The organism is Flavobacterium rivuli WB 3.3-2 = DSM 21788 (assembly GCF_000378485.1).
In the GTDB taxonomy this organism is placed as follows: domain Bacteria; phylum Bacteroidota; class Bacteroidia; order Flavobacteriales; family Flavobacteriaceae; genus Flavobacterium; species Flavobacterium rivuli.
Genome location: NZ_KB899970.1, coordinates 346,029 through 427,680, shown reverse-complemented (window position 1 = coordinate 427,680; position 81,652 = coordinate 346,029). Strand labels below are relative to the sequence as shown.

The 81,652-nt window shown below is 39.3% G+C and carries 83 protein-coding genes and 1 pseudogene (1 of these 84 running past the window's edge); 21 read left to right on the top strand and 63 right to left on the bottom strand.

Annotated features, from left to right (window positions below; genetic code table 11):
- Positions 1-191: transposase (locus F565_RS23105; protein ID WP_020213684.1), on the bottom strand; the 191-nt coding region annotated here is incomplete at its 3' end.
- A gap of 79 nt (positions 192-270) precedes the next feature.
- Positions 271-1,005: a lipoyl(octanoyl) transferase LipB gene (gene lipB / locus F565_RS0113040; protein ID WP_020213683.1), complete on the bottom strand. Its 735-nt coding sequence runs from the start codon at positions 1,003-1,005 to the stop codon at positions 271-273.
- Between the two features lie 156 nt (positions 1,006-1,161).
- Here lipB and lysS point away from each other — a divergent pair, with 156 nt between their 5' ends.
- Entirely contained in the window at positions 1,162-2,856 is a 1,695-nt protein-coding gene (gene lysS / locus F565_RS0113035; protein ID WP_020213682.1) for a lysine--tRNA ligase, read from the top strand.
- A gap of 87 nt (positions 2,857-2,943) precedes the next feature.
- Here the strand turns inward: lysS and F565_RS0113030 are convergent, their stop codons facing one another.
- From F565_RS0113030 to F565_RS0113010, 5 genes are all read right to left on the bottom strand, one after another.
- On the bottom strand, positions 2,944-3,408 hold the full coding sequence (locus F565_RS0113030) for a hypothetical protein (protein ID WP_154652603.1): 465 nt from the start codon (positions 3,406-3,408) through the stop codon (positions 2,944-2,946).
- Between the two features lie 91 nt (positions 3,409-3,499).
- Positions 3,500-4,453, bottom strand: coding sequence for a transporter family protein (locus F565_RS0113025; protein WP_020213680.1), 954 nt, complete (start codon positions 4,451-4,453; stop codon positions 3,500-3,502).
- Between the two features lie 5 nt (positions 4,454-4,458).
- Positions 4,459-5,502, bottom strand: coding sequence for a cytochrome-c peroxidase (locus F565_RS0113020; protein ID WP_026300046.1), 1,044 nt, complete (start codon positions 5,500-5,502; stop codon positions 4,459-4,461).
- Between the two features lie 64 nt (positions 5,503-5,566).
- A complete protein-coding gene (locus F565_RS0113015; RefSeq protein WP_020213678.1) occupies positions 5,567-6,373 on the bottom strand; it encodes an MbnP family protein in 807 nt (268 codons plus the stop codon).
- Between the two features lie 92 nt (positions 6,374-6,465).
- Positions 6,466-6,837, bottom strand: a complete 372-nt coding sequence (locus F565_RS0113010) for a hypothetical protein (RefSeq protein WP_035642744.1) — start codon at positions 6,835-6,837, stop codon at positions 6,466-6,468.
- Between the two features lie 107 nt (positions 6,838-6,944).
- Here F565_RS0113010 and F565_RS0113005 point away from each other — a divergent pair, with 107 nt between their 5' ends.
- Positions 6,945-7,403, top strand: coding sequence for a hypothetical protein (locus F565_RS0113005; RefSeq protein ID WP_026300045.1), 459 nt, complete (start codon positions 6,945-6,947; stop codon positions 7,401-7,403).
- Between the two features lie 79 nt (positions 7,404-7,482).
- Positions 7,483-7,854, top strand: a complete 372-nt coding sequence (locus tag F565_RS0113000) for a hypothetical protein (protein WP_020213675.1) — start codon at positions 7,483-7,485, stop codon at positions 7,852-7,854.
- A gap of 71 nt (positions 7,855-7,925) precedes the next feature.
- Here F565_RS0113000 and hemL read toward each other — a convergent pair whose 3' ends face one another.
- Genes hemL through F565_RS0112985 form a run of 3 tightly spaced genes read right to left on the bottom strand, consistent with a single transcriptional unit; the run spans position 7,926 to position 11,029 of the window.
- The gene (gene hemL, locus F565_RS0112995) at positions 7,926-9,212 is read right to left on the bottom strand and encodes a glutamate-1-semialdehyde 2,1-aminomutase (RefSeq protein WP_020213674.1); all 1,287 of its coding nucleotides are present in this window, start codon (positions 9,210-9,212) and stop codon (positions 7,926-7,928) included.
- A gap of 4 nt (positions 9,213-9,216) precedes the next feature.
- A complete protein-coding gene (locus tag F565_RS0112990) occupies positions 9,217-10,134 on the bottom strand; it encodes a glucosaminidase domain-containing protein (RefSeq protein ID WP_020213673.1) in 918 nt (305 codons plus the stop codon).
- 4 nt (positions 10,135-10,138) lie between these two features.
- A complete protein-coding gene (locus F565_RS0112985) occupies positions 10,139-11,029 on the bottom strand; it encodes a 1-aminocyclopropane-1-carboxylate deaminase/D-cysteine desulfhydrase (protein ID WP_020213672.1) in 891 nt (296 codons plus the stop codon).
- A gap of 133 nt (positions 11,030-11,162) precedes the next feature.
- On the opposite strand from F565_RS0112985, the gene F565_RS0112980 reads away from it, so the two are divergent.
- Positions 11,163-13,538 carry a GAF domain-containing protein gene (locus F565_RS0112980; RefSeq protein WP_231559640.1) on the top strand — a complete coding sequence of 792 codons (2,376 nt, stop codon included), beginning with the start codon at positions 11,163-11,165 and terminating at the stop codon, positions 13,536-13,538.
- A 64-nt stretch (positions 13,539-13,602) separates the two neighbouring features.
- Here F565_RS0112980 and F565_RS0112975 read toward each other — a convergent pair whose 3' ends face one another.
- Positions 13,603-14,814, bottom strand: coding sequence for a Pycsar system effector family protein (locus tag F565_RS0112975; protein WP_020213670.1), 1,212 nt, complete (start codon positions 14,812-14,814; stop codon positions 13,603-13,605).
- A gap of 27 nt (positions 14,815-14,841) precedes the next feature.
- Here F565_RS0112975 and F565_RS0112970 point away from each other — a divergent pair, with 27 nt between their 5' ends.
- Positions 14,842-18,561 carry a metallophosphoesterase gene (locus F565_RS0112970; protein WP_020213669.1) on the top strand — a complete coding sequence of 1,240 codons (3,720 nt, stop codon included), beginning with the start codon at positions 14,842-14,844 and terminating at the stop codon, positions 18,559-18,561.
- On the opposite strand, the gene F565_RS0112965 is transcribed toward F565_RS0112970, so the two are convergent.
- Both F565_RS0112965 and F565_RS0112960 read right to left on the bottom strand, forming a co-directional pair.
- The gene (locus tag F565_RS0112965; protein ID WP_020213668.1) at positions 18,544-19,398 is read right to left on the bottom strand and encodes a hypothetical protein; all 855 of its coding nucleotides are present in this window, start codon (positions 19,396-19,398) and stop codon (positions 18,544-18,546) included. The two genes, F565_RS0112970 and F565_RS0112965, sit on opposite strands and share 18 nt — an antisense overlap.
- A 142-nt stretch (positions 19,399-19,540) precedes the next feature.
- A complete protein-coding gene (locus tag F565_RS0112960) occupies positions 19,541-20,074 on the bottom strand; it encodes a hypothetical protein (RefSeq protein ID WP_154652602.1) in 534 nt (177 codons plus the stop codon).
- A 261-nt stretch (positions 20,075-20,335) separates the two neighbouring features.
- On the opposite strand from F565_RS0112960, the gene F565_RS21620 reads away from it, so the two are divergent.
- Genes F565_RS21620 through F565_RS0112945 form a run of 3 tightly spaced genes read left to right on the top strand, consistent with a single transcriptional unit; the run spans position 20,336 to position 22,165 of the window.
- Complete coding sequence (locus F565_RS21620; RefSeq protein ID WP_020213666.1) at positions 20,336-20,866, top strand: YciE/YciF ferroxidase family protein; 531 nt, start codon at positions 20,336-20,338, stop codon at positions 20,864-20,866.
- Between the two features lie 21 nt (positions 20,867-20,887).
- A complete protein-coding gene (locus tag F565_RS0112950) occupies positions 20,888-21,745 on the top strand; it encodes an SDR family oxidoreductase (RefSeq protein ID WP_020213665.1) in 858 nt (285 codons plus the stop codon).
- 42 nt (positions 21,746-21,787) lie between these two features.
- Positions 21,788-22,165, top strand: coding sequence for a hypothetical protein (locus F565_RS0112945; RefSeq protein WP_020213664.1), 378 nt, complete (start codon positions 21,788-21,790; stop codon positions 22,163-22,165).
- A gap of 72 nt (positions 22,166-22,237) precedes the next feature.
- On the opposite strand, the gene F565_RS0112940 is transcribed toward F565_RS0112945, so the two are convergent.
- The 37 genes from F565_RS0112940 to rpsL form a co-directional block, all read right to left on the bottom strand.
- Positions 22,238-24,442 carry a DUF7619 domain-containing protein gene (locus tag F565_RS0112940; protein ID WP_020213663.1) on the bottom strand — a complete coding sequence of 735 codons (2,205 nt, stop codon included), beginning with the start codon at positions 24,440-24,442 and terminating at the stop codon, positions 22,238-22,240.
- A 92-nt stretch (positions 24,443-24,534) separates the two neighbouring features.
- Positions 24,535-25,296, bottom strand: coding sequence for a LytR/AlgR family response regulator transcription factor (locus F565_RS0112935; RefSeq protein WP_020213662.1), 762 nt, complete (start codon positions 25,294-25,296; stop codon positions 24,535-24,537).
- Between the two features lies 1 nt (position 25,297).
- Positions 25,298-27,271, bottom strand: coding sequence for a tetratricopeptide repeat protein (locus tag F565_RS0112930; RefSeq protein ID WP_020213661.1), 1,974 nt, complete (start codon positions 27,269-27,271; stop codon positions 25,298-25,300).
- A gap of 156 nt (positions 27,272-27,427) precedes the next feature.
- Positions 27,428-28,723: a phosphopyruvate hydratase gene (eno, locus tag F565_RS0112925; protein WP_020213660.1), complete on the bottom strand. Its 1,296-nt coding sequence runs from the start codon at positions 28,721-28,723 to the stop codon at positions 27,428-27,430.
- Between the two features lie 33 nt (positions 28,724-28,756).
- Positions 28,757-29,872 carry a glutamine-hydrolyzing carbamoyl-phosphate synthase small subunit gene (gene carA, locus F565_RS0112920; RefSeq protein WP_020213659.1) on the bottom strand — a complete coding sequence of 372 codons (1,116 nt, stop codon included), beginning with the start codon at positions 29,870-29,872 and terminating at the stop codon, positions 28,757-28,759.
- 171 nt (positions 29,873-30,043) lie between these two features.
- Complete coding sequence (gene rplQ / locus F565_RS0112915) at positions 30,044-30,544, bottom strand: 50S ribosomal protein L17 (RefSeq protein WP_020213658.1); 501 nt, start codon at positions 30,542-30,544, stop codon at positions 30,044-30,046.
- A gap of 39 nt (positions 30,545-30,583) precedes the next feature.
- Positions 30,584-31,576 (bottom strand): DNA-directed RNA polymerase subunit alpha, encoded by a 993-nt coding sequence (locus F565_RS0112910; protein ID WP_020213657.1) that lies wholly within the window; start codon positions 31,574-31,576, stop codon positions 30,584-30,586.
- A 21-nt stretch (positions 31,577-31,597) separates the two neighbouring features.
- Positions 31,598-32,203: a 30S ribosomal protein S4 gene (gene rpsD / locus F565_RS0112905; protein WP_020213656.1), complete on the bottom strand. Its 606-nt coding sequence runs from the start codon at positions 32,201-32,203 to the stop codon at positions 31,598-31,600.
- 83 nt (positions 32,204-32,286) lie between these two features.
- Positions 32,287-32,670, bottom strand: a complete 384-nt coding sequence (rpsK, locus tag F565_RS0112900) for a 30S ribosomal protein S11 (RefSeq protein WP_020213655.1) — start codon at positions 32,668-32,670, stop codon at positions 32,287-32,289.
- 8 nt (positions 32,671-32,678) lie between these two features.
- Positions 32,679-33,053: a 30S ribosomal protein S13 gene (gene rpsM / locus F565_RS0112895; RefSeq protein ID WP_020213654.1), complete on the bottom strand. Its 375-nt coding sequence runs from the start codon at positions 33,051-33,053 to the stop codon at positions 32,679-32,681.
- Between the two features lie 2 nt (positions 33,054-33,055).
- On the bottom strand, positions 33,056-33,172 hold the full coding sequence (ykgO, locus tag F565_RS22690; RefSeq protein WP_073370549.1) for a type B 50S ribosomal protein L36: 117 nt from the start codon (positions 33,170-33,172) through the stop codon (positions 33,056-33,058).
- 11 nt (positions 33,173-33,183) lie between these two features.
- The gene (infA, locus tag F565_RS0112890; protein WP_007136545.1) at positions 33,184-33,399 is read right to left on the bottom strand and encodes a translation initiation factor IF-1; all 216 of its coding nucleotides are present in this window, start codon (positions 33,397-33,399) and stop codon (positions 33,184-33,186) included.
- 8 nt (positions 33,400-33,407) lie between these two features.
- Positions 33,408-34,751 carry a preprotein translocase subunit SecY gene (gene secY / locus F565_RS0112885; RefSeq protein WP_020213653.1) on the bottom strand — a complete coding sequence of 448 codons (1,344 nt, stop codon included), beginning with the start codon at positions 34,749-34,751 and terminating at the stop codon, positions 33,408-33,410.
- Between the two features lie 14 nt (positions 34,752-34,765).
- Positions 34,766-35,218: a 50S ribosomal protein L15 gene (gene rplO / locus F565_RS0112880; protein ID WP_020213652.1), complete on the bottom strand. Its 453-nt coding sequence runs from the start codon at positions 35,216-35,218 to the stop codon at positions 34,766-34,768.
- Positions 35,219-35,230: 12 nt separating this feature from the next.
- Entirely contained in the window at positions 35,231-35,413 is a 183-nt protein-coding gene (gene rpmD / locus F565_RS0112875; protein ID WP_020213651.1) for a 50S ribosomal protein L30, read from the bottom strand.
- 13 nt (positions 35,414-35,426) lie between these two features.
- Positions 35,427-35,951 (bottom strand): 30S ribosomal protein S5, encoded by a 525-nt coding sequence (rpsE, locus tag F565_RS0112870; RefSeq protein ID WP_020213650.1) that lies wholly within the window; start codon positions 35,949-35,951, stop codon positions 35,427-35,429.
- 6 nt (positions 35,952-35,957) lie between these two features.
- Positions 35,958-36,308, bottom strand: a complete 351-nt coding sequence (gene rplR, locus F565_RS0112865) for a 50S ribosomal protein L18 (protein WP_020213649.1) — start codon at positions 36,306-36,308, stop codon at positions 35,958-35,960.
- Positions 36,309-36,319: 11 nt separating this feature from the next.
- The gene (gene rplF, locus F565_RS0112860) at positions 36,320-36,862 is read right to left on the bottom strand and encodes a 50S ribosomal protein L6 (protein ID WP_020213648.1); all 543 of its coding nucleotides are present in this window, start codon (positions 36,860-36,862) and stop codon (positions 36,320-36,322) included.
- A 16-nt stretch (positions 36,863-36,878) separates the two neighbouring features.
- Positions 36,879-37,277: a 30S ribosomal protein S8 gene (gene rpsH, locus F565_RS0112855; RefSeq protein ID WP_020213647.1), complete on the bottom strand. Its 399-nt coding sequence runs from the start codon at positions 37,275-37,277 to the stop codon at positions 36,879-36,881.
- Between the two features lie 23 nt (positions 37,278-37,300).
- Complete coding sequence (gene rpsN, locus F565_RS0112850; protein WP_020213646.1) at positions 37,301-37,570, bottom strand: 30S ribosomal protein S14; 270 nt, start codon at positions 37,568-37,570, stop codon at positions 37,301-37,303.
- A 3-nt stretch (positions 37,571-37,573) separates the two neighbouring features.
- Entirely contained in the window at positions 37,574-38,125 is a 552-nt protein-coding gene (gene rplE / locus F565_RS0112845; protein ID WP_020213645.1) for a 50S ribosomal protein L5, read from the bottom strand.
- A 2-nt stretch (positions 38,126-38,127) separates the two neighbouring features.
- Positions 38,128-38,442: a 50S ribosomal protein L24 gene (rplX, locus tag F565_RS0112840; protein WP_020213644.1), complete on the bottom strand. Its 315-nt coding sequence runs from the start codon at positions 38,440-38,442 to the stop codon at positions 38,128-38,130.
- Positions 38,443-38,454: 12 nt separating this feature from the next.
- A complete protein-coding gene (rplN, locus tag F565_RS0112835) occupies positions 38,455-38,823 on the bottom strand; it encodes a 50S ribosomal protein L14 (RefSeq protein ID WP_007803649.1) in 369 nt (122 codons plus the stop codon).
- 2 nt (positions 38,824-38,825) lie between these two features.
- The gene (gene rpsQ, locus F565_RS0112830) at positions 38,826-39,083 is read right to left on the bottom strand and encodes a 30S ribosomal protein S17 (RefSeq protein WP_020213643.1); all 258 of its coding nucleotides are present in this window, start codon (positions 39,081-39,083) and stop codon (positions 38,826-38,828) included.
- 17 nt (positions 39,084-39,100) lie between these two features.
- Positions 39,101-39,292, bottom strand: a complete 192-nt coding sequence (rpmC, locus tag F565_RS0112825; RefSeq protein WP_020213642.1) for a 50S ribosomal protein L29 — start codon at positions 39,290-39,292, stop codon at positions 39,101-39,103.
- Between the two features lie 12 nt (positions 39,293-39,304).
- Entirely contained in the window at positions 39,305-39,724 is a 420-nt protein-coding gene (gene rplP / locus F565_RS0112820; RefSeq protein WP_020213641.1) for a 50S ribosomal protein L16, read from the bottom strand.
- A 20-nt stretch (positions 39,725-39,744) separates the two neighbouring features.
- Positions 39,745-40,530: a 30S ribosomal protein S3 gene (gene rpsC / locus F565_RS0112815; protein ID WP_020213640.1), complete on the bottom strand. Its 786-nt coding sequence runs from the start codon at positions 40,528-40,530 to the stop codon at positions 39,745-39,747.
- 6 nt (positions 40,531-40,536) lie between these two features.
- Positions 40,537-40,953, bottom strand: a complete 417-nt coding sequence (rplV, locus tag F565_RS0112810) for a 50S ribosomal protein L22 (RefSeq protein ID WP_026300044.1) — start codon at positions 40,951-40,953, stop codon at positions 40,537-40,539.
- 5 nt (positions 40,954-40,958) lie between these two features.
- Positions 40,959-41,237: a 30S ribosomal protein S19 gene (gene rpsS / locus F565_RS0112805; RefSeq protein ID WP_020213638.1), complete on the bottom strand. Its 279-nt coding sequence runs from the start codon at positions 41,235-41,237 to the stop codon at positions 40,959-40,961.
- A gap of 10 nt (positions 41,238-41,247) precedes the next feature.
- The gene (gene rplB / locus F565_RS0112800; protein WP_020213637.1) at positions 41,248-42,072 is read right to left on the bottom strand and encodes a 50S ribosomal protein L2; all 825 of its coding nucleotides are present in this window, start codon (positions 42,070-42,072) and stop codon (positions 41,248-41,250) included.
- A gap of 6 nt (positions 42,073-42,078) precedes the next feature.
- Positions 42,079-42,369: a 50S ribosomal protein L23 gene (rplW, locus tag F565_RS0112795; protein WP_020213636.1), complete on the bottom strand. Its 291-nt coding sequence runs from the start codon at positions 42,367-42,369 to the stop codon at positions 42,079-42,081.
- Positions 42,370-42,375: 6 nt separating this feature from the next.
- Entirely contained in the window at positions 42,376-43,005 is a 630-nt protein-coding gene (gene rplD / locus F565_RS0112790; protein WP_020213635.1) for a 50S ribosomal protein L4, read from the bottom strand.
- Complete coding sequence (gene rplC / locus F565_RS0112785) at positions 43,005-43,622, bottom strand: 50S ribosomal protein L3 (protein WP_026300043.1); 618 nt, start codon at positions 43,620-43,622, stop codon at positions 43,005-43,007. The genes rplD and rplC overlap by 1 nt, the downstream gene beginning before the upstream one ends.
- A 241-nt stretch (positions 43,623-43,863) precedes the next feature.
- Positions 43,864-44,169 carry a 30S ribosomal protein S10 gene (gene rpsJ, locus F565_RS0112780; RefSeq protein ID WP_020213633.1) on the bottom strand — a complete coding sequence of 102 codons (306 nt, stop codon included), beginning with the start codon at positions 44,167-44,169 and terminating at the stop codon, positions 43,864-43,866.
- A gap of 11 nt (positions 44,170-44,180) precedes the next feature.
- A complete protein-coding gene (gene fusA / locus F565_RS0112775; protein WP_020213632.1) occupies positions 44,181-46,304 on the bottom strand; it encodes an elongation factor G in 2,124 nt (707 codons plus the stop codon).
- A 19-nt stretch (positions 46,305-46,323) separates the two neighbouring features.
- Positions 46,324-46,800 carry a 30S ribosomal protein S7 gene (rpsG, locus tag F565_RS0112770; RefSeq protein ID WP_020213631.1) on the bottom strand — a complete coding sequence of 159 codons (477 nt, stop codon included), beginning with the start codon at positions 46,798-46,800 and terminating at the stop codon, positions 46,324-46,326.
- 26 nt (positions 46,801-46,826) lie between these two features.
- Positions 46,827-47,240, bottom strand: coding sequence for a 30S ribosomal protein S12 (rpsL, locus tag F565_RS0112765; protein ID WP_026300042.1), 414 nt, complete (start codon positions 47,238-47,240; stop codon positions 46,827-46,829).
- Between the two features lie 179 nt (positions 47,241-47,419).
- Here rpsL and F565_RS0112760 point away from each other — a divergent pair, with 179 nt between their 5' ends.
- The 5 genes from F565_RS0112760 to F565_RS0112740 all read left to right on the top strand — a co-directional run bounded on the left by F565_RS0112760 (position 47,420) and on the right by F565_RS0112740 (position 55,057).
- Entirely contained in the window at positions 47,420-49,084 is a 1,665-nt protein-coding gene (locus tag F565_RS0112760) for a BamA/TamA family outer membrane protein (RefSeq protein WP_035642773.1), read from the top strand.
- Between the two features lie 118 nt (positions 49,085-49,202).
- Positions 49,203-52,361, top strand: coding sequence for a SusC/RagA family TonB-linked outer membrane protein (locus F565_RS0112755; protein ID WP_035642739.1), 3,159 nt, complete (start codon positions 49,203-49,205; stop codon positions 52,359-52,361).
- A 9-nt stretch (positions 52,362-52,370) separates the two neighbouring features.
- Complete coding sequence (locus tag F565_RS0112750) at positions 52,371-53,855, top strand: SusD/RagB family nutrient-binding outer membrane lipoprotein (protein ID WP_020213627.1); 1,485 nt, start codon at positions 52,371-52,373, stop codon at positions 53,853-53,855.
- 12 nt (positions 53,856-53,867) lie between these two features.
- On the top strand, positions 53,868-54,521 hold the full coding sequence (locus F565_RS21615) for an immunoglobulin-like domain-containing protein (protein WP_020213626.1): 654 nt from the start codon (positions 53,868-53,870) through the stop codon (positions 54,519-54,521).
- A 20-nt stretch (positions 54,522-54,541) separates the two neighbouring features.
- On the top strand, positions 54,542-55,057 hold the full coding sequence (locus F565_RS0112740) for a lipid-binding protein (protein WP_020213625.1): 516 nt from the start codon (positions 54,542-54,544) through the stop codon (positions 55,055-55,057).
- A 237-nt stretch (positions 55,058-55,294) separates the two neighbouring features.
- On the opposite strand, the gene F565_RS0112735 is transcribed toward F565_RS0112740, so the two are convergent.
- From F565_RS0112735 to F565_RS0112725, 3 genes are all read right to left on the bottom strand, one after another.
- Positions 55,295-56,173, bottom strand: coding sequence for a bifunctional 5,10-methylenetetrahydrofolate dehydrogenase/5,10-methenyltetrahydrofolate cyclohydrolase (locus tag F565_RS0112735; RefSeq protein WP_020213624.1), 879 nt, complete (start codon positions 56,171-56,173; stop codon positions 55,295-55,297).
- A gap of 202 nt (positions 56,174-56,375) precedes the next feature.
- Positions 56,376-57,722, bottom strand: coding sequence for a signal recognition particle protein (gene ffh / locus F565_RS0112730; RefSeq protein WP_020213623.1), 1,347 nt, complete (start codon positions 57,720-57,722; stop codon positions 56,376-56,378).
- Between the two features lie 356 nt (positions 57,723-58,078).
- Complete coding sequence (locus F565_RS0112725) at positions 58,079-59,449, bottom strand: LamG domain-containing protein (RefSeq protein ID WP_020213622.1); 1,371 nt, start codon at positions 59,447-59,449, stop codon at positions 58,079-58,081.
- Positions 59,450-59,885: 436 nt separating this feature from the next.
- On the opposite strand from F565_RS0112725, the gene F565_RS0112720 reads away from it, so the two are divergent.
- From F565_RS0112720 to F565_RS0112710, 3 genes are read left to right on the top strand one after another with little or no spacing between them, the layout of a single operon-like run.
- Positions 59,886-60,407: an RNA polymerase sigma factor gene (locus tag F565_RS0112720; protein WP_020213621.1), complete on the top strand. Its 522-nt coding sequence runs from the start codon at positions 59,886-59,888 to the stop codon at positions 60,405-60,407.
- Positions 60,408-60,451: 44 nt separating this feature from the next.
- Positions 60,452-61,351 carry a FecR family protein gene (locus F565_RS0112715; protein WP_020213620.1) on the top strand — a complete coding sequence of 300 codons (900 nt, stop codon included), beginning with the start codon at positions 60,452-60,454 and terminating at the stop codon, positions 61,349-61,351.
- Positions 61,348-63,891 carry a TonB-dependent receptor gene (locus F565_RS0112710; RefSeq protein WP_020213619.1) on the top strand — a complete coding sequence of 848 codons (2,544 nt, stop codon included), beginning with the start codon at positions 61,348-61,350 and terminating at the stop codon, positions 63,889-63,891. Before F565_RS0112715 ends, F565_RS0112710 begins: the two co-directional genes overlap by 4 nt.
- A 95-nt stretch (positions 63,892-63,986) precedes the next feature.
- Here F565_RS0112710 and F565_RS21610 read toward each other — a convergent pair whose 3' ends face one another.
- The 6 genes and pseudogenes from F565_RS21610 to argS (F565_RS23415) all read right to left on the bottom strand — a co-directional run.
- Positions 63,987-65,390 (bottom strand): peptide-N-glycosidase F-related protein, encoded by a 1,404-nt coding sequence (locus tag F565_RS21610; protein WP_020213618.1) that lies wholly within the window; start codon positions 65,388-65,390, stop codon positions 63,987-63,989.
- A gap of 114 nt (positions 65,391-65,504) precedes the next feature.
- The gene (locus tag F565_RS0112700) at positions 65,505-67,172 is read right to left on the bottom strand and encodes an MBOAT family O-acyltransferase (RefSeq protein ID WP_020213617.1); all 1,668 of its coding nucleotides are present in this window, start codon (positions 67,170-67,172) and stop codon (positions 65,505-65,507) included.
- Positions 67,172-68,605, bottom strand: coding sequence for a LysM peptidoglycan-binding domain-containing protein (locus tag F565_RS0112695; RefSeq protein WP_020213616.1), 1,434 nt, complete (start codon positions 68,603-68,605; stop codon positions 67,172-67,174). Before F565_RS0112695 ends, F565_RS0112700 begins: the two co-directional genes overlap by 1 nt.
- The gene (locus tag F565_RS21605; protein ID WP_020213615.1) at positions 68,595-70,208 is read right to left on the bottom strand and encodes a hypothetical protein; all 1,614 of its coding nucleotides are present in this window, start codon (positions 70,206-70,208) and stop codon (positions 68,595-68,597) included. The genes F565_RS0112695 and F565_RS21605 overlap by 11 nt, the downstream gene beginning before the upstream one ends.
- A gap of 68 nt (positions 70,209-70,276) precedes the next feature.
- A complete protein-coding gene (gene argS / locus F565_RS0112685) occupies positions 70,277-71,860 on the bottom strand; it encodes an arginine--tRNA ligase (protein ID WP_425306959.1) in 1,584 nt (527 codons plus the stop codon).
- A gap of 15 nt (positions 71,861-71,875) precedes the next feature.
- Positions 71,876-72,370, bottom strand: a pseudogene (gene argS, locus F565_RS23415) (arginine--tRNA ligase domain-containing protein); the annotation flags it as partial.
- 405 nt (positions 72,371-72,775) lie between these two features.
- On the opposite strand from argS (F565_RS23415), the gene F565_RS0112680 reads away from it, so the two are divergent.
- On the top strand, positions 72,776-75,172 hold the full coding sequence (locus tag F565_RS0112680) for a TonB-dependent receptor (RefSeq protein WP_020213613.1): 2,397 nt from the start codon (positions 72,776-72,778) through the stop codon (positions 75,170-75,172).
- Between the two features lie 113 nt (positions 75,173-75,285).
- Here the strand turns inward: F565_RS0112680 and F565_RS0112675 are convergent, their stop codons facing one another.
- The 3 genes from F565_RS0112675 to F565_RS0112665 all read right to left on the bottom strand — a co-directional run bounded on the left by F565_RS0112675 (position 75,286) and on the right by F565_RS0112665 (position 78,126).
- On the bottom strand, positions 75,286-75,801 hold the full coding sequence (locus F565_RS0112675; protein WP_020213612.1) for a L,D-transpeptidase family protein: 516 nt from the start codon (positions 75,799-75,801) through the stop codon (positions 75,286-75,288).
- A gap of 197 nt (positions 75,802-75,998) precedes the next feature.
- Positions 75,999-77,012: a 3-oxoacyl-ACP synthase III family protein gene (locus tag F565_RS0112670; protein WP_020213611.1), complete on the bottom strand. Its 1,014-nt coding sequence runs from the start codon at positions 77,010-77,012 to the stop codon at positions 75,999-76,001.
- 151 nt (positions 77,013-77,163) lie between these two features.
- Positions 77,164-78,126: an ABC transporter ATP-binding protein gene (locus tag F565_RS0112665; protein ID WP_020213610.1), complete on the bottom strand. Its 963-nt coding sequence runs from the start codon at positions 78,124-78,126 to the stop codon at positions 77,164-77,166.
- A gap of 331 nt (positions 78,127-78,457) precedes the next feature.
- Between F565_RS0112665 and F565_RS0112660 the strand changes: the two genes are divergently transcribed.
- Positions 78,458-79,078 (top strand): hypothetical protein, encoded by a 621-nt coding sequence (locus F565_RS0112660; RefSeq protein ID WP_020213609.1) that lies wholly within the window; start codon positions 78,458-78,460, stop codon positions 79,076-79,078.
- Positions 79,079-79,142: 64 nt separating this feature from the next.
- On the opposite strand, the gene F565_RS0112655 is transcribed toward F565_RS0112660, so the two are convergent.
- Positions 79,143-80,036: an EamA family transporter gene (locus F565_RS0112655; RefSeq protein ID WP_020213608.1), complete on the bottom strand. Its 894-nt coding sequence runs from the start codon at positions 80,034-80,036 to the stop codon at positions 79,143-79,145.
- 118 nt (positions 80,037-80,154) lie between these two features.
- Here F565_RS0112655 and F565_RS0112650 point away from each other — a divergent pair, with 118 nt between their 5' ends.
- The 3 genes from F565_RS0112650 to F565_RS0112640 form a co-directional block, all read left to right on the top strand.
- Complete coding sequence (locus F565_RS0112650) at positions 80,155-80,559, top strand: hypothetical protein (protein ID WP_020213607.1); 405 nt, start codon at positions 80,155-80,157, stop codon at positions 80,557-80,559.
- A gap of 74 nt (positions 80,560-80,633) precedes the next feature.
- Entirely contained in the window at positions 80,634-81,233 is a 600-nt protein-coding gene (locus tag F565_RS0112645) for a murein L,D-transpeptidase catalytic domain-containing protein (protein WP_020213606.1), read from the top strand.
- A 25-nt stretch (positions 81,234-81,258) separates the two neighbouring features.
- Positions 81,259-81,652, top strand: the 5' portion of a protein-coding gene (locus tag F565_RS0112640) for a hypothetical protein (protein ID WP_020213605.1). Its footprint extends 113 nt past the window's final position; only the first 394 of its 507 coding nucleotides appear in the window; the start codon lies at positions 81,259-81,261; its stop codon lies off the right edge, out of view.

The following is an 81,652-nucleotide window of genomic DNA, read 5'->3' as shown; positions in this document are numbered from 1 at the left end:
ATCACCTTCAAAAGCATTTTGGGATGGTACCCAGGATTTCCTTCTTTACTATAGGCTTCAAGTAACGGCTGGATATTTATTTTCTCTACAACGGAGTTAATAACCCGGACCGGATGATGCGCAGGTATTAATTCATCAAACGAATGAGGGAAAAGAGTCGACTGGTTCTGGTTGTAGGGCTTAAATTTCATCGCTTAAAATATTGATAATCAATACTTGAATATAATAAAAAATAAACTTTCTGCCAAAAAAATGCATAAAAAAACCGCCTCAGTTTTGAGACGGCTTCTTTTTATCTGCCGATGTCTTATTTACTATTTCGGCTTCAAAAAGCTGTTCAAAATATTTAAGCAGTTTTTGTTTTACTTCAGCTTCATCTACAGGCACGCCAAGTTCGGCATGCATAGAGGTTACTGCCTTGCCTCTAATGCCACAGGGTATTATATTATCAAAATAACCCAGGTTTACATTTACATTAAGGGCAAAGCCATGCATGGTTACCCAACGCGATGCCCTCACGCCCATAGCACATATTTTTCGGGCAAAAGGCGTACCCACATCCAGCCAAACACCGGTTTCGCCATCACTACGTGTTCCTGTTAGTCCATAATCGGCCATGGTAAGTATAATTACCTCCTCAAGAAAACGCAGGTACTTGTGTATATCTGTAAAAAAGTTATCAAGGTCCAGTATTGGGTAACCTACAATCTGGCCGGGGCCATGATATGTAATGTCGCCACCCCTGTTTACCTTATAATAGGTAGCGCCTCTTGCCTCAAGCTGTTTTTCGTTAAGCAGCAAATTTTCTATATCGCCGCTTTTGCCAAGCGTATACACATGCGGGTGCTCTACAAACAAAAGGTGGTTTTGCGTTTCGGCAGTCAGTTCTTCCCTCCTGTTCTTAATTTTAAGGTCTACGGTATCCTGAAAAAGTTTTTCCTGATACTCCCACACCTCTTTATAATCCTGTAAGCCAAGGTCATTAAATTCTATCTGCTTGTTCATTGCTATAGCTTCTAAATTGTTGTACAAATTTACGAAACTTAATGGCACGCAATACACAATAACAGGCACAGATGTTATATACTAATTGTTACCCTGCTGCAAATTGCTTATTTGTTAATTATCATTATCTTTGCGGGCTTAAAACATTAATAAATCATGCAGCTTTCAGAACAAGAAATCATTCGTAGAGAAAAACTGGATGCGCTGAGAAACCTCGGCATCAATCCTTATCCCGCAAACCTTTATCCTGTAGATACTACATCTAAGCAGGTAAAGAACGATTTTTCTGAAGGCAAGAAGGTGGTGGCAGCAGGACGCTTAATGTCTATCCGTGTTCAGGGTAAAGCAGCATTTGCAGAATTACAGGACAGCGAAGGCCGTGTACAGATATATATTAACCGTGACGAAATTTGTCCCGGCGAAGACAAAACGCTTTATAACGAGGTGTTTAAAAAACTGATTGACCTTGGTGATTTTGTAGGTGTAGAAGGCGAATTGTTTACTACCCAGGTGGGCGAAAAATCGATACGTGTAAAAAACTTTACACTTTTAAGCAAAACGCTACGCCCTTTACCCCTGCCTAAAACAGATGCAGATGGTAATGTATTTGACGGCTTTACCGATCCTGAACTGCGTTACCGCCAGCGTTATGTAGACCTTGTAGTTAACCCGCAGGTTAAAGAGGTGTTTGTAAAACGCACAAAAATGTTTAATGCCATGCGCAGTTTCTTTAACGACAAAGGTTACTTTGAAGTGGAAACTCCTGTACTGCAACCTATACCGGGTGGTGCAGCAGCAAGGCCATTTGTTACACACCACAACAGCTTAGACATTCCGCTTTATATGCGTATTGCTAATGAGCTGTACCTAAAACGCCTTATTGTAGGTGGGTTTGATGGTGTTTACGAGTTTTCTAAGAATTTTAGGAACGAAGGTATGGACAGGACACACAATCCTGAATTTACCGCTATGGAAATATATGTAGCCTATAAGGATTACAACTGGATGATGGAGTTTACCGAGAACCTGCTGGAGCATTGTGCCCTTGCAGTAAACGGCACTGCCGATGTTACTTTTGGCGAACATGCAGTAAGCTTTAAAGCGCCTTATGCCCGCGTTACCATGACCGATGCCATTAAGCAATATACCGGTTTTGATATTACAGGCAAAACAGAACAGGAATTGTTTGAAGCTGCTAAAGGTATGGGCATTGCCGTAGATGATACTATGGGCAAGGGCAAGCTTATTGATGAGATTTTTGGTGAAAAATGTGAGGGTAACTTTATACAGCCTACTTTTATTACTGATTACCCTAAGGAGATGAGCCCACTTTGTAAGGAGCACCGCGATAACCCGGAACTTACTGAGCGTTTTGAGCTTATGATTTGTGGTAAAGAGGTTGCCAATGCTTACTCTGAACTTAATGACCCTATAGACCAGCGCGAGCGCTTTGAAGCACAGCTTAAATTAGCAGAACGTGGCGATGTAGAAGCAGCTCAGTTTATTGATAATGACTTTTTACGTGCGCTTGAATACGGCATGCCGCCAACATCGGGTCTTGGTATAGGTATGGACCGTTTAATAATGTTCCTTACCAATAATGCATCGATACAAGAGGTGTTGTTCTTTCCGCAAATGAGGCCTGAGAAAAAACAGGTGGAACTTACCGAAGATGAGAAGGCAATTGCCGAGATACTTAAAGTGAGCAGCCAGCTTGCCCTTGATGCGCTTAAAACACAAGCAGCATTAAGCGGTAAAAAATGGGATGCTGCCATGAAAGGCCTTACTAAACACGGCCTTATAAAAGTTGTTGTAGATGGCGATTTAAAGACTGTCGAGTTTAAAGGATAACTTACGGTTTTCAATATAAATTGATAAAGCTGCCCCTCAGGCAGCTTTACTTTTTACATATAGATATTTATTACAAATTTAGAATCTTTAGTATTCAACCCGTTGAAAGACATAAACAGCTGAATCTTGCTTTTTATACATTTTAAGAGTAATTTTCTCTGCATTATTTCTTAAATACCATTTTAAATCACCCATTTTTAAATCTTTAAAATAATAGTAGTCTGTTGTGTCTTTCCTTTTTTCAGATTTCTCAAATACTAAAGGATAAGTGTAATGTTTAGAATTAACTCTAATGCTATCCGGCATCTGAGCAAGCGAATCTGTTATATAAAAATTTACCTTTATAATTTTTTGTGGTGGGAACGAAATAACCCTGAAATCAGGAACCGGAAAGCTATTCTGCTCAATTTGCCTTTCATCCATTACATACTTATCGGTACGGGGAGCGCCAATATTCCAACAACCCACGAACAGTAAAGCACCACAAATTATTATGATACTCTTAGCACGCTGCTTTACCAAAATAAATCCCCTCATATTTTTATACCTCATTCGCATACTGTATTAAACAACCTTTATAAGTATATCTAAAAACTAAAAAAAACATTTAAAATTACATGAAGGTATAATTATTTACAAGTTATTACAAACTATAATTTAAATTAACCGACCAACGGTAGTTTGCCTCTACCCTGCCACCGGTCAAGTTTTGAGATATAGGCAGCATGCCATTAACACCTACAGAGAATTTACCCATACCAGCCTCAAGCCCTAATTTACCTAATAGTATATCGCCTTTTGTTTGCGGCACATCCTGGCCATATTGCCTGTTGGTAGCATAAACCTCCCCGGCAAGGCCAGCCTGCGGTACTATGGTAAATTTATCTTTTTCTATTACATAAAAAAATGTCCCTGCATAGTTTAATTGGTTACCAAACTGGTATTGTTCCTTATTCTTCGACTTAAAAGCATAGTTAAGCATAGCATTAAAACCCAGGTTTTGTTTCTTAATCACATACTCAGCAGCCAATAAATAATCCCAGGCTCCGGTACCCAACTGAAAGCTGGGGTTCACACTGCCATTATTAGCGCTGTCGTATTTACCTACCGGTGCTTTTACACCTCCACCCGCTTTTAAAGTATGTGTAAAGACAGTACTGTCTTTCGTGGTTTGATAAATAGTATAAAATCCTAAAACCGTAATATCGCCCACACCATCTATTTGCTGCTTACCTGTAGAAAGTGCCCTGTTATTAGTATGGTAGGGCACCTGCGCAGATATCTCAAAGTTTTTATAAACCGGTATCCTTGCCCACAGTTGTATGGTATTAAAATTCTCGTCTACCCAGGGAGAATTGGCAAAAATACCATCGCGGCTGCTGTAACTTTGATAAAAATAGCGAATGCCCACAAAATTACGGTCTAACATAGAGCTAAAGCCCATACCGCCCCCACTTGCCGAACAGCCACAGGCATCGCAGTCGTCAAATTCATAAAGGTATTTTGCGAAATTGGGCGGGGGAGAATTTCCATCGCCTGCAATTGCAATAGTGGTACTAAAAAGGGCAAAAATTATAATTACTATTGTACTCTTCATTGTATTTAATATTCTGAAAATCGCGCATCGGTTAGATACTGATTATCGGTTAGTGTTTTAAGGAACGCCACAAGCTGCAATCTCTCTGTAGCAGTAAGCGGTATCCCTAAAGTTCCGTTAGATTTTAATAGAGGGTCTAACGTTGGCGAATCTGTTACGCCCGATGAATAATGGTTCATTACAGATTCTAAACTTCCAAACCTGCCATCGTGCATGTAAGGAGCTGTTTTTTCTACATTGCGCAGGCTTGGCACCCTGAATTTATAATAATCGGCATCAAGCTCTGTTACTTTATAGCGCCCTACATCATTTACCATCGGGTTTACGGCGAGGCCATTATTACGAAAAGACTCATCGGTCATTAAATCGGTAGCGTGGCATGAGGCGCATTTAGCGTTAAAAGTGGCATAACCCGCCAGCTCGTCGCTGTTTAATGTCCCTCCCGGCTCGTTGCGTCGGTATTTATCAAACTTAGAGTTAGAAGATGTTACCATAACCATAAACTGAGACAATGCCTTAAGCATATTCTCTGTAGTTATAGCCCCATCTGCAAATGCCTGATTAAACAGTTTTTTATATGCAGCATCGCCTTTCATCATTGCTAAAATAGCATTAAGGTTACCGTTCATTTCTATAGGGCTGGTAAGCGGTATCAAGGGCTGCAGATCCAGGTGTGTACTCACGCCATCCCACATAAAAGAAGTTTGATAGGCAAGGTTTTGTATAGGTGGTGCATTGCGCGTGCCCACAAGGTTATCTACCCCGTGACTTACAGTGTGCCCATGATGGGTAAAGGCATATTCCTGCATGTGGCAAAACCCGCAGGACACTAAACCATCTGATGCTAAGCGCCCATCATAGAACAACTTTTTACCCAGCTCAAAACCTTTCTCTGTAGGCGGGTTTTGGCTAATATCATAAGCCATAGCAGGAAAGTTAGAAGGCACCACTACACTTAGCGGAAGGTTAGTATAATCTTCTGTACCTTCATTATCAGAACAGCTTACAAACAACAGCGCAAACACCCAAAGAAAATAGTATATTTTCATGGTTATAATTTTTAATAAAAACATTGCCCTTACAAACCCTGAAGGGCAATATTTTAAGCTGTTGTTAGTCGTTGTGTACGTGATCTATCCTAAACATACTATTTAGGTTAGCAGTAATAAGTGGCAGGTTAGCCCCACCCATTATCATGGCACCCATACCGCCCATGTTATTATCTGACAGTTTAATTTTATTAGTACCATCAATAATTTCAGAAAGGTCGGCTACGATATGTACAACAGGAGTAATTGTATTGCGCACCAATGCTTTAGATGGCATATCTAAAGTGATTTCGGTGTAATTATAATCCGTACCGGTCTGGCCGGTATGCACCATAAATGGCGTAGCAGTAGTAACTGTAGGCGATGTAAATGTACCTTCGAAAGCTAAAAATTTATATCCGGCCGACCAGCTCCAAAGCATGTCTGCCGCCTGAGCCAATGCCAGGAAATCTCCCTGTCCTGATGCACCAAGGTTAAACTGTTCCTGGTCTACCCCTATACCAAATTTTATCTTTGTATAGTCGCCCGCCGGCACATTACTAAGATTTAAAACGTGGGTATTAGCATTTGCCTCATCTACTATAAAATAGCTTTCGCTTTTAGGATAAGTAAAAACAGACCCATCGGCCTTTATAAGCACAATGTTGCTCACGATGTACTTAATAGTGCTGATTTTTAAAACCTCACCGTTAGATGTTGTATTGGGCTGTGTGTTTAATATCAGGTCGTTTCCTGCAAAAGAATTATCAAATTCTATCCCTATAGTACCGGTACCGGAAACATTGTTAACTGCGTTATCGTCGTCGCTGCAAGAAGTAAATGCAAGTGTAATTGCCAGTAGGGCAATGCTTTTTAATAAAGTATTTTTCATTTTTGTTATTTGTTAAATGTTGAATTATTGGTATGCGCATAACTTTCAGGCAGCAAAAGCCGCATGAAAAAGTGCATAAAATGCAAACTGATTTAAGAAATAACGAGGGGCGGATGAAAAATAGAATCAGAATTTATATGAACATATAAATTGCTGTATAGTGATGTATTCCGAGTATTTAATTGAGTAAAAAACAGTTGGAAAGTAAATGATGATAATGGCTCTAAAAATAAAACCTCAGCTTCGGCAACATTGCTTTTCTTTTGTGATAGTGGCTTGTCCTGTTCGGCAGTTTTGGCAAGCTCTTTCATAAGGTGGCACTTACCGTTACAGTGCATCATAGGCTTTGCCTTGTTTACACAAAGCACTTTTGTTATATAATCGTAATTAATAATATAATCGGCAACCGGAATGACCGGGCGCACTAACATTAAGAATACTATTACGAAAATACTATTTTTCACACTGCAAAAGTAACCCCGAAAAGTTAGTACAAAAAAATATTTTTCATAAAAATTAAACCTTTTTATTACAACTGTGTCCTATAGCTATAATAATTAAACCTATAACTATGAAAACGTGGATTTTAACAATGGTGATGTTAACGGGTTTTGCAATGAGCGCGCAGCCCGCACAAAGAGGAATGGAGGGCCACAGACCCGGAAAAGAGCACCAAAACCCTTTTACGGCAACACAAAGAGCTGAATTACGGTCTAAGAACCTTGCCTTAAAACTGGACCTGACTGATAAACAACAAAAGGAAATTCAGAAATTATTGCTTACCCGCGAAACTGAAAAAGAGCAATTAACAGCGCAGCACAAAGCAAACAGGGATGCCGTTAAAAAGCCGACTGCCGACGAAAGATTTGCAATGATGAGCAAAAGGCTTGATGCCGAAATTGCCATGAAAAAGGAGGTGAAAAAAATATTAACTGTTGAGCAATTCGCAAAATATGAGCAACTTAAGGACGAGCAGCACAAAAAAATGAGTAAAGGCGCTCATAATTTTAAAAAACATAACCGAAGATAATATTTTTAGTGTTAAAGTTTTGTGATGTTTTGTAAATTAAGTAGATTTGACTTTATAAATAATTAAATCAATTGCTATCATGAAAAAAATAATCGCCATTTTGGTCGTTATGCTTGGTTTTGGCTTTACTGCAAATGCCCAGCAAAAAAGGGTTTCTGTAAAATCGCCTACTACAGGTGTACAAGCTGTTGCTAAAGACCCTGTTGTAGAACAGGCTGCTACTAAAGATCTTACTGCCCTTACAAAAGTTGTGACTCTTAATGATGTAGAGAAACAAAACTTTAAAGGCCTGTTTGAATACAAACACCGCGAGCTTAAAAAAGCACTTACTCCGGATCAGAAAAAAGTACTTTTAAACAGTATAGATGCTAAACTAAGAGCTTCTTTAACACCAGATCAAATGGCTAAACTGGATGCTAACAAAAAAACGCTTACCCAGCTTACAAACTAAGATAAGCTTTATACCTTATACAAAAAAAGCTCCCAAATTGGGAGCTTTTTGCATTTTAACCTTGTACAATTTTATAACGCCGAAGCTACCTTATCAATAGCATTTAATGTAAAATCAAGATCATCATACATTAGTGCATCGGTAATAAACCATGTTTCATATGCCGATGGTGCTATATAAACACCCTCGTTAAGCAGGCCATGAAAGAACTTTTTAAAAGTTTCGTTATCTCCCTTTGCTGCCGATTTAAAATCGGTCACAGGGTTGGCATCAAAATGAACCGATATCATAGACCCCATACGATTAATGGTATAGCCAATATTTTTAGCTTCCAGAATTTTACGTATTCCGTTTTCTAAGTAAGCCGTTTTTTCTTCGAGCCTCTCAAAAATTGCAGCATCGTTATTTAATGCCTTAAGCATTTCTAACCCCGCAGCCATAGCCAGCGGATTGCCCGACAATGTTCCTGCCTGGTATACAGGCCCTACGGGCGCAAGGTAATTCATGATCTCGTTACGGGCAGCAAAGGCACCTACAGGCAGCCCTCCGCCTATTACTTTGCCAAAAGCCACGATATCTGCTTTTACATTATAAAGTTCCTGTGCACCACCTTTTGCAAGCCTGAAGCCTGTCATTACCTCATCAAATATCAATAATGTGCCATTAACATCACATAGTTCGCGCAAGGCTTCAAGAAAACCTTCAGCCGGTGGTATGCAGCCCATATTGCCCGCAACAGGCTCTATTATTATGGCAGCAATTTCATTAGGGTTTGCAGTAAACAGGTCGTTTACATTTTGCAGGTCGTTGTAGGTAGCCAGCAACGTATCTTTAGCCGTGCCCTGTGTTACGCCGGGGCTATTAGGCGACCCAAAGGTTACCGCACCGCTACCCGCCTGTATAAGGAACGAGTCGGAATGGCCATGGTAACAACCGGCAAATTTTATAATTTTTTCGCGGTTTGTAAAGCCCCTCGCCAGTCGTACAGCGCTCATGCAGGCCTCTGTACCCGAGTTTACAAAACGTATTTTATCTATATTAGGCACCATGCTAACTGCAAGTGCAGCAATCTCAGTTTCAAGGGCGGTAGGCGCACCAAAAGAGGTTCCCTTTTTTGCCCTTTCTACAATAGCATTTACTACAGGCTCGTAAGCATGGCCTAATATCATAGGCCCCCATGAGTTAATGTAGTCTATGTAGCGATTACCGTCTTCGTCATACAAATACGGCCCTTTAGCTTCTTTAATAAATATGGGAGTCCCTCCTACCGATTTAAAAGCGCGTACCGGAGAGTTTACACCTCCGGGAATTACTTTTTCTGCTTCGGCAAAGAGTTGGCTGCTACGTTGATATATCATTGTTTTATTTTACTTTTAGTACCTGGCCAATGGATATTGCATTGCCCGACAAGCCGTTTAACTGGATAAGCTCATCTACGGTCATATTATTTTTTTTAGATATAGAATACAGGGTATCACCTTTAAGAACCGTATAAGATCCTGCTGCTGCTACCGGAGTATTTGTGCCTTTTGAGGGCTCCTGCGCTGTTGGTGCAGGTTTAGTTGTACTTACAACCGCAGGCGTTGGCTTAGGCTCTGCCACCGGTTTAGGTGCCGGAGTATAATCATTACCTAAAACCTCAGCATCATATTTAGCAAGGTCGTAACGCTCTATGAGGCCAATAAGTTTTTCCGGATATTTAGGGTCTGTAGCATAACCAGCCGCCCTTAAACCTTTAGCCCATGCTTTATAGTCATCTTTTTCGAGCTTGAACAAAGTAGCATAACGACCCCTCGAAGTAAGGAACAGCGAGTGATCATCAAAAGACTCTGACGCTAATTTGTATTTACGGAAACACTCCTGTTCAGAGTCATCATCATGATATACCTTATCTCCGGTCCAGTCATTGTGGCATTTTATACCAAAGTGGTTGTTGGCATTAACACATAGTGTACCCCTGCCCGCTCCAGACTCTAAGATTCCCTGTGCCAATATAATACTTGCCGGTATACCATACTTTTTCATGTTGTTTTTAGCAACATAATCGTATTTTGACACATACTCTTTAACCTGGTCTGAATATACCATGGTTTTAGAGGTAGATTCCAGCACCTCCGACGAGCGCGTTTCGCTACCGGCAGTTGCAGTTTTAGATGTTTTTGATTTTTTAGGTGTCCTGTTTTTTACAACACCATTTTTTGTAGTCTGAATTTTTGGTTTAGTACTGCCGCAGCCCATTATAAGGCCCAGCAAAACAAAAGCTACAATTTTTTTAAGCATGCTCTCACGTTTTAATTGTGGGTAGTTTTTTCCGCATTAGTTCCCTGTTCATTCCTGCTATACCCTGCAAACCACCGGTGTGAATAAGCAATATATCAGAATTTTGAGAAAAATAACCCTGATTAACAAGGTCTATAACGCCAAAAAACAACTTTCCCGTATATACAGGGTCTAAAAGGATACCGGTAGTATCAAAAAAATGATTCATAAAAGCTATTAGCTCCGGTGTTACTTTACCGTAACCCCCAAAGTGATAGGCTTCTGCCAGTTCCCAATTGCCCTTTCGCGCAAATTTACAAATATCATCGGATAATCCTGCACCTTTTAACGCCGGAAACCCAATTACTTTTTGGTGCGGCAGTGCCGAATTGATGATTCCTGATATAGTGCCACCCGTGCCCACTGCGCAGCAAACATGGGTAAAGGCTGCATCATCGCTATTTAATATCTCTTCGCAGCCTTTTACCGCGAGTGCATTTGTACCGCCTTCGGGCACCAGATAAAAATCGCCAAATTGCTTTTTCAGGCTTTCAATGTATAAAGTGTCGGTTTTATAACGGTAGGCTTCACGGGTAATAAATTCAAGCTGCATACCACAACTTCGGGCGAAAGACAAGGTAGCGTTTTCATTAATTTTATGGGCCAACTCTTCGCCTCGAATTATGCCAATAGTGTTAAAACCGTATTCCTTTCCGGCGGCTGCCGTTGCTGCAATATGGTTGCTGAACGCCCCGCCAAATGTTAACAGGCACGAAGCACCATTTGCTTTTGCCTGAAGTATGTTATATTTCAATTTCCGGAATTTATTTCCAGAAATATGCGGGTGCAACAGGTCTTCGCGCTTAACAGTGAGCCGAATATTATTAGGCAAATCGAGATAAACAGGTTGGTTCATACCGCAAATTAACACAAATTATATTAACAATAAATGTGTTATTATAATTTGTACAACTACTATAACATTATATACCTTAAGTATCGTGAATGTTAATTTGTTGTATCTTTGTAGCCTGAATAATCTTATGAAGATGATGGAAGATGAACAAAATATAAGAGGCCCTTTAATTGCTAAAATATCTTTTCATAAAGTATTGGAAGCATTAGAAGAGATAGCAGAATCTGACGTTGATTACCGCTCCGATTATGCAAAGGCACTACTACGCCATACCGCGCCCTATCCTGAACTACGCGATGGTATTACAGATTTATCATTGCTTGATAAACACGAACAGTTAATAAGGAATTTACTGGCCGACCTTTTCCCTACGGCACTTACCAATAACGAAATTAAAGCTGCCGCAATACCCTTTTTTAACTTTACATTTAACCACACTGCACGGTTTAAAAAAATACTTGCAAACGCAGGAGAAGATTTTGATATGGAAATTCGTAATTTTGATGACCATCAATTTTACGTGTTTTGTTGTTGCCTGATACTTAATGACCACTACGGTTGCCATCTTGATATTAGTAAGCCCCTGTTTTATGATATACCTGATGCTGATGGTATAATGAAACATTACCGCATATTATACAACGGCGACTTTCTTGATTTTATACCTACAGATAAAGCAGTTTCTCTTACTCCCGAAGACATTAGCAAACTGATAGATAATTTTGATAACCTTGACCTGTGGAAAGAAAAATTCCCTGAAGGCAGCTGGATATCTAAAGGTTTTGGTATAGTATCATTATTTGATGCTACTACAGAGAGTGCTATTTCTAACCTTAAGAGCAGCCTGCTTGTAAGTGACGAGCTTAAAGAAGTTAAAAAGGCCAACTTTGAAAATATCTTTCGCAGTATCTACAGGATTTCCGATCTTAAAATAGGCTTTACCGAAATAAATGTTGAGGATAACGTATTTAAAATTGCGCCTTTTAAAGATATTAAAAGCCATATTTTAGTAGGAAACAAGGAAATGAATTGTGGCACCATGTTTTGCACCTCTACATTACAACAGCTTATAGATGAACGCAAATATATAATTATCAGCGATGTTGAGCTATTTATACAGGAACATCCGGATGATACAGCATTTGCAGGACACCTGCTGTCTCAGGATATAAGGAGCTGTATACTTGCCCCTATTATTAAAAACGAAAAGTTTTATGGTTTTATAGAGCTGGTTTCGTCGCGCCCTAAAGAGCTTAACAGCATTAATGCTATTAAACTTGCTTATGTATTGCCTTTTCTTACAGATACCATAGAGCGTTATTACTCTGAACTGCAAAATGAGGTAGATGCAATTATCCAAAACGAATATACTGCCATACACCACAGCGTGTACTGGAAATTTAGGGAAGAAGCCTTGGCGCATGTACACTCTAAAAACAATAATCAGGCATTTAAAGAAATTGTTTTTAAAGAAGTATATCCGCTGTATGGGCAGATAGATGTAAAAGGATCGTCTACCGCGAGGAACGACTCTACAGAGAAAGACCTTATTTTACAAACAGATAAACTGCTTGGCCTGTTCAGGTTTATTTTTAAACAGGAAAAACTGCCTCTTATAGAGCAGCACATTTATGAGCTTGAAAATATTGAGGAAGGGCTGGGCAAAGAGCTAAAAGCAGATACCGAAGCTACGATACAAAACTACATTATAAACGAAGTGCACCCTGTTTTACAACACTTTGATTCGGCAAATAGTGAAATTCACCAAAAAATTGCCGATTACTTTGGAACGCTTGATTCTAAAGTAAAAATGGTTTACGAAAGCCGCAAGGATTTTGACGATACACTTTCTATAATAAACAAGCAGCTGGCTGCCGTGCTCGATGAAAAGCAGAAGGAAGCACAGGCATTTTTTCCACATTACTACGAGCGTTTTAAAACCGATGGTGTAGAGCACAACCTTTATATTGGGGCATCTATATCGCCTAAGCATGCTTATAACCCGCTTTACCTGAATAACCTTAGGTTATGGCAATTACAGGCTATGTGCGAAATGGAGAATGAATACTATAAGCTTAAGCCTACACTGCCTTATGAGCTTGATGTAACATCGCTTATACTGGTATTTAGCACACCAATATCTATACGTTTCCGTATGGATGAAAAGCGCTTTGATGTAGACGGCACTTATAACGCTCGTTATGAGGTAGTTAAAAAACGCATCGATAAATCGAATATAAAAGGTACAAACGAGCGTATTACACAAAAAAACAAGATAACCATTGTATATACCCAGAAAAAAGAAGAGATGGAGTACCGCAGGTACATACAGTTGCTACAGCATAAAAACATGCTGGGCAATGTAATAGAAAGTTTTGATGTAGAAGACCTGCAGGGTGTAACCGGATTAAAAGCATTGCGTGTTGCAGTAACCTATAATAATAACCAAAGGCCCGAAGGCACTTACAGCTATGACGACCTTTTAAAAGAATTACAACATAAAGAATAACATTACTTATATAAAACAACAACGGCAGCTTTGTAGCTGCCGTTGTTGTTTTATATAGTTTAAATTAATTATTCATAAAAGCATATACAAATGCAGCTACAGATATTACAATGCCAAACATAAAAATATTATAGGTAATGCGCAGCAGGTTATACTTACGGTTAAGTACTTTACCTAAAAGGTAAAGGTCTTTTATCATGGCATTGTACAGGTAGTCACGATCCTTCATCATGTCGTTTATTGCCCACTCATACTCTTCCATTGGCATTTTATAAAAGTTCCCAAAGAACAATAGGTTAACCTTGCGGTCTTCTATATCCTTACGGGTAAAAGTGCCGGTTGTAACCTTGGGCCTTGTAGATAATATGGCAAACACTATACTGGTTGTGCTAAACAGCATCATAACAAATGTGGGCACAATAAGGTGAGAATTAGCAGGCGCATCAAGCTTAGGTATAAGCGAGCTTAATGCAATAGATATTATAATAGCATTTACAGACAGCAGTATATTTGCCTTACTATCGGCAATTTCGCTAAGACGGGTATGGTTGTTAAGCGTAACCCTAAACATGGTATCTATACCCCTGTCGGGCCGTTCCTGCTTGTCATGCTTTTCTTTTTCTTTCTTTTTCTTCTTATCTTTTTTCTCTTTCACTTCTTCAATATCTTCTGCGGCCTGCGATTGTAATCCCTCAATAACTTCTTGTAGCTGGGCAATATTTATTTCTTTAAGCGGCTGTAAAACAGTTTTGCCATATTCGGTAAAAAAGCGGTGGTTTTGCAGTAAAACTTTCCTGTTCCCCATAGCCCATTCAAGGTCGCTAAAATACCTGCCCTGCGTTTTCTTCCATTCTTCACGCAATAGTTCTGACAGATGCACATAATTAGGGTCGGCAAAATGAGAACAGTCGGCATCCTTAATAATTTTTTCCAACTCATTTTGGGGTTCTAATCCCAGTTGGGTAGATTTAATAAGCTGTGCAACAATAGCAGCCTTATCTGCAGGATAACCATTTTCTTTAAGAAAATCCTGTGCCATAATACTACCACGGTATTCATGCCCTTCCGGCCCCTGTAAGTATCCTGTATCATGAAACCACGCTGCAAGTACCAATAACTCAGTATCATTTTCGTTTATACCTTCAGCTTTAGCTATAATGCCTGCGTTATTAACCACGCGTAAAGTATGGTTAAAATTATGGTAAATATAATTGGGAGATAACTTATCTTTGAATAAATGAAAGACGTAGTTCTCGGCTTTTTCAACAACATCCATAGGTAGGAAAATTAACACCACCAAATTATGAAATTCTTTTGGGTTAACCGTAATAGATTAAGAAATATTAAACTTTGTATCGGTCTTATCATTACAGCCTGTTTTGCCTCCTGTGCAACGCACCACGCCCAGTATGGTAAAGAAGCCACTGCATTTCCTGCCGATAGCGTGGTAAACAGCGAAGTAGCCCACCGTTTTTACCTTGTGGGCGATGCAGGCCTGGCAACGCAACCGCAATCGCAGCAATTGCTTGGCATTATAAAACAAAAGTTAGAAAAAGAAAACAAAAATAGTTCGCTGCTGTACCTGGGTGATAATATATACCCCCTTGGTATGCCGCCTAAGGACCATGAAGACCGCAAGGAAGCAGAAGCATCTTTAAACAGCCAGCTTGCCCTGGCAGACGGTTTTAAAGGTAAAACCTATTTTATACCCGGCAACCACGACTGGTACCACGGCCTTACAGGCCTTAAAGAAGAAGAAAAGCTGGTAAAAGAAAAGTTGGGCAAACACTCTTTTTTGCCTGATAACAGCTGTGGTATAACCGATGTTAAAATAAACGACAGCATTGTGCTAATTGCTATAGACAGCCAGTGGTTTATAGAAGACTGGGACAATTACCCCACCATAAACGACGATTGCGACATTAAAACCCGCGATGGCCTTTTTACAGAACTGGAAAGCCTGCTTAATAAAAACCAGGAGAAAACCATTATTATTGCCATTCACCACCCGCTTATGAGCAATGGTTCGCACGGTGGCGAACTTGCATTACGCAAAGAGCTTTTCCCGCTTAAATATAAATTCCCAATGCCAGTTATTGGCTCACTGATGAATTTAATTCGCAATACAGGCGGCGTTGTATCTCAGGATGTGCAAAGCAAGGTATACACTACATTATCTAAAAGAATCAGGGCGCTTATACAGGATAAAAATAATGTTGTAATAGTATCCGGCCACGACCATAACCTGCAGTATATCCGTAAGGATAATATTAACCAGATTATTAGCGGATCAGGCTCTAAAGTTGAAGCAGCAAGGGTAAAATATCCCGAAGATTTTAGCTATGGGGGCACAGGCTACGCAACGTTAGAAGTGTATAAAAACGGACTTGCCAGAGTATCGTATTTTAAAACAGTTCCTAATGGCGAGGAAAAGATATTTGAAAAAGTAATGCTGCAAAAGCCTGAGGTGGTTATTAAACAATATCCTGATACCTTCCCGGCAACAACACAGGCATCTGTATATACGGCAGACATGACTAAAAAGAGCGGCTTTTACCGTTTTCTATTTGGCTACCATTACAGCAGTTATTATAGTAAACCTATTACTGTACCGGTAGTTTCTCTCGACACGCTTCACGGCGGCTTAACCCCGGGAAGGACCGGCGGCGGGCATCAGTCTAATTCGCTTAGGCTAATAGATAAAGATGGCAAAGAATATGTTATGAGGGGCTTAAAAAAGAGCGCAACGCGTTTTTTACAGTCGGTAGCGTTTAAAGACCGCTATGTGGGCGATGATTATGAAAACACATCTACAGAAAAATTCTTAATGGATTTTTACACCACCGCGCATCCTTATACTCCCTTTATTGCAGATAATCTTGCCGAAACGGCGGGAATATTTCATACTAATCCTGAGCTGTACTACATACCTAAACAAAATGTGCTTAAAGAGCATAACAAAGATTTTGGCGGAGAATTGTACATGGTAGAAGAACGCCCGACCGATGAATTTAAAAACCTGGCAAGCTTTGGCAATCCGGATGGTATAGATGGTACCGACGACGTATATAAAAACCTGCACAAAGACAAAAAATACAAAATAGACGAAAGCGCTTACATAAAAGCCCGATTGTTTGATATACTTATAGGCGACTGGGACCGCCATGGCGACCAGTGGCGCTGGTCGCGTTATGATACTAAAGACAGTATTTACTACAAACCCATACCACGCGACCGCGACCAGGCATTCCCTAAATATGGAGGTGCTTTGCTAACCATCCTTATGCAATCGCCACCATTGCGTTACATGAAACCCTACAAAGACGATATAGGCAGCGTAAAATGGCTTGCGAGGGCAGGTTATGCGCAGGATTTGGCTTTGATAACAAAATCAGGAGAGAATATCTGGCTGCAGGAAGTACAGGAACTGCAAAAAAGCCTGACCGATGAAGCCATTGACAAAGCATTTGCAGAGTTGCCAAAAGAAGTACAGGATGAAACTATGGAAACCATAAAAGCCAACCTGAAAAAAAGGCGCGAAAAACTTGGAAAATATGCATTAGAATACCGTAAAGTCTTGCTTAAAACGGTTCTTATAACAGGAACCGATAAAAAAGAAAAATTTATTATAAACAGGCTGCCTGACGGTGTAACTGATATTAAAATATACACCCTTAAAAAAGATGCCGAAACCCTTGTTTTTTCACAGTCTTATAACCATAAGCAAACTAAAGAAATCTGGATTTACGGCTTAGACGATGATGATATTTTTGAGGTTACAGGTAAGCCCGAAAAGCCAATTACACTAAGGCTGCTGGGCGGGCAAAACAATGATACTTACAATGTAGAAAATGGTAAAAGGGTAAAGATATACGACTTTAAAAGTAAGAGCAATACCTATGCTGTAGACAATAAAACTCAAAAACTATTGACCGACGACTATGAAACTAACAGCTATGACATTAACAAACCGGCATACAATGTTTTTGCAGGCTACCCTGCGCTTGGCTATAATCCTGACGATGGTGTAAAAGTTGGTGTGTCAATCAATTACACTGTTAATAATTTTAACCGCAGGCCTTATTCGCGCAAGCACAACTTAAAAGCCAATTACTTTTTTGCCACTAAGGGTTTTGAACTTATTTACAGGGGAACCTTTATGAACATTGCCCATAAATGGAATTTTGCTTTAGATGCGCGCTTAACAAGCCCCAACTTTAGTATTAATTATTTTGGGTATGGCAACGACACTAAAAATTTTGACGACGATCTTAGCATGAACTATAACAGGGTTAAACTGCAGGTTTTTAAAGTAGCTCCCTCATTTTTTAAACAAGGCAGAAACGGCAGTTTTATGGAGGTACAACTTCCTTTTGAAACCATAGAGGTAGACGGCACACATAACCGTTTTGTAAACCAGCCCGGGGCAATACCAGAACGTCTTTTTGAACACAGGCAGTACGCAGGTATAGAAGGCACTTACAGCTTTAAAAATTATGATAACGCTTCTTTACCTGCAAAGGGTATGTATTTTTATATAACAGGTGGCTGGAAAACAAGCCTTGACGAAATAGAGCGTAACTACCCTCACCTTGAGAGCTCGCTTAATTTTGTACACAGGCTAACGCCCGATGAGAAGTTTGTAATATCGAGTACCGTAAAAACAAAAATATTATTAAGTAACGATTTTGAGTTTTACCAGGGCGCAACCCTGGGGGGCGATAACGATTTGCGCGGTTACCGCCGCGAGCGTTTTACGGGCAAAAAATCTTTTTACCAGAGTACCGATCTACGATACACGCTGGGCAGGTGGAAAAGCAGTTTTGTACCCGTTACCTACGGTATTGTGGGAGGATACGATTATGGCCGCGTATGGATAGAAGACGACCGCAGCAATAAATGGCACCAAACCGGTGGAGGCGGCTTTTGGCTAAACGGCGCCGATGTTGTTACCGCGAGGGTTACATATTTTCAGGGGTCAGATGGTGGGCGCCTTGCTGTAGGATTATTGTTTGGCTTTTAAAAGGTCAGACAATTTTACCTCATACAGCTTACCGCCTTCTTTTTTAGATTTTTCGTCGGCTATGGTAATCACATCGTTATCTTTAAAAGCTATACCTTCTTTTTGAGACCAGTTGTTAAGCTCCAGCATTTGCAATGATCCTTTAGCAAAATTATCTTTACCAAAGTTAGTAAGCAGCCAAACCTTATCACCGGATATAAGCGCTACTTTTGTACCATCAGGGCTAATATCGGCACCGGTAATGGCACATTTTCTAAAATTGTCACAAGCCTGAAGCGTACCCAGCAATTGCGCGGCGTGGTTACCTTGTTTGTTTGGTACCTTATATACCTGAAATTCTCCATTAAATCCTTTACTGCGGTTTTTTGTAAAAAGGTAAAAACTGCCTTCATGCTCAAAAAACGCCTCACAATCGTAAATAAGGTTCGATTTTTTGGGAGGAAATTCTTTTTGCTCAGGGTAATAAAATTTAATTACAGTTGCAGCTTTATTTAAATTTGCAGCGTCAAGCTTATAAATGGCAAGGTCTTTTCGTTTACTGTCATTATTACCAAAATCGCCTATGTAAAGGTTACCCTCTTTATCAGATGTCAACTCTTCCCAATCGATATTCTTAACGTTTGCAATAACTACTTCCTGCTCTATTTTGCCTTTCGGGCTAAGTTTATATATGCTATTCTTGTTTCCGCTATCTTCCAGCGCCCATAACGCGCCATTACTATATTCTAATCCTGAAACTTCTTTTAAAGTCAGGTTACCCACCTCTTTAAGCTGGGTTTCACTACCGGAACATGATGCTATAAATAAAGGGAGTAACGTAAGGCAAACGGTTTTCATTATAAATACTTTTTTGTAAAAGTAAAACGCAATTATTTATAAATAGTACATTTTACAGCACATTTAAGATTTAGGAATAAAAAAAGAACCACCTGCAAAAGCCGATGGTTCTTCACCACTATTAAAAAAAAATCAAAGTACCTTAAAAAAGAGGAGCATCATACCATGAAGAGTATGACTTACACACCGGGGCAAATTTGCCGGTTCTTTCCAGTGTAATTCTCCATTTGTAGCATGCAGGCAACTGAGAAGGCAGTACAGAAACTGCCGGATGTGTTGCAACCACATTTGTATATACTGTGCTGTTACTTATTGTTATAACAGAACCTGTATTGCTGCTAAAATCTTCGCAATCTGAAAGCTGCTGAATCTCCACCTTAACTAAAAAACTCCAGTTAGGATTAATGGTTCCTGCAGGGGCATCTGAAACAAAATTTATCACCGGATTGTTTAATCCTGCCGAAACATCAAGGTTTATGTGGCCTGCAAGCCCCTTAAAACAATCTGACACGGTGGCTGCCTGTGCCGTTGTCCCCAGTCGCGATGCTATACTATCGTTAACACTAAAAGTTGTAGCCTCTGTTGCATTTTGCTGGTTAACTATATCTGCACTATCATCTACAGAACATGAAGCAAAAAACAGCATCAATAAAGGCAAAAAGTATAACTTCTTCATGACAATAAATGTTTTAGTAATTTTTTAGTTAAGCAAACTTACACCTTACCATGATAAATTATTTATAAAATCATAAATAGACGTTGAACAGCTAAAAAGTTTCGACGACATGCAATTATGTGCAGTTGTTAATCATGCGTTAATTGTAAAACGTTTACCGTTAGGGCGTAGTAACTTTATAAATACAAAGAGAGGTATGGCTTATTGCAGCCCACTATCGTTAATAAACAACAATTAAGAGGTACGCCTAAATTATAAGTCATGCAGCAGCACATAGCAAGGGAGAACAATAGTGAATCGCGCGAATTAAGGAGCCTATTTGAGAAGCAGCTTAAAGAGTTATACTGGGCAGAACAGATAATGACCGATATGCTTAAAGGCGTAATCCTGCAATCATTCTCTAAGGACCTTATTGCTGTATTGCAAAACCATTTAGGCGAAACGGGTAGCCATATTAACCGGTTAGAACATATATTCAGAAATATAGGCATAGAGGCCGAAGCAGAGCCTTACAAGGCTGTAAAATGCCTTATAGAAGAAGCAGAAGCATTAATTGCTACCACGAAGCATGGCGTTGTGCGCGATGCCGGTATTATTGCCGTATTGCAAAAAATAAAGCATTACGAAATTGCCTGTTACGGCACTATGAGGGCGTATGCACTTGCCTTGCGCGAAGAGGATGTTGTAATATTACTGGAACAAACATTAGAAGATGAAAAAGTTGCCGACCTACTGCTATCATCCATTGCAGAGTCGCACATTAATATTGAAGCAGCAGATAAAGAAATATAACACACCTTAAAAATATATGGAATGGCAAAACCAGAAAAATTACCTGCACAGGAACAGGAAAAACAACCGGGCAAGGAGCATAAAATGAATCCGGACCCGGAAATTATTCGGGATAATTATAAAGGCAGCGGCAAACTGGCAGGTAAAAAGGCTTTTATAACCGGTGGCGACAGCGGTATAGGCCGTAGCGCTGCAGTACACTTTGCCCGCGAAGGCGCAGATGTTGCTATTGTATATTATAACGAACATAAAGATGCCGAAGATACAAAAGCGCTTGTAGAAAAAGAAGGCAGTAAATGCCTTATAATAAGCGGCGATCTTAAGGATGAAGGATTTTGCAGGCAAGCAGTTAAAGATGCCGCAAAAGAGCTGGGAGGGCTTAATATAATAGTTAACAACGCAGCAGTGCAATATCCGCAGGCAGAATTTAAAGACATTACCGGCGATCAGGTTCGGGAAACCTTTGAGACGAACATAATATCGTTCTTTTACATAACCCGCGAAGCACTTAATTACATTAAAGAAGGCGATACAATTATAAACACAGCATCGGTTACGGCATACAGGGGCAGCGAACATTTAATAGACTACAGCAGCACTAAAGGAGCCATTGTTTCTTTTACACGATCAACATCGGCTATGCTGGCAGAAAAAGGCATAAGAGTAAATGGTGTGGCACCGGGACCTATATGGACACCGCTTATACCCTCTACCTTTACTGCAGAGCAGGTAGCACAATTTGGGCAGGACGTACCCATGAAACGGCCGGGGCAACCCAGTGAGGTAGGCCCGGCGTATGTTTTTTTAGCCAGCGAAGATGCCTCATATATTACCGGCCAAATTATCCACATAAACGGTGGTGAGGTTGTGGGCGGATAAACAATAAATCAATAAGACTATAAACCATAAATTTTAAACATCATGGAAAACACAACAAACGGCACTCCCCAAAACACCGGGCTGCCAAACAGCACAGAGGATAAAAAAATCATCCCGAACCATATAGAGGCCACTGCATCTGACGATATTTTTGCAGAAACAGCTCCCGTAAAAATCATCACAATTGATAATGCTGCAACAGCTCATAAAGAATCTTTTGATGACCTGCCGTATGAAGACCCGGCAATTACAAACCCGGCAGAGCTTGCCTCTTTTCCTAAAGCTGCACCGAAGGTTGATGCAAGCGAGGTAGAGAACGAAAGTGGCAACCGCCTGGTAAACCGTAAAAGCAGTCCTGTAAGGGAAGGCAGGAACATTGCACAAAGCGATAACCGCCCTGATGAAAACGGTTACATATAACAGATAAATTTTCATATAACAGAACAGCCCCGCAATTGCGGGGCTGTCTGCATTTTGGGATATTCTGATTCCTTATTCTTTTATAATTTTTTCTACGCTTACTCCTTTTTCAGTTGTAACCTTAACAAAGTACATACCGCTGGTTCTCGAAGATAAATCAAGCAATTGTAAAGTATCGTTTACAACAGTTGTTTGCAATAGCCTGCCTTGTATATCGTAAAGCTGCAACGATTGTATGTTGCCATCTGCTTTAACTGTAACAGTATTTTTAGCCGGGTTAGGATATACCTGTACAGATGCATCTTTAGCAAAGTTACCTGTACTTAATAGTGCAAATACAGTACTTGCATTATTTGTTGCAAGTGGGCTATTATAGTCAAAGAAAATGTTGGCCCTGTTTATCACTATATCTCCTTGTTGTAGCGAAGCACGGCTTTTTAATTTAAACAATATGTTACCATGCGCAGCAACACCAAGTTGTATACCGGCAAAAGCAAACTCTATCCTGTTGCCGCTTATCCTTGCCCTGACATCATGCGACGCATTTAAAATTTCTACCGTATCGATATCATATTCAGTTGGGTCTATATCATGGGTAATTACTACAAATTCTGCAGGTGCAGTACCTGTATTCTCAAAATTAACCACATAATGCAGGTAATCACCTATGGCATCTGTAGTTTCTGTGTCTCCTTCAACACATACTATATTATTCGGGTCTAAAGAATTCACTACCCTCTGGTTAAATTCAAAGTAATTATCATCAGGAGTTTCATCAGTATATCCGCTATTTGCAGATGCTGTAAAGGCTAATACATCGCCATCATTTACAGCCGGCACCTCGGTTGGGCTGTTTACGTTAAGGGTCATGAGTATTTCCCTGCTTTCAAAAGGCTGCAGGTTAATATAATCCCACGAGTAAGTATCGGGTGCCATACCATCAGGAAACGGATCGAGTAGTACCGGAGCTAAAATAGTAGTATCCCAACCGCAGCTTACCCTGCCGGATAGTATCTGGTTACCTTTATTTTTATATACAATTTTATATAAGGCATCAAATCCGGGACGTGCATTACTTACAGGCACCATTACAACCTCTACATCGGGGTGCATACTATTTGCAGTAACACAAAAATTTTCTGTTGCAATGGAGTTATCTACAACAGGAAAAACCACCGTAGCAGTTGTGGGTGCCGCGGTATACCAGTTATCTTCAAACTGAGGTGCTACTGTAAAGATACCTGCCTGTGTATAGTATATATAATTACCATCTCTGTTTGTAAATACACTACCAGTTTGTGTACCATCATTAATGCTCACTTTTATAAAACTGCGTGGGGCATCTGCACTATCACACCCATTATTATCAGCATCGAAAGTTACAGTGCCCGTAATTGTATTGTACAGGCTACCAGGTGTAAAACTACAGTAAGAAGTTAGCTGCAGGGCATCCATGTCTATTCCGGGGGTTGTAGATAAAACAGTATAAGCAATATCTATTTCGCTTTCATCTACACAAACAAAGTTAAGTGCATTACAGTCCCAGAATGTTTCTAAATTTAAATTTTGATCAGTGCCGTTTTTAAGGTAAACTGATTCTAATACCGCAGACCCGTAAAGATTTATCTCTGTAAGGTTGCTTTGTGCGCTAAGGTCTACCGTGGTAAATAAGTTATCTCCGGCATTTAGCAGTGTAAGATTTACAGGGCTAAGATCTAACACAGACAACTGATTTGAAGCACAAAACAACAGGCTTAATGCATTATGTCCGGTTAAATTAAGAGAGGTCAGGTTATTTTCTGAACAAAAAAATTCGGTTAGTGCATAACAACCGGTAGTATTAAGCTGCGTTAACTGGTTACTGCCCGCATATAGTATTTGCAGGTTTGTTAATGCAGATACATCTAATGTGGTTAGGTAGTTATAAGAGCAATAAAGGCCTGTAAGATTTACACAGGCAGATACATTTAAAGATGTTAGCTGGTTAAGATTGCAGCGAAGCGATGTTAAATTTGTAAATGCTTCTACACCCACCATACTGGCAATTGACTGGTTAGCGACAGCGAGCTCATAAACAAGCAATGCCTCACTTTCTTCTATCTCGCCATTGTTATTACTATCAATAACCATATTTTGCCCCGCGGCATCTTTTGCAACATCTGTAGTTGTATTTGCAGCAAGAAGACTCGCTTTAAAATTAGCATCGGGTATAGTTACAATTTGTGCCCCCGCTATACCTGTAAAAAGCAGCAATAGGCAGAGTAAAGTTGTTTTCATAGTTTCTTTTATTGGTAGGTAAATATATATTTTATAATCGCCGGTATACCAGCCCGTTTAGAATTTAGCAGGTTTCACTTAGAATTCGATTTTTATAACGACTTAAGTAACTCCTGCAAGCGTTCTTTTTTGCGCTGCGATATGGGCAGGTTGCTATTATCTGCCATTACTGCATAGCCACCATCTTTTTTTATGTATGATTTTAAATAGGCCAGGTTAATGAGATGCGACTGGTGTATACGCTCAAAACCCTGACTTGAAAGCAGGTCTTCATATTCCTTAAGCGTCTTGGCAATAAGCACCGGCTTATTATTTTTAATATAGAATTTGGTGTAATTATCCTGAGATTCCAGCCTGATAATATCGCTAACATCAAACAGGTGGATACCATCTGAAGTAGATAGTGCAATGCGCTTAAAGGTATCTACCTTTTTCCTGATGTTTTCCAGTAACAAATCTATATGTGCATAGCTGTCGTTATTAGTAAGCACCTTTTTAATTTTCTCTATTACCTTACGCAGCTCTTCCGGGTCTACCGGTTTTAATAAATAATCGAGTGCACTAAACCTAAAAGCTTTTAAAGCATACTCTTCGTGTGCCGTTATAAACACAACGTGACACGTTAGCTTGCCATGCTTTTGCGCCAGTTGCTCCAGTATATCAAAGCCTGTACCGTCTCCCAGTTGTATATCCAGGAAAACCACATCTGGCTTATAAATTTCTATAGCAGTTATACCTCCCTTTACACTATCTGCCTCGCCCAGTATTTTAATATCCGGTGCATACATTTCCAGCAGGCCCTTCATACCTTTCCTCAGGTTGGCGTCGTCGTCTATAAGTAAAGCTGTTATCATATTAGTTAGATGCGTATTGTATTGGTAAATTTAATATAATTCTGGTTCCGTTAGGCACTCCAAAAGCATCTGTAAGTTCGTTTATTTCTACGCGAGACGTTTTAGAGGTAACAGCCTGTATAACTTCAAGCCGTTTTTTAGTAATTTCCAGCGCAAGCGATTTATGTACCGTAACCGACTTTTCCTTCAGCTTTTGCGACCTGTTTATACCTATACCATCATCTGTTACCGTGCAAATAAGCTTATCTCCCGAAACTGCAAAATCAACATAAATATTGCCGTGCTGTTTTTTAGGCACTATGCCATGTATAATGGCATTTTCTACAAAAGGCTGTAATAGCAATGGCGGTATAGCCATATCATCTTCTATATCGGGGTTTTTAGTAATCGTAAACTGAAACATATTATTAAACCTTAGCTGCTCTAACTCGAGGTAATTTTGCAGCCCCTCAATTTCCCTGTCTATAGGTATTAAAGATTCTTTAGAATACTCCAGCGTAAGCCTCATAAGCTTAGAAAACTTGGAAAGGTATTTTATAGCCGAATCTTTACCGTTTTGCACTATAAAACTTGATATTGAGCCAAGGCAATTAAACACAAAGTGCGGATTCATTTGCAAATGCAATGCCTTTTGTTCATATTCTGCCAGGTCACGCTGCAGGGTTAGCCTTTTTTTTAGCTGTAAACGGTTATAAATTAAAAACGCAATGCTAAACAATAACAATGCAGATATGCCAACAAATAACATTTGCTGCTGGTGCCTTTTAGCCTGCTCATCAAAAAGTACCTGGCGCTTTTCGTTCTCTACTTTTTGAAATGCTTCTTTACGCTCAAACTCATAATTCATTTCTTCACGAACCATGTTTTTAATACTTTCGCTGTTATTAATATTGTCTTTGGCAACGCTGTATTTTTTATAATGCAGCAAAGCAAGCGCGGGCTTACCCATTTTTTCGTACAGGTCGCTCAGTTCTTTTTCAGATACTTTAACCTGCTCAGGTGTACCTATCTCCTCCGCCAGTGCCGATGACCTTTCAAGATATTTTACAGCTTCGGCATTTTTATGCAGTAACGCACTTACGGTACCTAAATACCCCAAGGATGCCGATGCTCCGTATTTTTCGCCGGTTTCATCAAAAATGTTTAATGCCTCAAGGTAATATTTCGCCGCATTGGCATAATTGCTTTTCTTTTTATAATAGTTGCCAAAGTTATTGTAAAGCTCTGCTAAACCACGCCTGTTTTGGTGCTCCTTAAATTTAGCTTCGGCTTGGTTATAAGACTGTAACGCTTTATCATCTTCATTTTTAGCAAGGTATATTTTACCTATGTTAGTAATGGTAATTGCTTCAGAATCGTCATCATTTTTCTTTTGTATCCATAAAGCTTTATTAAAATATTCCAGCGCCTTGCCAAATTCCTTTTGCGATTCATACACAATACCAATATTATTATAAATAATGGCAACAATGTTTTCCTGCTTGGTTTCCTTATATAGTTTAAGCGCTTTAAAATAATATTCTAACGATTTTGCATAATTATTTTGTTCAGAACATACAACACCAATGCTACCGTAAGCGCGGGCAAGGCCGTTTATAATTTCTATATCGGGTTTTTTGGTGGTACTATTAATCAGGTCTTCATAAATAACCTGAGAGTTTGTAAAACTTTTTAATGCCTGTGCATACCGGCTAAGCATTATATTAGCATTACCTATATTAAACCATGAGTCTGCTTCGTGCTTTTCAAGATTGTTTTTTTGTGCCAATGCCATAGCCTTTTTAGCATACCGAATCATTAATTCAGGATTGTTCTCTACATATTCATTAGCAATAGCATTAAGTAATTTGGTCTTTTCTGTAGCCGTTTTGGCTATAGAAAGCTTATGCTGAAGGCTGTCCAGTACTTTATTTTGTGCCGATGTTTTTACAAATAGTAAAAACATAAGTAAGGGTAGTAATTTTATAAGCTTCATACAATGTATAATCTACAGCAAATGTATCATTTACAGCGGATAAATTGCAAGCCGATGAGAATTTGAAGCATTTGGATTAGAATTCGATAATAACAAGAGCCTGCAAATAAAAAAGGCCGCCCTTACGGACAGCCCTAAAATAAAACTTATACAGTATTATTTTTTTATTTTGAATGCTTTTTCTCCAGGGAAATAAGCAATATCTCCAAGCTCCTCTTCAATACGAAGTAGTTGGTTATATTTAGCCATACGGTCGCTACGTGAAGCAGAACCGGTTTTAATCTGGCCACAGTTAAGCGCTACAGCAAGATCGGCAATTGTGTTATCTTCAGTTTCGCCAGAGCGGTGAGACATTACAGATGTGTAACCGGCATTGTGAGCCATGTTTACAGCAGCAATAGTCTCTGTAAGGGTACCTATCTGGTTAACTTTAATAAGGATAGAGTTGGCAATGCCTAAGTCTATACCTTTAGCAAGGCGCTCTACGTTAGTAACAAATAAATCATCACCTACTAACTGTGTTTTATCGCCAATAAGTTCAGTAAGATACTTCCAGCCATCCCAGTCATTTTCCTGCATACCATCTTCAATAGAGATAATAGGATATTTAGTAGCAAGTTCAGCAAGGTATTCTGCCTGCTCTTTAGAGGTACGTATTTTACCGGTTTCGCCTTCAAATTTAGTGTAGTCATATTTACCGTCTACAAAAAATTCTGAAGCAGCACAGTCAAGCGCAATCTTAACATCATCGCCAAACGTGTAACCGGCTTTTTCAACAGCAAGTTTAATAGTATCAAGAGCATCCTCAGTACCACCGGCAAGGTTAGGTGCAAAACCACCCTCATCGCCCACAGCTGTACTCAGGCCACGGTCATGAAGTACTTTTTTAAGGTTATGAAAAACCTCTGTACCTATTTGCATAGCGTGTGTAAAGCTTTTAGCTTTAACAGGGAAGATCATAAATTCCTGGAATGCGATAGGCGCATCAGAGTGAGAACCACCATTAATGATGTTCATCATTGGTACAGGAAGTGTATTACCAGACACACCACCTACATAGCGGTATAATGGCATACCAAGCTCGTTAGCGGCAGCTTTAGCCACAGCAAGAGAAACACCAAGAATAGCGTTAGCACCAAGCTTAGATTTGTTAGGTGTGCCATCAAGGTCGATCATCGCTTTATCAATAGCATTTTGTTCAAAAACTGACATGCCCACAATCTCTTCGGCAAGAGCTATGTTTACATTTTCTACAGCTTTAAGAACACCTTTACCCATATAAGCTTTACCGCCATCACGAAGCTCTACTGCCTCATGCTCACCTGTAGATGCTCCAGAAGGTACTGCAGCCCTGCCAAGGATTCCGTTTTCAGTAATTACATCAACTTCTACAGTAGGATTTCCGCGAGAATCCAGTATTTGCCTTGCGTGTACTTTAATAATAATACTCATAAATTGCTTTTTGGTTGTTTTTAATATCTTCTTTTAATTGTTATGTTTTCCTTTTTCAATGTTTGCAATAAACTGGTCAAAAAGGTACGTAGCGTCATGTGGGCCGGGGCTTGCCTCCGGGTGGTACTGTACAGAAAAGCAGTTTTTGCTTTTCATGCGCATGCCGGCAACAGTGCCATCATTAATATGTTCATGGGTAATTTCAAAATCAGGATGATTTTCAAGAGCTTCCCTTTCTACTGCAAAACCGTGGTTTTGAGAAGTGATTTCCCCTTCGCCTGTAAGCAGGTTTTTAACCGGATGGTTAATACCGCGGTGGCCGTTAAACATTTTATAAGTAGGTATACCGTTTGCCAATGCTAAAACCTGATGGCCAAGGCAGATACCAAAAACAGGTTCGTTTTCGGCTAATATATTGCGAGCGGTTTCTTGTGCTGCAAAAAGCGGATCGGGGTCGCCGGGGCCATTAGACAGAAAATAACCATCCGGGTTAAACTCTTTAAGAGTTTCGTAAGCGGCATCATAAGGGAATACTTTAATGTAACAATCCCTTTTGGCAAGGTTTCTTAAAATGTTCTTTTTGATACCAAGGTCTAATGCTGATATTTTATATTTTGCATCAGGATTGCCTATGTAGTAAGGCACTTTGGTAGAAACTTTAGAGGAAAGCTCTAAACCTTTCATATCCGGCACAGCAGCAAGACGTGCTTTAAGCTCTTCAATATCGCAATTTTCGGTACAAATGGCAGCATTCATAGCGCCATTATCACGTATGTAACTTACCAGTGCCCTTGTGTCTACATCAGATATAGCTACTAAATTTTGCTCCTCAAAATAAGTCCTTAATCCCTCAGTAGAATTAACCCTTGAATGGTTGAAACTGAAATTTTTACACACAAGGCCGGATATCATAATGTTATCTGCCTCTACTTCTTCATTGTTAGTACCATAATTGCCTATGTGAGCGTTAGACGCTACCATTATCTGGCCAAAGTAAGAAGGATCGGTAAAAATTTCCTGGTAACCGGTCATGCCGGTGTTAAAGCAAACTTCACCAAAAACGGTACCTTCTATGCCTATAGATTTACCATAAAAAATAGTGCCGTCTGCAAGGAGTAGTATAGCCTTGTCTCTGTTAGTATATTTCATTAAGTTGTTTGTTGTTGTGCTGTGTACAAATTTACTGTAAAAAATTGTTATACTAAAGCTTAGATAAACTTTTGCATTTACCTTAGTCTAAAACGATTAAGTATTACAAAAAAAAAGGACAAACTTAAAAGTTTATCCTTAATTTAGTATAGAAAAATCATTTATTCATGATTATTCAGTAGCTTCTTTGTTTTCGTCTGTGTCAACAGCAGGAGCCTCGGCTGCAACAGGAGCAGTAGCATCAGCTTTTTTAGCTGTTCTGCTACGACGTGTAGTTGCTTTCTTAGCTTCTTTAGCTGTAGCGTTGTACAGTTCGTTAAAATCTACCAGTTCTATCATAGCCATATCAGCGTTGTCACCAAGACGGTTACCAAGCTTAATGATACGGGTATAACCTCCCGGACGATCGCCAACTTTAGCTGCTACTTCCCTAAAAAGTTCTGTAACTGCATATTTGTCGCGAAGGTTAGCAAATACAATACGCCTGTTGTGGGTAGTGTCTGCTTTAGATTTTGTTACTAAAGGCTCAATGTATTGTTTAAGCGCTTTAGCTTTGGCAACAGTCGTATTAATACGCTTGTGCTCTATAAGCGAGCATGCCATATTAGCAAGCATCAGCTTTCTGTGGCCTGATTGCCTGCTTAAGTGATTTATTTTCTTTCCGTGTCTCATTGCTGAATTGTAATTTAACCCTAACCTGTCGGTACCGGATTATTCTTTATCTAATTTGTATTTCGTTAAATCCATTCCAAAGTGTAGATTCTTAGAGGCAACAAGTTCATCAAGCTCAGTCAATGATTTTTTACCAAAATTACGGAATTTCATTAAGTCATTTTTGTTGAACGATACAAGATCTCCTAATGTATCAACTTCAGCCGCTTTTAAACAATTTAATGCTCTTACAGAAAGATCCATATCAACCAGTTTGGTTTTAAGGAGCTGTCTCATGTGTAACGATTCCTCGTCGTATGATTCTGTTTGTGCAATTTCATCGGCCTCCAGTGTTATTCTTTCATCAGAGAACAGCATAAAATGGTGAATCAGTGTTTTTGCTGCCTCAGTAAGTGCTTCTTTAGGATGAATAGAACCATCTGTCAGGATTTCAAACACTAACTTTTCGTAGTCAGTTTTTTGCTCCACACGGAAGTTTTCTATTGTATATTTTACATTCTTTACCGGAGTAAAGATAGAATCTGTAAATATAGTACCTATAGCTGCATTTTGCTTTTTATTCTCTTCTGCCGGAACATAACCCCTGCCTTTCTCAATAGTAAGTTCAAGGTTAATGTTTATTTTGCTGTCTATGTTGCAGATAACAAGATCTGGGTTTAGCACTTGGAAACCAGAAATAAATTTCTGGAAATCACCTGCCGTAAGCTGATCTTTTCCTGTAAAAGATACAGAAACAGATTCATTATCAATATCCTCGATCTGGCGTTTAAAACGAACTTGCTTTAAGTTCAGTATTATTTCTGTAACATCTTCAACAACTCCCGGTATCGTAGAGAACTCGTGGTCTACTCCTTCTATACGAATTGAAGTAATTGCATAACCTTCTAATGAAGAAAGCAAAACTCTTCTAAGTGCGTTACCAACAGTCAATCCATAACCAGGCTCCAGAGGGCGAAACTCGAATTTCCCCTGAAAATCTGTAGAATCGATCATGATAACTTTATCGGGCTTCTGAAAATTAAATATTGCCATATGTTCGACTAATGTCAATTATTATTTGTTATACAACTCAACGATTAGTTGTTCTTTAATGTTTTCAGGTATCTGAAGTCTTGCAGGTACAGAAACAAAAGTACCTTCCTGAGTATCGTTGTTCCAGGTAATCCACTCGTATACACGAGAAGAATTTGATAAAGAAGTTGTAATTACTTCAAGCGATTTCGATTTTGCACGAACTGCTACTTTATCTCCGGGTTTAAGGTGGTAAGATGGTATGTTTACCAACTCTCCGTTTACTGTAACATGCCTGTGAGATACGATTTGACGGGCACCCCTTCTTGAAGGAGCAATACCCATCCTGTATACCACATTGTCCAGGCGCGCTTCACAAAGCTGTAAAAGTACTTCACCGGTTACACCTTTAGTGGCGGCCGCTTTTTCATACAGGTTCCTGAATTGTTTTTCAAGAATACCGTAAGAGTACTTAGCTTTTTGCTTTTCCATTAGCTGAACAGCATATTCAGATTTTTTACCTCTCCTTTTAGCCAAACCATGTTGCCCTGGAGGGTAATTTCTTTTTTCGAAGGCTTTGTCATCTCCGAAGATCGCTTCACCGAATTTACGGGCGATTTTTGTTTGTGGACCAGTATATCTTGCCATTTTAAAAATTTAGGTGAACAGGGGTTATGAATTCAGGTCTCATCCTCCGATAACCTTAGTCCCGTTCGATATTATACTATTAATTAAACTCTTCTTCTTTTTGGAGGGCGGCAACCATTGTGTGGTAGCGGAGTTACATCGATAATCTCTGTAACTTCTATTCCTCCATTGTGTAAAGACCTGATTGCAGATTCCCTGCCGTTACCTGGTCCTTTAACGTAAACTTTAACCTTTTTAAGGCCAGCTTCAATAGCAACTTTGCTACAGTCTTCTGCAGCCATCTGAGCTGCATAAGGAGTGTTCTTTTTAGAACCCCTGAAACCCATTTTACCAGCAGACGACCATGAAATAACTTCACCTTTCTTGTTTGTTAAAGAAATAATGATATTATTAAAGGTTGCACTAATATGAGCTTCGCCTGTAGATTCTACCAGAACCTTACGTTTTTTTGCACTTGCTTTAGCCATACTACTTATTATTTAGTTGCTTTTTTCTTGTTAGCAACAGTTTTTCTCTTACCTTTTCTTGTCCTTGAGTTGTTTTTTGTGCGTTGACCTCTTAACGGAAGACCAGCTCTGTGGCGGATTCCTCTGTAGCAGCCAATATCCATTAAACGTTTAATGTTTAAAGATATTTCAGAACGCAACTCACCTTCAATTTTCAGGTAAGATACAGCTTCACGAATAGCGCTTATTTCATCGTCATTCCATTCCTGAACCTTTTTATCTTCACTAACCTGAGCCTTTTCAAGTATCTCTTTAGCTCTGCTGTTACCAATACCAAAAATATAGGTTAAAGCAATAACTCCTCTTTTGTTTTTAGGTATATCTACACCTGCAATTCTTGCCATAATTATCCTTGTCTTTGTTTAAATCTAGGATTCTTTTTGTTAATAACATATAACCTGCCTTTTCTGCGCACTATTTTGCACTCGGCACTTCTTTTCTTAACTGATGCTCTTACTTTCATTTTAATAGCTATTAGTATCTATAAGTAATTCTTGCTTTTGACAAATCGTAAGGGCTCATTTCAAGTTTCACTTTATCACCAGGTAATAATTTGATATAATGCATACGCATCTTTCCTGAAATATGCGCAATTACTATATGCCCATTTTCTAACTCAACACGGAACATTGCATTTGATAATGCTTCAATGATCGATCCGTCCTGTTCTATTGCTGATTGTTTTGCCATAAATATAATTAAGCGACTGCTTTTCTATTTTTGCCACTTTTCATCAAACCGTCGTAATGCCTGTTCAATAGATAAGAATTTATCTGCTGAATGGTATCGATCGCAACCCCGACCATAATTAACAGCGATGTACCGCCATAAAACAATGCCCACTGCGATTGAACCCCGAAACTTACCACTACTGCCGGGAACACGGCAATAAGAGCTAAGAATAACGACCCGGGGAACGTTATTAATGACATGATCTTATCAAGGTAGTCTCCGGTCTCCACACCTGGCCTTACGCCCGGTATAAAACCGCCACTTCTCTTAAGGTCATCTGCCATTTTATTGGTAGGTACCGTAATTGCGGTGTAAAAGTACGTAAAAATTATAATTAATAACGCAAAAACTACATTGTAAGCCAAACCGAACACATTTTGAAAACTCGATGTGATGGTTTGTGCCGCATCAGACTTAGAAAGTCCTGCTAATGCAGCAGGTATAAACATAATAGCCTGGGCAAAGATAATAGGCATAACTCCCGAAGCATTAAGCTTTAACGGAATCCATTGCCTGTTACCACCAAACATATCCTGCTCAAAGTCGCCCGAAGCCGTGCGCCTTGCATATTGTACAGGTATTTTTCTTACCGCCATGATCATTAAGATACAAGCAATAATTATAACAAGCCATACAACAATTTCAAGAAGCAATTTTAACGGACCACCATTGTTTTCTGTTACTACAGAAGTAAACTCCTGTACAAAAGCCTGTGGCATCCTCGCAATAATACCCACAAGGATTAATAAAGATATACCATTGCCAATACCTTTATCTGTAATCTTTTCACCCAGCCACATAGCAAATATGGTACCGGTTGTTAAGATAACTACAGATGAGAAAAGGAAAGGGAAAGAATCCGACGGCAAAAGGAAAGCCTCACTTGGCAACGTCCTGTAAAGGTTATAAATATAACCGGGACCCTGAACCAAAGTAATTAATATTGTTAACCAGCGTGTAATCTGGTTAAGCGTTTTCCTGCCGCTTTCTCCTTCTTTCTGTAATTTTTGCAGATAAGGAACAGCAATACCCATTAACTGCACCACAATAGATGCAGAGATATATGGCATAATACCCAATGCAAATACAGATGCCTGCGAGAACGCACCACCTGTAAATACATCGATTAACCAGCCTATACCGCCTTGGGTTTGTTTAGTTAAATTTGTTAGCCCTGTAGCATCAATACCAGGAAGGGTTACGTGTGCACCAAAACGGTACACAAGCAACAATCCTAAAGTAACTAAAATTCTGTTTTTTAGTTCTTCTATTTTCCAGACATTAGCAAATGCTTCAAAAAATTTTTTCATAAGGCTTTCTTAGATTATAAACTTATAACTTCACCACCAGCAGCTTCAATAGCCGCTTTTGCAGTAGCAGTAAATTTGTGGCCACTTACTTTAAGTTTGGCCTTAAGCTCTCCTCTTCCCAAAATTTTCACCTTTTCATTTTTAGTAGCAAGACGGCTGCCTACAAGTACTGAAAAATCTACAGTATCTGTAACAACGCCATTATCTACAAGAGCCTGAAGCGTGTCTAGGTTAACACCTGCATATTCCTTACGGTTGATATTTGTAAAACCAAACTTAGGAACACGTCTTTGAAGTGGCATCTGACCACCTTCAAAACCTATTTTCTTAGAGTAACCAGAGCGCGATTTAGCACCTTTGTGGCCACGGGAAGCAGTGCCTCCTTTACCAGAACCTTCGCCCCTGCCTAATCTCTTGTTTTTATTGTGAACCGAACCTTCAGCAGGTTGTAAGTTACTTAAATCCATTTCCTGTAATTGTTAGTTAGTTTCTTCAACAGAAACTAAGTGTTTAACTTTATTTACCATTCCAAGGATAGCAGGAGTTGCATCGTGCTCAACAACCTGACCAACTTTGCGTAGGCCCAGTGATTCAAGAGTAAGTTTCTGCGTTTGTGGGCAGTTGATCTTGCTCTTTACTTGTTTTACTTTAATTTTTCCCATGATTTCCTTTGGATTAACCTTTAAATACTTTTTCTAAAGAAACACCTCTTTGTTTAGCAACAGTAACTGCACTCCTCATTTGAAGTAATGCATCAAACGTAGCTTTAACAACATTGTGAGGGTTTGAAGATCCCTGAGATTTTGACAATACATCGTGTATACCTACCGATTCAAGAACCGAACGTACAGCACCACCGGCAATTACACCAGTACCATGAGAAGCAGGCATTAGCAGTACACGTGCACCACCAAATTTACCTTTTTGCTCATGAGGTACAGACTGACCAGACAGAGGTATTTTCACAAGGTTTTTCTTAGCATCTTCTACCGCTTTAGCAATAGCTTCAGATACGTCTTTAGATTTACCCAGACCATGTCCTACAACACCATTCTCGTCTCCTACAACTACAATTGCGCTAAAGCCGAAAGCCCTACCACCTTTTGTAACTTTAGTAACACGGTTTACACTAACCAAACGATCTTTTAATTCAAGTCCGCTTGGTTTTACCAGTTCTACATTTTTATAACTATGATACATAATTTATTAAAATTTAAGTCCGGCTTCTCTGGCGCCTTCAGCTAATGATTTAACACGTCCGTGGTAAAGATATCCACCTCTGTCAAAAGAGATAGTCTCAATACCGGCTTTCAAAGCTTTCTCTGCAATTAGTTTTCCAACTGCTGCAGCGGTTTCTATATTAGTACCTTTAGCAACACCTGCTTCTCTCGAAGAGGCTGATGCTAAAGTTACTCCATTTGTGTCATCTATGATTTGTGCATAGATTTCTTTATTACTTCTAAAAACAGAAAGTCTTGGTTGAGCAGCAGTTCCGCTTACAATCTTCCTGATTCTGAACTTTATCCTTGTTCTTCTTTCAGATTTTGATAATGACATAGTCTTAATTTTTAAGCTGATTTACCTGCTTTTCTCCTCAATACCTCACCTACAAACTTAACACCTTTTCCTTTGTAAGGTTCTGGTTTGCGGAAACCTCTGATTTTCGCAGCTACCTGGCCTAAAAGTTGTTTATCGTGAGAAGCCAATTTGATGATTGGGTTTTTACCTTTTTCTGACACTGTTTCTACAGTAACTTCCGGCACTACTTCAAGAACGATGTTGTGAGAGAATCCAAGTGCTACATCCAGTCTTTGTCCCTGGTTAGAAGCCCTGTAACCTACACCTACAAGTTCAAGTTGTTTTGTAAAGCCTTCAGATACACCAATAATCATGTTATTGATTAGTGATCTGTATAAACCGTGTTTAGATCTTTCGTCTTTATGGTCTGTAAACCTTTCTACTATTACCTGGCCATCCTCTACCTTAACAGATACATCTGAAAATTCCTGAGTAAGTTGGCCTTTTTTTCCTTTTACTGTAACAATGTTACCGTTAACTTCTACAGTTACACCGGCCACAATTGCTACTGGATTTTTACCTATTCTTGACATCGTATAAGTCTTTTTATTAGTATACGTAGCAAATTACCTCTCCACCAACGTTTTCCTGTTTTGCCTGTTTTCCTGTCATCAAACCTCTTGATGTGGATACAATTGCAATACCTAATCCGTTAAGGATCCTTGGAAGGTTAGAAGCACCTGCATATTTACGTAAACCCGGTTTACTAATTCTCTGGATATCTTTAATTACAGACTCTTTAGTATCTTTATCATACTTAAGAGCTATTTTGATGGTGCCTTGTACAGCGTTGTCATCAAACTTGTAGCTTAAAATATATCCCTGGTCGAATAAAATCTTTGTGATTTCTTTTTTCAGGTTAGATGCAGGGATCTCTACCACTTTGTGGTTAGCCCTTACTGCATTTCTAATCCTGGTCAAAAAATCTGCTATAGGATCTGTATACATTTTTTTTCCTTTTAAAACTTAAATTACCAACTTGCCTTTTTAACTCCTGGTATCAATCCATTATTGGCCATTTCACGGAAAGTAACACGTGATATACCGAATTGACGCATATAGCCCCTTGGTCTTCCTGTAAGTTTGCAACGGTTGTGTAAACGTACGGGAGAAGCATTTTTTGGTAATTTTTGTAGGCCTTCATAATCTCCGGCTTCTAATAAAGCCTTCCTTTTATCTGCATACTTTGCTACCGTAGCCTGCCTTTTTACCTCACGGGCTTTCATTGATTCTTTAGCCATATCTTAATTCTTTTTAAAAGGTAATCCTAATTCTGCTAATAATGACTTTGCTTCTTTATCTGTTTGTGCAGAAGTTACAAAGGTAATATCCATACCTGATATTTTGTTAACTTTATCAATATCAATTTCAGGGAAAATGATTTGTTCAGTTACACCCAGGTTGTAGTTACCTCTACCGTCAAAGCCAGTAGCTTTGATTCCGCTAAAATCCCTTACACGTGGTAAAGCAGATGTAACTAGCCTATCAAGGAATTCGTACATTCTTTCTCCACGTAAAGTTACTTTAGCACCAATAGGCATACCTTTTCTTAGTTTAAAAGACGCAACGTCTTTTTTAGAAATAGTAGAAACCGCTTTTTGGCCGGTAATTTTTGTTAACTCGTCTACTGCATGATCGATTAATTTCTTATCCGATACAGCTGCACCTACGCCACGGCTTAAAACGATTTTTTCAAGTTTAGGAACCTGCATTACGTTTTTATAGCCAAATTCTTCTGTAAGAGCCGGGATAACCCTGCTCTTATATTCATCTTTTAGTCTTGGTATATAAGCCATCACTATAGTACTTGATTAGATTTTTTTGAAAATCTCACGTTTTTATCTCCTTCTTTCCTAACTCCTGTTTTTGTAGTTTCCTTAGTTTTAAGGTCTACAAGTGCAAGGTTAGAGATATGGATAGGAGCCTCTTTTTTCACGATACCACCCTGAGGGTTTTTAGCGCTTGGCTTAGTGTGTTTAGACACCATGTTAGTGCCTTCAACTATCGCTTTGTTCTTTTCACGAAGAACACGAAGTACTTTACCTTCTGTACCTTTATGGTCTCCGGCCATTACTCTTACTGTGTCTCCTGATTTTATCTTTAGCTTTGTCATCTGTAAAATCAATTAAAGCACTTCTGGTGCTAATGATACAATTTTCATGAATTGTTTTTCACGAAGTTCTCTTGCTACAGGACCAAAAACGCGGGTTCCCCTCATCTCACCAGCAGCATTTAACAATACGCAAGCGTTATCGTCAAACCTGATGTATGAGCCATCGGCTCTTCTCACTTCTTTTTTGGTACGTACAACAACTGCGGTAGATACTGCACCTTTTTTTACGTTTCCGTTTGGTGTTGCATCTTTAATAGATACCACAATTTTATCTCCAACAGAGGCATAACGACGTTTCGTTCCTCCTAATACACGGATAGTTAAAACTTCTTTAGCTCCCGTGTTGTCTGCTACTTTTAGTCTAGATTCCTGTTGTACCATAATTACTTCGCTCTTTCAATGATTTCAACTAATCTCCAACATTTCGTTTTACTTAAAGGTCTTGTTTCCATGATCTTTACTGTATCACCAATGTTACAGTTGTTTGTTTCGTCGTGTGCAACATATTTCTTAGTTTTTAACACGAACTTACCATATAACGGGTGTTTTACTCTTCTTGTTTCAGAAACAACTATGGATTTTTCCATTTTGTTGCTAGTAACAACACCTACTCGTTCTTTTCTTAAATTTCTTTTTTCCATCTTTCAGCAGACTACAATTATTGTAACTCTCTTTTGCTTAGCTCAGTGGCTACTCTCGCGATAGACCTTCTTACAGTTCTTATCTGTAATGGGTTCTCTATAGGAGAAATAGCATGGGCTGATTTTAGGTCGGCATATGTTTTCTGTAACTCACCAAGTTTACCTTGTAACTCAGCTGCAGATAGATCTTTAATGTCTGATTGTTTCATAATGAATTGTGATTATGCTTCGAAATCTCTAGCAACAATAAACTTAGTTTTTACAGGAAGCTTTTGTGCTGCAAGACGTAAAGCCTCTTTTGCAACAGATAAAGGTACTCCTCCTATTTCAAACATTATTTTTCCTGGTTTTACAACTGCAGCCCAAAATTCTACTGCACCTTTACCTTTACCCATCCTTACCTCAAGAGGTTTCTTGGTAATAGGCTTATCCGGAAATATTTTAATCCACAATTGACCTTCCCTTTTCATAAAACGGGTTGCCGCGATACGGGCAGCCTCGATTTGGCGGGAAGTGATAAAAGACGAATCTAAAGATTTTATACCAAACATACCATTAGAAAGTTCATGACCTCTTTGAGATATGCCCTTCATTCTACCTTTCTGTACCTTACGGTATTTTGTTCTTTTAGGCTGTAACATTTTTCTTTAGTTTAAAATAATTACTTTCGTTTGCGTTGGTTTGCACGGTCACCACCTGGCCTGTCGCCATTTGGCCTGCCATTACCTGGCCTGCCGCCTTGTGGCCTGTCGTTACGGTCCTGAGATCCTGAAGGTTTAGACTGTTTTTTGTCCATTCCAACTAACGGAGAAAGATCTCTTTTTCCATAAACTTCACCTTTCATTATCCACACCTTAATACCCATCCTACCATAAGTAGTGTGAGCCTCGGCAAGTGCATAATCAATGTCCGCCCTGAAAGTTGATAGAGGAATCCTACCTTCTTTGAACATTTCAGAACGTGCCATTTCGGCACCGTTCAAACGGCCTGAGATCATTACCTTAATACCTTCTGCATTCATACGGATAGCAGCGGCAATAGCCATTTTAATAGCCCTTCTGTAAGAGATACGGCTTTCAATCTGGCGGGCAATACTTGTACCTACTAAGTAAGCATCAAGCTCTGGCCTTTTAATTTCAAAGATGTTGATTTGAACCTCTTTGTCAGTAACTTTCTTAAGTTCCTCTTTTAGCTTGTCTACCTCCTGGCCACCTTTACCGATAATGATACCGGGACGGGCAGTGGTGATAGTAACGGTTACAAGCTTAAGGGTTCTTTCGATAATTACCTTAGACACACTTGCTTTAGATAAACGGGCATGGATATATTTCCTGATTTTGTGATCTTCGGCAAGTTTATCGCCGTAATCGTTTCCACCATACCAGTTAGAATCCCAGCCCCTGATGATACCAAGGCGATTTCCTATTGGATTTGTCTTTTGTCCCATAACTGTTTATGAATTGCTTTGTGTGTTGTTGTTAATAGCTCCAAGCACGATTGTAACGTGGTTAGAACGTTTTCTTATTCTGTGAGCACGTCCTTGTGGTGCCGGCCTAAGCCTTTTTAGCATCATCCCTCCGTCTACTCTTATCTCTTTTACAAAAAGACCAGCTTCTTCAAGGTTACCCTCTGCATTTTTTTGCTGCCAGTTGTTAATTGCTGATAGCAAAAGTTTCTCCAGTTTACGAGAAGCTTCTTTTGTACTAAACTTTAATATGTTAAGAGCTAATTCTACCTTCTGGCCTCTTACTAAATCTGCAACTAAGCGCATTTTTCGAGGTGAAGTAGGGCAGTTATTTAGCTTGGCAAAAGCAATAGACTTGTTAGCCTCTTTTCTTGCATCTGCGGTTTCTCTTTTACGAACTCCCATTGCTATTATTTTTTACCTTTATTTTTAGCACCAGCGTGACCTCTAAAAGAGCGCGTTGGCGAAAATTCTCCTAATTTATGACCTACCATGTTCTCTGTAACGTAAACCGGAACGAATTGACGTCCGTTGTGTACTGCGATAGTCTGCCCAACAAAATCGGGAGTAATCATAGAAGCGCGAGACCATGTCTTAACAACTCCTTTGTTACCTTTCTCGATATTTTCCTGAACTTTCTTTTCTAATTTATAGTGAACGAAAGGTCCTTTCTTTAATGAACGTGCCATATCTTATCTATTATTTCTTTCTACGTTCTACGATATACTTATTACTCGGGTTAACTTTAGAACGAGTTCTGTAACCTTTAGCCGGAATACCCTTCCTTGAACGTGGATGACCACCAGAAGAACGTCCTTCACCACCACCCATTGGGTGATCTACAGGGTTCATCGCTACCGGTCTTGTTCTTGGCCTTCTTCCTAACCAACGTGATCTACCGGCTTTACCAGAAACGATCAATTGGTGATCTGAGTTAGAAACAGCTCCAATAGTTGCAGTACAGGTTAAAAGGATTAACCTTGTTTCACCTGAAGGCATTTTTATTGTAGCATATTTTCCATCTCTTGCCATAAGCTGGGCAAATGTACCTGCACTACGTGCAATTACAGCTCCCTGACCAGGACGTAGTTCGATACAAGATATAACAGTTCCCAGAGGAATTTTACTTAATGGTAAAGCATTACCAATTTCTGGAGGAGCAGTTTCTCCCGAAGAAATTGTTTGGCCAACCTGAAGTCCGTTCTGAGCAATGATATATGTTTTTTCTCCATCTGCATAAAACAAAAGAGATATAAATGCTGAACGGTTAGGATCGTACTCGATCGTTTTAACTACTGCAGGGACTCCCGCTTTAGCTCTTTTAAAATCGATAATACGATACCTTTGTTTGTGACCACCGCCTGTATAACGCATGGTCATTTTTCCTTGACTATTTCTACCGCCTGAGTTTTTTTTCGGTGCGATCAATGAACGCTCCGGCTTATCAGTTGTAATAGTGTCAAAGCTATTAACAACTCTAAAACGCTGACCCGGGGTAATAGGTTTTAATTTTCTAACTGACATGTCTTATTAGATATTGTTGTAAAAATCTATTGTTTCTCCTTCTTTTACCTGAACAATTGCTTTTTTGTAAGCATTTGTTTTTCCTGAGATTAAACCACTCTTAGTGTATTTAACCGATCTATCAGCCCTGTAATTCATAGTGTTAACCTCTACAACAGAAACACCATAAGCAGCCTCAACAGCAAGCTTAATTTGTATCTTATTTGCTTTTTTGTCAACAATAAAACCAAAACGGTTGAAAACTTCACCGTCTTTAGTAATTTTCTCAGTAATGATAGGTTTAATTATGATACCCATAGCCTATTATTTGCTTAAATTTTCTTCAATTCCTTCTAAAGAGCCTTCTAAAAGAACTAAACTATTCGCGTGTAATATAGCGTAAGTATTTAATTCTGAAGTAGTTACCACGTTAGTAGCCTTTAAATTGCGTGAGGACAAATATACATTTTTATTTGTATCACCCAACACAATTAAAGATTTTTTATTCTCTAACCCTAAAGCTTTCAAAAAGTTAATGAAATTTTTGGTGCTTGGCGCTTCAAAATCGAAGTTCTCTACAACCACTACATTACTCTCTTTTGCTTTCATCGAGAAAGCTGACTTTCTTGCTAAACGCTTAAGGCTTTTGTTTAATTTAAAAGAGTAGCTTCTTGGCCTTGGACCAAAAACTGTACCCCCACCTTTAAACAAAGGGTTTTTAGCACTACCGGCACGGGCTGTACCAGTACCTTTTTGCTTTTTGATTTTACGCGTACTACCGGCTACCTCTGCTCTTTCTTTAGCTTTATGGGTACCCTGCCTTTGATTAGCAAGATATTGCTTTACATCAAGGTATACGGCGTGCTTATTAGGCTCAATTGCGAATACTGAATCAGAAAGAGTGATCGTCCTGCCAGTTTCTTTTCCGTTGATATCTAATACTTTTACTTCCATTACTTCTGAATGATTACGTAAGAGTTTTTGTGTCCAGGAATTGCTCCTTTAACTACAAGCAGGTTCTTATCAGCCACTACTTTTAAAACTCTAAGGTTTTGTATTGTTACATTGTCTCCTCCCATTCGTCCTGCCATGCGCATTCCTTTGAATACACGTGAAGGATATGATGATGCTCCTACAGAACCCGGTGCCCTTAAACGGTTATGCTGACCGTGCGTAGCCTGACCAACACCACCAAAACCGTGGCGTTTTACAACACCCTGGAAACCTTTACCTTTAGATACACCCTGTACATCTACAAATTCGCCTTCGGCGAAAAGATCTACAGAAACTACATCACCTAATTTGTGCTCTGTTACAAACTCACGGAATTCAACGACTTTTTTCTTAGCAACAGTACCTGCCTTTTTAAAGTGGCCGGCGGCCGCTTTAGTAGCATGTCTTTCTGCTTTGTCATCGAAACCAAGTTGCAACGCTTCATACCCGTCAACCTCTTTGGTTCTGACTTGGGTAACAACGCATGGGCCAGCTTCGATCACTGTGCACGGAATGTTTTTTCCGTTCTCATCGAAAATACTGGTCATGCCGATTTTTCTACCAATTAACCCAGACATAAATTATTGTTATTAATTATTAATTCCCTTCAATTTATAATAGCGAATATTACAAACAGGGGTGCAAAAGTAATTATTATATTTAGATAATCAAACACTTACAGAAAATAATTTTAAAGAAACTGTAAATAATGAATTGTACTACAAAAACTACCTCATTTAACCATTTATTATGAACTAAACCAATAAACATAAAAAAAGGCCCCGATATTCTCGGGGCCTGATTATATAAAGCGATTTATCACACTTTTATTTCAACTTCTACACCACTTGGAAGCTCTAATTTCATTAGGGCATCAATAGTTTTAGAAGAAGAGCTATAGATGTCAAGCAGCCTTTTGTAAGAGCTAACTTCAAACTGCTCCCTTGATTTTTTATTTACGTGCGGAGAACGCAGTACAGTAAAAATCTTTTTGTGGGTAGGTAAAGGAATAGGACCCGTTACCACAGCGCCTGTACTTTTTACAGTCTTAACGATCTTCTCTGCAGACTTGTCTACAAGGCTATGATCGTATGATTTTAATTTTATTCTGATTTTTTGACTCATTTTCTTAAGAATTAAGCGTTGCCTTTGGCTTTTTTGATAACTGCTTCCGAAATATTCGAAGGCGTTTCTGAATAGTGTGAAAACTCCATTGTAGAAGTTGCCCTACCCGAAGAAAGTGTTCTTAGCGTAGTAACGTAACCAAACATTTCTGATAACGGAACGAAAGCTTTGATGGTTTTAGCACCAGCCCTGTCGCCCATATCATTAACCTGGCCACGACGACGGTTAAGGTCACCCACGATATCACCCATGTTCTCTTCCGGTGTAATTACCTCCATTTTCATTATCGGCTCAAGGATAACAGCTCCGGCAGCACGGCCAGATTCTTTATAACCCATTTTTGCAGCTAATTCAAAAGAAAGCGCATCAGAATCCACAGGGTGGAAAGATCCGTCTAACAAAGTAACTTTAAGGCTATCTACTTCATATCCTGCAAGAGGACCTTGTTTCATAGCTGCTTTAAATCCTTTTTCGATAGATGGGATATATTCTTTAGGAACGTTACCACCTTTTACCGAGTTTATAAACTGAAGACCTACAACACCTTCGTCTGCCGGCTCAATAATAAACACGATATCAGCAAATTTACCACGACCACCTGATTGTTTTTTGTAAACCTCCCTGTGTTGTGCCGATCTTGTAAACGCCTCTTTATATTCAACCTGAGGCTCGCCCTGGTTAACTTCTACTTTAAACTCACGACGCATCCTGTCTACAAGGATATCAAGGTGAAGCTCACCCATACCCGAGATGATAGTCTGGCCAGAAGCCTCATCAGTCTTAACCTGGAACGTAGGATCTTCTTCGGCAAGTTTTGCTAAAGCCATACCCATTTTATCCACGTCAGCTTTTGTTTTAGGCTCAATAGCTATACCAATTACCGGAGCAGGGAAATCCATAGACTCAAGTACAATTGGGTTTTTCTCGTCACAAAGTGTATCTCCTGTTTTGATATCTTTAAACCCTACAGCAGCTCCAATATCACCAGCCTCGATGTAGTCGATTGGGTTTTGCTTGTTAGCGTGCATCTGGTAGATACGGGATATACGCTCTTTGTTACCAGAACGCGTATTAAGAACGTAAGAACCTGCATCAAGACGGCCAGAATAAGCACGGAAGAATGCAAGGCGACCTACGTAAGGGTCAGTAGCGATCTTGAATGCAAGAGCAGCAAACGGCTCTTTTACATCCGGCTTACGAAGAATCTCTTCGTCAGTATCAGGATTTGTACCGATGATACCTTCTTTATCCATTGGAGAAGGAAGATATTTACATACAGCATCAAGCATGAACTGAACACCTTTATTTTTAAATGAAGATCCACATATCATTGGTATGATAGACATATCAATGGTAGCTTTACGTAAAGCATTGTTTATCTCATCTTCTGTTATTGAATTTTCGTCTTCAAAGAATTTCTCCATTAAAGTCTCATCATAATCAGCAACAGCTTCTATAAGGGCAGCACGGTACTCACGTACTTCGTCTACCATATCAGCAGGAATAGGCACGATATCAAAAGTAGCACCCAGTGTAGCATCATGCCATATAATAGCCTGATTTTTCACTAAGTCAACCACACCTTTAAAATCTTCTTCTTCACCAATTGGTAAAGTAATAGCCACTGCGTTAGATTTTAGCATGTCTCTTACCTGCTGGCAAACAGCAAGGAAGTTAGAACCCTGACGGTCCATTTTGTTTACAAAGCCCATACGCGGCACCCTGTAGTTATCAGCAAGCCTCCAGTTAGTTTCTGATTGAGGCTCTACACCATCTACAGCACTAAAAAGGAATACTAATCCATCAAGAACCCTAAGAGAACGGTTTACCTCTACAGTAAAGTCAACGTGTCCCGGGGTATCAATAATGTTAAAGTGGTAAGGAAGCGATTCAGGAAGCGGTTTACCTTGTTCTGTTGGGTAACTCCAAGTACATGTAGTTGCTGCAGAAGTAATAGTAATACCCCTTTCCTGCTCCTGTGCCATCCAGTCCATAGTTGCAGCACCATCGTGTACCTCGCCTATTTTGTGTGACTTACCAGTATAAAAAAGGATACGCTCAGTAGTTGTTGTTTTACCAGCATCAATGTGAGCAGCAATTCCTATATTTCTTGTATATTTTAAATCTCTAGCCATTTCTAAATTTCTTTACGAATTAAAATCTAAAGTGAGAGAATGCTTTGTTAGCTTCTGCCATTTTATGAGTATCCATTCTCTTTTTAACAGCAGCACCTTCTTCTTTAGCCGCAGCTAAAACTTCAGAAGCCAGTTTTTGAGCCATAGATTTCTCATTTCTTCTCCTTGCATAAAGAATCATCCATTTCATTGCCATAGATATCTTTCTGTCCGGACGAATCTGCATAGGTATCTGGAACGTTGCTCCACCCACCCTGCGGCTTCTTACTTCTACGTGAGGCATAACATTTGTTAATGCATCTTTCCAAGTTTCTAATGCTGATTTCTCTGCATCTTGCTTTTTAGCCTCTACGATTGCCATTGCATCATAAAATACTTTAAAAGCAGTTGATTTTTTACCATCCCACATTAAGTTGTTCACAAAACGTGTTACTAATTGATCATTAAATTGGGGATCTGGTAAAAGAGGTCTTTTTTTGGCCTGTCTTTTTCTCATGTCTTTCTTTTAAAAGCGTTTACTAATTACTTCTTTTTACCTTTTGTAGGTGCCGCTGCAGCCTGCCCTGGTTTAGGACGTTTTGCACCGTATTTAGACCTGCGTTGCGTTCTTCCTGCAACACCTGCCGTATCTAAAGCACCACGAACAATGTGATACCTTACACCAGGTAAATCTTTTACCCTACCGCCTCTAACTAATACTATCGAGTGCTCTTGAAGATTGTGTCCTTCTCCGGGAATGTATGCATTTACCTCATTACCATTTGTTAAACGCACCCTTGCAACTTTACGCATTGCAGAGTTTGGTTTTTTAGGTGTAGTAGTGTAAACACGTGTACAAACGCCCCTTCTTTGAGGACAAGAATCCAAAGCAGCCGATTTACTCTTCTTAGTTATCTGGGCTCTCCCTGTTCTTACTAATTGTTGAATTGTTGGCATAATTAATACTAAAAATTTCTTATGTTTAAATAACCCGCTTATTACGGGGCTGCAAATGTAGAAATTATAATTTACAAAACAAACCATAATTCATTAATTTTCAAACAACTCATACCTCTTTTGCCTTACCTATATTTTTTGGGCATTTTTTGCGTTATTTGCATGCTAACCTTTTTGTATTGAAACATTTTTTATTCATAGTTCTTTTTCTCCTTATCGCATTTACTGCCAAAGGGCAAAAACTGCACCTTAAAATTGAAGGCAAAGATGCAGTTGAAACCAAAATTATCGACTCGCTATCATACAATAAACTGCATAACAACGCAAAATCTATTATAGACGAAACCTCCCTCCTCTCAAAAAAACTATACACTTCGGGCTATCTTGAAAACAGGGAACTTGCCCACCTAAAAACAAACGACAGCACTTTTGTGTATTCTTTTACGATTGGCAAACGCACTAAAAACTTACACATTTATACCGGAAAGCTGTCGCAGCAGCAAAAAGCACTCCTTAATATAAGCAAGGACACAATAATAATGACACTCGCCGAAGTCGAGGGCTTTATGAACACCAATATGGCTTTACTCGAAAAGAAAGGCTACTCTCTAAGCTCACTGCAACTTACCGGCCAAACCCGCAAAAATCAAAATCTTGCCGCCAACTTAATTGTAAATATCGAAAAACAGCGCACCCTGGATGATTTAGTACTGGAAGGTTACCCGAAATTTCCGGAAGGTATTCGCCGAAATATTTTAAAACAATATAAAGGCAAAACCTTTAACCGGGAAAACCTGCAACGGGTGTATGCTGATTTTAATGCTTTGCGCTTTGTAACCCAACCCCGTTATCCAGAGATACTTTTTAAGACCGATACTACCAAAGTATATGTTTATCTGCAAAAAGCAAAACCTAATACTTTTGATGGCTTTATTGGTTTTAGTAACGACGACCAAAGCAAAGTGCGCTTTAATGGCTATGTAGACCTACTCCTTAATAATGTACTTAACTCAGGAGAGAAATTCAACCTTTACTGGAAGAGCGACGGCAACAAGCAAACCACTTTTAACGTATCGCTCGAATTACCCTATATGTTTAAAAGCCCCATTGGTGCTAAGGCGAGCCTTAAAATATTTAAACAGGACAGTACTTTTCAAAACACGGTAAGCGACCTTAATTTAGGATATTATTTTAGCTACAACTCAAAACTGTACGCTGGTTACCAACAAACACAATCGGTAGATATTCAAAACACTAACACAGCGTCTATAGCTGATTATTCTAACGCTTTTTACACATCCACCTATGAGTACACCTCTTATAATACAGACGATTTTTTATTCCCTCAAAAAATATCGCTGTTTATAAAAGGAGGTGCAGGAAACCGGGATGGTAAAACAGTAAACAGCAACCAGTATTTTGCACAGGTTAATTTTTCACACAATTTATATCTTAACAAACGGAATATTATTAACATAAAAAATCAGACCTATTACTTAAAAAGCGACACTTATATAATTAACGAATTATATCGTTTTGGGGGTATAAATTCCATCAGGGGATTTAACGAAAACAGCCTGCAGGCAAATATGTATTCTGCCCTAATGGCAGAGTACCGCTACGTTCTTGCTCCAAACATGTATGTACACACCATTACAGACTATGGTTATTACCAAGACCAGACAGCACAAATTAAAGACAACCTTTTAGGATTAGGCTTTGGGTTTGGACTATTTACCAGCACAGGGCTCTTTAACATAATATATGCAAACGGCTCTGCCAAAGGCCAAACCATAAAGCTTTCAAACTCAATAGTTCACCTGAGTTTTAAAGCGTCATTTTAACACTTATTTAAAATTTAATTATGTTAAGCAAAGAGTTTATCTAAAATTTATCATAAAATTATTGTTTTCGTTAAGTTTAATTCAGATATTTGATATTGACTAACTCAATTAATAATCGATGAAAACAAGGCTTCATGTTTTGCTAACGCTGCTGTGCACGTTAGTGATGCAAATTTCATTTGCACAGGAAAGAACAGTTTCTGGAACTGTTACCGACGGAACCGGGTTACCCGTACCCGGTGTTAATGTGGTAATTAAAGGCTCTACCACAAGTACCCAAACCGACTTTGACGGTAAATTTCAAATTCAGGCCACTCCGGCCCAAACATTGGTCTTCAGTTTTCTTAGCATGGAAACCCAGGAAATCAAGGCAACTTCTGCAACCTTAAATGTTAGCATGAAGGACTCATCAATCCAGCTTGAGGGCGTTGTTGTTACGGCTTTAGGTATCAAAAGGGAAAAAGCTTCCATTGGTGCTGCCACAACAACAATACGATCTGAAGAACTTGTAAAAGGTTCACAAGCAAACATTGCCGATGCGATAAAAGGTAAAGTTGCGGGTGTAATTATTTCGAGCGCCTCTACAGATCCCGGAGCATCATCAGGGGTTGTAATCAGGGGTTTTAGCAGCCTTTCCGGCTCTAACCAACCTTTGTATGTAGTAGATGGTATTCCTATTAATGATCAGTCTAACTTTTCAAGTAGCCTTGATAACGCGACCGATTTTGGCCGTGGGTCACAGGATATTAACCCTGCAGACATTGAAAGTATGACCATTCTTAAAGGTGCCTCTGCAGCGGCGCTTTATGGTGCCAGAGCTGCAAATGGTGTTATCATGATTACCACTAAAAAAGGTAAAGCCGGTAAACTTTCGGTAGATTTTACTTCTACAACAAGTTTTACCCAAGTTTTAAGGACTCCTAAGTACCAGGACCAGTTTGGTCAGGGATGGGATGGTAACCACGATCTTATTGAAAACGGTTCATGGGGCCCACGATTTGATAATCAGCCACGTGTATGGGGTAATGTCGTAAACAACAGTCAGCTATTAAAGCCGTATTCTTTTCAAAAAGACCAGTTAGAAAACTTTTTTGATATTGGCTCATCGCAATTAACTTCATTCTCTGTATCAGGAGGCTCAGGAGACAGTACAGTACGTTTATCTTATTCCAATTCTCAACAGGATGGTATTTACCCTACAAATGCAGACTCGTTTGAAAGGAATACTATTGGCTTGTCAGGAAGTACAAAAGTGGGTAAAGTAAGCTTTAGCGGTAGCATGAATTATGTAAATACTGGCGGTAGTACTATTGCAACAGGACAGGGATTAACCGTGTATAATAATTTATTGCAAATACCTACCGATATTCCTATTACTGAGTTTAAGGATTATAACAACCCTTTCCACAATATATCTAACTACTACACTCCCTATGGTGTTACAAACCCATATTATACATTAGATAAAAACGGATCTGATTATAACAAAGAACGTTTTTACGCGTCATTAGAAGCCAGTTATCAGGTTAACTCATGGTCAAGCTTTACCTACCGTTTTGGTATTGACACTTACACCGATTTAGCAAAGATATGGACATCAAGACTTGATGCAGTCCCTGGAAGTCCAAATGATGGGTCTTCTACAGAAACTCCTGGTAGTTATTCTGAAAGTTCAAATACAATTAAGCAGCTAAATCACGATTTATTATATAACTTGAATTTTGATCTGGGCAGTAATTTTGACATTGCATCAACATTTGGTTTAAACGTTAATAACAGGGAAACCTATAATTATACTGCCGGTGTAACCAGTCAGGATATTCCAGACTTCTATTCATTCTCAAATAGTGCAGAGATTCCAACTGTTTCAACTTCTATTTCAAAAAGAAAACTTTACGGTGTATATAATACTACAACCGTTTCTTATGACGATCAGCTATTCTTAACAGGTAACTTTAGGAATGACTGGTATTCTACGCTTCCTGAAGCAAACAGGTCTGTATTTTATTCAGGTGTAAATAGCAGCTGGTTATTTTCAAGGACATTTCCTGGCATAAATAAAGTTATTAATTATGGTAAGCTAAGGGTAGGTTATGGAGAAACTGGTGTAGATACTGCTCCTTATCAGGTATCTTCTGTAGTAACACCAACAAACATTGGAGTTGGATTTGGAAATTTACAATATCCTATTAATGGGATTAGTGCATATTCTCAGGGAAACAGAGCACCAAATCCAAACCTTAAAGCGGAACGACGAAAAGAGTATGAGCTTGGTATTGAATTAGCCTTTTTTGACAACAGGATAACACTTGATGCTACATACTATGATTCAACAGTAGAAAATCAAATACTTTCTTTACCACTTGCACCAAGTACAGGTTATACAACTCAAACTGCAAACGTAGGTACACTTTCCAACAAAGGTTTTGAAGCATTATTAGGTATTAACTGGCTTAACAAAGGCAATGATTTCAACTGGAACACAACTTTGAATTTCGCTACTAACAATACAATTCTTAAGGAACTTGACCCACGTTTAAATCTTGTGGAATTAGGAGGACTTACAACTACTCAACTGGTAGCGATGAAAGGCCAGCCGGTAGCATTAATACAAGGTTATGTTCCTGAGTACGATCCAAATGGCAATATTGTTGTAGATGCTACAGGTGTACCTGTACGATCTACAAATGGTAATGGGAAAGCTGTTTATGGCGATACACAATATGACTATACCATGGGTGTAAGCAATACTATCAGCTACAAAGGCTTATCTCTTGATTTTACTTTTGATATTCGCCAGGGCGGATTAATGTACTCCCGTACTGCAGATATTACACGATTTACCGGAAATTCAATAACTACAACCTATAATGACAGGCAGCCATTTATTGTGCCCGGGTCTGTAGTTAAAACTACCGCAGATGATGGTACTGTAAGCTATGCGCCTAATACGACCCCAGTAGACCGCGAACACATGGATGATTACTATAGAGCTGATGCTTTGTCAAGATCCACAGTTATAAGTAAATCGTATATCAAATTACGTGAAGTTGTACTGACATATAAAATGCCGGCTAAAATACTTGAAGGCACTTTTATACAAGGATTATCATTATCTATAATAGGAAGAAATTTATTTCTATGGACTCCTGCAAGCAATCAATTCATTGACCCTGAATCTTCAACTTTTGGCACCGATCTTCAGGCACAGTTTGGAGAATTTAGCGCTAACCCATCTACAAGAAGCTTAGGTTTTAGTCTTAAAGCTAATTTTTAAAAAATAACTATGAAAAATATATCTAAAATATTGTTGTTACTAATAGTTGGCATTGCTGCTTCCTGTGATAAGGAGCTCGATATCAATACGGACCCCAACTTTCCCGCAGCGATTAACAGAGGGCTAGCATTAACCGCAGCTGAGTCATCTTTAATAACTGTAACAGGAAGTGACCTTACAAACCTTGGTGGCTTTTACTCCCAGTATCATACCCAGTCTCCAAGTGCAAGCCAGTTTGAAGTTATAGATTCATATAACATTAATGGAACATATTCTAATGCTATATGGACAGAACTTTATGCCGGTTGCCTTAACGACCTAAAATATGTAACAGCACAATCTCAGGGAGATGGTGACACTGCTACAGCTCTAATTGCAGAAGTTTTGCGTGCTTATACATTTCAATTATTAGTAGACTTGTTTGATGCAGTACCATATACAGAAGCTCTGCAAGAAGGTATTATTACCCCAAGACCTACTCCCGGAGCTGAGATTTATGCAGATCTTCTTGTAAAAATAGATGCTGCATTAGCCGCTTACGAGGCTAACCCAAGCGAAACGAGTGTGGGAAGGCAAGACATTATTTTTCAGGCTAATATGAGCAAATGGATACAGTTTGCTAACACCCTTAAACTAAGGATGTATATTAGAATGGCGTATACTGCAAATGCAAATCCTACAGCTGTTAATGCACTTTTGGCAGAAAACAATTTTTTAACTGAAGATAGTAAGTATGATAATTTTGCTGAGTCTGCAAATAAAGGGAATCCATTTTACGAAAATATTATTTCTCAAAATGGATTAGGGGATGTAAATAACGTTGCGAGTAACTCTTTACATGACTTTTACACAGGCAATAACGACCCACGACTTGCCGCTGTATATAAACCAAATGCATCGGGTGCTTTTCCATCCATAGCACAGGGAACAGGTAACACTATAAGTGGTACTGCAATTGCCTTTGCAAGAGTTAATATTAGTTCACTTACCCCTGTATTTCTAATCAGTGCTGCCGAAAGCTATTTTTTACAGGCTGAAGCTTTAGTAAGGTATGCTGGTGGTACTGGTGCAAAAGAAAAATATGATGCTGGAGTAAATGCATCTTTTGCAACTTATAAATCATATTTTGGTTTAGCCCCTGCAGCTACCGCAGCTCCTCTTATTGCAACTGGGGGTGCATATGAATATGTGGCAAGTGGCAACATAGAAACCGATATAAGACAAATTATTATCCAAAAATGGGCTGGATTAGCTTATATCAATAATATTGAGTCATGGATAGAAACTACAAGAACAAAATATCCTGAAGTTGTTGCAACTGGAACTCAAAACTACACAGAGGGCAATCGTATACCGTCACTACTAACTGTACTATCAGGAACTCAGGTGCCAAGTATATTATTTTATCCGGACAATGAGACTAATAGAAATCCTAATATTACACAGAGAAATTCTTTAACAAACAACGTTTGGTGGGATTTAAAACCTGAATAAAAATAAAATAAAATGAAAAACTTATATAAATTACGACATGTAGGGCTTTTAAGCCTTTTACTAATACTTTTCTCATGTACTGAAGACCCTATATCATCAACAGTGACATTCTATCCTGATATGACACTAAATGGCGATAGGATTACTGTATTAACTCAAGGTGACACATATACTGAGCAAGGAATAATTTCAACAGAGAATGGCGTTGATCTTGAAGTTACAACAACAGGATCTGAAGATGTTGATCCTAACACGCCGGGCGTATATGATGTATACTATTCATCTGTTAATAGTGATGGGTTTTCTAAAGAATTAAGACGTACTGTTATTGTTTTAAGTGCTCAGCCCAGCGCTGTAGATTTATCCGGAACTTTTTTTAGAAATGGCTTCGCAAATAACATAACCAGAGTATCTGACAGAGTTTATACATCTGACAATGCAGGAGGAGTTTCAAGGACAGATGCGGCAAACGTAAATAACCTTATAAACTTCACATTTTATAATATTGATGATGTTCAAATCTATGCGCCTTATCAGGAAGATACAACACCAACAGGTATCGATGTTGAAAGCAATATAGGCACAATTGTGAGCCCTAATAATTTTACATGGGTATTATATGCTTCTGCTTTTTACGGCACCGCAGTAAGGAATTTTGTACGATAACAACATTAAAAACTAAGATTATGACCAAACTTAATATAAAAAAGATTATCGTAGCGTTGTTTGCAATTGCTACAGCCGTATCGTGCGATAATCAGGGATATGATGATTATAATCCCGGTAGTACTCCTACACAAGCGTTAAACGGAGAATGGTTTATAGACATTAGCGACGCAGATGGTAACGTATTAGCTCAGCATACGTTACACAAAACATACGATACTAACGATGGAGACGGCACTATGTATTTAAGTGACCGTATAGGCCCTGGCGCAGATGATTTTTCTGGCTATTATCTGGAAAGCAAAGTACAAACTAATGTACCAAATTTTACATTTAGTGCCAATGATGTTGAAAATGCAGCCGATGGAACAAGAGTTACTATTACTAACGGTAAAATAATTAAAGGTGCAGGCCATTCAAGAACCGGCGTAGTTACCGATAGTATTTATTTTGAAGGTGAATTTGATTATGACCCGGGCAATAAAATTATTTTTGCCGGACACAGAAGAACCGGCTTTAATGAAGACGAATTTTAGCCAGAAACTTAAATAGTAAAACCATCTTTTAAAAGCTAATATCCGGATATAAATGTTTTAATATTTAATATAAAAGTACAATCCGGATATTTTGAAGATTCATAAAACAAGCGATTGCTGAATAGATGTAACTCTTTTCTCAATCGCTTGTTTGCTTGTAGCGTATAACAAATTCTGACAAACAAAAAATCCCAAGCAACAACTTGGGATTTTTTTTGTTCGTATATTATTGCAGGATTACTTAACCCTTCTCATTTCTCTTGCAAGCAGCGTGTTTTTAAGCAGCATGGCAATAGTCATAGGACCCACACCACCGGGAACCGGCGTTATGAACGATGCTTTTTTGCTAACATTTTCAAAGTCTACATCGCCGGTAATTTTATACCCTTTTTCAGAGTCATCAGCAACACGGGTAATACCCACGTCTATAACCACCACACCATCCTTAACCATCTCTGCTTTCAGGTAGTTAGGTACGCCAAGGGCAGTGATAATAATATCTGCCTGAGTGGTTATCTGGCTAATGTTTTTTGTATGGCTGTGTGTAAGCGTAACGGTACTGTTACCCGGGAAACCCTTGCGCCCCATAAGGATGCTCATTGGGCGGCCCACAATGTGGCTACGTCCTATCACCACGGTATGCTTACCGGCTGTCTCTACATTGTAACGCTCTAAAAGCTCCAGGATACCAAACGGCGTGGCAGGGATAAACGTTGTCATATCAAGTGCCATCTTACCAAAGTTCTCCGGGTGGAAACCGTCTACATCTTTGCTTGGGTCTACCGCCATAAGCACTTTCTGCTCATCTATTTGCTTAGGCAATGGCAGCTGTACTATAAAACCGTCTATATTATCGTCCTGGTTAAGTTCTTCTATTTTCTTTAAAAGCTCCAGCTCGCTTATAGTACTTGGCAGTTTTACAAGGGTACTTTCAAAACCTACACGCTCGCAGGCTTTTACTTTGCTGTTTACATAGGTAAGGCTTGCGCCATCATTACCTACAATTACGGCAGCAAGGTGCGGCACCTTTTCGCCATTGGCCTTCATTTTATTTACTTCGATAGTAATCTCGTCTTTAATATCTTCCGAGATCTTTTTTCCGTCTAATAATTGCATTCTTATTTAGTTGTTTAAAGTTTAAGGTTTAAAGTTTTCCACTCATCCTCTTAAAACCTGTTTGTAGTTAGTTGTTTATTTAATCGGTACAGGTTTAAAGTAAGGGAATCCCAAAACTTTAAACCTGTTATAGTTGTCCATTTTTTCAGTGTAATTTTCGCGCCAGGCTTTGCAACCTGAACCTTAAACCTGAAACAAAAAATTATGGCTGTGGCATACCACCTTTCATGCCGCCCATCATCCTCATCAGGTTTTTGCCGCCACCGCCCTGCATCATCTTCATCATCTTGCTCATTTGGTCAAATTGCTTAAGCAACTGGTTAACCTGCTGTATAGATGTTCCGCTGCCTTTAGCCACACGCATTTTACGTTTAGCGTCAAGAACGGCAGGCTTGCTGCGCTCACCCGGGGTCATGGAGTGTATTATAGCTTCGATGTGCTTAAAGGCATCATCTTCAATTTCCACATCTTTAAGTGCTTTACCGGCACCGGGTATCATGCCTACAAGGTCTTTCATGTTACCCATTTTTTTTACCTGCTGTATCTGGCTTAAAAAGTCGTCGAAACCAAACTCGTTCTTCGCTATCTTCTTTTGCAGCCTGCGTGCCTCTTCTTCGTCATACTGCTCCTGTGCACGTTCTACTAACGATACCACGTCGCCCATACCAAGTATACGCTCTGCCATACGCACCGGGTAGAAAACATCTATAGCTTCCATCTTCTCGCCGGTACCAATAAACTTAATAGGTTTATTTACTACCGATTTTATAGTAATGGCTGCACCACCGCGGGTATCACCATCAAGCTTAGTAAGTATAACACCGTCAAAATTTAGCCTGTCGTTAAATGCTTTAGCTGTGTTAACAGCATCCTGTCCTGTCATAGAGTCTACCACAAACAGCGTTTCCTGCGGCTCAATCGCTTTATGCACGTTAGCAATCTCGGTCATCATCTCCTCGTCTACAGCAAGGCGGCCGGCGGTATCTACAATTACTACATTGAAACCGTTAGCTTTGGCATGTTTAACAGCGTTCTGGGCAATTTCTACAGGATTGCGGTTACCTTCTTCGGTATATACCTCTACCCCTATTTGCCCACCCACTACCTGCAGCTGGTTAATTGCTGCGGGGCGGTAAATATCGCACGCTACAAGAAGCGGCTTTTTATTCTTTTTAGTTTTTAGGTAATTTGCAAGCTTACCCGAGAATGTGGTTTTACCAGACCCCTGTAAACCCGACATTAATATTACCGTAGGGTTGCCCGATAGATTGATACCTGCCGCATCGCCGCCCATAAGCTCTGTAAGCTCATCTTTAACAAGCTTAACCATAAGCTGGCCGGGCTGCAGGGTGGTTAATACATTCTGGCCTATGGCTTTATCGCGCACACGGGTAGTAAAATCTTTGGCTATTTTAAAGTTAACGTCGGCATCAAGCAGTGCGCGGCGCACCTCTTTAAGGGTGTCGGCAACGTTAACATCGGTTATCTTTCCGTGGCCTTTTAGTACGTGAAAGGCTTTATCTAATTTATCGCTTAAATTATCAAACATAATGCAGGTTCATTTATAGAGGTGCAAATTTAAGGATTTGATTTTGAAGTTACAGGGTTATGCAAATAAAATAGTAGTGCCGGTTGGATAATCAACACAAAATTATCCTGATTTTACTATACAGGTATTTTTTAAGAATTATAGCGCATAGCAATTAACCACAAGGATCACAATGATTTTTACGAGGGAGTACAAAGCTTTTTCTTTTTTTACATACAAAGTTTACAATTCCGATACCGGAATTGAACCACACAGTGCTTGAGCAACAAAGAATATGAAACATAAAAAAACCGGCTCTAACAGTAGCCGGTTTCTCTTGAAAAAAACTTGAATATTTAAAAAAACATAACTTAAAACTAATTCAAACAAGTATTACAATCACCTTCTAATTCATGCAGCGTTTGCACATTAGCCTGGGTAAGCACTTTTTTATAAACCCTAAGGTCGTCCAGATATCCTGTAAAGCCCTGCCCTATATAATAATCCAGCATGGCATTACCAATACTGCCGTTTGTAAACTGTAATGTGCTTTGCAACACTCCGTCACGATATAACTTAGCTTCATAATTAGCAGAAAGCGTAAGCACAAGATGGTGCCAGTTTGTAGTATCAGTTGGTAAACCTGCATCAGCACCCCAGTTGGTATCCCACACTTCTCCGCCCTGTGCGCCAAATCGTGGTTTGTTAAGATCGTAAAGAGAAAGGTCGAAACCATTTGTACCATTTGGCCCTTTTGTAAAAAGATGCTCTAAGTTAGATGGATTGGTATTCTGCATTTTAAACCAAAGGCTTACACTTAACTCATCGCCATCTTTAATAACATTTGCAATAGATGCCCTCACCCTTAATGCCTGCCCACCGTTAAATGATAAGGCACAACGAGCATTACCATTCCTATCGGCTACAAAAACAGTATCAGTTGGTGCAGTAACTGTGCCGCCTTTAAGGTCGCGTACACTCCCCGAAAAAGGTATGTAAATTTTTAAGCTGTCAGTAAGTATACCGGGGTTGCCGCACGTTGGGGTTTCCGGGACTTCGGGAACCGTAGGCCTGCAGTTTGCCACTGCAGCATTTATAGCAAGCTGAAGTTGGGTATTGTTATTTACCACTAAACTTTGCCCCGCTATATTAAGGGTTACCGGGTAATTTATAGAATAATATTCGTTAGCACCCAGGTTAAGCAGTATAGGATATAACTGGGTATTGTTAGCAACAACATACGTGTTTTCCATTTGAAGGCTACTGTTATAACCATAAACAGTAATGGGATAACTAAGGCTTACACAGTTGCTGTTTATAAACTGCGAAGAAGCATTACAGGTACGAACAAGGTTATTATATTGTGCCTGGCTGGTTACTTCCTGCTGTGTACCATCAATGTAAATAATTGTTATAGGAAATACAAAACCAAGATGGTTATAACTCGCCGTACTATCGTTAAACACATCCTCAACACTTTCATAATCGGTAGTATCTGCTACTGTAATCTGCTGTCCGTTTGCTAAAACTTCTACAGGCAGTTTTATCCTGAAACAATCTGTACTATCTATAACGCTTGCATTATTACTTCCATTTGCCGATATAGATGTTAGCAAACGGGTAAGCTCACTTTGCTGGTTAAGCGCATCGGTAACTGTTTCGCTTAAGGCATCGTCCTGGCAGGAATATAGTATAGCCGATGTTATAATTACGACAAATACACAAAATATCTTGGTAATCCTTTTCATAAACATTTGTTGGATATAGTATAAACAATCAAGCAGTTAAATACCCTACCTGTAAGGCACAAAAAAACTGCACATAAAAAAACCGACCCTGATAAAAGGGCCGGCTGGGAGCAATTTTTAAATTACAAAGCATTTTCTTTTTCAAATATCGTACTACTTATATAATAATTCAGACGGCCTTGTTGCATTATAACAGACAACATTAAAAACACCCTACCTCTATTTTATTATTTTTTTGCTTATACATAATAAACCCTGTTGACTAATAATAATTTCAGGCTTCAATAAAACTTTCAATAACAAGAAGCCCCCTGTTTTACCCTACCTGTTTTTAAAAAGAAATTTAGCTGTAGGTTTGCAGGCTAAAATAAAATGTACAATTACCCTTGCCAATCAAAAAAATGTATAATTTAACAGCCACTTTTATTAGCCAAAAATGAAACAGGAACAACCCATAGGCATTTGTGAAGAACTAAAATTCTCCGCTTTTTTTAAGAGCCATGCTAAGGCGCTTCGCAATTTCCTGTACTATAAATTTGGCAACGAAGAGCAGGCAGACGAGGCAACCCAGGAAGCTTTTATAAAACTTTGGGAAAACTGCGCCAGCGTACCGACGGAGAAAGCTAAATCGTTTTTATATACCGTGGCAAATAATACCACGCTTAACCATATTGCCCATAAAAAGGTAGTACTGGAATATTCTAAAAAAAATGTAAACCATGACACTAACAACCAGAGTCCGGAATTTTTAATGGAAGAGGAGCAGTTTAAGGTTAAGCTGCAAAAGGCAATAGCAAACTTATCTGAAGCGCAGCGCAGTGCTTTCCTGCTGCACCGTATAGATGGTAAAAAATACCATGAAATTGCAGAGATACTGGGCATAGGTGTTAAGGCTGTAGAAAAACGTATTCACGGCGCACTATTGCAATTAAGAAAAGAAATTGATACCTTTAGGTAGGGTTTTCTACCTCATAACTGTTATAATAAAAACAGGAAGAAACAATGAACGAGAATGTTACCTTAGCAAAGTGGCTAAATGATGAGATGAACGACAAGGAATTGAAAGATTTCATGGCGCTGCCGGAGTATGCTACTTACAGTAAAATAAAAGAATTTTCGGGGCAGCTTACCGTGCCACAAGCCGATATGGATGCCTTATACCAAAACATTGCACGTAACAGGAATAAAGCCCACCAGCCCAAAGTGCGCAAACTTAACCCGTGGATGCCGCGTGTAGCTGCAATTTTAGTATTGGCTTTAGGCATAACCTTCTTTTTTTACACCACTAAAACCACCACACAGATTGCTGAAGCAGGAAAGATGGATACTTTTTTATTGCCTGACAATTCTGAAGTGGTGCTTAACGCAGGATCTGAGGCTGATTATAAAGAATTTAACTGGGATAGCAACCGTAAACTGCAACTTAATGGCGAGGCTTACTTTAAAGTAGCCAAAGGCAAAACGTTTGATGTTGTTACGCCTGTTGGTACTATTACTGTTGTAGGTACTCAGTTTAATGTTAGGGCGCGCAACGGCCGCTTAGATGTAACCTGCTTTGAAGGCAAGGTAAAGGTAACTAACGGTAAAGAAACTGTGTTTTTAACTCCCGGCAAAACCGTAGCTTATGAAAACGGAACCAAACTTAACTTACCCGATGTTAAAGCCACTAAGCCCGGATGGCTAAACCACGAAACTTATTTTGGCAAAGTGCGTTTACAGGAAGTTATAAGCGAGATGGAACGCCAGTATAATGTAACCATTAATCTTAACGCTAAAGCCGAAAAACGTTTTAACGGCACGATACCTATGAATAATATTGATAACGCTCTTGACCAGATAATACTTGTATATCATTTACAGGCAAAAAAAGAGGGCAATATTATTACACTATCTGCTGAATGATGCAGGGCACCAGGAGTTTTTTACTGCTTAGTTTATTTTTTTTTTTCGCCGCCAATGCATTTGGGCAGGACGAGAAAAAAAGTGTTGAGCTAAAAAAAATACTGGAAGACATAAAAAATCAATATCACGTAAAGTTTAATTACGCCGAAGATGATGTTACAGGGCATTCAATTTTTCCACCTCCTGCACAACTACCTTTAAAAGCAAAACTCATATATCTGTCTAACCGCACTGGCCTTACCTTTAGGCAAACGGGCGGTTACATTGTTATATATACTACCACTAAAGCTCAAAAGCCAAAACCCCTTTGTGCTTATGTGCTGGATGAACTTGGGCAGCCGGTAGATAATGCCGTTATACAGTTTGACAGTACCACTAAAGTTGTAACCGGTACGGATGGTTATTTTGAAATACCTGTCAGGGTAAAGTCTATTTATATATCACAGATGGGCTACGAACCGGTAGTTATGCCTGCAGAGCGCCCGGACACTAATGATTGCCTTGAAATTATCCTTACACTTGCCATACAACAATTAAACGAGGTTGTTGCAGAGCGGTACCTTGCTACTGGTATCTCCAAAAACAAAGACGGCAGTTATGATATTAAGCCAAGAAAATTTGGCATTCTCCCCGGCCTTATAGAACCCGATGTTTTGCAGGCCATGCAACAGCTACCCGGCATAAACAGTATAGACGAAACGGTAAGCAATATTAACGTGCGCGGCGGCACGCATGACCAGAATCTTTTTATGTGGAATGGCATACGCCTTTTCCAAACAGGGCATTTCTTTGGGCTTATATCTGCCCTTAGCCCTAACCTTGCGCACGATATTAAGATATCTAAAAACGGTACATCGGCATTTTATGGCGAAAGCGTATCGAGCGCGGTAGATATTTCTTCACGTCCTCAAAATATCGGGGCCGGAACTGTGAGCATAGGCAGTAACATGATAGGACCGGACTTTTACGCTAAAGTAAAACCTTCAGACAATGCCAATATAGAAATATCTGCACGCAGGTCTTTTACAGATGTACTTGCTTTTCCTACTTACAATAAATATTCTAAGCGTATTTTTCAGAACACCATTGTTACCAGCCTTAATAATAGTACAGATGTAAATTATAAAAGCGATAAAGAATTCTATTTTTATGATTTTACAACATCTTACCATCAAAAAATAGGCGCTAAACATGATGTTTATGTAGATGTTATAGGCATTAATAACAAGCTCGATTTTATACAGGGAACCATAACAGCTACCAATGTGGTTACAAAAGCAAGCCATTTAAGCCAGCTTACCCTGGGAGGAACCGCCGCATGGCGTGCACAATGGAGTGAAGGCCATAGCACTGAATTTGGCATGTATGGTTCTTATTACAATGTAGATGCCCAGAACGAATCGATAGAGTTTAACCAGATAACCAACCAGGAAAACACAATACTTGATGCCGGTTTTCGATTTTCTGATGCTAAAAAAATAAACCCTTTGTTTACTTTGCATAGTGGTTACCAGTACAATGAAATAGGGATTAAAAACAGCGACCGTATAAACGAACCGCAATACAGCCGCAATGTAAAAGATGTTCTTCGCACACATGCTGTTATAGGCGAGCTTGAATACCGCCCGGAAAACAGCAGGCTTTTTGCACGTGGGGGCATCAGGGCAAATTACATTGAACAATTTGGTATGCTGTATGCCGAACCGCGCCTGCAGCTTAATTATGCCCTTGCCGAAAACTGGCAGCTGGAAGTACTGGCCGAGAAAAAAAGCCAGTCGGCATCTCAGGTAGTAGAACTTCAGGGCGACTTTTTAGGTATAGAAAAACGGCGCTGGGTACTTGCAGATAATAACGCAGTACCATTGCAGCGCAGCAACCAGGCATCGGCAGGGATATCGTTTAAAAATAAGGGATGGCTGGTTACACTCGATAATTTTTATAAAAAGGTTAATGGTATTACCACAGCGGGACAGGCATTTCAGGACCAGCTCGAAACAGTTCAGGCGCGAGGAAGCTACAGGGTATATGGCACCGAATTTTTAATACAAAAACAATTTAACGATTTTTATGCCTGGCTTAGCTACACCTGGAACAAAAACGATTATAGTTTTGATGGTGTAGAGCCTATACGTTTTCCCAGCAGTTTTGAACTTAGCCATACCATAAATACAGCCGTAATTTATGAGTGGGATAATTTAAAGATAGCATTAGGGTCTAAATGGTTTACGGGCCGCCCCGTTACACCACCGCTTATAAGCGTACCTACATACAACAGTACAGGTGCTCCATCTGTAGCATATAACTATCCCAATTCAGATAATTTGGACAATTTTTTCCAGGTTAACTTTTCGGCATCTTACGCCTGGAAGATATTCTCTAAAGTAAACCTGCAACTCGGCGTATCAGTACTAAATGTATTTAACAGGCAAAACATCATCAACAAATACTATCGTATAAACACTTCGCAAAATGGCATTGAGGTAGTAAACACATATTCGCTTGAACGCACTCCTAACGCACTTATAAAATTAAGTTTTTAAGTACGTTGCAAAAAAAATCCGCCATTAAAAATGACGGATCTTCTATTATAAAAAAATTCTCTGTACTTCTTTTCTAAAATGCCAGCAGCATACTACTATTTTTTGATGATCTTTTTAGTAGCTACCTGGTTATTCTCAAACTGAACTTTTACAATGTAAACACCACTTTGCAAAGATGACATGTTTACAGCTGCAGCATTACCCTGCATTACAACCTGGCCCAGGGTATTAGTAACTGAGACTGTTTTAATAGTCTGCCCGTTAGTAACGTTTATTGTTGCAACGTCGTTAACAGGATTTGGGGCAATTGTAAATGCATTTGCTTTAAACTTCTCAGTCCCGGCTACATCTTCAGAATAGCCCTGAACATAAACCGACATTGGGAAGTAGCCATCGTTACCACTAAATGTAGCAGCAGGCACATCCATTTTAAAATTGTGAGAGCCTGCCGGCAGGTTACCAAGATCTACAATACGGGTTTCTATACGGGCACCCGGGCACCAGCTACGTGTTAACCATGTTGCTTCGCTCCTTACTGAGTTTCCGTAAACTCCATTAGGCATAGTATTGTAAGCCCTGAATGGCTCACAGTTTTGTCCTGGCCTGTACCTTAACAACTGTACATCATCAAGATATATTTCATGAAACCTGTTCCTGTATTCTTCGCCATTGGCATTAGCACCATGATTAGACATTACTACATAAAACTTAGCATTAGGAACTTCTTCGTCAAAGCTAAAGTTGATGGTCCTTACAGTTTCACCTAATTCGTCTGTACCCTGCCCCAAATTATTAGTTTCGGTTGCCTGTACATAATCTTTAAGCTCAAATTTATAAGAAAGCCATTTAAAGTAATTATCACCCTGTACAATAGTTGGGTCATTTTCTGATACTAATTCTAATGTACCTTTGTAAACATCATTTCTGCCCCTGCAAAGGCCACTTGCCCTAAAATCCCATTGTGCACCACCCTGATCGGCACTTTCTGCACCCTGGTGTCCATAAATTTCAAGTTCTATCCAAAAATCATAGTCAGCATAAAGCGTTTGGTCATGAAGTATTTTTGCAATATTATCGGCCTCAAAAGTATACGGCACAGAAGATGTTGAAGACCTTGTAATGTTATTCATGAAAGGCGTAATAAACCTGCCTATTTCTATCCTTTGCACATCTGCATATAAATAAGAAGTAGCATTTTTAGGTACAAATGCAAGATTTACGTTACCAATACGGTCATAATCATCACACAAAGCTTCGGCGGTAACATTTATGGTTAGCCTGTTGCCTATCGCATTAATCTGATCTTCGGTAAGCTTTTTCCCATAACACCAGTTTTTAAGACGAAGAGATTCTTCCGGTATCGGTGTTGTAGATAGGCCGTCATACATACCGTAATAAACGGCCTCATCAAATACGGTAAGTGTATAAGGCTCCTGTGCATGTGCCTTAAAACCAAGCATAGAGGTACACAGGGTAAAAATAAGTAGTGTTTTTTTCATTTGGGTATTAATTATGCGCCTAATTTAATATAATATTTCCATTAAATTCACACACTTATATATACACCCCATTATTTAACACCAAAAAAACTTATTCGCACAAAAATGTTATGGTTAAAATTGGAAGTAGATAAATGGCTGTGGCCCCGCCGATGCAGCTGCATAAACCAACCAGAAAATAAATCCTAAAACTATAGCTTTAAGAACCAGAGGGGTAAGAAAAAATGCCTCCTTTAAACCTTTAGAAAAACCTTCGGGCATTAAGTGCCATATATAGCCTATAGCCATTAGTATAAATACATTTTTATAACCCAGGATAATAGTTTGCCATTGGTTAGGATCGAACGTAACATGGCTTATGTTAGTTATAAGGTCGATGGCTGTAGGGAAATCCCTGGAACGGAACAGTATCCAGCAAAATGCCACAAAATGAAATGTTATAAGTATAGATATAACCTTCCAAACGCCGCCTAAAAATGTAGGCTGTGCATCTTTTTTTGTTGGGAAAATTTCATTGAACAATTTATGTACCGCTAATGCCAAACCATGTAAAGCTCCCCAAATAATAAAGAGCATGCTTGCCCCATGCCACAGGCCTCCAAGAAGCATTGTAGTAAAAAGGTTTACGTTAGTAAACATGGTTCGCTCTTTATCTTTAGATAAAAGGAATGAAAGTGCAAAAACTACTAACCCGCCAATGCTTAAAAACAGTGGAATATTACTTACGTGTGAAAAATTGATTCCCCATATTATCAGCCCACAAAAGAACAGGCCGGGAAATAAAAAGCCTGCAAACGAGCCGTGCCTGTTACCCCCTACCGATATATAAAGGAAATCTTTTAGCCAGGTAGATAATGATATATGCCACCTGCGCCAGAACTCGGTAATGGATGCCGATTTATATGGCGTACGAAAGTTAGTAGGCAGTTTAAAGCCAAGCAATAATGCTACTCCAATTGCCATATCTGAATATCCGGAAAAGTCGCAGTATATCTGTATAGTATAACCGTAGGCCGCCATTAAGTTCTCAAAAGCCGTATAACTGTTTGGAGAATCGAAAACGCGGTCTACAAAGTTTATCGAAATATAATCGGATATCACCGTTTTCTTGATAAGCCCGCCTATGATAAGGAATAACGCATAATTTACGTCTTCTTTAGTGAGTTGTAATTTGGCGTATATCTGCGGGATAAAATCTTTAGCCCTGACTATAGGCCCTGCAACCAGCTGAGGGAAAAACGACACAAAGAAAAGATAATCGATATAGTTTTTTGCCGGTGTGATTTCTTTCCGATACACCTCTATTATATAACTGATTGACTGAAATGTATAGAAGGATATACCAACCGGAAGCAATACTCTGTTAAAAGTATAATCAGCACCTAAGAGTGCATTAGCACCGTCTAATATAAACGTGGTATATTTAAAATAGCCCAGAAAGGTAAGGTTAACAATAACGCTAAACCACAGGTACACTTTTTTTTGTAAGCTTCTCTCCTCCCGGTACAAAAAGTAACTCAGTGTATAATCTACCACCGATGAGAGCAGCAGCAGTAAAAAATAAATACCGCTTGATTTATAGTAAAAGAATAATGAAAACATTATTACATATACAAGCCTTAACCTAAAGGTATTGCGGGTAAGAATATAAATACCATAAAATACTAAAAACAACCCTAAAAATAAAGGCGTATTAAATAGTATAGGCGCTTTAGGATCGTAAATAAACCATCCCTGCACATCATCAATAGTTATTTGCGGCAAAAAATCACTTAGCTGCATTACTCCCTGTTGGTTTTAAAATTATCATACCCTTTAAAAAAAGCCTCGCTAAAAAGCCTGCCCTGTTTTTCGTAACCGTCTTTACTATAATGAACCCTGTCGGTACTCATAAGCCCGCGGGCCGCATTGCGGGGCACGCCATAAAGGCCACCCATTTCGCTAAACAAATCCCATGAGGCATAGTTAACAGTGCTTTCCTGTACCTGTATTTCTTTAGCGTAAGACGCTGCAAAAGTATTCACGTATTTTCTCCTGAAAAGTGATGGTGGCGGTGTCATGACCAGTACACACGCATCGGGACTTACAGCTTTTACACTGGCTATAAATTTATTAAGCTGTACTATAAAATCAGGCGCAGCCATTTTATCAAAGGTTTCATTAGTGCCCAATGATATAATTACCAAATCCGGGTTGAGTGCCGGAAGTTGTTCGAAAAACAACGGGTATTTATTATAATCAGATGCTTTTGCACCATTTACACCTATACTGTGGTAAATAACACCGGGAGCATCGTTCTCTAACACGAGCCCGCTAAGATCATATTCTTTAAAATCACGATTAGGCAGCAGGTATATTTTAGACAGGGCATCGTTACTATGGTAAAAATGCGACTTGCCATCGGCCTGTAAATCTAACGGTATAAACTCCGATCGTGTTACTTCGCGTTTTTGCAGTTCTTTTGTGGGTATCTTTAAGGTTTTTCCGGCCCGAATGCGGTCATTCTTTAGCCCGTTAGCTTTTTTAAGCTGGGTTATAGATATGTTGTATTTATCGGCAATGCCGCCAAGCACTTCGCCATTTTTAATTTTGTGGGTTATTTTTTTAGGCACCGTACTTTCAAGCACAATGGTTTTAGAGCTTGTGGCAAGGTCAAATTCCTGTTTATTACCCGGTGTAATTACCTTAAGTGTATTAAAACGGTAGGCACTGTCGCGAACGTTAAGCTCTACTACAAAATTCTCGCGGGTATCAAGGGCAATACCACTAAGCCCTACATTTGTTCCGGGTTCTACCGGATATATTACACGGCGGCTGTGCCATGATGCATTGCTTTTATATCGGGTAATATAACTGCCGTTTGTTTTTGCCAACTGGTGCGGAAAACTAAACCCTGCACCCGCATTGCCAAAACGTTCCTGCAATTTCTTGCGGATAACATTGGTCATTAGATCGGCCTGTATGTGCGAGTCGCCTATGTGTACAATATTTATTTTGCCTGCTTTTTGCTGTTCAAGCAAATACAGCTTTTCATAAAGCAGTTTAAGCGACGATGTATTGGTAATAACATTAGGCCCTTTTACCTCAACAGTATCGGTAACAACTCCCACAGCATCTACCTCCAGGCTATCAATATCTACATCGGTAGAATCAATTTGCGCGGTTGCAGCAAAGCCCAAAAGGCAGAACAAAAACAGGTAAAGCCTATTGCGCATTAACGGTGTCTTTTTTTATGATAGAATCTGGTTTTGCCACTTTTTTAGGAGCGGGTTTAGCCTGCTCAGCCGGTTTTGCCGGGATTGGTGTTGGTTTTGCCGGCACAACTGCAGGCTTGCCGGGAATAACAACCGGTTTTGCAGCAGGGTTGGTTATAGGTTTTGCAGGCTGCTGTACCGGTGGCGTTGCAATTTTAAAAGAATCGCGTACCGGTCTTACCGGAGTTACTTCCACAGGTTCAACAGGCTCTGGTGTAGTAACGCCCCTAAGTTTTTTATATTTTACGTAGCCATCATTAAGTTGTTTGTAAATAAGGTCGGATATTTTTTTAGAACCCCTAAAATTAAAGTGGGTATAATCTTTATTGGCCTGTGCCGGTGCCTCGTCTACCCATTTTACCATAGAGCCATCGCCGCCCATAAGGGTATACAGGTTTACGTAAGCCGACTGCGTTTGTACAGCATAGCGTTTTTGAGCCAGTGTAAGTGGCACAACAGCCGAATCGGTTTTCATTTCTGTGCCGTACTTGGTCGATTTATCTGCGGTAGAAATGATAAGTATAGCCACACCAGGGAAACATTCTCTTAAATGATCTACAACTTTAGCCATTCGTTTTTCGTACCATGAGTAGTTAAGCGAGCCATAGTTAAGTACATTGGTACCATAGTGCAGCACAATAAGGTCGTAACCCAGCTTATCGTTAAAGGCACGCATAAGGTTAGTATTAAAACTACCTATAGGCAAACCTGAATTACCGCGATTAGAAAAGTTATCTACATGTACACCTTTGCCATCATCAAAATTAAACCCGTAAAACGGAATAGAGTCTGCCGCAATAAAATTAGCCTTAAAGCTTTTTATACCGCCATCGGCAACGTTTACAGTATTTAAAATATTAGATGCAGGAAGCTTTTTAATAAGTGTATCGCCACCGATAACAACCTGCATTTTTGCTTTTGTATTACCACTCCTGCCGTAAAACAACGTAGGGTTGTTAAGCTCTGAAAGATGGCTAAGCCTGCTCGCTTTATATTTTACCCAAACCGGATTCACAGTATCTCTCTTTACAAAGAATACGTGGCCATTAATACCAAAAGGCTTTATTGGATTTTTAATTTTAAGATACGATTGTGTTTTCCAGTTGTCTGAAAACTGGTGTGTAAGTGTGCTGCGCGATGGCGCCGACTCTGATGTAATATTTACGAAGCCCACACCCTCACCGCCAAAACGTGCCTGAAGGCTGGCGCGGAGGTCTTTCACGATCATATCACCATCGGTCATAGAGTCGCCAAAATAGGCAATACGTACCTTACCCTGCTGTTTGGTTTCCAGCTGCAATAGCTTTTCATAAAACACTACAAGGTGCTGAAAGCCCTTATAGTCTTCGTAATCCTCCGTGGGGAATTTGATGCCGTTTGTAGCCTCAAAAGAAATTCTGGTATTTACCAGCGTGTCTTTTTCGGCAGGGGCGCCTTTGGCCGCCTCAACCGCTTCGAGCATGGTACTGTCTACCACAACATTTTTACCTGCCGCGACAGTCTCGGTAAATATCTTTTCGGGCAAAAACTTTTTAAACACAAGCAGTGCTATGATAGAAAGCATCACAATAGTAAACGACTGAAAGAAATAGGGCTTATTCTGGCTCACAATTACGTTTTATATAAGATAAATTACATGCGCTCCGGAACTTCGATGCCCAATAGCCCGAATGCCGATTTTATAGTTTCGCCCACTTTTTTAGACAGCTGTATCCTGAACACTTTTTCGTTTAATACCTCAGTACCTAATACAGGCACACTTTGGTAAAACGAGTTATATTCCCTAACAAGATCATAGGTATAGTTAGCAATAAGTGCCGGGCTGTGGCTATCTGCCGCAGCTTGTATAACTTCCGGGTAAAGGCTTACTATTTTAAGCAGTTCTTTTTCTTTTTCGTGCAAGTTTACCTCTGCCGGTGCTAATGATACTGAGATATCAAAATCAGCACGGCGCAATAGCGATTGTATCCTTGCATAAGTATATTGTATAAACGGACCCGTGTTACCCGCAAAATCTACCGATTCTTTAGGGTCGAACAAAATGCGTTTTTTAGGATCTACTTTAAGTATGTAGTATTTTAAGGCACCAAGGCCAATTATCCTGTACAGCCTTAATTTCTCTTCATCAGAATAACCTTCAAGCTTGCCTAATTCTTCCGATATTTTTTGTGCCGTATCGGTCATTTCTGCCATCAGGTCGTCAGCATCTACCACGGTACCCTCACGGCTTTTCATTTTACCCGACGGAAGGTCTACCATACCATACGATAAATGGTACAGGTTAGCCGCCCAGTCGAACCCAAGTTTTTTAAGGATAAGGAACAGTACTTTAAAGTGGTAATCCTGCTCGTTACCCACTGTGTACACCATACCGCCTACATCAGGGAAATCTTTTACACGCTGTATGGCGGTACCAATATCCTGGGTAATGTATACCGATGTACCGTCTTTACGCAGTACCAGTTTTTCATCAAGGCCGTCTTCAGTAAGGTCTATCCAAACCGAACCATCTTCTTTTTTAAAGAACACACCTTTTTCAAGTCCGTCGGCTACTACATCTTTACCTAATAAATACGTATCGCTCTCATAGTAATAACTATCAAAGTCGACACCAATGTTTTTATACGTTTCTTCGAAACCTTTGTATACCCAGCCGTTCATTTTAGCCCACAGTGCTTTCACTTCAGGGTCATTAGCTTCCCATTTAAGGAGCATGTCCTGAGCTTCTTTCATTATAGGAGTTTGTAACCTTGCAACTTCAAGAACTTCAGATACTTTTTCTGACAGTTTAATTTCTAAAGTAATGATTGGCTTTACATTTTTTTCGAAAGCTTCTATTTCTTTTTCAGAAATCTCATCTGTTTTATCGTCTTTAAGAATTTTTAAAATATTCTTGAATGTATTTGTTCCATCTTTACCTGCTTGGTATGCATCCTTTATTTTGACACTCAAAGTGTTTACCGGAATTTCAAAATTTGCAAGAACTATCTTTATTTTCTCTTCAAAAACTATCCTTTCAGCATTAATAGGGCTAATTTTTGTTTCAAGTTGAGGGAATTTAGAAAAATCATTATCTAACAAACTCGCTAATACTGGCTTGGTTTGCTCTTGAAGTTCCTTCTCAAAAGCTACATAATATTTACCTACAAGCTTGTCACCTTTAAGACCGGTACTTTCAGGAGTTTCGCCGTGGCCAAACTTTTCCCACGCCAACATCGATTTACATATGTGGATTCCCCTGTCGTTTACAACCTGGGTCTTATACACTTTTTTACCCGATGCCTCTATAATATTAGCTACCGAATAACCCAGTAATACATTACGCACGTGGCCTAAGTGAAGTGGCTTATTGGTATTGGGCGAAGCAAACTCCACCATTACCGCTTTACCGCCTTCTATTGGTGCAACTGTACCAAAATTTTCATCGGCCTTTATGCCGTTAAAATAATCGATATAATAAGCATCAGAAATCACAATATTAAGGAAACCGCCCACTACGTTAAAGCGGTCTACAATACCGGAATTTTCTATGAGGTACTGCCCTATTTTGTTTCCCAACTCGGCAGGATTGCCTTTTATAAGCTTGAGCAACGGGAAGATAACCATGGTAATATCACCCTCAAATTCCCTGCGGGTTGCCTGCAGTTCTATCTTTTCAAGAGATATATCAAACAGGGCGGTAGCCGCCTTTTGTATTTGGGAAGTAAGTATTTGTGATAGTGCCATTTTGAGTATATTTTTTAAAGCGTGCAAAGATAAGTATATTTAAGCAACCTGTTGACAGGAATATATTTAAATAATTTGTTAATTAAAACTTTGAAGCACGGGTTATTAAAACCTAACTGTCTTTACCTATTAAACAAGTTGCACAAAGGAACTCAAAGTTTCGCAAAGCTTAAAGTCACTATGTCTGCTTTGTGAATCTTCGCGCCTTCTTTGTGAGTCTTCGTGAAATTATACCCCCTCAAACACAACAGCTTAAAATAAAAAACACAACTTTTTAAAATAAATCTTAAAAACACCTGTAACAAAAACATCTTCCCTTAGTCTTATAGGCAACATCAATCAACATGCCCCCGGCCATAGCAGCCTAATCAACTGCTGCCGGCATAAGGCACCAAATTAATACCTATGAAACTGAAATTTCTTTTTATGCTGCTTCTTGCAGGCATGACATCGCTTACTGCACAAACTACAGGAAGCATCTCCGGAAAAATTACCGACAAAGCAACCAAACTGCCCCTGCCCTACGTAAACATTGTAGTTAAAGAAAACGGCGCAGTTATAAACGGCGGCATTACCGATGATAACGGTATGTTCTCTGTAAAAAAACTGCCGCTTAAAAACTATACGGTAGAGGTGCAGTTTATGGGATATAAATCTATTACTGCCAATGCTAATCTTACCGAGGCTAACAAAGACCTTAACCTGAACACTTTATCTATTACGGAAGAAGCCACTACGCTGGATGAGGTAAATATTGTTAAGGAAACATCTACCATAGAGCAAAAAATAGACCGTAAGGTTATTACCCTGGGCCGCGACCTTACTACTGCCGGTGGTACCGCTGCCGAGATCATGAACAACATACCATCGGTTAACGTAGACCAGGACGGTAAGATATCGCTTCGCGGTAACCAGAATGTAAGGGTGCTTGTAGATGGCAGGCCTACTAATATAGACCCGGCACAGCTGCTTAAGCAAATACCAAGTTCGTCGATTAAAAAGATAGAGCTTATTACCAACCCGAGTGCCAAGTACAATCCTGAGGGAATGAGCGGTATCATAAACATTATCCTGAACAAAAATGCCAACGACGGTTTTAACGGCAGTTTTAATTCGGGGATAAATTTTGGTATCACGCCAAAATTCAACAACTCGCTTGATGTGAATTATCGTACCGGAAAGGTTAACTTTTTTGGCAACGGCGGCAGTAACTTCGGTAAAAACTTTAACAATGGCTTTATAGACCGCCGCGACATTACCTCCAATCAGGTGCTTGATATTGTAAATGACAACGACTCTTACCTTGGTAAAATAGGAATGGATTATTATATAGATGATAAGAATACCTTATCTGCTTATACTAACCAAAATTACTTTACGGGTAAGGGTACAGTTAACACAGATATATTATATGGTCCGGAAACCGGATTTTCTAACATAAGCCAGAAATCACGCTATGATACCGATAATCATAACAACACTTACAATCTTGCTTACAAACATAAGTTTGAGAAAGAAGGACATACCCTTGATTTTGAAGGTAACTACAATACTACGAGGCAAAATCAGCTTGGCTATTATGACACAACCGTAGGCGATACCATTACAAATTACAACGATAATGTGGCAGACAAAATTAAGAACACGACCATGAATCTTGATTACGTTAACCCACTAAACGATAAAACCACATTAGAGCTGGGTGCCGAGTCGAGGCTTATAAGAAGTGATAACACTTATAACACCAATAACCCGGAACGCCAAAACTCTTTATATGCTTATGATGTAGATATTTATTCGGCGTATGCAACGCTGGGGCAAAAGTTTGATAAATTCAGCTACCAGTTAGGTGCCCGTTTTGAACACTATAAATCAGATGCAGATTTTAACCGTGGGGCAACAACATTCCAGAATAAGTATTTTACGCTATATCCATCTGCTTACTTTACGTATAGCCCTAACGATAAAAACACATATCAGTTTAGTTACAGCCGCCGGGTAGACCGCCCAAGCCTGGAACAAACCAAACCCGTAAGGGAATTCTCTACTCCCTTGGTGACCTCCTTGGGTAACCAGTATTTAGAGCCGCAGTTTACTAACTCGGTAGAGGTTAACTATACTAAAATGTTTGGTAAAGGCTCGTCTATTACAGGAGGCATATTTTACAGACTAATAGACCATGAAATAAGCCGTATATTGTACCCTGATGAAACCACTATAAACACCCAGGACCAGATAATGAGCTACGCCAACTTTAACCACAACAATGCTTTTGGTTTTGAAGTTTCGGCCAACTATAAGATCACAAAATGGTGGGATATCCAACCAGCGATAGATTTCTCGCGCATCTCTCAAAAAGGGTCGGTATCTATATTACAACCCGGCACGATAGACGATTATGAGCCTGAGTTAAAACAGGTAAATGTATCGGCTTTTAATGCAAGGCTAAACAGTAACTTTAAAGTTAACCCAAGACTTAGCTTTCTGCTGTTTGGGTTTTACAGAGGGCCTGTAAACGGCATACAAAACAACAGCAAGGAAATGTATAAAATAGACAGCGGCGCACGTTATAGCCTGCTGGATAACAAAATGAGCCTGAGCGTTCGTTTTAATGATATGTTTAAAACCATGCGTTATGGCTTTGATGCACTTAATCCTTATCCGCAAACAGGAGAGTTCAGGTGGGAAAGCCGCACGGTATACTTTGGGCTAAACTACATGTTTGGCGGTGGTAAAAACAGGGCATTGGCACGCAAACAGCGCGATGACAATACCAAACAGGGTGGCGGCGGAATGTTTTAGCCTGCAGCCCGCATAAAAAAGGCATTAGTAGTGCATTCAGATATTTAGGTTAGCACAGCCCCGAAGCGTTTGTTTCGGGGCTTGCTTTTTTAAATGACTTATGCCTCCGAAAATTATGGATTGATCTCGATAACCGCACCTGGTTTAACAGCTTCATATAATTCGTCTACCTCATCATTTGTAACTGCAATACAGCCATTGGTCCAGTCGGTAAAACGATGCAGTTTATTTAAGTAACCTGCCACCCCGTTACGCAGTCCATGTATTTTAACATCGCCTCCCGCAGGTTTCCTTAACTTTTTAGCATTTATTTTGTCTGTTGCATTAGGGTAAGAAATACCCAGGTTTTTATGGTAACCGCTGTTAGGGTTACGGTCGTTTATGGTGTATTTGCCTTCGGGTGTGCTGCAATCACCTTCATACTGTTTATGCCCTGAGGGATTTTTGCCTAAAGCTACAGTGTAGGTCTTTAAAAGCATGCCGTTTTGATACGCAAGCATTTGCCGTTTAGATTTATAAACTATAAGTTTATCTATTACACTTCTCTGCGGCAAAGATTTAGCAGGATAAAAATACCATCCCGCAAAACCTGACAAAAACAACAGGATTACCCAACGTGCCTTTTTCATTAAAAAACAGGTATTAACTTATTTCCAAAAACATAAAAACCCTCATAAATCAAAGGAATTACGAGGGTATATTTTATTTTCATCTTTTACATAGGCGATGCCCTATGCTATTATATGTGACCCTTTCAGGGTCAGGACAGCATAAATTTTCAGTTTGAATGAAGCTAAATCTACATTCTGAAATCTAAAATCCTGCTTTACCACTTAATGATCGCGCTGCCCCATGTAAAACCGCTACCAAAGGCAGCAAGTACAACCGTATCGCCTGTTTTAATTTTGCCCTGCTCCCAGGCTTCTGTTAATGCAATAGGAATAGAAGCCGCAGTAGTATTACCATATTTCATGATGTTGTTGTACACCTTATCATCTGTAAGGCCAAACTTATGCTGTATAAACTGCGATATCCTTAAGTTAGCCTGGTGCGGTATCAGCATATCTATATCGGATACTTCAAGATTATTAGCCTTTAAGCCTTCCATAATTACTTCGCTAAAACGCACCACTGCATTTTTAAATACAAACTGGCCATTCATGTGCGGGTAGTAACTTTCGTCTTCGGGGTTGGCATCAGCAATAATATCCGTTACCCAGCGCTTGCCCATACCTGGAGCAATAAGCGAAAGTTCTTCGGCATGCTGCCCCTCACTATGCAGGTGTGTAGAAAGTATACCTTTAGTAGTATCTTCTTCGCGGGTAAGCACGGCTGCCCCCGCCCCATCGCCAAAAATAACCGATACGGCGCGGCCTCTTGTAGTCATGTCCAACCCGGTTGAGTGCAGTTCGCTGCCTATAATTAGTATGTTTTTATACATACCTGTTTTTATAAACTGATCGGCAACAGATAGTGCATAGATAAACCCTGAGCACTGGTTACGCACATCGAGTGCGCCTACGGTACGTTTCATACCAAGGTCGCGTTGCACTAATACTCCCGGCCCCGGAAAATAATAATCAGGGCTTAGCGTTGCAAACACTATAAAATCTATATCTTCTTTATCTATACCTGCGCGCTCTATAGCAATTTTAGCCGCCTTAACCCCCATAGTGGTAGTGGTATCGCCATCGCCTTTTACAACATGCCTGCGTTCTTTTATGCCGGTACGCTCCTGGATCCACTCATCATTAGTTTCCATAATTTTGGAAAGGTCATCATTGGTAACCACATTATCCGGAACGTAATAGCCCAGGCCTGATATTTTTGAATGGTACATATAATTTATATTTTTAGAAAATTACGATGCAAAATTACACATTATGCAATTGGCATACGTAAATATAGTCTTTTTTAGAATTATTTACTAAGTGAAAATCGTTTAACCTTTCAATTTGATAACGATGAAAAAAGAATCATTTTATGATAATTTAAATCCCAAAAGAATTCCTGTCTACCGTAAGGCTTACCTCTGTATCTGCGGAGATTTCTTTGTAATGTTCAAAAAACAGTGCCTGCCTGCCAAGAGCTGCCTTAATTAAATAGCGGCTGCCTTTAAAATAGCATTGTTTTACTACAACTTTAAGCGGGCCGTTCTCTACTACTTTAAGCTGGTGAGGGTATAGCAATATTGTTTCTTCGCTATTATCGGTCAGGGTAAGCAGTTCGAGTTTTATCTCGTTTACTTCCCCAAACAATGAGGCCGTATATTTATCTTTAGCCTTGTAGTAAATTTCTTTAGATGGCGCTTTATCTACCAATGTACCTTTTTTTATTACAATAGTTTCATCGGCGAAAGAAAGGGCATCGGTACTGTCATGCGTAGCAATAATACAGGTAACCCCTTTTAGTTTAAGATAAGCAAAGAGATTGCGGCGCAGCGCGTTTTTCCTGAAATTATCTATATGGCTAAAAGGTTCATCAAGCAATAAAACCTGGGGTTCTAAAGCCAGTACTTTTGCAAGGGCTATGCGCTGCTGTTGTCCTCCGCTTAAAAACTTTACTTTAACATCGGCATAATCTTCCATCTCCACAATTTGCAAAAGCTCTGCAATACGACGCTTTTTTTCATCAGGATAAAAGTTAGATAAAAAACTGCCCACATTCTCTGCTGCCGTAGTGTAAGGCATAAGGTCGAAATCCTGCGCCAGGTATTTCATGTACGGCATACCGGGCACCAGGTTAAACTTAGGGCCTGTAACTGCCGCACCTTTATACGTTATCTCTCCGGCATCAAGATCATACATACCGTAGATAACTTTAAGCAGCGTACTCTTACCACAGCCGCTCTCGCCTATTACAGCCACATTTTGCCCCGTTTTTACATTAAAGCTTATTTGGTGCAATATGGTTTTTTCGGTATAGCCGAACGATATGTTTTTTACTGACAGCATCTTTTATCAAATTTCAGACTGCAAAAATATTCATTTAAATATAAACATCCGTAAATAAATAAGGGTGCTGCGTTACTGCAGCACCCTTACAAAACCTAACCAATAAATAACAACCAACCAATCATAAGAAAATCCAGATCATAGCAATTGATCCTAAACTATTTACGAGTAAAATATTATTAAGGTTTTATAATTACAATTAATTAACATTCTCTTTATTGCCACGATATTTATATTTGGAAGTAAATCATAATGCAATAATTAAAATAAATGCATAAAATTGCATTCTTAACAATATGAATATACTTTTATTATTAATAAAGCTGAATTTATGAAAGGTAAAATAATTTTATGTATCGCATTGGTTTTAACAAACTTAGCCGGTTTCGCTCAAAAACAGGAAGGACAATACTCTCTTGAAGCGACTTATGGAGGAAGCTTTGCCAGCAAACCGTCTATTACCCAGTTCGGGCATTACGATCTTGGCATCCGCTATATGTTTGACCCAAACTGGGGTATAAAATTTGATTTTGGCCATGACAAATTCAGGAATGATGAAACCCCTAAACAAGGGGTAGATTATACAAGGCTATCTTTGCAGGCGGTACATAACCTGGGCCGTACATTAAACATACCTAAAGCTACAGGTGGCGCTGTTAATGCTCTTGCACATGCAGGTTTAGGATTATCTGTTTTTAAATCTACACAGCAAAAAACAAAAGATAATATGGGTAATTTAATTGTGGGGGTTACTCCGCAAATCTATATTTTTGAGGATATGTCTTTACAATTAGATTTCTCGTATGTAGTAAACTTATTACAGCATTTTGATTATGATGGTACTTACCATTTTGAAGGTGCCCCAAAATCGTTTACCGGCGGGCATGCTACAGCATCTATAGGTATTATATATTATTTAGGCAAAAGACACTCTGATTACGACTGGAGGTAAAAGCATAACTTATTAAACAACAAAGCCGGCTCATGTAGCCGGCTTTGTTGTTTAATGATAAATCTTAGTCATGTTTATTGCCTACATTAAGCAATACTACTGCGCCAAGTATTAATACTATACCCAGCCATTGCCACAGGTTAACGGCTTCGCTTAATATAAAATAAGCCATAGTAACAGATACCGGCAACTCTATAGACGATACTATACTACCCAGCCCCAGGCCTGTTTTAGGAAAGCCGGCATTTAGTAACAACGGCGGCAATATGGTGCCAAACAACGCCAGTGGTATACCCCAGGTTGTAACTATAGAGAAATTAAAAGAACCAGGCCATGTAAAAGCAGTAAAGCTTAATACAACTACTGCCCCACCCACAAGCATAAATAAACTGCGGTGCGGCGCTGTAAGGTGTGTGGCTATGCTGTTACCTGCAAACATTGTTGTGGTAAACGATACCGCTGCTCCAAGCCCCCAGGCAAGACCCCGCCAGTCTGGCACAACGTCGCTGCTTAAAAGATTTGTAGCCAGTAACGTTCCGGCAAGAACTATAACTATAGCAATTATTTTTTTTACAGATGGCACTACCTTACTTAGTGCCCATTCTAATAACACGCCTATCCATACGGTTTGCATAAGCAGCACAATGGCAATAGAAACAGGTATGTATTTTACAGCAATGTAGTAAAACACGCTTGTAAAACCCATGGAGGTACCTGCAAGTGTAAGCTGCCTTTTATCTTTACCCGATGCCTTAAGCATTGCAGCACCTGATGATTTTTTTTGGAAGCTAAAAATGAAGAACATTCCCAACAACCCAAGCAATATTTGCGAAGCAGTAACCTCGGCAGTGGTGTAGCCCTGCCCGTAAGCAAGTTTTACAAAAGTGGCAAGCATACCGTAACTGGCGGCTCCGCAGCCTACGTACACGACCCCTTTTAATATTGTGTTTTTTGTCATAATTTGCATTTTAAAAAGCGGGCAAAGGTATAACTAAGATTTTATTATAAAATGTTTATGACTAAAATTTGATAAAACAATAATACCATTGCTTACTTTTGGTTTTTTATATTTGATCATGAAAAAAATATTGACACTTGTTTTTATTACCTTTATTGCACTAACATCAATGTCTTTAAGCCATGCAAACGACCCCGAACCCGATTGTAACATACTGCACAAGGGTACGTTTATATATGCAGATGAGCAGGGCCAGGAAGTAAAGGTAATTATAGACGGAAATAAACATACCGAATATCATAAGGGTGGTAAATACTATATAAAATCGCAATTGCGCTGGGATAATGACTGCCAGTATACTGCCAAAATTGTAAAGGTTACCCTTCCTGGGTTTCCGTATAAAAAAGGTACTATTATGAGGGTTATGATAGATAATGTAGATGGTAACGCCATATTTTGTACCGGTATTATTAATGCAGAAAGTTTTACCAGCAAACTTATTAAAACTGAAAAGCAACCTTAAAAATCTATTTTAAATTCTACATACTAAATTAACTACTTTTATAGTTATAGGTAATACCTTACCTCTCAACTATTATGGTGCGTATCCTGTTTTTAGTATTTATACAGCTTCTAAGTTGTAGTGGCAATACTGCCGAAAAGGATACTTCAGCGAAAGATTATTCCGACAAACATACTGAGGCCCTCACCTTTTGCAAACAAAAAAAGTATTGCGAAGACTACTATTTCCTCATAGACCTTAGTGTACATTCCGGTAAAGACCGTTTTTATGTATACGATTTTAGGCAAAGAAAAATTGTTGACAAAAACCTGGTTACCCATGGTAGCTGCGATGCTTTTCAGGATAATGACACTAAATACGAAAAAGTAAAATTCAGTAACCTTGACAAGAGCCATTGCTCATCGTCGGGTAAATATAAGGTGGGCAAACGCGATTATAGTTCGTGGGGTATAAAAGTAAAATACTGGCTGGAAGGCCTTGATGAAACTAATAGCAATGCACAACATCGCGTAGTGGTTTTACACTCGTGGAATGCCGTAGCCGATAAAGAAATTTTCCCACGATACAGCCCACTTAGCTGGGGATGCCCGGCAGTATCTGACAATTTTATGCAAACACTCGATGCTAAACTACAGGCCACCGAGAAGCCGGTGTTATTGTGGATTGTTGATTAAGTTATAACCATAAAAGTTTCAGCACATGTCTTTCAATCTTTCTAAACAAACTATTACCGCTATTGTTGTTTTAGCAATCTGTTTAATTTTTGATGTTTTAGCAGTATATCTATCTTATGTACATAAAGGGATGTTTATTTGTTTTTCATTGGGGATTGCTGTATTAATTCTAAATTTAATAATCGCTTTACTATTTCTTTTTAAATTAGAAAAGACAGCATGTACTGTATCGCTAATACTATTTTTTGCGATCGTACCTAATGAATTGCTCTTGGAGGTCAGGCACTTTCAGATTAAGCAGGAGTGCAATAATATAATATCGTTTTTGGATTCACAAAAGAAAGTGCATGGCGTTTTTCCGGGCAACCTCAGTGCCTATACATTTGTATCATTATCTAACAAAAATTATATTGTTTTTC

Coding starts and splice junctions, on each gene's coding strand:
- secY (WP_020213653.1), bottom strand. CDS start 34,751: ATGAAAAAATTTTTTGAAGCATTTGCTAATGTCTGGAAAATAGAAGAA.
- infA (WP_007136545.1), bottom strand. CDS start 33,399: ATGGCAAAACAATCAGCAATAGAACAGGACGGATCGATCATTGAAGCA.
- F565_RS21620 (WP_020213666.1), top strand. CDS start 20,336: ATGCAGCAGCACATAGCAAGGGAGAACAATAGTGAATCGCGCGAATTA.
- F565_RS0112935 (WP_020213662.1), bottom strand. CDS start 25,296: ATGATAACAGCTTTACTTATAGACGACGACGCCAACCTGAGGAAAGGT.
- F565_RS0112755 (WP_035642739.1), top strand. CDS start 49,203: ATGAAAACAAGGCTTCATGTTTTGCTAACGCTGCTGTGCACGTTAGTG.
- F565_RS0112960 (WP_154652602.1), bottom strand. CDS start 20,074: ATGAAGAAGTTATACTTTTTGCCTTTATTGATGCTGTTTTTTGCTTCA.
- carA (WP_020213659.1), bottom strand. CDS start 29,872: ATGAAATATACTAACAGAGACAAGGCTATACTACTCCTTGCAGACGGC.
- F565_RS0112710 (WP_020213619.1), top strand. CDS start 61,348: ATGATGCAGGGCACCAGGAGTTTTTTACTGCTTAGTTTATTTTTTTTT.
- rpsS (WP_020213638.1), bottom strand. CDS start 41,237: ATGGCACGTTCATTAAAGAAAGGACCTTTCGTTCACTATAAATTAGAA.
- rpsK (WP_020213655.1), bottom strand. CDS start 32,670: ATGGCTAAAGCAAGTGCAAAAAAACGTAAGGTTCTGGTAGAATCTACA.
- F565_RS0112700 (WP_020213617.1), bottom strand. CDS start 67,172: ATGCAGCTAAGTGATTTTTTGCCGCAAATAACTATTGATGATGTGCAG.
- rplN (WP_007803649.1), bottom strand. CDS start 38,823: ATGGTACAACAGGAATCTAGACTAAAAGTAGCAGACAACACGGGAGCT.
- F565_RS0112645 (WP_020213606.1), top strand. CDS start 80,634: ATGGTGCGTATCCTGTTTTTAGTATTTATACAGCTTCTAAGTTGTAGT.
- F565_RS0112695 (WP_020213616.1), bottom strand. CDS start 68,605: ATGCGCAATAGGCTTTACCTGTTTTTGTTCTGCCTTTTGGGCTTTGCT.
- rplE (WP_020213645.1), bottom strand. CDS start 38,125: ATGGCTTATATACCAAGACTAAAAGATGAATATAAGAGCAGGGTTATC.
- F565_RS0112725 (WP_020213622.1), bottom strand. CDS start 59,449: ATGAAAAGGATTACCAAGATATTTTGTGTATTTGTCGTAATTATAACA.
- rplB (WP_020213637.1), bottom strand. CDS start 42,072: ATGTCAGTTAGAAAATTAAAACCTATTACCCCGGGTCAGCGTTTTAGA.
- rplX (WP_020213644.1), bottom strand. CDS start 38,442: ATGACAAAGCTAAAGATAAAATCAGGAGACACAGTAAGAGTAATGGCC.
- ykgO (WP_073370549.1), bottom strand. CDS start 33,172: ATGAAAGTAAGAGCATCAGTTAAGAAAAGAAGTGCCGAGTGCAAAATA.
- F565_RS0112650 (WP_020213607.1), top strand. CDS start 80,155: ATGAAAAAAATATTGACACTTGTTTTTATTACCTTTATTGCACTAACA.
- rpsL (WP_026300042.1), bottom strand. CDS start 47,240: ATGCCAACAATTCAACAATTAGTAAGAACAGGGAGAGCCCAGATAACT.
- F565_RS0112910 (WP_020213657.1), bottom strand. CDS start 31,576: ATGGCAATATTTAATTTTCAGAAGCCCGATAAAGTTATCATGATCGAT.
- rpsC (WP_020213640.1), bottom strand. CDS start 40,530: ATGGGACAAAAGACAAATCCAATAGGAAATCGCCTTGGTATCATCAGG.
- F565_RS0112945 (WP_020213664.1), top strand. CDS start 21,788: ATGGAAAACACAACAAACGGCACTCCCCAAAACACCGGGCTGCCAAAC.
- F565_RS0112950 (WP_020213665.1), top strand. CDS start 20,888: ATGGCAAAACCAGAAAAATTACCTGCACAGGAACAGGAAAAACAACCG.
- F565_RS21605 (WP_020213615.1), bottom strand. CDS start 70,208: ATGCTTTCTATCATAGCACTGCTTGTGTTTAAAAAGTTTTTGCCCGAA.
- fusA (WP_020213632.1), bottom strand. CDS start 46,304: ATGGCTAGAGATTTAAAATATACAAGAAATATAGGAATTGCTGCTCAC.
- F565_RS0112655 (WP_020213608.1), bottom strand. CDS start 80,036: ATGACAAAAAACACAATATTAAAAGGGGTCGTGTACGTAGGCTGCGGA.
- F565_RS21615 (WP_020213626.1), top strand. CDS start 53,868: ATGAAAAACTTATATAAATTACGACATGTAGGGCTTTTAAGCCTTTTA.
- lipB (WP_020213683.1), bottom strand. CDS start 1,005: ATGAACAAGCAGATAGAATTTAATGACCTTGGCTTACAGGATTATAAA.
- F565_RS0112985 (WP_020213672.1), bottom strand. CDS start 11,029: ATGAACCAACCTGTTTATCTCGATTTGCCTAATAATATTCGGCTCACT.
- F565_RS0112975 (WP_020213670.1), bottom strand. CDS start 14,814: ATGGATGTTGTTGAAAAAGCCGAGAACTACGTCTTTCATTTATTCAAA.
- argS (WP_425306959.1), bottom strand. CDS start 71,860: ATGTTGGCGTGGGAAAAGTTTGGCCACGGCGAAACTCCTGAAAGTACC.
- F565_RS0112675 (WP_020213612.1), bottom strand. CDS start 75,801: ATGAAAAAGGCACGTTGGGTAATCCTGTTGTTTTTGTCAGGTTTTGCG.
- F565_RS0113005 (WP_026300045.1), top strand. CDS start 6,945: ATGAAAACGTGGATTTTAACAATGGTGATGTTAACGGGTTTTGCAATG.
- rplV (WP_026300044.1), bottom strand. CDS start 40,953: ATGGGAGTTCGTAAAAGAGAAACCGCAGATGCAAGAAAAGAGGCTAAC.
- eno (WP_020213660.1), bottom strand. CDS start 28,723: ATGAGTATTATTATTAAAGTACACGCAAGGCAAATACTGGATTCTCGC.
- rpsM (WP_020213654.1), bottom strand. CDS start 33,053: ATGGCAAGAATTGCAGGTGTAGATATACCTAAAAACAAAAGAGGAGTT.
- F565_RS0112715 (WP_020213620.1), top strand. CDS start 60,452: ATGAACGAGAATGTTACCTTAGCAAAGTGGCTAAATGATGAGATGAAC.
- F565_RS0112930 (WP_020213661.1), bottom strand. CDS start 27,271: ATGAAGCTTATAAAATTACTACCCTTACTTATGTTTTTACTATTTGTA.
- F565_RS0113000 (WP_020213675.1), top strand. CDS start 7,483: ATGAAAAAAATAATCGCCATTTTGGTCGTTATGCTTGGTTTTGGCTTT.
- rpsG (WP_020213631.1), bottom strand. CDS start 46,800: ATGAGAAAAAGACAGGCCAAAAAAAGACCTCTTTTACCAGATCCCCAA.
- rplO (WP_020213652.1), bottom strand. CDS start 35,218: ATGGATTTAAGTAACTTACAACCTGCTGAAGGTTCGGTTCACAATAAA.
- F565_RS0112720 (WP_020213621.1), top strand. CDS start 59,886: ATGAAACAGGAACAACCCATAGGCATTTGTGAAGAACTAAAATTCTCC.
- rplP (WP_020213641.1), bottom strand. CDS start 39,724: ATGTTACAGCCTAAAAGAACAAAATACCGTAAGGTACAGAAAGGTAGA.
- rpsD (WP_020213656.1), bottom strand. CDS start 32,203: ATGGCAAGATATACTGGTCCACAAACAAAAATCGCCCGTAAATTCGGT.
- F565_RS0112940 (WP_020213663.1), bottom strand. CDS start 24,442: ATGAAAACAACTTTACTCTGCCTATTGCTGCTTTTTACAGGTATAGCG.
- F565_RS0113020 (WP_026300046.1), bottom strand. CDS start 5,502: ATGAAAATATACTATTTTCTTTGGGTGTTTGCGCTGTTGTTTGTAAGC.
- ffh (WP_020213623.1), bottom strand. CDS start 57,722: ATGTTTGATAATTTAAGCGATAAATTAGATAAAGCCTTTCACGTACTA.
- F565_RS0112740 (WP_020213625.1), top strand. CDS start 54,542: ATGACCAAACTTAATATAAAAAAGATTATCGTAGCGTTGTTTGCAATT.
- rplQ (WP_020213658.1), bottom strand. CDS start 30,544: ATGAGACACGGAAAGAAAATAAATCACTTAAGCAGGCAATCAGGCCAC.
- rpsE (WP_020213650.1), bottom strand. CDS start 35,951: ATGTATCATAGTTATAAAAATGTAGAACTGGTAAAACCAAGCGGACTT.
- F565_RS0112735 (WP_020213624.1), bottom strand. CDS start 56,173: ATGCAATTATTAGACGGAAAAAAGATCTCGGAAGATATTAAAGACGAG.
- F565_RS0112965 (WP_020213668.1), bottom strand. CDS start 19,398: ATGAAAACCGTTTGCCTTACGTTACTCCCTTTATTTATAGCATCATGT.
- F565_RS0113030 (WP_154652603.1), bottom strand. CDS start 3,408: ATGAGGTATAAAAATATGAGGGGATTTATTTTGGTAAAGCAGCGTGCT.
- rplR (WP_020213649.1), bottom strand. CDS start 36,308: ATGTCATTATCAAAATCTGAAAGAAGAACAAGGATAAAGTTCAGAATC.
- rplF (WP_020213648.1), bottom strand. CDS start 36,862: ATGTCAAGAATAGGTAAAAATCCAGTAGCAATTGTGGCCGGTGTAACT.
- F565_RS0112660 (WP_020213609.1), top strand. CDS start 78,458: ATGAAAGGTAAAATAATTTTATGTATCGCATTGGTTTTAACAAACTTA.
- rpmD (WP_020213651.1), bottom strand. CDS start 35,413: ATGGGAAAAATTAAAGTAAAACAAGTAAAGAGCAAGATCAACTGCCCA.
- F565_RS0113015 (WP_020213678.1), bottom strand. CDS start 6,373: ATGAAAAATACTTTATTAAAAAGCATTGCCCTACTGGCAATTACACTT.
- F565_RS0112990 (WP_020213673.1), bottom strand. CDS start 10,134: ATGCTTAAAAAAATTGTAGCTTTTGTTTTGCTGGGCCTTATAATGGGC.
- F565_RS0112680 (WP_020213613.1), top strand. CDS start 72,776: ATGAAACTGAAATTTCTTTTTATGCTGCTTCTTGCAGGCATGACATCG.
- F565_RS0112750 (WP_020213627.1), top strand. CDS start 52,371: ATGAAAAATATATCTAAAATATTGTTGTTACTAATAGTTGGCATTGCT.
- rpsJ (WP_020213633.1), bottom strand. CDS start 44,169: ATGAGTCAAAAAATCAGAATAAAATTAAAATCATACGATCATAGCCTT.
- rplW (WP_020213636.1), bottom strand. CDS start 42,369: ATGGGTATCATAATTAAACCTATCATTACTGAGAAAATTACTAAAGAC.
- rplD (WP_020213635.1), bottom strand. CDS start 43,005: ATGGAAGTAAAAGTATTAGATATCAACGGAAAAGAAACTGGCAGGACG.
- lysS (WP_020213682.1), top strand. CDS start 1,162: ATGCAGCTTTCAGAACAAGAAATCATTCGTAGAGAAAAACTGGATGCG.
- rpsH (WP_020213647.1), bottom strand. CDS start 37,277: ATGTATACAGATCCTATAGCAGATTTTTTGACCAGGATTAGAAATGCA.
- F565_RS0112670 (WP_020213611.1), bottom strand. CDS start 77,012: ATGTACCATTCAAAAATATCAGGCCTGGGCTATTACGTTCCGGATAAT.
- F565_RS0112970 (WP_020213669.1), top strand. CDS start 14,842: ATGAAATTCTTTTGGGTTAACCGTAATAGATTAAGAAATATTAAACTT.
- hemL (WP_020213674.1), bottom strand. CDS start 9,212: ATGATATATCAACGTAGCAGCCAACTCTTTGCCGAAGCAGAAAAAGTA.
- F565_RS0112665 (WP_020213610.1), bottom strand. CDS start 78,126: ATGCTGTCAGTAAAAAACATATCGTTCGGCTATACCGAAAAAACCATA.
- rplC (WP_026300043.1), bottom strand. CDS start 43,622: ATGTCTGGGTTAATTGGTAGAAAAATCGGCATGACCAGTATTTTCGAT.
- F565_RS21610 (WP_020213618.1), bottom strand. CDS start 65,390: ATGAAAAAAACACTACTTATTTTTACCCTGTGTACCTCTATGCTTGGT.
- rpsQ (WP_020213643.1), bottom strand. CDS start 39,083: ATGGAAAAAAGAAATTTAAGAAAAGAACGAGTAGGTGTTGTTACTAGC.
- F565_RS0113025 (WP_020213680.1), bottom strand. CDS start 4,453: ATGAAGAGTACAATAGTAATTATAATTTTTGCCCTTTTTAGTACCACT.
- F565_RS0112980 (WP_231559640.1), top strand. CDS start 11,163: ATGATGGAAGATGAACAAAATATAAGAGGCCCTTTAATTGCTAAAATA.
- rpsN (WP_020213646.1), bottom strand. CDS start 37,570: ATGGCTAAAGAATCAATGAAAGCCCGTGAGGTAAAAAGGCAGGCTACG.
- rpmC (WP_020213642.1), bottom strand. CDS start 39,292: ATGAAACAATCAGACATTAAAGATCTATCTGCAGCTGAGTTACAAGGT.